This is a genomic window from Pseudoflavonifractor intestinihominis, from assembly GCF_040096055.1.
GTDB lineage: Bacteria > Bacillota > Clostridia > Oscillospirales > Oscillospiraceae > Pseudoflavonifractor > Pseudoflavonifractor intestinihominis.
The window spans coordinates 170465-281837 of sequence record NZ_JBBMFK010000001.1 but is presented as its reverse complement, the minus strand read 5'-3'; the positions used below and the strand labels follow the sequence as shown (position 1 = coordinate 281837).

Below are 111373 nucleotides of genomic sequence, written 5' to 3'. Positions count from 1 at the left end.
TCAGTTTAGCAAATCCTTCGGTTAACGCACAGACTATATTTTCATTCTCAGCTGTGATGGCATTTCATGAGGCGTTGTCTGGTCAAGGCCGACAACGGTATACTCCGGGAGACCGTCGCAGGTCTCTTTGTCATAGCTGAGACCGCTGAGCAGCGTCAGAAGTTCCCGCGCCGGATTCCCACTCAGTTGATAGGTGTCTCCGCTCAGGTCTATGCTGCATGTAACTGTGAGTGTGGGGGTGCATACGCCTTCCCCGATGCCGCCCGTCTCGGGCTCGGGCGTGCTCTGTCGGATGGCGGAGTCTTCCGCCGTCTCCAGGGGCTGGGTCTCTCCGCAAATCCATCTGTTTTCGCTTTCCTTTCCAACATCTGCACCTTCTTCAGCGCACCCGCCCACAGACAGGGCAATCGCCAGCGCAAAGCACAGGATTACGAATTTTTTCATTGAGCCTGCCTCCCATTTTTTATCATTTTAGACGTAAAAAACATGGGAATGTTCCAACCTTCAATATGCCATACAGCACAAAAGAGCCGTGCGCACCTTCCAGTGCACACGGCTCTTTTCGTCTTTTCCTTACTCGATGGCCCCGAAGTCCTCAAAGGGCAGCACCACAAAGATCGCCCGGCCGATGACATACCGCTCGTCAATGACTCCCAGCCGCACGTCCCGGCTGTCGTTGGAGTGGTTGCGGTTGTCGCCCATGACAAAGATACACCCCTCTGGCACGGTCACCGATGTGATGCTCATATTGGGGTCGCTGGGCTGGCGCATGGGCTCGCCCAGGTAGCTGTCGTCCACCTTCTCCCCGTCCACGTAGACGCAGGAGGCGGCGTAGTCGATCTCCACGGTCTGGCCCTCGGTGGCGATGACACGCTTCACAATGGGTCCTTCGGCGATCTCAGAGGGCTTGGTGAGCACCACCACGTCCCCCTGCCTGGGGGTGTAGCCCAGCTCCTGGATGACCATCATGTCCTTGTCGTACAGGGTAGGCTCCATGGAGTGGCCCGACACATAGATGAACCGGCCCACAAAGGTAAAGATGAGGATGATGCACACCAGCGCCATGACCAGGGCCTGGAGCCAGTCGTACAGCGCCTGGGGCAGGGCAGGGCCCTGCTCCTCCTCTGTCTCAGGTTGCTTTTCTTCCGCCATTGGTTATGCCTCCTAATGGATTGTTTTCAGGTGCCCCAGCGGCAGCAGCACCGCCTTGGCCTCCCCCAGCACACAGCGCAGGTCCACCGTGCCCAGATCGGGATGGCGGCTGTCCGAGGAGTGGTTCCGGTTGTCCCCCATGACAAAGATCTCCCCTTCGGGCACTGTCACGGTCTCCACCGGGTCGGAGAAGTAGGGCTGGGCCATGACCTCCACCACATAGGGCTCCTCCAGCTGCACCCCGTCCACGCTGACGCTGTTTTCCGTATAGTCGATGACAACGGTCTGCCCCTCGGTGGCGATGACCCGCTTCACAATGGGCTCGGCGAGGAAGGATTCCTGGGTCAGCACCACGATATCCCCCTGCTCCACACCGGCCGAACCGCTGCGCAGCAGCAGCATGTCCCCGTTGCGGAGGGTGGGCTCCATGGAACTGCCTGACACGGTGACCACCCGCCCCACATAGGCGAAGCACAGCACCACTGCCACGGAGATGAGCACAAAGGCCTGGAGCCAGAGGTAGAGATCCCCCTTGACGGCGTCGATCCCCTTCAGGCTCAGAATTTCGGGTTTCAGCTCACGCTTTCCCCGGGCCATGCCCTCATCTCCCATTCCATAGATATATTATTATACCGCGCCCGCCCCCGCATTGCAAGAAACAGCCTGCCGAAAAACCAATTCCGGCAGGCTGTGGTCTGTTTCTTTTCCGGCCTCTCACTGTCCGCCGGAGAGGGTGAGCACCTTCACGTCCTCCGCGCCCCTGAGGCACTCCGCCTCCCGGCCGTGGCAGGTGAAGAGCAGGATCTGCCGCTCCTCCCCCAGCTCCTGCAGCAGGTCCAGGGCCAGGGCCATACGGCTGTCGTCAAAGGCGTCCAGGGCGTCGTCCAGCACGATGGGCGCCGGGTCCTCGGCGGGCAGGGCCAGGCGGCACACCGCCAGCCGCACCGCCAGATAGACCTGCTCCGCCGTGCCCTGGGACAGCAGCAGGGTCCTCCGGGGCAGGGGGCTGTCCGCCTCCTCGGCGGAGGCCTCCAGCTCCCGGGTCAGGGTGACCTTGCTGTACTTGCCGCCGGTGAGCCGGGAGAGCAGCGCTCCCGCCCTGGCGTTGAGGGCCGGGGAGAACCGGGACCGGAGCTGGCTGTTGGCCTCCGCCAGTCCCTCCAGGGCCAGGTTCAGGGCGGCGTACTCCTCCCGGCGGCGGGACAGCTCCTCGGTCAGCTCCTCCCGCCGGGACTGGAACAGCACCGGGTCTCCCAGGGTGTTCATCTCCCCCTGGGCCATGGCCTGGAGACTGCGCAGCCGGGACAGCTCCCCCTCGGCGGAGGAGAGGGCGGCGGCGGCCTCCTGGGGGTCGAAGTGCTCGGGGAGCGCCCCGTCCGGGTCCCCCTCCACCTCAACAGCCTGGGGCTTGGGCAGGCTGGCGGCCAACTTCTGGGCCCCGGCCAGCCGCACCCGGGCGGTGGACAGCCGTTCCTCCAGGTTCAGCGCCCGGGAGATGGCGGCGGACACGCCGAAAAAGTCCCGCACCGCGGGCTCAAAGGTGTGGACCAGGTCCATCAAATCCCCGGTCAGCTGATCCCGCTGGGCCATGAGCCGGCGGCGGGCCTCCGCCACCGCCTCGGCGTTCCGTCTGGCCTCCTGGGCGGCCACCCACTTCTCCCGGAAGGCGTTGGCCCGGGCCATGATATCGTCGGGATACTCGGCGGCGTATCGGCTGAGCAGCTCCTCGGCCTGGGCGGTCAGGCTGCCCGCCCTGCCCCGGCTCACCGCCAGGGACACCGCCGCGCCGATGACCAGCACCGCCGCCCCGGCGATGGGCAGAATGTACCCGGTCTGGGGCAGCAGGAACCAGCCGGCGGCGGCCAGGGCCGCGCCCACAGCCGCGGAGGCCGCCGCACCGGCCCATCCGGCCCGGGTGACCCGGGCGGCCTGAGCGCGGCACTGGGTGACCTGGGCGCTGTGGCCCGAGGCCTGCTGCCAGGCCTGGTCGGCGGTCATGTCCGGGAAGAGCTGGTCGGCGGTGGCCTCCTGGGCCGCCCGGGCCTTCTCCTCCGCCTCCTGGACCTGGCTCTCGGCCAGCTTCAGGTTGGCGTTCACCGTCTTCAGATAGGCCAGGTCTTCCTGTGCCTTGCGGAGAGTGTCCCTGTCCGGGGGGGCGCCGTGGCGGTTCTGGTCCGCCTCCAGGGAGGCGACCTCCTTCCGGGCCTTCTCCAGCTCGGCGGCGGCCTCATCCCACATGCGCCGCCGCTCCCGGTTCTCCCGGCTCTGCCAGGTGGCCAGGGCGGCCTTCAGGCTGTCCCTCCAGCCGGTCAGCTCCTCCATGTCCCGGCGGGCCTCCTCCGCCTGGCGGGCAGCCTGCTTCTGCCGGGCCAGGGTGTCGTCCAGAAGGGCCCGCTCGCTCTCCAGCCTGGGGATCTGGCCGCTCTTGTTGTACTTTCTCCGCCGGAGCCACTCCTTCAGCGTGTCCTCCACCTGGGAGTAGGACACGTCCTCCTCCCCCGAGGACACCAGGGCGGCGATGCGCCGCTCCAGCTCCCCGTCGGCGGAGATGGCCGCGCCCCCCTGCCCCACAAAGGCGGACTTCTCAAACACGGACCGGGACACCCCCAGGATGGTCTCCCCGCAGTTGGCGGCGGTGAGGCCGGGGACGCTCTCGCCGGTGTCGCTGTACACGGCGGAAAAGGCGCCGAAGGGGGTTGTCCCCTTGGGGCCCCGCCGGATGGTGATCTGTTTTCCCTGCCACTCCAGCTCCAGGGCGCCCTCCATGGCGCTGCCAGACCAGGGCTGGTAGCGGTTCTTCTCGGCGATATAGTCCTGCCGGTCCCGCTCCCGGGTGGGAATGCCGTAGAGCATGGAGCGCAGGAAGGCGCACCAGGTGGACTTTCCGCTCTCGTTGGGGGCCTGGATCAGATTCAGGCCCGGGCCGGGCTCCAGCACGGCGTGGTTGAGGCGGCCGAAGGTGGCCGTCATCCTGATGATTCTCATGGGCAGCAGTCCTCCCCGTTTTCCAGTGCCGCCAGGCCGAAGCGGACGGCTTTTTCCACCAAGGCCCTGTCCTCGTCGGTGTCCGCCTGGGCCAGCCTGGCCTGCATCTGCCGCAGGAACAGCCCGGTGAGGGTGTCCTCCTCGGCCCGGCTCCACAGGTCCCGGCGGACCCGGGTCCGGTCCCGGAGGGTGACGCTGTAGAAGCAGGGCTGGGCCACCGCCTCCAACGCCTCCAGGTCCAGGCCCTCCACGCCGCTCTCCCCGGTGAGGATGATGCGGTAAATGTCGTTCTCCCCGTCCCTGGGCAGGGCGGCGGCCAGGGTCTCCGCCGGGTCCTCTCCGCCGGACAGGTCCACGGTGAGGACCTGATAGCGCCGGCGGCACAAGGGCACGAAGCGGGCGGAGACATTGCCCTTCTCCGCCTCCACCACCAGCACGCCCTTGTCCCCCAGCTCGTCAAAGCCCCGGCCCTCGGTACAGCCGGGGTAGGCCCACCAGGTGTTCCCCTCCTTCTGGAGGCCGGAACAGGCGTGGACGTGGCCCAGGGCCAGGTAGTCCAGGCCGCTCCCGGCGATGTCCGCCCGGTCGATGGCGCCGTACCGCCCCTTGCCGTCCACGTCGCCGTGGAGGACCATCAGATGGAGCTTCCCGTCCTCCGGAGCGCAAAGGCCCTTCAGCGGGGACTGGTCGCAGGTGGGGGCGGTAAAGGCCGCGCCGTGGACGGCGCAGTTCAGCCCGGGCAGTTCCACCGTCTCCACGGTGGAGCGGGAAAAGATGTGTACGTTCTCCGGCCAGGACCCGGCGCTCCAGATGGAGCGCTGGGCGTAAAAGTCGTGGTTGCCCGGGGCGATGAACACAGGGACCTTCATCTCCCCCAGGGCCCGGGCCAGGGCCTGGACGGTCTCATAGCGGGCCAGGCCACTGTCCAGCAGGTCGCCGGACAGCAGCACCAGATCGGCCCGCTCCGCCTCGGCCAGCTCGGCCAGACGGGTGAGGAGCTGCCGCTGCTCCTCCCGCCGCTCCGCCGCCCGCTCGGGGGGAAGAGAGGCAAAGGGCGCGTCCAGATGCATATCAGCGGCATGGATCAGTTTCAGCATGTTTGTCTCCTCCGGCTTTTTCTTCCGGTCAGTCCCGGATGTCCACCCGCTCCACGGACACGCACCGCCTGGTCTCCGTGTCGATGGAGAAGAGCACGCTCTCCAGCTTGCAGTCTCCCCCCGCCGACTCGTACCGCTGGGGCAGGCCCCCCAGGAAGCGGTTGATGGACTGCTGGGGCTTGATGCCCAGTACGGAGCGGACCGGGCCGGTCATGCCCAGGTCGGTGACAAAGCCGGTGCCCTTGGGCAGGATCTGGGCGTCGGCGGTGGGCACGTGGGTGTGGGTGCCCCACACCGCCTGGACCCGGCCGTCCAGATAGTAGCCCATGGCCCCCTTCTCGCTGGTGGCCTCGGCGTGGAAGTCCACCACCGCGATGTCGGCGCCGCCCTCCTTCAGCAGGCGGTCGGCCACGGTGAAGGGGTTGTCGAAGTTGGAGTCCATCTCGCACCGGCCGATCAGGTTCATCACCCCGATGCGAACCCCCCTGGGGCCCTCATACACCCCCCAGCCCCGGCCGGGCACCCGGCTGGTGTAGTTGGCGGGACGGAGAATGTACTGGTTCTCGTCCAGGAAGGGGGCGATCTGGATGCGGTTCCAGGTGTGGTTGCCCAGGGTGATGACGTCGGCTCCGGCATCAAAGATGTCCTGGGCCTGCCGGGGCAGGATGCCCACGCCGGAGGCGTTCTCCCCGTTGACCACGGTGAAGTGGACGTCGTGGAGGCGCTTTACCTGGCGCAGGTGCTTGGAGAGATAGTTCAGGCCGTCGTCGGAGGTGACGTCCCCCACGGCCAGCAGATTGAGTATCATGGCTGTTCCTCCTGCCGGATGACCAGCTCGTCGTAGCCGGTCTCCGGGTCAAATTCTGTGTCAAAGCGGACATCGGGCAGCTCCAGTACCACGATCTCCGCCGTTGTGTTGACGATGCACCCCGCCATCAGGTGGCCCCCCAGGGTGGTGAGGTCCTCCCGGGACAGGGAGATATGCAGATGGGTCCGCCGCTCGGACAGGGTGCCCATCAGGGAGACGATCTCCAGGGGCTCGTCCAGAGTGCGCACGGTGACGCCCGAGGCGTCCCGTATCCGGGCCCTGGTGACGCAGCCCACGCCGGACACCACCGCGGCCGCCGGGATGCGGCGCTCTCTGGCGAATTCCTCCAGCTTTTCCAGCAGGTCGTCCCCCCGCCGGAGCCGGAAACAGTAGGTCTTCATGGCGCAGACCTCCCTTCTCGCCGCCTCTCCGCCGGGGAGAGGTGGGACTTCTATTATATGCGATTTTTCCAGCCAGGGCAATGCGCTTTCTGTCAGGGCGGCGTTTTTCATTTGCCTCCCGGGGCAGGATGGGGTACAATGGTGCGGGATGTCCGGCGGCCTTGGACATCTTAAAAAGTTCTTAAACCTTTCCGTTCTTGCCGCTTAAAGTTTTCATGCTAGTATCATTTCAGACATGGGGTGAACAAGTTGTACAACATTCTCATCTGTGACGACGACAGGGACATTGTCTCCGCCCTGGATATCTACCTCACCAGCGAGGGGTACAAGACCTACAAGGCCTACGACGGCCTGGAGGCGCTGAAGATGGTGGACCAGTACGACATCCAGCTGGTGCTGCTGGACGTGATGATGCCCGGACTGGACGGCATCCGCACCACCGCCAAGCTGCGGGAGAGCAAGAACATCCCCATCATCCTGCTCACCGCCAAGAGCGAGGACTCGGACAAGATTCTGGGCCTGAACATCGGCGCCGACGACTACATCACCAAGCCCTTCAACCCCATCGAGGTCATCGCCCGGGTGAAGAGCCAGCTGCGGCGGTACACCACCCTGGGCGGCCGGGAAAAGACCGAGGACCATGTGATCCGCAACGGCGGCATCGCCCTGGACGACGGGGCCAAGTCGGTGACCGTGGACGGGGAGGCCGTGTCCCTCACCCCCATTGAGTACAACATCCTCAAGCTGCTGCTCAAGAGCCCCGGCCGGGTGTACTCCACCAGCCAGATCTACGAGCAGGTGTGGAACGACCCCTCCCTGGGCTCGGAGAACACGGTGGCGGTGCACATCCGCCACCTGCGGGAGAAAATCGAAATCGACCCGGCCAACCCCCGGTACATCAAGGTGGTGTGGGGCCTGGGCTATAAGATGGAGAAGCTGTAAACCCCGGCTTCTCCGGTAAATCAACTGACAGGAGCTGATTTCTGTGAGAAGCCTCAATTCCAGTCCGGTAAACCGGGTGGGGGTCTTCCTCCTGACCATGGTGCTGCTGGCTGCGGCTCTGCTCACCACCCTGCTCACCGCCGCCAACTGGGACGACCTGTGGACCGGCGGCGACTACTACAACAGCAACACCGCCCGGGAGGACATGTACTCCGACCTGAACCAGGTGGAGCAGCTGATAGAGCTCCTGCTGCGGGAGCAGTGGAGCGGGGACCTGTCCTACCTGGAGGAGCAGCAGCTCAGCGGCCTTCAGGAGCGGCTGTCCGCCCAAAACACCAATTTCCGCTACCAGGTCCACGACCAGTCGGGCGCCCTGCTGGCCACCAACCTGGATGGCGCGTCCCTGGAGGGCAGCACCGGGATGCAGATCACCAGCTCCGTGGTCTACACCCAGGGGGACGGGCTGGCCAACGAGGACCACTACCAGGGCAGCTCCCTGCTCATGGTCCGGATCAAGGACGGCTATGTAGCCTGCAATCCGACCTCCAACCCGGAGTCCTACAACGAGTACGGCTACTACTCCGACGGGGAGGAGTTCACCGACTACAACAGCAGCTTTGACACCCGCATCCAGCGGGAGGAGCTGGTGGTCCAGGCGGGCATCGCCAGCCCCATGGCCGTCTCCGACCGGTACTCGGAGAGCCGGGTGGCCTATGTCAACCTCCAGGGCCGCCTGCCCTATGTGGCCTTTGCCGCCCTGATCCTCTGCCTGCTGAGCCTGGCGGGCGTCCGCAGCCTGCTGATGGACTGCTGCCGCCGGCAGGAGGACGGCTCCGTCCTCCTGACCTGGCAGGAGCGGGTGCCCTACGACGTCTACCTGCTGGGCGACTTCTTCCTGGGGGCCGCCCTGCTCTCCGCAGGAGACCAGGTGTCCTTTGTGTACAACCAGGGCAACACCCGGCTCTTTGTGCTGGCGGGCCTGGCTGTGTTTTCCATGGCGGGGGCCGCCCTCGCCATGGGCCTGCTGATGACCACCGCCATCCGCCTGAAAAACCACAATCTGCTGCGCTCCATGCTCCTGTGGCGGATGCTTAGGGCCATGGTCTACGGCCTGTCCCGGATGGTCCACGGCTGGACCATGAGCCGCCGGACCGTGACCCTCTTCCTGCTCTACCTGCTGGGCACCCTGCTCACCGGCCTGACCGTGGTGCTCATCCCGGTGTACCAGGGCTTTGTGCTCTGGTGCCTGTGCCGGTGGACCCGACAGTGGAAGACCATCCGGGCGGGTACGGCGGAGATCGTGGGGGGCAACCCGGACGCCAAGATCAACACCGCCGGCATGTACCGGGACCTGCGGGAGCACGCCGAGCAGCTCAACGACCTGGGCGCCGCAGTGAGCGCGGCAGTGGATCAGCGGATGCAGTCGGAGCGGTTCAAGGCCGAGCTCATCACCAACGTGTCCCACGACCTGAAGACCCCCCTCACCTCCATCATCAACTATGTGGACCTGCTGAAAAAGGAGCCCCTGGACAACCCCAAGGCACTGGAATACCTGGAGGTGCTGGACCGGAAGAGCCAGCGGCTGAAAAAGCTGACCGAGGATCTGGTAGAGGCCAGCAAGGCCTCCACGGGCAGCCTGCCCGTCAGCCTGGAGCGGCTGGGCATCATCCAGTTCGTGGGCCAGGCGTTGGGCGAATATGAGGAGCGGTTCCAGGCCTGCCGCCTGACGGCGGTGTCCACCCTGCCCGCCGACGAGCTGTTCATCTGGGCCGACGGCCGCCACCTGTGGCGGGTCATCGACAACCTGTTCTCCAACTGCTGCAAGTACGCCCTGGAGGGCACCCGCATCTATCTGGACGTGACGTGCTGGGAGGGCATGGTCACCCTGTCGGTGAAGAACATCTCCCGCCAGCAGCTCAACATCCCCCCGGAGCAGCTGATGGAGCGGTTCGTCCGTGGGGAGGAGTCCCGCACCACCGAGGGCTCCGGCCTGGGCCTGTCCATCGCCCGCAGCCTGACCGAGCTCCAGGGCGGCACCTTCCGGCTGGACATCGACGGGGACCTATTCAAGGCCGCCGTGTCCTTCCCCCAGGCGGTGGCTCTGCCCGAGCCCGCCTCCGGCCAGCCCGCCGAACCGGAACAGGCCCCCGATTCCCTGGACCACAGCGCATAAAGCATCTCCGGCACGGGACAATATCCCGTGCCGGAAATTTTTTCGCTTTTTCGCCGGATGCCTCTTTTCAAATGCTCTGTGATATAGTATAATATTTTTAACAGGAATAATTCTCATTATGAGGTGAACTTATGTACGACGTCATCATCATCGGCGGAGGCCCTGCGGGCCTGACGGCCGCCATCTACGCCAGGCGTGCCGGATACGCCACCCTGCTGCTGGAGGGCGGCACCCCCGGCGGCCAGGCGGCCACCACGCCGGATATCGAGAACTGGCCGGGCAGCAAGCAGGTCTCTGGGCCGGATTTTGCCATGAACCTCTACGAGCAGGCCCAGTCCCTGGGCACGGACATCCGCTTTGAGCGGGTGGCCGCTCTGGCCGACCAGGGCACACACAAGATCGTCACCACCGGCGTGGGCGCCTACGAGGGCCGGACGGTCATCATCGCCAACGGCGTCCGCCGCCGGAAGCTGGAGGTGCCCGGCGAGGAGCGGCTGGCCGGCCGGGGCGTCAGCTACTGCGCCACCTGCGACGGCAATTTCTTCCGCGGCAGGGACACGGCGGTGGTGGGCGGCGGCAACACCGCCCTGGAGGACGCCCTGTTCCTGGCCAACATCTGCCCCAACGTGTACCTGGTCCACCGGCGGGATTCCTTCAAGGCGGAGCGGCATCTCATCGACGCCCTGGCCGCCGCGCCCAACATCCACGTGCTCCTGTCCCACAAGGTGCTGGAGGTCCAGGGCGAGCAGACCGTGTCCTCCCTGCTGGTGGAGGGCCCGGAGGGCAGGCGCTCCCTGCCCGTGGCGGGCGTGTTCGCCGCCGTGGGCCTGGCCCCGGACAACCAGGTCTTCTCTCCGCCTCTGGAGCTGAATGAGGCGGGCTATATCGTGGCGGGCGAGGACACCCGCACCAACGTGCCCGGCATCTTTGCCGCCGGGGATACCCGGGTCAAGGACCTGCGCCAGCTGGTCACCGCCGCCGCCGACGGGGCCGCCGCCGCCGCCCAGGCCGGGCGCTATCTCCAGTCCGCTCAATAAAATAAGCGCACCGCCGGACTTGCCTGTTCCGGCGGTGCGCTGTCTGCTCAAAATATGGACCCAACCGCCGTCAGGCTGCCGGCCAGGTCGGCCCGGTAGTCGGCGTGGCCGGGGCGGAGGCTGTTGATGACCACGCCGTCATCCCCCGCCCGGGCGGTGGCGTGGATGTACCGGCCATCCCCCAGGTACATGGCCACATGGCCGGGGAAAAAGAGCAGATCCCCCGGCGCCATCCGCTCCCTGGGGATGGGCCGGACGGGGTATCCCTCCTTGATGGCCGCGTCCCGCCAGATGATCACCCCGCAGAGCATGTAGGCCATGGAGCACAGCCCGGAGCAGTCGATGCCCATGGGGGTCTTTCCGCCCCAGCGGTAGTGGGCGCCCCGGTAGGCCAGAGCCGCGTCCACCAGGGCGGAGCGCATGCCCTCCTGGTCCTCATAGACGGGCGCGGTGTACCTCCGGCCCAGAAAACCGGCCCGGATGTGGCCCTCCCGGCCGTCGGGCAGCAGCACCCGCTGCCAGCCGTCCTTCTCCTCCCCCTCCGGGGCCACCAGGTTCCCCCGCACCAGGGAGGTCACCGGCCAGGCGGCCACGTCGGGCCAGGCCAGTACATCGCAGGCCCCACGGAGCACCACCTTCTTTTCCCGGCCCGCCCAGCGCGCCGCCGTCTCCTCGCCGAAGAGGAGGCACGCCTCCGGTGCGTAGCCGGTGTAGCCGTAGTGGGTGCGCACCAGCCGCCACCCGGTGCCCGTGTCCTCCAGGAGCTCCACGATCATGCCCCCCAGAGCCTCGTCCGCCCGCTCGCACTGGAGCGCCGGCCCGCTCATCAGCGGGCAGATGGCCGCCGTCACAACTGCGCGCATGCTCCATCCTCCTCTCGCTTCCCCGCCGTCTGTGGGCGGTCCCTCTATCAATACGAGGGTAACACAGATTCTATTCCCTGTAAAGCCGGGCGAAAAGGCCGGAAATCGTTCAAAATTTTTCCTTTTATTATCCTGTGTACCTTGGCAGTACATAGAAAATATGGTATGCTTCCGGAAAGTCCGATTTATCGTACAGATTCTGCGCTATGATGGAATGGAAAGGGGGGATGTGCCATGGCGAGAGGCGCGAAGCAAAAGCTCAAACTGCCGCTGCTGGAACGGGCTCTGCTCCGGGAGACCGACGAGGACCACCCCATGACCGTCCAGCAGCTGATCAGCACGCTGGAGGCCCATGAGGTGGGAGCGGAGCGCAAGAGCATCTATGACGACATGGACGCCCTGCGGGAGCTGGGCCTGGACGTCCAGAGCCGGAAGGGAAAATCCCCCGGCTGGTTCATCGGCGGCCGGCTGTTTGAGCTGGCCGAGCTGAAGCTGCTGGTAGACGCGGTGCAGTCCTGCAAGTTCATCACCCGGCGCAAGTCGGACGCACTGATCCACAAGCTGGAGAGCCTTACCAGCCGCCATCAGGCCCGCTCGCTCCAGCGGCAGGTCTATGTGTCCGGCCGGGTAAAGGCCATGAACGAGAGCGTGTACTACAACATCGACAAGCTCCACAGCGCCATTGCCACCGGCAAATCGGTGACATTCCGGTACTTCGAGTACAACGTGCGCAAGGAGAAGGTGTTCCGCCGGGACGGGCGGCGCTACCAGGTGAGCCCCTACGGGCTGATCTGGGACAACGAGAACTACTATCTGGCCGGTTACGACCACCTCCACCGGGAGATGCGCCACTACCGGGTGGACAAGATGGCCGAACTGGCCGTGACCTGTCTGCCCCGCCTGGGGGACGACAGCTGCCGGGACTTCGATCTGTCCACCTACGCCCAGAAGCACTTCGGCATGTTCAGCGGCCGGGAGGCCCAGGTGACCCTCCGCTGCCGGAACCACCTGGTAGGGGTGGTGCTGGACCGGTTCGGGCAGGATGTGATTCTGGTGCCCGACGGGGACGACCACTTCACCGTCACGGTGCGGGCGGTGGTGAGCCCCCAGTTCCTGGGCTGGCTCTTCGGCCTGGGGGCGGGCGCAGAGCTGCTGTCCCCCGCCTGGGCGGTGGATGAGTTCCGCGCTCAGCTCCACAGCGCGGAGGACGCCCTGACCCCGGCCCAGCCGGCGGAGGCGGGCGCCCTGTAAGCAAGACGTTTTTTCTTTCCCTGTCCTGTCCCAGGCGACTTCTCACGGAAAGGAGACATCTCCATGGCAGAACGTATTTTGATTGTGGATGATGAGGATAAACTGAGGGCCCTTGTGGCAAAGCACGCCCGCCACGCGGGCTATGAGATCGCCGAGTGCGCCGACGGCCACGCCGCGGTGGAACGCTGCCGGGAGGGCGGCATCGATCTGGTGGTCCTGGATATCATGCTCCCCGGTCTGGACGGCTACGAGGTCCTGCGCGCCATCCGTACATTTTCCGACATACCGGTGCTCATGCTCTCGGTCCGCGGGGAGGAGCACGACAAGATCCGGGGCTTCAAGCTGGGCGCCGACGACTATATGGTCAAGCCCTTCTCTCCCCGTGAACTGATCTACCGGGTGGCCGCCCTGCTGAAGCGGCGGCGGCCCGTCCCCGCCCCCGACGCCCCCACCCTGGGCACCGGCGGCCTGGTGGTGGACCCGGCGGCCCGCCGGGTGTCGGTGGACGGCAGGCCGGTGGACCTGTCCCCCAAGGAGTTCGACCTGCTCCTCCAGCTGGTCTCCCACCCGGGTACCGCCATGACCCGCCAGGTCCTGCTGGAGACTGTGTGGGGCGCCGACCGTCCCCGGGGCGAGCGCACTCTGGATACCCACATCAAGCAGGTCCGCCGTGCCATCGGCCCCTACGCCCAGTGTATCGTCACCCTCCGGGGGGTGGGGTACCGCTTTGACGATACGCCCGGCCGCTTTTCGTGAGTCCGGCGGGGGAAAACGCCGCCGTCAGCCTGCCGCACCCTGCGGCAGGCTGATTTTTATATTTTGCCTTCCGCAGGCTTCCAAATCGTCCCCATGGACCTCCGTGGGCCTGAACTGCCTATCCCCGGGTGCGTAAAAAGGCATTGTGCGCTTTTTTATAAAACGTTAAAAAAATCTTACTGGATTTCCCCTGTCTTCCCGGTTAGAATATATTCCATATTATATTCCCATTGCACCAGATTACCATTCTGCGCTCCGGCCCGGAGGCCGGAGGCAGCTGTGAGGCGTTTGAGGAATGAACAGACAGCAGCACACCGGGGGCGCCGCCGTCCAGGCCCCGCCCCCACAGAGCAGGCGGCCCATCTCCCCCGCCCATACCGACCCGGAGCAGGGGCTCACCTCCGCCCAGGCGGCGGAGCGGGCCGCGGCGGGGTATGCCAACACCCCGGTGGAGGCCCCCACCAAGACAGAGAAGCAGATCATCCGGGACAATGTGCTCACCTTCTTCAACCTGATCTTCGTGGTGCTGGCGGTGTGCCTGGCGGTGGTGGGCGATTTCCGGGACATGCTCTTTCTGGTGATCGCCATTGCCAACACCCTCATCGGCATCGTCCAGGAGATCCGGTCCAAGCACACCATCGACAAGCTGACCCTGCTCTCCGCACCCAAGGCCACGGCGGTGCGGGACGGCAGGGCGGTCACTCTGCCGGTGGCCAAGCTGGTGCGGGACGACATTGTGGTTTTCTCGGCGGGCAGCCAGATCCCGGCGGACGCGGTGATGGTCTCGGGCAATCTCCAGGTCAACGAGGCCCTCATCACCGGCGAGCCGGACGCCATCCCCAAAGCGGCGGGGGACGAGCTGCTGTCGGGCAGCTTTGTGGTGGCGGGCAGCGGCCGGGCGGTGCTCACCCGGGTGGGCGCCGAGTCCTACGCCGCCCGCCTCACCCTGGAGGCCAAAAAGGGCCACGCCCCCCGCCAGTCCGAGATGATGCGCTCCCTGGACAAGCTCATCCGGGTCATCGGCATCGCCCTCATCCCCATGGGGGTGGCCCTGTTTGTCAAGCAGTACGTTTTCCTGGAGACCGGCATCCGCCACGCCATGACCTCCACGGTGGCCGCCCTGATCGGTATGATCCCCGAGGGGCTCTACCTGCTCACCAGCGTGGCCCTGGCGGTGTCCGTGCTCCGGCTGGCCCGGAAGCGCACCCTGGTCCACGACATGAGCTCCATCGAGACTCTGGCCCGGGTGGACGTGCTCTGCGTGGACAAGACGGGCACCATCACCGAGCCTGGCATGGCGGTGGCCGGCCTGGTGCCCCTGGATGAGGAGCTCTTTCCCGTCCGGACGGTGGAGGCCACCCTCAACGCCTTCTACGCCTCCACCGACGCCGACAACGACACCGCCAAGGCCCTCAAGGCCCGGTTTTCCGGCAAATCGGTGTGGAAGGCGGACAAAGTGATCCCCTTCACCTCGGCCACCAAGTGGAGCGCCGTCACCTTTGTGGGCCACGGCACCTACGTGGTGGGCGCGCCGGAATTCGTCATGGGCCAGCGGTACGCCGACCTGCAGGAGACGGTGGAGGAGTACTCGGCCAAGGGGGAGCGGGTGCTCCTGCTGGCCAGGCATGAGGGCCCCATCACCGGCGGCAGGCTCACCGGGACGCTCTCCCCCATGACCCTCATCCGCATCGCCAACAAGATCCGCCCCGAGGCCCCCGACACCTTCCGGTACTTCGCCCAGCAGGGCGTGGCGGTCAAGGTCATCTCGGGGGACAACCCGGTCACCGTGTCCCAGGTGGCCCTCCAGGCGGGCATCCAGGGGGCGGAGCAGTATGTGGACGCCGCCACCCTCAAGTCGGACGCCGACATCGCCCGGGCGGTGGAGCAGTACACCGTGTTCGGCCGGGTGACCCCCAGCCAGAAGCGGAAGTTCGTCCAGGCCCTGAAAAAGGCGGGCCACACGGTGGCCATGACGGGGGACGGCGTCAACGACGTGCTGGCCCTGAAGGACGCGGACTGCGGCATCGCCATGGCCTCGGGGTCGGACGCCGCCTGCCAGGCCGCCCATCTGGTGCTGCTGGACTCCAACTTCGCCTCCATGCCCCAGGTGGTGCTGGAGGGCCGCCGGGTCATCAACAACATCCAGCGGGCCGCCTCCCTGTTCCTGGTGAAGAATATCTTCTCCTTCCTCCTGTCCCTCATCACCATCTTCGCCACCGCCATGCCCTACCCCTTTGTGCCCCTCCAGCTCTCCCTCATCTCCGCCCTCACCATCGGCGCCCCCTCCTTCTTCCTGGCCCTGGAGCCCAACCGGGCCATCGTCAAGGGCCGGTTCCTGCCCAACGTGCTCAAGCAGGCCTGCCCCGGCGGCCTGACCAACCTGTTTCTGGTGCTGGGGGCAGAGGCCTTTGCCTACGCCTTCTCCTTCTCCACCCAGTCCCTGTCCACCGTGTCCGCCATGCTCATGGCCTTCAACGGTCTGATCGTCCTCTTCTACGTGTGCCGCCCCTTCGACTGGAAGCGGAAGGTGCTGTGGGGGGCCATGACCATTTCCATGGTGGTGTGTGTGGGGTGGTTCGGCTCCCTCTTCTCCCTGGAGCCCCTGACCCTCCAGACCGGGCTGGTGTTCTGCGTGCTTCTGCTGCTGGCCGTGCCCTGCCAGAAGGCCGTGCTCAAGGCGATGGAGCTGTGCAGTCTGGTGCACAGGGCCTTTGTGGCCCGGCTGCGGGCCCGCAGCCGGCTCAAGGTGCTGCCCGAGGACGGGTAAATCAACTGTAAAAATTCAGCTCCGGAACGGCTTCTCGTTCCGGAGCTTTTTTCTGTCAGTACATGGCATCCCAGGCTGTGCTGTGCTGCTGGCAGCGGTATTTGGCGGGCGGAAGGCCGTATTTCTTCTGAAAATCCCGGGCGAAGCTGCTGTGGGATGGGAACGCAAACTGTACCGCCGCCTCCACCACGGTAATATCGGTGGTCAGCAGCAGATACCGGGCGGCCCGCAGCTTCTCCTCCAGGATGTACTCTTTCAGCGTCATGCCCATCTGGCGGTGAAAGAGGGTGGAGAGGTAGTTGGGGGACAGACCACAGTGCGCCGCCAGCTCGGCCACGGAAATTTTGAAGTGCAGGTGCTTGGAGATGTAGTCCCGGCACTCCCGCACCGCCGGCACATAGGACAGCCGATTCTCCCGCACCCGGGCGGCAAAGTCCAGCCCGGCCTGATGGAACATGTTGTACACCGCCTCCGGGTCATCCATCCGGTGGACCACATAGAGATAGGCGTCGGAGAGGCTGTAGGCAACCTCCTGGTCCAGCCCGCCCTCGATGGCAAAGCGGGTGTACAAGGTCACTGCCACGATAAAGGCACAGCGCCACTGGTCCAGATCGTTCTGGGCCATCAGGCCCATTGCGGAACTGCGCCCATAGTGGTGCCTGAGGAAGAGCTGGGCCAGCTTTTCCGGCTCTCCCCCCTTGACATAGAGAAACTGTAAGGTCTCGTCTTTGTAGTTTTCGTGGAACTCCAGGCTCTCCCGCCGCTGGGCCATGAGCCGGTCCATGACAGCTTCCACCTCCGGCGGTGTGGTGTATCTTTTCTCCTCTGTTTCCATTATTTCTATATTGTCCCCTCCATTTTCAACAATTTTTTCTTTCTATTTTTATTATATATGGACATTTTAGAATGTAAAGTAGATTTCGTATATTAACCGTAGAAATCATGTATCCATTTTTTATTCTCACCGGTATGATTTTTTCTGCAGCGTGCGCGAACACAGCGCAGGAAAAAGGAAGGAGAAATGAAAATGGAGCAATCGAAAGCAAAAAAGCCCCTGAGCAAAGGCGCCAAAATCGGCATCGGTGTGGCCATTGCCGTGGTGGTGCTGCTGGCGGCCGTTCTGGTCTACGCCTTTGTCATCACCAATTCCGGCTACTGGTTCCTGTCCAAGTTCAAGGCGGACACCCCTGAGCAGCAGATGTCCTACACCTCCGCCAGCGACACCTCCCGGACCATTGCCGACGAGGGCTTTGTCCTCATGCAGAACAACGAGGACCTGATGCCCCTGGCTACCTCCGCCGAGAGCAAGACCAAGGTCAACGTGTTCGGCATGCGGGCCGTGCAGCTGGTGTACAACGCCGGCGGCTCCGCCGCCTCCGTGGTTGACAAGTGCGTCCGTCTGGAGGACGCCATGGCCGAGGGCAACTATGAGCTCAACCCCGACCTGCTCAACCTCTACTACAACTACTACAAGACCGGCAAGGCCTCCATTGCTCCCACTGAGGCCCCCGGCAACAGCAGCGCCTCCGAGTTCATTACCGAGCCCAGCAACATCACTGTCCCCGACGTGCCCGGCGAGATCCTCACCGACACCTCCCTCTATGACGACGGCCGCTCCATCCTGGACCACGCCTACGACTACTCCGACGTGGCCATGATCTTCGTCGGCCGGGGCGGCAGCGAGGTCTTTGACTTCACTCCCTCCCTGCTCCAGCTCTCCGAGGACGAGGCCTCCATGGTGGACGCGGTGTGCTCCAAGTTCGACAAGGTCATCCTGGTGCTCAACACCGCCAACGCCATGGAGCTGGACTTCCTGCGGGATTATCCCCAGATCAAGAGCGTGCTGTGGATCGGCTACCCCGGTGAGGCGGGCATCCACTCCCTGGTGCGCATCCTCAGCGGCGAGGTGAACCCCTCCGGCCGCCTGGCCGACACCTGGCTCGTGGACAACCTGGCCACTCCCGCCGCCAACAACTACCTCCAGCTGGAGTCCGACGGCACCTGGAACGCCAACAGCTACCACTACACCAACGCCCCCGATGACGCCGGCTATTTCACTCAGTACAGCGAGGGCATCTACGTGGGCTACAAGTACTTTGAGACCCGCAACGACACCGACGAGAGCTATGACTACGACAGCGAGGTCATGTTCCCCTTCGGCTCCGGCCTGTCCTACACCACCTTTGACAAGGACATCATGGCCATCAACGAGGACAGCGGCGTGATCACCGTCCGGGTGGAGGTCACCAACACCGGCGACGTGGCCGGCAAGGACGTGCTGGAGATCTACTACAATCCCCCCTACACCGGCGCCATTGAGAAGTCCACGGTGAATCTGGTGGCCTTCAAGAAGACCAACCTGATCGAGCCCGGCGCCACCGAATACTACTCCATCGAGTTCAACGTGGAGGACATGGCCTCCTACGACTATACCACCAACAAGGCCTGGACCCTGGAGGCCGGCGACTACATCATCTCCCTGCGGAACAACTCCCACGACGTGGTGGACCAGGAGACCTGGAGCCTGGCCGACGACATCATCTACAACGATGCCAACGACGGCAAGCGCTCCTGTGATCTGGTGTCCGTCACCAACCTGTTTGACGACGCCATGGGTCCCGACGACTTCCTGACCCGTGAGTGGAACCAGGACAGCCGCGCCTTCACCGGCCCCAAGGAGGAGGACTTTACCGCTTCCCAGGCCGTTCTGGACGCCATCAACGGCTGCTCCATCCCCACCGACGCGGAGCTGGGCCTGACCGAGGCCGACCTGCCCGCCGTTGGCGTGACCCTGGACACCCCCATCATGCTCTCCGACATGAAGGGCGTGGCCAAGGACGACCCCAAGTGGGACGAGTTCGTCTCCCAGCTGACCCTGGACGAGATGGCCCTACTCTCCGGCAACGGCGCCTGGCACATTGAGGGCCTGGAGCGGCTGGGCGTGCCCTTCACCCGCACCCCCGACGGCTCCGTCTGCGTGGGCGCCTCTACCTACTCCGGCGCCATCATGGGCACCGACGCCGCAGGCATCACCTACCCCTGCCCGGTGGTCACCGCCTCCTCCTGGAACGAGGACATCGCCTACATGATGGGCACCAGCGCGGGCAGCGAGGCCCAGGTCAACGGCTATGCCGGCTGGTACGCCCCCGCTATGGATACCCACCGCACTGCCTTCAATGGCCGCAACTTTGAGTACTACTCCGAGGACAGCCTCCTGGCCGGCACCATCGCCTCCAACGTGGTCCGGGGCGCCACCGACAAGGGCGTCATCTCCTTTGTCAAGCACTTCGCCCTCAATGAGCGCGAGTCCAACGACCGCAACCAGCTCTTCTCCTGGTGCAACGAGCAGGCCATGCGGGAGATCTACCTGAAGCCCTTTGAGATGGCCATCAAGGAGGGCGGCTCCCTGGGCGTCATGTCCTCCTTCAACTACATCGGCACTGAGTGGGCGGGCGCCAACTCCACCCTGCTCACCGACCTGCTCCGGGATGAGTGGGGCTTTGAGGGCCTGGTCATCACCGACGCCCACGTCTACCCCTACATGGACACCATCGCCATGTCCTACGCCGGCGGCGACCTGTCTCTGGACGCCGTAGGCGCTTGGGCTCCCTTCGACTCCCACGCCGGGCAGCTTCTGGACGCCGCCAAGAACCCCGACACCCAGATCGGCATGACCCGGAACCTGTTCCGCGCCAGCAAGAACATCCTCTACGCCGTCTGCCAGACCTGGGCGGTGGAGTAATTCCGCTCCGAATCCATGCAAAAGCGCGGCCCCATATATGGGGCCGCGCTTTTTTATCTCTTATTCCGTATACCCGAACAGTCCCCGGACCGACACGTCCCCGGCGTTGACGGTCTCCCGGGCGCCGTCCTCCCGACGGACAATGAGGGAGAAGTCGTCGGCCAGGTCCTCGGCCACGCCGGTAAAGGTCTCGTTGCCCCGGAACACCCGCACCGGTTTTCCCAGGGTGAGGCAGTCCCTGCGGTAGCGCTCGTACCAGCTGTCCCGCCGGGCGGGAAAGTCCCGGTACATGCGGTCCAGAGCCCGCAGCAGGGCAACGGCCAGGTCGGCGCGGCGGGGCGCCCGGCCCAGGGCCTGGGCCAGGGAGATGGCCACCGGCGCGGCCACCGGGCCGAAGTCGGCCGCCTGCTGGCTCACGTTGATGCCGATGCCCACCGCCGCGTACTGGAGGCGGGCGCTCTCCCCCTCCATGCCCAGTTCGGTGAGGATGCCGCACAGCTTCCGCCCCTCCAGCACCAGGTCGTTGGTCCACTTGATGCCGGGCCGGAGGCCGCACACCGCCTCCACCGCGTCGCACACCGCCACTGCCGTCCAGGCCGTGAGCCACATCAGCTCGTCCAGGGTGCACTCAGGCCGCAGCAGCACGGAGCAGTACAGGCCCTTTCCCGCCGGGGACTCGAACTGCCGCCCCCGGCGGCCACGGCCGCCGGTCTGCTCCTCGGAGAGCACCGCCAGGCCCTCGGGCCTGCCCGCCAGGGCCTGCCGTTTCACCTCGCTGTTGGTGGAGTCCACGGTGGGCAGGCACAGGAGCTCCCGGCCCACCAGACAGCCGCCCAGCGCCCCGGCCAGCTCTCCGGCGGTGAGCAGGTCGGGAGACTCCTCCAGCCGGTAGCCCCGGTTGGTGGCGGAGGAGATCACATATCCCTCCTGCCGGAGGGCCTCCACCGCCTTCCACACCGCCGCCCGGGACACCCCCAGCTCCTTGCTCATGGCCTCCCCGGACAGGGGGCCCTCCCCCTGTTTCAGCAGCGCCAGCACCTGATCCCGCAGCACGTCTCTCTCCCCTTTCTCTGTTTTGTGTTCCATTGTATCCCCCGGGCACCGCTGCCGTCAACCATGATTGTAATCTGTTTTCAAATTTTAGTTGACAATTCTGCAATTGTAAACTATTCTATTTCAGAAGTTTACAACTGTCCCGGCCCTGCGCCGGGTGAGAGGAGTCTGCTATGAAGACGAGAAATCTGGTCCTCACCGGGGTCATGGCCGCCCTGCTGGCGGTCTGCGCCTGGATCTCCATCCCCACTACAGTGCCCTTCACCCTCCAGACCATGGGGGTGTTCCTGGCGGTGGGGCTGCTGGGGGGCAAGCTGGGCTCCCTGGCGGTGGGGGTGTATCTGCTGCTGGGGGCGGTGGGGCTGCCCGTGTTCTCCCACTTTACCGGCGGCATCGGCGCCCTGGCGAGCACCACTGGCGGCTATCTGCTGGGCTTCCTGCTCATCGCCCTGGTGATGTGGGCCGCCGAGGCCCTGCTGGGCAAGGGACCCCTGGTCTACCTGGGCTCCGCCGTGGTGGGGCTGGCGGTGTGCTACCTGTTCGGCTCGGTGTGGTTCCTGTACCTCTACTCCGCCGGCGGCGCGTCGGCGGACATGCTGACGGTGCTGGGCTGGTGCGTGTTCCCCTTCATTGTACCCGACCTTATCAAGCTGGCCCTGGCCTTTGCCCTCGCCCGGCGGCTGGCTCCGGCCCTGTCCAGGCAGCGGGCCTGACCGGGCATATCCCGTCCCTCCCTCCCATATAGATGGTACAGAGATTGAAAGGGAGGGACGTACCATGCCCTATGAGGAAAAATCCATCCGTACCGACGCGCCCCACCACCTGATCCTGGAGGGCCGGGAGCAGCTCTCGGTCTCCGGCGTGGAGGAGGTGGAGAGCTTTGACGAGACCCAGATCGTCATGTACACCACCAAGGGGACGCTGATCGTCCGGGGCGGAGACCTGCACATTGAGAAGCTGAGCCTGGACGGCGGGGACCTGAAGGTGGAGGGGGAGATCGACTCCCTCACCTACGAGGACAGCGGCCGGGACAAGGGCGGGCTGTTCTCCCGGCTGTTTCGCTGAGGGGGCGGGCCATGGAGATCTCGGTGGCCGGGCAGGCCTTCTCCCTTGCCGCCGCCCTGGTGCTGGGGGCCCTGGTGGGGGTGCTGTACGACCTGTTCCGGGTGCTCCGGGTCCGGGTGCGCCTGCCCCTGCTGGGGGGCGCGCTGGACCTGCTGTTCTGGCTGGCGGTGACCGTCTCCCTCTTCGTGTTCACCACTGCCGTGGGGGACGGACGGGTCCGCCTCTTCCACATCGGCGCCATCTTCCTGGGCGCGGTTGGGTACTTCCTCCTGCTCAGCCGCTGGGCCCTGAAGCTGGGCTATCTGCTGGCCGACCTGGCGGGCATGCTGTGGCGTTTTGTCCTTCTGCCGGTGACACTGCTGAGGACCCTGAGTAAAAAAATTAAAAAACTTGCGAAAAATCACTTTCATTATAAGCGGAGATGGTATAAAATAAAGCAAATACCCGAAGAGATGGCGCAAGCTGCCCGCAGGCGGGCGGCGCGCGGAGAAGGAGGAGCCGGTTATGAAGGTCAAACGCGCGGGACTGCTCACCAAGATCGTCGTACTGGCGCTCCTCATCGGCCTGTCCATCGCCCTGCTGGATCTGCGGAGCCGGCTGGAGGACGCCCAGGCCCAGAAGGCCGCGCTCACCGCCCAGGTGGACGCCCAGACCCAGGTCAACGCCGACCTGTCCGACGCCGTGGAAAACAGCGATGACCCCAAGCGGCAGCAGGATATCGCGCGGGACTCTTTGGGCCTTGTGCTCCCCGGCGAAAAGATCCTGCGGATCACCGAGTAGCGCATCCTGCCGGGTGAATTTTTAAGGAGGATATATCGGTCAGTATGGAGTTTGGTGTTGGTTCTATCCTGGAGGGTAAGGTTACAGGTCTTACGAAGTTCGGTGCGTTCGTGTCGCTGCCCGAGGGCAAATCCGGCCTCGTGCACATTTCCGAGATCGCCTATTCCTATGTGAATGACGTCAAGGACTACTTAAAAGAGGGTCAGGAGGTCAAGGTCAAGGTCATCGGCATTGACGAGAACGGCCGCATCAACCTCTCCATTAAGAAGGCGATGGATCCTCCTCCCCGCCCCGCCGGCCAGGGCCGGCCCATGGGCGGTTCCCGTCCCGCCGGCGGCGGGCGGTCCGGCGGCTTCGGCCGGGGCCCTGCGGCCCCCCGCGAGCCCGCCAGCTTTGAGGACAAGCTCAAGCAGTTTATGCAGGCCTCGGACAGCAAGCTCTCCGAGCTCCACTACACGGAGAAGCGGAGCAGCAACCGCCGCGGCGGCCGGAAATAAGCGCTCAGCATCCGCGCAGCCTGTCGAACCCGGTGGTTCGGCAGGCTGCTTTTTTCGCTCCGGCGCAAAACTTCATGCGCCAAGCGCATACCACGAAAACAGGTAAATGCCTGTGGCGCATGAAGTTTATGCGCATATGGGCCGTCCCGGCCCATGCGCTGTGATTTTATGGCCGTGCCGCTGGAAGCGGCACATGACCGGTTTTTGCTATGCTTTTGCATAGCAAAAAAAGAACGCCCGTTTCCGGGCGTCCAAGGTGCGCGGGAGAATGGAATGAGTTCCCTTGCTGGAATTGAGGTGGATTGCATATTGGATGAGCTGCAAGCATAATATAACTCTTTTTCCTATATTTGTCAAACACTACTTTTGTCGAAAGGACGGGATTTCTTTGCTGATCACCAACGGAATTCTGCACACCATGGACGGTCCCATCATTGAGAACGGCTTTGTCCACGTGGAGGGGGACAAGATCGTGGCCGTGGGGCCCATGTCCGCCCTGCCGGAGGGAATCGACGGCCCGGTGGTGGACGCGGCTGGCCGCCACGTCTACCCCGGCCTGGTGGACGCCCACTGCCATCTGGGCATGTTCGGCGACGCCCTGGGCTTTGAGTCGGACGACGGCAACGAGTCCACCGACCCCTGCACCCCCCACCTGCGGGCCATCGACGCGGTCAACGCCCTGGACCGCTGCTTTGCCGACGCCCGCGCCGGCGGCGTCACCTGCGTGCTCACCGGCCCGGGCAGCGCCAACCCCATTGCCGGCCAGTTCGCCGCCCTCAAGACCAACGGCCGCTGGGTGGACCAGATGATCGTGGCCGCCCCGGTGGCCATGAAGTTCGCCCTGGGCGAGAACCCCAAGAACGTGTACAACGAGCGGAAGGAGACCCCCGTCACCCGGATGGCCACCGCGGCCATCATCCGGGAGAACCTGTCCAAGGCCCTGGAGTACATGGACAAGCAGAACAAGGCCGATGAGGACCCGGAGGCGGACATGCCCGACTTTGACGCCAAGCTGGAGGCCCTGGTGCCCGTGCTGAAGGGCACCCTGCCCGTCCACTGCCACGCCCACCGGGCGGACGACGTGGCCACCGCCGTGCGCCTGGCCAAGGAGTTCGGCCTGCAGCTGGTGGTGGTCCACGGCACCGAGGCCTATCTCATCTCCGACCTGCTGGCCCAGGAGGGGATTCCCGTCATCACCGGCCCCTGCCTCACCGACCGGAGCAAGCCGGAGCTGGGCGGCCAGAATCAGGAGAATCCGGTCATCCTGGCCAAGGCCGGGGTGAAGGTGGCCATCTGCACCGACCACCCGGTCATCCCGGTCCAGTACCTGCCCATCTGCGCCGCCATGGCGGTGCGGGCCGGCATGGACGAGGAGGACGCCCTGGCCGCCATCACCATCAACCCGGCGGTCATCGCCGGCATCGACGGCCGGGTGGGCTCTCTCACCCCCGGCAAGGACGCCGACATCGTCCTCTCCACCGGCCACCCCCTGGACTGGAAGAGCAAGGTGGAGCAGGTGTACATCGGCGGCGTCCGGGTGAATTGAGGAGGTGGCTGCCATGCGTGAGATCCGGTTTGACGACATTGTGACTGCCGTGCGGGATGCCTGCATCAGGGCCAACACCGTGCTGCCCGACGACCTGTGCGGGGCCATCCGGGCCGCCGGGGAGACCGAGGAGTCCCCGGTGGGCCGGGCTATCCTGGGGGATCTGGAGGAGAACTTCACCTTCGCCGCCCAGCGGGGCCTGCCCATCTGCCAGGACACCGGCATGGCGGTGGTCTTTCTGGAGCTGGGCCAGGAGGCCCACATCACCGGCGGATTGTTGGAGGACGCGGTGAATGAGGGCGTCCGCCGGGGCTATCTGGAGGGCGCCCTCCGGTGCTCGGTGGTGCGGGACCCCCTCCGCCGGGAGAACACCGGGGACAACACCCCCGCCGTCCAGTACCTGCGCCTCACCGAAGGCGACCAGCTCACCATCACCGTGGCCCCCAAGGGCTTCGGCAGCGAGAACATGACCAAGCTGAAGATGTTCACCCCCGCCGCCGGGCGGCAGGAGATTCTGGACTTTATCGTGGAGTCGGTGTCCCTGGCCGGGTCCAACCCCTGCCCGCCGGTAGTGGTGGGCGTAGGCCTGGGCGGCACGTCGGACCGGGCGGCCCTGCTGGCCAAGCGGGCCCTGCTCCGCCCTGTGGACCAGCTCAGCGCCGACCCCTTCTACGCGGAGATGGAGGCGGAGGCCCTGGAGCGCATCAACGCCCTGGGCATCGGCCCCCAGGGCCTGGGGGGCCGCACCACCGCACTGTCGGTGGCCATCCTGCCCGCCCCCACCCACATCGCCGGCCTGCCCTGCTGCGTCAACCTGGGCTGCCACGTCACCCGCCACGCCAGCGTAACACTTTGAGCATTTCTCTCCGTTGTTCACAAATTGTTGTAGCTTTTTCTTCGTAGTGTGGTATAATTAAGACAAGGAAGCCGGGCCACTCCGCTTCCAACGAGTGCCCTCCCCAAAGGGCGGAAGGAGCTGACAACTATGAAGTTCGTGTTCACAGACAAGAAGGTCAACCTGCCCCGCAAGGTGCATGCCTATGCCGAGAAGAAGGTGGGCAAGCTGGACCGTTATTTTAAGGCGGACGCGGAGGCCGCCATCGTCTTCAGTGTCGAAAAGGACCGCAACAACGTAGAGCTGACCATTCGCTCCGCCGGTACCATCATCCGCGTCTCGGAGAGCACCTCCGATATGTTCGCCACCATCGACGCCGCCGTGGCCTCTGTGGAGCGCCAGCTGCGTAAGAATAAGGCCCGCCTGGAGAAGCGCCTGCGCCAGGACGCCTTCGTCCGCTCTGTGGACGAGGATGAGGTCTCCTCCTTTGTCCCCGACACCGACGAGGAGGAGGAGTTCCGCATCGTCCGCACCAAGAAGTTCCCCATCCGGCCCATGACCGTGGAGGAGGCCATTCTCCAGATGAACTTGGTGGACCACACCTTCTTCGCCTTCCGGGACGCCGACGCCGACAGTTCCTTCGCCGTGGTGTACAAGCGCAACGACGGCGGGTACGGCCTCATCGTGGACGAGCCGTAACAACAGCATACAGCGAGGCGGCCGCCCTTCCGGGCGGCCGCCTCTTTTTATTATGGTTTCTGCGGTGCGATGCTGGCGGTATCGTATTGCTTCAGAATCAGGTCATAGGCCTCCTGGGGGGTGACGCCGTCCAGGTTGTACTGCACCAGCACATTTTCGCTCTCGTAGTAGACCGAGAAGTTTCCGCGCCAGCTGTCCACGTCGCCGCTGTCGTCGTCCACGTAGCGCATCCGGGCGGCGACCACCTCGGGCGTCACGTCCTCAACGGCGAACACCGGGTTGTCGAACTCCTGCCAGTATTCCTCGGGCACCGATTCGCCGTAAGGGATAGTGTACAGGCTCACGTCGTACTTCTCCCGGTCCGCCGGGTCGATGAGGGCGAAGTCCACCCAGGTATCCGCGTCCCGAATGTCGATGGAGAGATTGGTGTAATACCCCGACCAGTTGAGGGTCAGGTAATCCCGGTTCTGGCCCCACTCCCGCCAGGCCCCATCAAAGGTGAAGCCGTCGGGCACATCCGTGGGGACATAAGCGCCGAATTTCTCGTCGGCCATGGCCTCCTCCCAGGTGAGCACCTGGCTGCCCCAGTCGGGGATCTCGCCGTCATAGACCAGCAGGCTGTCCAGGTACAGCTTTGTCCCGGCAAATGTATTGGCCGCCTGGGTACACATCAGGGCTGCGTCCTCCTCCTCCAGCTGCCGGGCCTCAAAGTTCAGCCCCGCGTCTCCCGACATCATGGTGATCTCGTAGATATAGCCCATCTCCCCGCTGTCGTCCCAGCCGTACCGGCCGCTCTTGCTGCCGTAGACTGTGACGCCGTTGAGATCGGTGGAGGTCTGATTGGGGGCAATCATATCGGTCAGGGGGTAATCCCCCGGCCGGACCGTGAGGGTGAAGCCGTTGTGCTCGTTGCTCCGGCTGACGCCGTTGAGCCAAAGCTGCCACAGGTTCCCCTCCCCGTCGTAGACGGCCTTTCCGGTGATGTCGTACCCCACCCAGTACAGGGACCAGGGGGCGTCCTCCGCCCCGGGGCCGGCGAGCAGCTCCACCATCTGCGCCCGGGTCAGCTGCTCCTCAAACCAGCCGTCCGGATAGGCGATGGAGGCGCAGATCTCAGGAGCATCTCCGTACTCCACCCCCTGGATGTTAAAGCTGCTGTGGGGCTGGCCGTCAAAGGGGTCCTCCGGCGAGAGGACATATTCGCTGTCCCGGTCCGCCGTGATGGGGGCCGTGCTCTCCGGGTCGGGGGCAGTGGCCTCCGGCCCGGCGGTGCTCTGAACGTGGGGGCCCTCCTCCAGCGTCTGGCTGGGGCCGGTGTCCCCGCCGGGCAGGCGGTAGGCCCGCCAGACACCCAGGGCCGCCAGGCACACCAGGGCGGCGCAGGCTGCCGCGGCCAGCCATCGGGCAGGTGTGTTCCACCGGACGGGCGTCCGCCTCCCCTCCAGGGCATCCATCAGGGCCCGGTGCTCCTCCGGGCTCACCTTCACCCGGTCCATATAAGAACGGTAGTGTTCCATGCTGTACTCCTTTCACTGGGCATCCGCCAGAAGGGCCTTGAGCTTCTGCCGCGCCCGGGAGAGCCGGGACCGGACGGTGCCCTCGCTCTGGCCGGTCATGGCGGCGATCTCCGGCGTGCTGTACCCCTCGTAGTAGTAGAGGTGGACCGCCGCCCTGTCCCTGGGGGGCAGGGCCAGCACCGCCTCCAGCACGGCCTTCTCCTCCGGCTCCGGGGCGGGCAGGCCCTCACTGAGGGCTGTGCGCCGCCTGTGCCAGGGAGAGCGGAGCCGGCTCTTGCAGCCGTTCACCGTCACCCGGATGAGCCACGCCTTCTCGTGCTCCGGGCTGTCAAACTCCGGTGCCTTCTCCAGATACCTGACAAATGCGTCCTGTACCGCGTCCTGGGCCTCGTGGGCGTCCCCCAGGATGGCCAGGGCCGCCCGGTACAGGGTGTTCTCGTACTTCCTTACTGTCTCTTCCAACCGGTTGGGGTCCATTCCCGTCCCCCCTTTCACCCTTTATACGCTTTGGAACGGCCAAACGCTGCGCCGCCGCCAGCTTTTTCCGCCGGAATTCTGTTCCGCCCCCGGCGGCTTTGTGCTATACTGGAGCTGTAAGTTCTGACGTACCCCGGTTTCCGGGTTTTTACACTGATATGAGGAGATTATCGTACATGGACAATCAGGATCTGCGGCTGGCCGTGCTCATCGACGCGGACAATGCCCCCCGCACCGCCCTGCGGGACATCATGGCCGAGGCGGCGGTGTACGGCACGCCCACGGTCAAGCGCATCTACGGCGACTGGACCACGCCCAACATGGCCTCCTGGAAGCCCCTGCTGCTGGAGCACGCCATCACGCCCATCCAGCAGTACAGCTACACCACCGGCAAGAACGCCACCGACTCGGCCATGATCATCGACGCCATGGACCTGCTCTACTCAGGCCGGTGCGATGGGTTCGTGTTGGTGTCCAGCGACAGCGACTTCACCCGCCTGGCCACCCGGCTGCGGGAGGCGGGCATGAAGGTGTACGGCATGGGGGAGAAAAAGACCCCCCTGCCCTTTATCGTGGCCTGCGACAAGTTCATCTACATCGAGGTCATCCGGGCCGCCGGGGAAAAGGCCAGGCAGGAGGCGCTGGCGGCCTCTGCGCCGGACCCGGAGCCCTCCCCGGAGCCGGAGAAGGAGAGCCAGGCCCCTGCGGCCAAAAAACCGGCCAAAAAGGCGGCCAAGAAGAAATCCGCTCCGGCCCAGCAGGAGCCGCCGGAGCCGGAGGAGATTGCCGGTGTGCCCCGGGCGGTGGTGGACCTCATCGCCGACTCCCTGGAGAGCATTGCCGACGAGGACGGCTACGGCTTCATGGGCAAGCTGGGCAACCTGCTGCTCAAGAAGCAGCCCGACTTTGACCCCCGGAACTACGGCTACTCCAAGCTGACCCAGCTGGTAAAGGCCCTGGGCCGGTTTGAGGTCGTCTCCCGCCAGACCAGCGCCGACGATCCCACCAAACATGTATACCTTCGGGATAAACAGCGAAAGTAATCACATCTTGTATTTTTCTGACTAGAAAAACGAGGAGCGCGGCAGCCGCCGCGCTCCTCGTTCTCTATTGAAAACCGGCCTCACGCAGAAAGGAACAGCCCTCGGCAGAGTTTCGCCGCCCCAGGCGGCGAAATAAAATTCAAACCGTTTTTTCCGGGGACATGCGCCTCGGAAAAAACACTGCACAGCCCGCAAACGTACGCGCTCCGCGCGTGCGCTGCGGCGGGCTGTATCCCCTCTCAAAAATGCCTGCATTTTTGAGAGGCTTGGCGGCAAGGCCGCCAAGCCGAAAGGAGCGCGGCAGCCGCCGCGCTCCTCGTTTGTCTTGTTCCGGTGGGATTTACTTGGCGTACTCCACGACCTTGGTCTCCCGGATCATGTTCACCTTGATCTGGCCGGGGTACTCCAGCTCTTCCTCGATCTTCTTGGCAATGTCCCGGGCCAGGAGCACCATCTGGTCCTCGCTGACCTTGTCGGGGGCCACCATGATGCGGACCTCCCGGCCAGCCTGGATGGCAAAGGACTTCTCCACGCCGGGGAAGGAGGAGGTGAGCTCCTCCAGCTTCTCCAGGCGCTTGATATAGTTCTCCAGGTTCTCGCGCCGGGCGCCGGGACGGGCGGCGGACACAGCGTCGGCCGCCTGCACCAGGCAGGCCACGATGGTGCGGGGCTCCACGTCGTTGTGGTGGGCCTCGATGGCGTGGACCACGTCCTCGTTCTCCTTGTACTTCCGGGCCAGCTCCACGCCGATCTGGACGTGGGAGCCCTCCACCTCGTGGTCGATGGACTTGCCCAGGTCGTGGAGCAGGCCTGCCCGCTTGGCCAGGGTCACGTCGGCGCCGATCTCGGCGGCCAGCAGGCCCGCCAGGTGGGAGACCTCGATGGAGTGGTTGAGCACGTTCTGGCCGTAGCTGGTGCGGTACTTCATGCGGCCCAGCAGCTTGACCAGCTCGGGGTGGAGGCCGTGGACGTTGGTCTCAAACACGGCCCGCTCGCCCTCGGCCTTGATGGTGGCGTCCACCTCCCGCTTGGCCTTCTCCACCATCTCCTCGATGCGGGAGGGGTGAATACGACCGTCCTGGATCAGCTTCTCCAGGGCGATGCGGGCGATCTCGCGGCGGACGGGGTCAAAGCAGGAGACGGTAATGGCCTCGGGGGTATCGTCGATGATCAGATCCACGCCGGTCATGGTCTCCAGCGTGCGGATGTTGCGGCCCTCGCGGCCGATAATGCGGCCCTTCATCTCGTCATTGGGCAGGGGAACAACCGACACGGTGGCCTCGGCCACGTGGTCGGCTGCGCAGCGTTGGATGGCAAGGGACAGGATCTCCTTGGCCTTGGCGTCGGCCTCCTCCTTGAACTGGGCCTCGATCTCCCGGATCTTCATGGCGGACTCGTGGGTGACCTCGGCCTCCAGCTGATTGATCAGGTAGGCCTTGGCCTCCTCGGCGGTAAAGCCGGACAGCCGCTCCAGGACCTCCATCTGGGTCTTCTTGACGGTGGCAACCTCTTCCCGGGCTGCTTCCAGCTCGGTGAGCTTGGTCTGGAGTGTCTCTTCCTTCTTCTCGATGTTCTCGGTCTTGCGGTCCAGGGTCTCTTCCTTCTGCTGGAGCCTGCGCTCCTGCTTCTGCAGGTCGGCCCGGCGCTCTTTCTGATCCCGTTCAAAGTCGTTGCGGGCCTTGAGGATCTCCTCCTTGGCCTCTACCAGCGCCTCCCGCTTCTTGCTCTCGGCGCTCTTGATGGACTCGTTAATGATCCGCTTGGCCTCTTCCTCGGCGCTGGAGATCTCCTTTTCGGCGACCTGCTTGCGCCACTTGACGCCAAGAGCGAATCCTATCAGCACGCCGACCAGCAGCGCGACGATAATCCCCACAATTAACATCCAAATGGGTTCCATAAGGGCTGAACACACCTCCTACTTTCTTGATTTTATAAAGTCAGTTGTTTCATGGCATCGGCGGAGCTGGAATTACTTGTCCATTCCGCACAAAAATTGAAAAGCGCCCCCTGCTGCTTTTCAAAACTATACCTAGTCTATTTTAGTGCCACCGCCCATTCCTGTCAAGATAATTCGTGCCCGACAAAAAGCGAAAGGGGCAGAAAAACACGGCAGGAGGCTGTTTTTGCCTCCTGCCGTGGGGTCCCATATTCTCTATAGGCCGCTGCCGAGCGATCAGGTCATGGTAAAGAGCATCTTGGCCACTTCGCCCCGGCGGAGCGGGTCGGAGGGCATGATCTTGTTCTCATAGCCGCTGATGACCCCCTGGGCCACCAGGGTCTTGACGTAGGCCAGGGACCAGTCGGGCACGCTGGCGGCGTCGTCAAAGGTGAGCTCGGCCTGGGCGTACCCCTGGGCCTGGACCCGGCCCAGAATGGTCATGGCCTCGGCCCGGCTGATGGTGGCGGCGGCGTTGGCGCTCAGGTTGCCCGCGCCGTCGCTGCTCCCCTTCAGATACCCCAGGGCGTACATGGTCTTGACCCCGGCCAGGGCCCAGTCGGGGATCTGGGCCGCGTCCACAAAGGGCAGCGTCACATCGCTGTACTGGCTCATGTCCACCCCCAGCCAGCGGGCCACCATGGCGAAGAACTCCCCTCTGGTGATGGTCCGGTCGGGCTGGAACTGGAGGGTGCCGTCGGCCTCATTGGGCACGCCGGTGGTGATGCCCCGCTGGTAGAGGTAATCGGCGTAGCTGGCGGCCCAGTGGCCCTGGGTGTCGGTGAAGGCGGAGGTGGCGGTCCCCGCGGCGCTCTGGGTGGCGCTGCCCCGGCCCAGGTTGCCCGACGCGTCGGACACAGTGACCGTCACGCGGTGGAGGCCGTTGTCGGCAGCGGGCAGGGTGGCCGTCAGGGTGGAGTTGGCGGCATTCCAGGTGAAGTCCATGGTCTTGCCGTCATAGGTCAGGGTGATCTGGCTCTTGTCGAACTGCTTGTCCACGTCGTCGGACACCACGGCGGTAATGCCGCCGGACAGGTTCACCGACACAGTGGGGCTGGTGGTGTCCTGGATGGCCTCGTTGGAGGTGGTGAGCTGGTCCAGGTACACCGTGCCGCCGGTGCTCTCCCCGCCGCCGTAGATGAAGTTGATGGACCGGATGGCGGCGGCGTTGGCGGGCAGCTGAGCCGAGACGTACTTCCAGCCGGTGAAGTTCAGGCTGGTGAGGGCCACCTCGCTGGTGGCGCCCTGGAGGTCGGCGATGGTGGCGGTGAGGCTGTTGCCCGAGCCGTCGCCGTAGATCCACAGGTTGAGCCGCTTCTCCCCCTCGGCGATGGTCAGGGTGGTGGTCAGGCTGGCGGTGCCGGCGGTCTTGGCGTCGTAGGCCACCCGAAGGCTGGCGCTGCCGCTGTGGACGTAGTCGGAGGCGGTCTCCTGACTGAGCTGGACCGCCGCCGTGCCGCCCACGGAGGCAATGCTCTTTTCAAAGGTCTCCAGGATCTTCACATGGCCCGCCACGGTGACCGGGATGGTCACGGTGGTGCCCCCCGCCGACACGGTCAGGCTGCCGCTGGCGGTCTTGTCGCCGGCGGTGATGACGCCGTTGGCGTCCACCGTGCCCACCGCCGGGTCCAGGGTCCAGGTGAAGCAGGTGTCCTGGGCGGTGAGGGCCAGGGTGCGGTAGACGGCGCTGGCCTTCAGGTCAAGGGTGCCGCCCGGCTCCAGGTTGACCGAGGTGACGGCCGCGCCGCTGGCCTCACTGGAGATGGTAATCTTGTCCGGCTTCTTCACCACGGTCATGGTGGTGTACCCGCTGGCCGTGCCGCTGGCGGCGGTGACCTGGGTGGTGCCGCTCTCACTGCCGGCGGTGAAGAGGCCGTTGGTGTCCACCGAGCCGTCCCCGTTGCGGATGGACCAGGTGACGGGCACGGAGGTGCTCATAGCATAGTAGGAGGTGTCCACAGGGGTGGCGGTGAGCTGCACCTGGGCCCCCGAGAGAACCAGCGCCTCGCTGGGGGTCACATAGAAGCTGCCCAGCTCTCCGGTGGGCTTCAGGTCGGTGGCCAGGAAGAGGGCCACGCTGTTGGCCCGCTGGCTGCCGTCGGAGGGCTTGTTGAGCACCCCCAGCTTGTCCCCGTTGGGGGCGGTGGCGCCGATGGTGGTGGAGCCGCCGCCGTCCAGGCTGATGGCGTCCACACAGCCCAGCTCCACCAGGCGCATGGCCACCTGGGTCAGGCTGGCGCCCACGCTGTACCCGGGCTGCTTGCCGTCAATGGTGTAGAAGATCACGGTGCCGTCGGACTTCACGCCCACGGCGGTGTAGGCCGTCTGGCCGGAGGGCAGGCCGCTCTCCACCTTGCCGGCGGTGACCAGCTTGTACAGTCCGCCCATGGCCTGGTCGGCCTCCTGCCAGATGTTGTCGGTGGTGGTCACGTCGATGTCGATCAGGTCGCCCGCCTTGAGGCTCTTCACGTTGGACAGCCAGTAGGAATTGGCCTGGTTGTTGATGGACAGGACCACCTTGCCCTCAGGGATGGCGATGGAGCCGGTGGACTCCAGCACCTGCTCCACCCTGTAGGTCACACGGCTGCCGATCATGAACTCGCTGCTCTGGGTCAGGGTGCCCTTGACCTCCTTGGCCGGGTCTGCCTCGTTGCCGGTGTGGGACCCGCCGGTCAGGTCCTCGGAGCCGGTGATGTCCTCACCGCTGGAGGCGGAAGTGCTGTCCTCCGCCGCCTCCTGGCTCTGCTTGGACACGTCCAGGTCCACGTTGACGCTCTCCCCCACGTCGTCCAGCACCGGGGTCAGGATCACATCCACGCCGGGCTGGGTGTTCTGGGTGGTGGCGCCGAAGTCGTCGGTAAAGAGGACCATGCCGTCGCTGAGCCGGACCTTGTTGATGCCGCCGGTCACCTGGAAGGTGGTGTTGTGGAAGGTGGCGGTCACCGTCAGGTCGGGCTTGCCGATGAAGGCGGTGCCGTCGCTGCGGAAGCCGATGGCGTAGTAGCCCTGGTTGTTGGTGCCGGGCACGGAGCGGAGCACGCCGTCGGTGATGACCGTGCCCAGGGGCTCGCCGGTGGCCATCACGTACAGGTCGCCGTTGATGCCGCCCACCAGCCGCTTGCCCTCGCCCTCCAGCCGCTGGGCCATGGTGGTGAGGGTCTCCCGGCTGGTGACCTTGTCGCCGTAGGCCACCACGGGGGTCACGTTCTTGTTGGGCGTGTAGGTGAAATACCGCTCGGTCCGCAGATCCGAGTATGTATCGCTCCAGAAGATCTGGTGCGTCAGCTCAGTGCCTGCGGACAGGTTCACCGTCCCGGTCTGTATGTCGTGTCCCAGCGCCTCGGAGGCCCACGCCGCCGGGGCAAGTCCCAGGGCGGCGGCCAGCGCCAGGGCAATGGTGCGTCTGAAAATTGGCTTCATGCTCTCCTCCTGTCATGCGTGGTTACGCGCTGCATTGGTTGGACTTATGTCCCATTATGTTAACATAATCTTTCTCTATTGTAAACAGGCTATCTCCTGGTAATACCAGAATTCTTTCGTCAGTTCTCCGGCTTTTTCCCCTCGTCCCCCGGCTTTTTCTTCCCGAAGGCCGCCCTGGCCTTGGGCAGCAGCTCGGAGAGCGCCGCCTTCTCCTGGACCTCCAGAAGCTCGCCGATGAGCTGGTTGGAGATGAGAAAGCCCTGGGGGGTGAAATGCCAGCGGGTATCCTGCCGTGCGGCCCAGCCGTGGTGCTCAAACTCGGCCAGCTTCTGCTCGATGGGCTCGAAGTTCATGTAATACTGCCTGCGGTACTCCCACTCCTCAATGCCCCGGGTGGTGCGCATGCGGAGCATCAGGTATTCGCCGCCCCGCTCCCGCTTGGGGATGAGCTCGGACTCGTCGATGACCGCGCCCCCCTCCAGCACGCCGGAGATGTAGCCGTCCAGGTCCTTGATAAAGGAGTAGCGCCGGCCGCCGAAGTCGGAGTGGGCGCCGGGGCCCAGGCCCAGGTAGGGCTTGCCCATCCAGTACTTCAGGTTGTGCCGGGACTGGTAGCCGCACTGGGCGAAGTTGGAGATCTCATACTGCCGGTATCCCGCCTGTTCCAGCCGGTCCACCATCCACAGGTACATGTCCGCCTGGGTATCGTCGTCGGGCAGCACCTCGCCCCGGGACACCCGCTGCCAGAGGGGGGTGCCCTCCTCCACCTTCAGCCCGTAGCAGGACAGGTGCTCCGGCTTCAGGGCCAGAATCTGCTCCACGCTCTCCTGCCAGGAGGCCATGTCCTGGCCGGGCAGGCCGTAGATCAGGTCCAGGGACAGGTTTTTGATCTTGGCCTCCCGGACGGCGGCCACCGCCTGGCAGGTCTGCTCAAAGGTGTGGGGCCGGTGAATGGCCCGCAGCTCCTGGTCGCAGGCGGTCTGGGCCCCCAGGGAGATCCGGTTCACCCCGGCCCGGCGGAGGCGCCGCAGCATCTTTGCGTCCACGCTGTCCGGGTTGGCCTCCATGGTCACCTCGGCCTCCCGGCTCACGTCAAACCGCTTCTTCACCGCCCGCACCAGCTCGGCGATCCGCTTCTCCCCGTAGAAGCTGGGGGTGCCGCCGCCGAAATAGATGGTGTCCACCTGATATCCCTTGGCAAAGGGCGCCGTCTCCTTGATGTGGGCCAGCAGGGCCTTCTGGTAGTCGTCCATCCGGTCCTCCTTCCCCGCCAGGGAGTAGAAGTCGCAGTAGTCGCACTTGCTGCGGCAGAAGGGGATATGGATGTAAATACCCAGCTTTTCCGTCATAGAGGGGCACCTCGTTCCTTGGTTTCTAAATTAGGTATTATACCCTCTCTGCCCCCCTCACTCAAGGCCGGAAATGTGAATTTTCCGGACAACGGAATTTTTTCCATTTCCCCTTGACTTCCATGTAAAGTATGCTATACTTTTATCGTAAAGCAAGCTTTACTTTTTCACAAGGAGGACTGTATGCCTTGAAGAACCGCATCGCCCAGCTAAGGAAGGAAGGCCGCGTCACCCAGGAGGAGCTGGCCGAGGCCGTGGGGGTCACCCGGCAGACCATCATCTCCCTGGAGAACGGGCGGTACAACGCCTCCCTGCTGCTGGCCCACAAGCTGGCCCGATATTTCCACCTGACCATTGAAGAGCTGTTTCTGTTTGAGGAGGATGAGACATGAACCGGCCCAGACATCCCCTGCCCCCTCTGTTCCGGTTTGGCGTCCTGCTGTTCTGCGCCGGAACCGCCGCCGGACGCCTGTCCCTGCTGCCCGGCGGAGCCTGTGCCTTTCTGTGCGGCGCGGGGGCAGCCCTGGGCCTTGTGGGGCTCTTCCTGTTCTCCCCCCTGGCCCGCCCGCTCCGCGTCTGGAAAGCCAACATTTTAAGGAGGTTTTGACCATGATCCTTCGTCTCTTTTCCGCCGGCCACGGCGACTATCTGGAGGTGCTCCGCCGCCGGTGCTGGCTCTTTGGGCTGTGCATCGTCCTGGGCCTGGCCGCCGCCTGCGCGGGCTTTATTCTGGCCTACATGGAAGCGCCCCTGCCCGACATGGCCATGGGCTTCTACGGCGGCTTCGGCACCGGCATCGCCGTCTGCGGCGTGGCGGGGCTTATCGGTACCCGCCGCACCATGAAGGACCCCAAGAAGCTGCGGGCCTCCGAGATCAAGGAGACCGATGAGCGGGGCCACGAGGTGACCCGCCGGGCTGTCTCCCTCACCGCGCTGGTGCTCATCATACTCATTTACGTGGCCATGATGGTGTCCATTGCAGTGAACTTCGCCGTGTTCCTCACCCTTATCGCCACCGCCGCGGTGTTTTTCGTGGTGTTCCTCTCCTCCGTGGCCTACTACAACCACAAGCTGTGAGCGGCGGTATGGATTCCCCCCGGCGGCTCAACCTCACCGTAACCCCTGAGCAGACCGGCTGGAAGGTGGACGAACTGCTCCGGGGACCCCTGGCCCTGTCGGGGACGGTCATCCGGCGGGTGAAGTGGCTGGAGGACGGCATCCTGCTGGACGGTGTCCGGGCCATGGTTGGGGACCGGGTGCGGGCAGGGCAGGTGCTGTCTGTGGTGGTGGGGGACACGGAGGTATCCGACGCCATCGTCCCCGCTCCCGGCCCCCTGGACATCGTGTACCGGGACCAGGACGTGCTGGTGCTCAACAAGGCCCCCGGCGTGGCCGTCCACCCAGGCCCAGGCCATTATTCCGATACAATTGGTAATTTTCTGATGGATTATTACAAAAAACAGGGAATTTTGGCGGACTTCCACCCGGTCCACCGGCTGGACCGGGGCACCTCCGGATTGCTGCTGGTGGCCCTCCACGGCCACGCCCAGGAGGTGCTCAAGGAGCAGCTCCACACTCCCAACTTCCGCCGGGTGTACCTGGCGGTGTGCGAGGGCACGCCGGAGCCCCTCTCCGGCGTCATCGACGCCCCCATCGGCCGGTTGGAGGGCTCCGTGCTGGCCCGAACCGTGCGGCCAGACGGCCAGCGTGCCGTCACCCATTACCAGACCCTGCGCACCGGGAATGGCCGCTCCCTGGTGCGTCTGGCGCTGGAGACGGGCCGCACCCACCAGATCCGGGTCCACATGGCCCACCTGGGCCACCCCCTCACCGGGGACTTTCTCTACGGCACCGAGGACCCTTCCCTCATCCCCCGCCCCGCCCTCCACGCGGCGGAGCTGGCCTTCACCCACCCCATCACCGGCAGGCCCATGGCCTTTACCGCACCTCTCCCCCAGGATATGGCTGCTCTGGTGCCGGAGGAATAACAAAAACGGGTTTTGAACGCGCAGATGTGCGTTCAAAACCCGTTTTTTCTTATGCAAGTCCGCAGTATTTCCGCCAGCGGCCGCTGCGCCACCGGAAGGTACACAGGATGCCCCGGAGGATCAGGTCCACGGCCATGGCGATCCACACCGCCTCCAGTCCCATGCCGAATTTAAATACCAGCAGAGGCGCCAGGGCGATACGCACGCCCCACATGCACACCAGGCTGACCACCATGGGGAAGCGGACGTCCTGTCCGCCCCGGAGTGCGCCGGTGAACACGATGGAGGCGGCAAAGAAGGGCTCAGCCACCGACACGATGCGCAGCACCATGGCGGCCTGATCCACCACGGCCTGGTCGGTGTTGAACAGCCCGGCCAGAGGCGCGGCCAGCAGGAAGAGGAGCACGCCGGTGCCCACGCACAGCCCGAAGCCCAGCAGGCCGGACAGGGTGCCGTAGGCCTCGGCGTCCTCCCGGCTGCCCTCCCCCACCGACTGGCCCACAAGGGCGGTGGCGGCGTAGGAGATGCCGTAGGCCGGCAGGTAGCACAGCCCCTCGGCGGTGGTGGCAATCTGATTGGCCGCCAGGGCCACGGTGCCCAGGTGGGCCACCAGGGCGGTCATGGCGATCTGGCCCAGGTTCACAGTGGCCCGCTCGGCGGCGGAGGGCAGGCCCAGCATGGCCGCCCGGCGGAGGATGGGCCCGTCGGGCCTCAGGCCCTCCCGCAGCCGCACCCGGTACCGGTCCCCCTGACGCAGGGCCACCCACACCATGGCCACGCCCGAGGCGGTGAGGGCGATGGCGGAGGCGATGGCCGCGCCCGCGGCCCCCAGCCCTGCGCCGGGGATGGTGACCGCCCGGCCAAAGAGTTCTGCCGGGCGGGTGGGGTAGATGAGAAAGAAGTTGAGCACGATGTTGAGCAGGTTGGCCAGGGTGTTGAGGATGAGGGGGGCCTTGCTGTTGCCCATGCACCGCAGCACCGCGGAGAACACAATGCCCGCCGAGGCAAAGGGCAGAGCGGCGGTGTAGCACCGCAGATAGGCCACGGCGGCGGGGTACACGTCGGGCTTGGCCCCCAGCCACAGGGGGATGAACCCGGCCAGCAGCTGATACACCGCCAGGGCAATCAGCCCGCAGGCAAAGGCGCCCAGCACGCTCTGCCGCAGCACCTGCCGCACCCGATTGTCATCCCCGGCGCCCACCGCGTGGGACACCTGAACGGAAAAGCCCACGCCCACGCCGGCCAGGATGCCGTTGATGAGCCAGATGGATGCCGCGTTCACCGACACCGCCGCCGTGCCCCCCGCGCCCAGGGCACCCACCATGGCGGTGTCCACATAGCTGACCATGGTGGCCAGGATCTGTTCCATGATCGCGGGCCAGGACAGCCGCCACATGGTGCCCATGCGGTGGCCCCCGGCCCGTTGTTTCCATTTCAAGCCTTGAATCGTCCTTTCGTCTCCGGCGTGGTGTCTTACACCCCGGTCAGGTCAAAATCCGGGATAAAGCCCTCGGTGGCCGAGAGCAGCTCCTGGGTGAAGCCGTCCAGGTCCAGGGCGGAGAAGTATTCCTCCGCCGCCCGGATCTCCGAGTTTCTGGCCCGGCGGTTGATCTCCGGGTACTCCGGGGCCCGGCCGCAGGGCACGTACTGGCTCATGAGGGAGAAGAGGACGGTGTGGGGCGGGAACTGCTCCGACACATAGTCCATCACCGCCTTGGCCTCCTGCACCCGGCCGGGCAGGATCAGGTGCCGGATGAGCACGCCTTTTTTCAGCAGGCCCTCCCCGTCCAGCTCATAGGGGCCGGTCTGGCGCACCATCTCTTTGATGGCGGCCGTGGCCTTCTCCGGGTAGTCGGGCGCGCCGGAGTACCGCGCTGCCGCGGCGGAATCCAGGTACTTCAGGTCGGGCATGTAGATCTGCACCTTGCCCTCCAGGGAGCGGAGGGTGTTCACCTCGTCGTACCCACCGGTGTTCCACACCACCGGCACCGGCAGGGGCTCGGCCAGGGCTTTGGCAATGGCGTGGGAGAAGTGGGTGGGGTTGACCAGGTTGATGTTGTGGGCCCCCTGGGCGATGAGCTCGAAGAAGATCTCCCGCAGCCGCTCCACGGAGATGGTCTTGCCGAAGTTGCCGTGGCTGATAGAGTCGTTCTGGCAGAACACGCACTTGAGGGAGCAGCCGGAGAAAAAGACGGTGCCCGACCCCCGGGTACCTGAGATAGGGGGTTCCTCCCACATGTGGAGGGCGGCCCGGGCCACCACCGGCAGGGACGGCATGGCGCACACGCCGTCGCCGGAGGTCTCGGTCCGCTCCGCGCCGCACTTGCGGGGGCAGATGCTGCACTTCATGGCGCTCACTTGGACTCACCGGGCAGGGTCTTGCGCCAGTCGGGCCCCAGGTTGCCCTCCTTCCAGTGCTTGCGGCACAGGCCGATGTACTGGTCGTTGGCCCCCAGCACCACCTGCTCCCCCTCCTTGAGCACATGGCCCTGGGCGTCGAACCGGGCGTTGCAGGTGGCCTTCTTGCCGCACCAGCAGATGGTCTTGATCTCCTCGATGATGTCGGCACAGGCCAGCAGCTCCTGGGAGCCGGGGAACAGGTCCCCCCGGAAGTCGGCCCGCAGGCCGTAGCAGATGACGGGCAGGTTCAGGTCGTCCACCAGGTGGGTCAGGTACTGTACCTCCTCCCGGCTGAGGAACTGGGCCTCGTCCACGATGACGCAGGCATAGGGCTTCAGGTCCTGGGGGGACATGGCGCGCAGATCGGAAAAGTAGATGCAGGGGTTGCTCAGGCCGGCCCGGGAGGCCACAAAGCGGGCGCCGTCCCGCTGGTCAATGGCGGGCTTCACCAGCAGGGCATCCTGTCCCCGCTCCTCGTAGTTGTACCGCACCATCAGGGCGTTGGCCGTCTTGCTGGAGCCCATCACCCCGTAGCGGAAATAGAGCTTTGCCATCCGTCTCTCCTCTTTCTCTCACAATTAGCCCATATCACATGAGCTTTTTCACCGCGTTCAGGTTCTTTCCGGCATAGGGGGCGTACCGCATGGGCAGGTCCAGGGTACCCCGGCGCACCACCGTGCGGTAGTGGGTAAAGGTGTCGAAGCCGGCCTTGCCGTGGCAGGCGCCCATGCCGCTGTTGCCCACGCCGCCGAAGGGCACGTTGGGATTGGTCAGATGGATCACCGTGTCGTTGACGCACACGCCGCCCGAGGGCAGGGCGGCGACGATGCGCCTCTCCAGCGCCCTGTCCCCGGTGAAGATATAGAGGGCCAGGGGCCGGGCCTTCTTCTGCTGCCGGGCGATGAGGTCGTCCAGGCTGTCGTAGGTCAGGACGGGCAGCACCGGGCCGAAGATCTCCTCCTGCATCACGCTGTCGCTCTCCGCCACATCCACCAGCACGGTGGGCTCGATGCGCCGGGCCGCCGGGTCGGTGCGGCCGCCCACGGCGGTCTTGCCGCTCTTCATCAGGCCGGAGACCCGCTGGAAGTGCTTCTCGTTGATGATCTTGGGCAGGTCGGGCCCGGCCAGGGGGTCGTCGCCGTAGAGCTGCCTGATCTGTCCGGCCAGCTCCTTCACAAAGGCGTCCCGCAGGTTTTTGGGGATATACACGTGGTCGGGGGCCACGCAGGTCTGGCCCGCGTTGAGGAACTTGCCCCAGGCGATGCGCCGGGCGGCCAGGGGGATGTTGGCGTCGGGGGCGATGATCACCGGGGACTTGCCGCCCAGCTCCAGGGTGACGGGGGTCAGGTGCTGCGCCGCGGCGGCCATCACCGTCTTGCCCACCACAGGGGAGCCGGTGAAGAAGATATAGTCAAAGTCCTGCTCCAGCAGGGCGGCGTTCTCCGCCCGGCCCCCCTGGACCACGGACACATACTCGGGCGGGAAGATATCCCCCAGCAGGTCGGCCACGGCCTGGGCCACGTTGGGCGCGTAGGCCGACGGCTTCACCACAGCGCAGTTGCCCGCCGCCAGGGCGGAGATGAGGGGCACCAGGGTGAGCTGCACGGGGTAGTTCCAGGGGGACATGACCAGAGCCACGCCGTAGGGCTCGGCCTCCACCCGGCTGCTGGCCGGGAACAGGGGCATGGACGAGGGCCGCCGCTTGGCCGCCGCCCACTTCTTCAGGTGCTTGCGGGCAAAGCGCAGCTCCCCCAGGGTCATGCCGATCTCGCTGAGCCAGGACTCGTAGGCCGCCTTGCCCAGGTCCTGCTTCAGGGCGGCGCACAGCTTCTCCTCCCTGGTCTCCAGGGCATGCTCCAGCTTCTTCAGCTGCTCTAGGCGCCAGTCCACGCTGCGGGTGACGCCGGTATTCCAGAACGCCCGCTGACGGGCTACCATTGCTTGAAAATCCATAGGTTCCTCCTGTGTTATGTCAGTGTCTCTGCGCCGGCCAGCCCCGCCTCCACCAGGGGGACAAAGGACTGGAAGGCGTTGGGCACGGCATAGGTCTGCCGCAAGGCGGGGCCGTCGGCCCACACCCATCCCGGCGGCAGGGTATCCCCCGCCGCCTGTACCATCCGGGCGGTCATGTGCCATTCAATGTGGGTGAAGATGTGTTTCCCCGTGCCGCCCCACCGCTGGGACGTCGGGATAATGCCCCACTGCTCCAGTATATCCGTTTTTTCCGCCAGCTCGTTGGGGTACTCCCACAGCCCGGCCAGCAGGCCCTTCTCCGGCCTGCGGCGGAGGGCCACACGGCCCTCATGGAAAATGAGGTACACCGTCCGCTCCTCCACCCGCCGGGCCTTCTTGGGGGCCTTGACGGGAAGCAGGTCGATTTTGTCCTGGGCCAGGGCGGCGCAAAAGCCCGCCGCCGGGCACTTGTCGCACAGAGGCGCGCCGTTGGGCAGGCACACGGTGGCCCCCAGCTCCATCATGGCCTGGTTGAAGGCGCCGGGCATGGCGGTGGGGATGATCTCCTGGAGGGCCTGTCCCATCCGCTTCTTGGTGGCGGGGAGGGTGATGTCCCCCTCGTCCCCGGCAATGCGGGCCACCACCCGGAGCACGTTGCCGTCCACCGCCGGGACCGGGATGCCGAAGGCGATGGAGGCGATGGCCCCCGCCGTGTACTCCCCCACCCCGGCCAGGGTGAGCAGTTCCTCATAGCTGGCGGGGAGGGCTCCGCCGTACCGCTCCATCACCTGCCCGGCGGCCTTTTTCAGGTTGCGGGCCCGGCTGTAATACCCCAGCCCCTGCCACAGCTTCATGAGGACGTCGTCCTCCACCGCCGCCAGGGCGGCCACGTCGGGCAAGGTCTCCATGAAGCGGCTGTAATAGCCCATCACGGCGGCCACCCTGGTCTGCTGGAGCATGATCTCGCTGACCCAGACGTGGTAGGGGGTGGGGTCGCTCCGCCAGGGCAGCACCCGGGCATTCTCGTGGTACCAGGCCAGCAGGGGGATGGGCAGTTGTTCCAGTTCTCTCAAGGGTGACCTCCGCGCATGCCAAAAAGTAGCTCAATAAAGCCATTTTTGCCGAATTATCGGACTTTTGTCCCATGGACAACCGCTGTTGCGGCCTGTCCAGCAGACATTATATAATGAAGAAAAACTTTTTTCAACCGTCCCAATCAAACCAACCCTCAAGTCCGTCTAATGGGTGAATGGAGCTCCAATTCAACTGAGAGGAGGGATCCCCTCTGGACGCCAACGAGTATGCCCACAAGGCCCACGAATACCGCGCCGCCCTGTACCGCACGGCGCTGCTCTATCTCCACAGCCCGTCCATGGCCCTGGACGCGGTGGACGAGGCGGTGTACAAGGGCCTGACCGCCTGCCGCTCTCTGCGCCAGCCCCAGTTCTTCCACACCTGGCTGACCCGGATTCTCATCAACGTCTGCAACGACGAGCTGCGCCGCCGGGCCCGAGAGACGGGCATGGACGAGCTGCCCGAGACGGCGGCGGAGGCCTTCGACAACCTGCCCCTGAAGGAGGCCATTGCCCGGCTGCCCAAGGACCTGCGGGCGGTGGTCATCCTGCGGTACTTCACCGGCCTGACCCTGGCCGAGACCGCCCAGGCTCTGGACATCCCCCAGGGCACGGTGGTCACCCGGCAGCGCCGGGCCCTGGCCCTGCTGAAACTGGAATTGACCGACACCGAGGAGGTGTGACCATGAACCGAACTGAGGAATACAACGCCCTGCTCCAGGAGCTGGAGCAGGTTCCCCCCGAGCTGGACGGCACGGTGGACCGGGCCAGGGCCAGACTCCGCCGCAGGCGGGTGCGCCGCTGGTGGGGCATCCCGGCGGCCAGTCTGGCAGGGGTGGCCGCAGCCTTTGTGCTGCTGGTCAACTACTCTATGCCCTTTGCCCAGGCCTGCTCCGCCATCCCCGTGCTGCGGGAGCTGATGGCCGCTGTGGCCTTCTCCCCCAGCCTGAAGCTGGCGGTGGAGCACAATTACGCACAGTATATCGGCCAGGAACAAATACAAAACGGCGTCACTCTGCGCCTGGAATACCTGATTCTGGACCAGGGACAGCTTCAGTTCTTCCTGAAGGCCTCCGGGCCCTGGGATTCCTACGAAGCCCATCCCACCCTGACCGATGGGGACGGCGTCCCTGTGGAGGGCAACGTCATCTCCTCCACCCTCTTCGACTGCGACGAGCTTGTGGGCGCCGCATCTGTCCATGTTTTGAGTGACAGCTTTCGCTTCCCCGACGTACTGCGGATCACCTTCCGTCTGACGGGCCAAAGCCACTCCCGCCAGGCCCCTGCCAGCACCCCAGAGGATGATGAGGAGGAGACGGCCCCCGCCTATGTGGGCGACTTTGTCTTTGAGGTCCCTCTAGATGCCTCCCACCTAAACGATGTGGTATCCATCCCCATGGGGGACTGGGTGGAGGTGGACGGCCAGCTGCTCCGCTTCGCTCTGGACAGCTATCCCACCCACGGCCGCCTGACCGTGGAGGAACACCCGGACAACACTGCCTCTCTGGCGGGCCTGGACTTCTATCTGGAGGACGAGATGGGCAACAAGTATGAAGACAACCCCTCCGGCTCGGTGGGCGGCCTGGGCAATTCCCGGATGTGCGACACCACCTTCTTCTCCAATCCCGCCCACCTGACCCTTCATATTACCCGTCTGGACTGGCTGGAGCCTGAGAAGGAGTGGGTGACGGTGGACCTGAAGCAGGGCGTGGCCCTGGACAGTCTGCCCGACGGTGTGGAGCTTGCGGTGCACCGGACGGGTGACTCCGTCCTCGAGCTGGCCCTGCTGGCCCCCTTCTCTCCGTCGGTCAATGAGGGCGCCACTGCGCAGTTCCGGATGGACAGCGCCATATTGAGCCTGGAATCCACCTCTGAACTGGTGTTTTATCAGGTGGGCAGCGGCAATTACCGCTCCCCTGACGGCGAGGAGCACGACTTCGGCGGCCACAGCGTCATGCGTGTGGAGCGGCTGTGGTACGGCACGGAGGATGAGCGGACCGTCCCCGAGGGCTACTTTGTGGAGCTCTACCAGCTGGTGGGCTATGAGGAGGACACCGTAGACATCGGCCTCCACTTCACCCAGCGCAAGGACCTGGACGCCCCCATCTCCGTGGCCCTCAAGTGAACTATAAAAAATCCCGCCGGGCGTGGAATTTTCCACACCCGGCGGGATTTTTGTGGATAAAATCAGCTTACTTCTCCAGCTCCTCCAGCAGCTCCACCGCCTCGCGGACCATGCGGTCGCAGTGGGGCTTGCGGGCCTCGCCCCGCTTGGCGGCGTCGGCCAGCAGCTGGGCGCAGTCCAGGCAGCCGTTCTTGGCCTTGAAGGCATCGGTCAGGGCCTTGGCGGCAGCGGCGTCCTTGCCGGTCATGCCCAGCACCATCAGCGCGCCGGTGACCGCGCCGCAGGTGGCGCCCCGGCGCATACCGGAGCCGAAGTTGCTGCCCAGGGCGTTGGCCGTCTCGGGGCTCAGGCCGCACTCCCGGGCAAAGGGGATGAGCACGGACTGGCAGCAGTTGTAGTGTACCGTGGTGTCCGCCCGGAGGGCGTTCACCTGTTCCTGTTTCGTCATGATTGTTTCCCTCGTTTTCTGTGTATGGAATTTATTCTTGATCCAGTACCATCTGGTCGTACTGCAAAAAGCGGAAGCCCAGCCGCTCGTAGAGCCGGGCTGCGCCCTGGTTAGCGGGAGTGACCTCCAGCCGGAACCGGCGGCACTCGGGGTGGGCCGCCATCACCTGGCGGAACACCTGGCTGCCGTAGCCCTTGCCCCGGCAGCTGTCTTTGAAGTACAGCTCGTCGAAGATGAGCACCTTTCCCCCGATCTCCGAGGCGTAGTTCCAGGTCAGGTAGCAGTACCCCACCGGCGTGTCCCCCTCCAGCAGCAGCAATCCCTCGATGAGGGGCTGCTCCGGGTCTGCCGCGTCCCAGAAGGAGCGCTCCAGAGTGGCAGGGTCCACCTGATGCTCCACGGCGGAGCTGTGGTAGAAGTCCGTCACCATGGCCATAACGGCGTCCCGGTCTCCGGGCGCCATGGGTCTGATGGTAAGCATCTTACCCTTCCTTTCTATCTGTATCTGTCAGTTGAAAATATCCGGGTTGTCGCTGAACATCCGCTTCACCCGTTCCAGCAGGGGCCGGTGCTTCCGCCGCTCCAGCCCCGGGTCGGCCTCCAGCAGCTCCTGGGCCGCCTGCTGGGCCTCCTTGAGCAGCCGCACGTCCCCCGCTAGGTCTGCAATGTGGAGCTGGGGCAGTCCGTGCTGCCGGGAGCCGAAGAAGTCGCCGGGGCCACGGAGCTTCAGGTCCTCTTCGGCGATTTTAAAGCCGTCGGTGGTAGAGGCCAGCACCTTCAGCCGCGCCCGGCTGTCCTGGCTGTGGGTGGCGGTCATAAGCACGCAGTAGGACTTGTGCTTGCCCCGGCCCACCCGGCCACGGAGCTGGTGGAGCTGGCTCAGGCCGAAGCGCTCCGCGTTCTCCACGATCATCAGCGCCGCGTTGGGCACGTCCACCCCTACCTCGATGACGGTGGTGGACACCAGCACGTCGATGTCCCCGGCGGAAAAGGCGGACATGACCGCGTCCTTGTCCTTTGGCTTCATCTTGCCGTGGACAAAGGCCACCCGCAGGTCGGGGAACACCTGGGTTTTCAGGGTCTCGGCGTAGGATGTCACCGCCTTCAGGTCGGCCAGGCCGCCGGAGGCGTCCTCCCCCTCGGGGCTCTCGTTCTCCTCTACTGCGGGACAGACGATATAGGCCTGGCGGCCCTCAGCCACCAGCTTGCGCACAAAGCCGTACATCCGCTGCCGCTTGTCCTCCCCCACCACAAAGGTCTCCACCGGTGTACGGCCGGGGGGCAGCTCGTCGATGACCGACACGTCCAGATCGCCGTACACGATGAGGGCCAGAGTGCGGGGAATGGGGGTGGCGGACATGACCAGAACATGGGGCCGCAAACCGCCGTCCGCCTTGGCCGCCAGGGCAGCTCTTTGGGCCACGCCGAAGCGGTGCTGCTCGTCGGTGATGACCAGCCCCAGCTTGTGGAATTCCACGCCCTCGCTCAGCAGGGCGTGGGTGCCCACCATCAGGTCCACCTCACCCGCCGCCAGGGCCGCCTTTGCCTTCCGCTTTTCGGCGGCCCTCATGCTGCCGGTGAGCAGCCCCACCTTCATCCCGGCGGGGGACAGCAGGGCGGACAGGGAGCGGAAGTGCTGTTCGGCCAGAATTTCGGTGGGGGCCATAAGGGCGCTCTGCCAGCCGCTGCGCCAGGCCAGCCAGGCGCAGGCGGCGGCCACCGCCGTCTTGCCCGAGCCCACGTCCCCCTGGACCAGCCGGTTCATGGGCCGTCCCGAGGCCATATCCGCCGCCGCCTCGTCCACGGTGCGGCGCTGGGCGCCGGTGAAGGAGAAGGGCAGCAGGGACAGGAAGGGGGCCAGATCCCGGTTCTCCACCGCCGGACCGGCGCCCCGGTCCCGGCCGGTGCGCAGCAGGGCCATGCCGCAGGACAGGAGAAAAAACTCCTCAAAGATCAGCCGCCGCCGGGCGATCTCCAGGGACTCCCAGCTCTCGGGGAAGTGGATGTTCCGGCAGGAGAACTCCACCTGAGCCAGGCTGTGGGCCAGGCGCACCTCCTCGGGCAGCAGCTCGGGCACCTGCCCGGCGCAAGCGTCCACGCACCGCCGGGCCAGCCCGGCCAGCAGGTTGTTGGAGATGCCCGCCGTCAGGGGGTAGACCGGCATGATGCAGCCGGTGAACCGGGCGGCCCCCTCCCGCTCGAAGACCGGGTTGGTCATCTGCCGCTGCCTGCCCTGCCGCTCCACTTTGCCGTAGAAGATGTAGCTCTCCCCCTGGCGCAGGGCATCCCGGACATAGGCCTGGTTGAAAAAGGTGACGGTCATCACCGCCGTCTCGTCGGCCACCTTCACCTTCACCAGCTCCAGCCCCTTGCGGATGTGGGACACCCGGGGCGTCTCCGCCACAAAGGCCGCCACGCACACCGGCTGTTCCTCTGGTGCGCCGTCAATGGTGGAGATTTTGGTCCGGTCCTCGTAGCTGCGGGGGTAGTACCCCAGCAGATTCTCCACAGTGGCCAGACCCAGCTTGGCCAGCCTGGCGGCCCGGGCGTCCCCGATACCCGGCAGCTCCTTCAGGCCGCTCTCCAGCGTCAGCGCCACGGTACTCCCCCCTTTCCAGTCTGTGAGGCCTAGTCTACCATAAAACAGGCGGCCAAACAAGCGTTCCCGGCCTTCTGATGTTAAGAATCGCCTTAACTTCTCATTTTCCTCTACTTTCCTCCTTTTCTCCGCCTTACCATCCGGCAGCCCGGATTAAGTCCCTCCTTCCCGCTCGCCGCACCGCCCGTTCCCTTTTACCGTCTCCCTTAGCTGTTTTTGCAGAAGAAGTATACGTTTCTTTCATTTTTTATTGTTTTTTCTCTCGACTTTTGGTATTCTGCTCTTTTTTTGCAGAGCACAATAAATTTCATTGCAAAATCAGATTGCAGTCTGTATAATGGACTTTAACACATCAGTCTGACTGAATCCGCGGAGCGCGGCGGCCTTTCCTCCGGGCCGCAGCCGCCGTGGGAAGAAAGGATGAAGCACGTGACAGAGCGTATATTCAACAAGGTACTGGTGGCCAACCGGGGCGAGATCGCCATCCGGGTGTTTCGCGCCTGCTACGACCTGGGGCTCCACACCGTGGCCATGTACTCCCACGAGGACATCAACAGTCTGTTCCGCACCCGGGCCGACGAGGCCTATCTGATCGGCCACAACAAGTCCCCCCTGGGGGCCTATCTGGACATTCCCGCCATCATCGACCTGGCCAAGCGGCGGAAGGTGGACGCCATCCACCCGGGCTACGGCTTCCTGTCCGAGAACCCGGACTTCGCCCGGGCCTGTGAGGCCGAGGGCATCAAGTTCATCGGCCCCTCCTCCGAGGTGCTCTCCCGCATGGGCGACAAGCTGGCCGCCAAAGCCACGGCCATCGCCTGCGGCGTGCCCACCATCCCCGGCTCCGATCGCCCCCTGAAGGACGCGGACGAGGCCCTGGAGAAGGCCGTTTCCTACGGCTTCCCCATCATTCTGAAGGCCGCCGCCGGCGGCGGCGGCCGCGGCATGCGCCGGTGCGACACGCCGGAGGAGGTGGCCCCCGCCTTTGAGCTGGTGCGCAACGAGGCCCGGAAGGCCTTCGGCAGCGAGGACATCTTCATCGAGAAGTACCTGGTAGAGCCCAAGCACATCGAGGTGCAGATCCTGGGCGACCAGTACGGCAACGTGATGCACCTGGGAGAGCGGGACTGCTCTCTCCAGCGCCGGTACCAGAAGGTGGTGGAGTACGCCCCCGCCTGGAGCGTGCCCCAGGAGATCCGGGACAAGCTCCACGCCGACGCGGTGAAGGTGGCCAAGTATGTGGGCTACGTCAACGCGGGCACCGTGGAGTTCCTGGTGGACAAGGACGGCAACCACTACTTCATTGAGATGAACCCCCGGATCCAGGTGGAGCACACGGTCACCGAGATGGTCACCGGCGTGGACCTGGTGCGGGCCCAGATCCTCATCGCCGAGGGCTGCCCTCTGTCCGACCCCCGCATCGGCCTGACCAAACAGGAGGACGTGCACATCAGCGGCTACGCCATCCAGTGCCGGGTGACCACCGAGGACCCGGCCAACAACTTCGCCCCCGACACAGGCAAGATTACCGCCTACCGGTCCAGCGGCGGCTTCGGCGTCCGGCTGGACGGCGGCAACGCCTACACCGGCGCGGTCATCTCCCCCTATTACGACTCCCTGCTGGTCAAGGTCACCGCCTGGGACAACACCTTTGTGGGCACCTGCCACAAGGCGGTGCGGGCCGTCAGCGAGGAGCACGTCCGAGGCGTGAAGACCAACATCCCCTTTATCACCAACATCCTCACCCACCCCGCCTTCCAGGCCGGCCAGTGCCACACCAAGTTCATCGACGAGACCCCCGAGCTCTTTGACATCAACATCGGCCGGGACCGGGCCACCAAGGTGCTCAAGTACATCGCCCAGATCCAGGTGGACAACCCCTCCGCCGAGCGCAAGCAGTACGACATCCCCCGGTTCCCGCCCGTCACCGGCAACCGGCCCGAGGGGCTCAAGCAGATGCTGGACCGTGAGGGCCCCGAGGCGGTGAAGCAGTGGGTGCTGGACCAGAAGAAGCTGCTCATCACCGACACCACCATGCGGGACGCCCACCAGTCCCTGCTGTCCACCCGGGTGCGCACCCGGGACCTGCGTCTGGCGGCCGACGGCACCAGCGAGATCCTGGCCGACTGCTTCTCCCTGGAGATGTGGGGCGGCGCCACCTTCGACGTGGCCTACCGGTTCCTCCACGAGTCCCCCTGGGAGCGGCTGGACACCCTGCGGAAGAAGATCCCCAACATCCCCTTCCAGATGCTCCTCCGGGGCGCCAACGCGGTGGGGTACACCAACTACCCCGACAACCTGATCCGGGAGTTCGTGAAGGAGGCCGCCCGCAGCGGCATCGACGTGTTCCGCATCTTCGACTCCCTCAACTGGGTGCCCGGCATGGAGGTGGCCATGGACCAGGTGCTCCAGGAGAACAAGCTCTGCGAGGCCACCATCTGCTACACCGGCGACATCCTGGACCCCAAGCGGGACAAGTACACCCTTCAGTATTATGTGAACCTGGCCAAGGAGCTGGAGCGCCGGGGCGCCCACCTGCTGGCCATCAAGGACATGTCCGGCCTGCTCAAGCCCTACGCGGCCAAGAAGCTGGTGTCCACCCTGAAGCAGGAGGTGGGCCTGCCCATCCACCTCCACACCCACGACACCACCGCCAACCAGGTGGCCGCCTACCTCATGGCCGCCGAGGCGGGTGTGGATATCGTGGACTGCGCCATCGCCTCCATGTCCAGCCTGACCAGCCAGCCCTCCATGAACGCGGTGGTGGCCGCCCTCCAGGGCACGGAGCGGGACACCGGCCTGGACCTCCAGCGGCTCCAGAAGCTGGACGACTACTGGGCCGACGTGCGCCTGCGCTATGACAACTTCGACCACGGCCTGAAGAACCCCACCACCGACATCTACCGCTACGAGATCCCCGGCGGCCAGTACACCAACCTGTATCCCCAGGTCATCTCCCTGGGCCTGGGCCACCGGTTCGAAGAGGTCAAGGAGATGTACAAGACCGTCAACGACATGCTGGGCGACATCGTGAAGGTGACCCCCTCCTCCAAGATGGTGGGCGACCTGGCCATCTTCATGGTGCAGAACAACCTGACGCCGGAGAACATCGTGGAGCGGGGCGAGGCCCTCACCTTCCCCGACAGCGTGGTGAGCTATTTCAAGGGCATGATGGGACAGCCGGCCTGGGGCTTCCCCGAGGATTTGCAGCGGGTGGTGCTCAAGGGCGAGAAGCCCATCACCTGCCGGCCCGGCGAGCTGCTGCCCGCCGTGGACTTTGACGCGGTGCGGGAGAAGATGCGCCCCTTCATGGGCGGCGACGAGATCAACATGCGGGCCATGCTGTCCTACTGCCTCTACCCCAAGGTGTACGAGGAGTACCGGCAGCACCGCAACGAATACGGCTACATCGCCCGCATGGGCAGCCATGTGTTCTTCAACGGCATGGCCCTGGGCGAGACCAACCAGATCAACATCGAGGAGGGCAAGACCCTGGTCATCAAGTACCTGGGCCTGGGCGACCTGAACGAGGACGGCACCCGCACCGTCCAGTTCGAGCTCAACGGCCAGCGCCGCGAGGTGGCGGTGCCCGACAGGACCGCCGAGGTGAAGGGCGTCCAGGTCACCCTGGCCGACCCGTCGGACAAGAGCCAGGTGGGCGCCTCCATCCCCGGTATGGTGTCCAAGGTGAGCGTCCAGCCCGGGGACCGGGTGGAGGCCAACCAGGTGCTGGGCATCATCGAGGCCATGAAGATGGAGACCAGCGTGGTGGCCCGTCTGGCGGGCACCGTGGAGGCCGTCCATGTTCAGGAGGGCGACAACGTCAAAGCCGGTCAGCTTCTCTTCACCGTCAAGCCCGATTGACCCCGTCTCCCCTGTGGTCTGTCCGTCGCCCTCCGCGCCTCCGGCGCGCCGCGCTGTGCGCGTCCAAGCGCCGCCCCTGGGGCGGCCTTGCCCCGGGGCGATTCACTCGTCCCGGGGAAATGGAGTCCGGGGTCCCCGCAAAACCTGTTTTGCGGGGCCGACAACGTCAAGGCCGGTCAGCTCCTCTTCACCGTCAAGCCCGACTGATTTTTCCATCAAAACCGGCTTTCCAAAGGAAAAAGCGCGCGCCGCAGATCTGCGGCGCGCGCTCTCTTATTGTCTTTTCCGGCTGCTCAGGCCTTCCAGTCCCGGATCTCCCGCAGGCCGGGCACCAGCACCTTAGCGCTGGCCTCCAGGATGATGCGGCCCTTCTCCGCGGTGGCACCGGAGGGGTCCCCGCCGATGCCGATGGGCTTGCCGTCGGCGGTCCTCCAGTCCTCGGACACCCAGCCGATGGTGACGCTGCCCCCGGTCTTCAGGGTCTGGTTGCCCACAAAGGCGGTGGGGATGCCGGCCTCCGCCGTCTCCAGTTTCACCAGCGAGGGGTCCACCGCCATGACCATGGAGGTCTCCATCTCACCGCCGTGGAAGTCGTAGACATTCCCCTCGGACACGGTGGCCCGCACGTCCGGGTGGCCGAAGGCGCCGGAGGAGAGGATGAAGGGGGAGATGCCCAGCTCGCTGCGCAGCTCCCGGCTGAGCACCTGGACGATGGGCGCGTTGCCCCCGTGGCACACCAGGAAGGCCAGCTTCTTGAATCCGTGGTGGGCCAGGCTGACGCTGATGTCGTAGAGCAGGTGGTAGTAGGTGTCCGGCCGCAGGGTGACCGAGCCGCAGAAGTTGCGGTGCTCGGTGCTCAGGCCCACCGGGATGACGGGGAAGGCCAGAATGGGAAAGTCCTTCTCCCCCGCCTCCTCCAGCGCCCGGCCCAGGTACTCCACCATGGCCTCGGCGATGATGTCGTCGGTGCCCAGGGGGGCCTGGTTGCCGTGCTGCTCCAGAGCGCCCACAGGGATGAGAATGATGGTGTTCTCCTTGTCCACCTGTTCCATCTCCAGGCGGGTCAGGTCTCTGTAATTCCGGATCATGCTTTTGCCTCGATTCTCTTGGCCACGCTGGTGGCCTTCAGGCGGTCGTACAGCAGGAAGCCCACCACATAGTTGAGCAGGAGCTTGATGAGATTGAAGGGCACCGTGGCCAGCACCAGGAACAGGGGCAGGTTCTGGATCAGCGGGTTCACCGCCCCCACGGCCAGGATCACATCATTCAGGGGCATGCCCATGGCCTTGGCGTACAGGGGCAGGGTGATGCAGGCGTTGAGCACGCAGGAGAAGGCGATGCGGATGGGCAGGCTCACCGCCAGGGCGGTGATGCCGGCCTTCCGGTCGCCGCCCATGCGCTTGAAGATGGCCCACAGGGGCAGGATGAAGAGCAGAGTGCCCAGCAGGTTGGCAAACTCGCCCACAAACATGGTGGTGGTGCCCACGGTGAGGAGCTTGATGAGGATCTTCACCACCTCGATGAACAGTCCGGGCGCCGGACCCAGCAGGAAGGTGGCGATGATGGCGGGCACGTCGCTGAAGTCGATCTTGTAGAAGGGCGGCATCATGGGCAGGGGGAACTCAAAGGACATGAGCACCCCGGCCACGGCGGCCAGCATGGCGGTGAGCACGAAAATCTGGGTCTTCTTCATGGATTTCATTGCAATGTCCCCTTTTCAGAGCCAAATTTACAAGCTCGGTAAACCCTCCGAAACCTGGGGACAAAAAAAGACTCCGTGCACAACCGTGGGGCACCGAGTCTCTGTTTCTCTCCATTTCTTCTCTCATCCAGACTATACTGTCGGTTTTGGAATTCCACCAAATCAGCCGCTTGCGCGGGTCGCGGACTATACCGCCGGTAGGGAATTGCACCCTGCCCCGAAGAATTTATTGACTTGTCGGGGACAGTATAGCACAACCGTCCGGCGCTGACAAGACAGATGACCAAATTTTCTCTATTCCGGAAAAGTTCCGCCGGAGGGACCCAGGGCCCTCCGGCGGAAAATCAGGGCGGAAAGGCTTGTCAGCCCTCCTTATCCTTGTCTTTTTCTCTGTCCTTCTTGTCCTTTTTCTCCTCTTCGGTCTCCTCGGGCAGCACCACCACTTTGATCTCCATGACACGGCGGTGGTCCACCTTGGTGACGGTCACGTCCAGGCCGTCGGCCTGGAACCGGTCCCCCTCCTCGGGGATGCGGCCGATCTGCTCCATGACCCAGCCGGACACCGTGTTGGCGTCGCAGCTGCCCTTGATGGAGAACAGGTCGTACAGGTCGGTCAGGTCGGCGGAACAGGAGATGAGGTAGCTGCCGTCGGGCTGCTTCTGGAACTGCTCGATGACCTCGTCGTGCTCGTCCCAGATCTCGCCCACCAGCTCCTCCACAATGTCCTCCATGGTCACCAGGCCCTCGGTGCCGCCGTACTCGTCCACCACGATGACCATGTGGGCCTTCTCCCGCTGGAGAATGCGGAGCATCTGGGAGATCTTGGTGTTGCCGGTGGTGTAGAGCACGGTGCCCATAAAGGAGGCCAGGTCGCTGATGCCGTGGTACCGGGCGGCGTGGAAGTCCTTCTCGTGGATGATGCCCACGATGTCGTCGATGTCCTCGTGGTACACGGGCAGGCGGGAGAAGCCGCTCTCGGCGAACACCTTGGCCACCTCGTCCATGGTGGCCGTGTCCTCCACCGCCACGATGTCCACCCGGGGGGTGAGGATCTCCTCCACCTCCATGTCGCCGAACTCAATGGCGGAGCGGATCAGCTCGCTCTCGTGCTGGTCCAGGCCGCCCTCATCCTCGGCCTGGTCCACCATGGTGATGAGCTCCTCCTCGGTGATGCCCTCGTCCTCCTTCTTGTGGAAGATGAGGGTGAGCAGCTTCTTCCACTGGGTGAAGAGGAAGTTCAGGGGCCGCAGCACGGTGAGGAAGAACTTCAGCAGGGGCGCGGCGAACATGGCAAAGGCCTCGGGGGACTCCTTGGCCAGGCTCTTGGGGGAGATCTCGCCAAAAATCAGGATGACCACCGTCAGCACCACGGTGGACACTGTGGGGCCGTAGGTGCCCAGCAGGTCGGTGAAGAGCACGGTGCCGATGGTGGTGGCGGTGATATTGACAATGTTGTTGCCTATCAGGAGAGTGGAGAGCAGGCGGTCAAAGTCCTCCTCCAGGTCCAGGGCCAGGGCGGCCCGGCGGTCTCCGGCGTCGGCACGGCTCTTCAGCCGCACCCGGTTGAGGGAGGAGTAGGCGGTCTCCGTGGCCGAGAAGTAGGACGACATGGCCACCAGAAAGATGAGAACGACTATCATGATAATACTGGCACTGTCCATAATGGAACTGATCACTCCTAAGTACTATGTATTTGCAGGGGGTTGCCCCGGCGTTTTCCCGTTTCTGCGCGCAAAAGGACAGCCCTATCCCAGAGGGATAACGCTGTCCTCAACACATGCAGCTATGCAGTTGGGTAAGGGAGGTTCGTCCACGAGTGCTCACCGGGTCCTTTCCTGCTTATTGGTACAGATGATATCACAGCCCCGCGCAAAATGCAAGAGGCGCATTTTGCCCCCATGGTCCGAAAAGTTTCTCTCCGGCAGCAAAATGGTTTGCCATCCCCTACAATTTAAGCTATACTAATTTTGTATGGCCTGCCGGGCGGCGCTGCCGCTCTCCAGGCCCTGATTCACACAGGGGCCCCCAACCGGGCCTACGGAGGTTTCTATGGACCAGCTGAAATTTTTTGTTCCCACCCTGTTCGGGCTGGAGGGCCTGGCCGCGGACGAGCTGCGCCGTCTGTCTCTGGCCGACGTGCGGGCGGAAAACGGCCATGTGCTGTGTACCGGCCGGCCTGGGGACATTCCCCGCCTCAACCTGAACCTGCGCACCGGTGAGCGGGTGCTGCTGGTGCTGGGTTCCTTCCCCGCCCCCGACTTTGACGCCCTATTCGAGGGCGTGCGGGCCATCCCCTGGGAGGAGTACCTCCCCCGTACCGCCGCCTTTCCCGTGAAGGGCCACAGCCTCAACTCCGCCCTCCACTCGGTGCCCGCCTGCCAGTCCATTGTGAAGAAGGCGGCCGCCGCCCGGCTGGGCAAGGCCTATGGGCTGGAGACCCTGCCGGAGAACGGCCCCCTGTTCCAGATCCAGTTCTCCATCATGAAGGACACCGCCACCATCATGCTGGACACCAGCGGCGCCGGGCTCCACAAGCGGGGCTACCGTGCGGTGGGCGTGGTGGCTCCCCTGCGGGAGACCCTGGCCGCCGCCATGGTGATGCTGTCCCAGTACCGGGGCAGGGACCCCTTCTGCGACCCCTTCTGCGGCTCGGGCACCATCGCCATCGAGGCCGCCCTCATTGCCAGGAACCGGGCTCCCGGCCTGGACCGGTCCTTCTCCGCTCAGAAGTGGCCCTGGCTGTCCTCACAGGCCTGGATGGACGCCGCCAGCGAGGCCATGGACAGGGAGTTTGACGGCCAATACGACATCTGGGGCGGCGACATCGACCCCAAGGCGGTGGAGATCGCCCGCTCCAACGCGGAGAAGGCCGGAGTGGACGACCTGGTCCGCTTCGACGTGGCCGACGCCACCCGCTTCCACCGCAGCGAGCCCTACGGCCGGGTGGTCACCAATCCCCCCTACGGCGAGCGCATCATGGAGAAGCGGGAGGCTGAGGGCCTGTATGAGGCCTTTGGCCAGGCGGTGCGGGGGCTGCCTGCCGGGTGGCGGGTGTCCGTCCTGTCCTCCCACACCGAGTTCGAGCGCACCTTCGGCCGCACCGCCGACAAAAAGCGCAAGCTGTACAACGGCATGATCAAGTGCGACCTGTTCCAGTACAACAAGCGGTAAGCCAGCCCCCCACACCGGGAGGCTGTCACAAAAAGGAGTCTGAAATGAAACGAACCGTCCGCAAGCTGTCTCTCCTCCTGTCCCTGGCGCTTGCCCTCTCCCTGGCCGCCCCCGCCGCCCTGGCGCTGGAGATCAAAGGCACCTACACCGAGGGCATGGCCACCGCCACCGACGGCTCCACGTGGGGCTACGTCAACGCCTCGGGTATCGTATCCATTCCCCTCCGGTTTGAGGAGGCCTCCGACTTCTCCCTGGGCGTGGCCCGGGTGAAGGAGGACGGCAAGTACGGCCTGCTGCGGCAGGACGGGCTGTGGCTGCTGGAGCCTCTGTACGACAGCCTGACCCCGGTGGACTGCGGGGTGTACATCGCCCGGCGGGAGGGCGTGTGGGAGCTGCTGTCCGTGGTGCCTGTACCCGGAGAGAAGGGTGCCTCCCACCAGCTGTATACCGGCGCCAGCTCCATCACCGTGGAGCAGGGGACAAAGGGCAAGGAGATCGTGATCCGCTGGGCCGACCGGGACAGCGCCCGAATCAGCCTCTCCTCCCTGCCCCAGGCGCTCTCCAACCTGGGGGTGCCCTTTGCATCCTTCTCCCTCCGCTCCGGCCGCATCGCCGCCTTCTCCGACGTGTCCGGCAAGGACTGGTTCGACCTGTGGGTGGACCTGGCCTATAACCTGGGCCTGATGGAGGGCCCGGGGGACGGCACCTTCCAGCCCTACAGCACCCTCACCGTGGGCGAGGCCCTGAAGATGGCCGCCGTGCTGGACAGCACCTACGCCGGCAGGACCTTCTCCAGCGGCGGCGACCCCTGGTACACCAACGCGGTGAACTACTGCCTGACCAACGGCATCATCACCGACACCACCTTCAGCAGCTACACCCGGCCCATCACCCGGGCCGAGCTGGCCCTGGTACTGGCCGCCACCGCCCCCGTCCGGGAGGCGGACGACGTCAACGACGCCGGCCGGGTGGCCTCCTCCATCCCCGACGTGGCCGGCGGCGACTTTGCCGCCAGCTCCATCTACGCCCTGTACGCCAAGGGCATTGTCAGCGGCAGCGACAAGCAACTGACCTTCCGGCCTGAGGCTGTCATCACCCGCAGCGAGGTGGCCGCCATGGTGGCCCGCATCGCCCGGCCGGAGCAGCGCATCCTCCTCTGGCCCGCCAACGACTCCCCCGCCTACTACCGTGCCGCCGGGGTCCAGCTTGTCTCCTCTACTTTTTCATAAGGAGCTGAGCGTGCTTTGAAGCACCTGTTCATCATCAACCCCGCTGCCGGAAAACACGGCAGCACCGACGCCCTCACCGCCCAGATCAGAGAGATTCTCGGCGGCAAGGGGCTGGACTACGAGATCGCCTTTACCAGCGGCGCAGGCACCGGGGAGACCCTGGCCCGGGCCGCCGCCCAGACGGGAGCGCCGGTGCGCATCTATGCCTGCGGCGGAGACGGCACCCTCAACGAGGTGGTCAACGGCGCCGCCGGATATGACAACGCCGCCGTCACCAACGTGCCCAAGGGCACAGGCAACGATTTTCTGAAGATCTTTGGGAAGGACTACCGGGCCCGTTTCTCCGACCTGGCCGCCCTGGCGGAGGGGCCCCAGGCCGCCCTGGATCTGATGGACTGCAACGGCAAGCTGGGTCTGGGGGTCATCTGCGCCGGCGTGGACGCCCGGGTGGCCGCCGACGTGTATAAATACAAGGCGCTGCCCCTGGTGTCCGGCGTGGGGGCCTACATCCTGTCCCTGGTGGTCAATGTGTTCAAGGGCCTGACCCGCCCCACCCAGATCCGCGTGGACGGCCAGACCCTGGACGGCCTGAGCACCATCATCTGCATCTGCAACGGCCGGTACTACGGCGGCGGCTTCATGCCCGTGGGAGACGCCCAGCCCGATGACGGCGTGCTGGACATGCTGGTGGTGCCCAAGGTGAGCCGCTTCACCTTCTTCCGCCTGGTGGGCAAGTACGCCAAGGGCCTCTACCGCCAATGTCCCCAGGTCATCCGGGACTTCCACTGTCAGGAGATCTCCTTCACCTCCCCGGAGGAGCTGGTGGCCGTGGTGGACGGCGAGGTCATGCGCTCCCGCAGCTTTACGGTCCGGCTGTCCGGGAAGAAAATCAACTTTTTTTACCCCTCCGACGTATTTTGGCGTGAAAGTTTACAGACTGCTAACAATTGCGAGCACTCATTTTCTGCAGCATCCCGTTAGAGTGAGAAAAACGGAGCTTTCAGTATTTTGAGTGAGCTATTTTTAAAAACGCTGGATTTTACCTGAAATTCGGGTGAAAATCCAGCGTTTTTTTACTTGCACATTTTGCGTTCCAAAGCTATTATTATAGATGCGTTAGCACTCCGGTAAAATGAGTGCTAAGACATGAGATAGTTTACAAATATATGCTTCATATATGCAAGGAGGAACCAGCTATGAATCTCAAACCCCTGGCTGATCGCGTGATCATCAAGATGGTGGAGGCCGAGGAGACCACCAAGAGCGGCATCATCCTCACCGGCTCCGCCAAGGAGAAGCCCGAAGTGGCCGAGGTCATCGCCGTCGGCCCCGGCGGCATGGTGGACGGCAAGGAAGTCGTCATGACCGTGAAGGTGGGCGACAAGGTCATCACCAGCAAGTACTCCGGCACCCAGGTCAAGGTTGAGGGCGAGGAGTACACCATCGTCCGTCAGGGCGACATCCTGGCCACCGTCGAGTAACAAGAAGCGCTGCGCCGCCGCGAGGCGTGTGAAGCGTCACTCCGGCGTCCCGGCTGCCAAGCCCCGTGATGGGACGCATTTCACCCTGAACTTATCTCACAAATTGGAGGTTTTTCATTATGGCTAAGATTATCTGCTACGGCGAAGAGGCCCGTCACGCTCTGGAGCGGGGCGTGAACCAGCTGGCCAACACCGTGAAGATCACCATGGGCCCCAAGGGCCGCAACGTGGTGCTGGACAAGAAGTTCGGCGCTCCCCTGATCACCAACGACGGCGTGACCATCGCCAAGGAGATCGAGCTGGAGGACCCCTTTGAGAACATGGGCGCCCAGCTGGTGAAGGAGGTCTCCACCAAGACCAACGACGTGGCCGGCGACGGCACCACCACCGCCACCCTGCTGGCTCAGGCCATCATCCGCGAGGGTCTGAAGAACCTGGCCGCCGGCGCCAACCCCATGGTCATGAAGAAGGGCATTGCCAAGGCCACCACCGCCGCCATTGACGCCATCAAGGCCAACAGCCAGAAGGTCAACGGCACCGCCGACATCGCCCGCGTGGGCGCTGTCTCCTCCGGCGACGAGACCATCGGCAAGCTGATCGCCGAGGCCATGGAGAAGGTCTCCAACGACGGCGTCATCACCGTGGAGGAGTCCAAGACCGCCGAGACCTACAGCGAAGTGGTCGAGGGCATGCAGTTCGACCGGGGCTACATCACCCCCTATATGGTCACCGACACCGAGAAGATGGAGGCTGTCCTGGACGACGCCCTCATCCTCATCACCGATAAGAAGATCTCCAACATCCAGGAGCTGCTGCCCATTCTGGAGCAGGTCGTCCAGTCCGGCAAGAAGCTGCTGGTCATCGCTGAGGACGTGGAGGGCGAGGCCCTGTCCACCCTCATCGTCAACAAGCTGCGCGGCACCCTGAACGTGGTGTGCGTCAAGGCCCCCGGCTTCGGCGATCGCCGCAAGGAGATGCTCCAGGATATCGCCACCCTGACCGGCGGCACCGTCATCTCCTCCGAGGTGGGTCTGGAGCTGAAGGAGGCCACCATGGATATGCTGGGCCGTGCCCGTCAGGTGAAGGTCTCCAAGGAGAACACCATCATCGTGGACGGCGCCGGCGACAGCGAGGCCATCAAGGCCCGCGTCGGCCAGATCCGCGCTCAGATCGAGACCACCACTTCCGACTATGACCGTGAGAAGCTCCAGGAGCGTCTGGCCAAGATGGCCGGCGGCGTGGCCATCATCCGTGTGGGCGCTGCCACCGAGGTGGAGATGAAGGAGAAGAAGCTCCGCATCGAGGACGCCCTGAACGCCACCCGCGCCGCTGTGGAAGAGGGCATCGTGGCCGGCGGCGGCACCGCCTATGTCAACGCCGTGCCCGCCGTGGAGAAGCTGCTCGCCGAGACCGAGGGTGACGAGAAGACCGGCGTGCGCATCATTGCCAAGGCCCTGACCGAGCCCATGCGCCAGATCGCCACCAACGCCGGCATCGACGGCTCCGTGGTGCTGGAGAACGTGAAGAAGGCCGACAAGGTGGGCTACGGCTTCGACGCCTACAACGAGACCTATGTGGACATGATCTCCGCCGGTATCGTGGACCCCACCAAGGTGACCCGCTCCGCTCTGGAGAACGCGTCCTCCATCGCCGCCACCCTGCTGACCACCGAGTCCCTGGTGGCCGACAAGCCCCAGCCCGCCGCTCCCGCTGCTCCCGCTGCTCCCGACATGGGCGGCATGTACTAAAAAATAGCCGCTGACCCTTGATACCGCTGGATCTTCTGTGGCTGGTGTCCCCGATTTACACCAAATCTACACCAATTCAGCGTTTGATAGGCAGAATATCAGCCCGCCGGTTCCTTTCGGAGCCGGCGGGCTGATCATGTTTATGTATCCACTTTTCAGTCGTGACCACAAGAACTCTGGTCGTAAATTCTTCAGACTGTAAGTATCTGAAAATCACTCAATGCCATTTTGGGGATAGCTGCTAACGGGTTTGGATCACTGACCCCTGTACGCGATCAGATGCCCATCGGCCGCTCTGGTTGAAGGCACTTCTTTCCCAACATATCTTATCCGCGCAGGATCTCTCTGACGATGGGAGCCAGCGCAGAGAGATCCGTGAAGTCCACCTGTTTTCCGTAAGTCTCCAGCAGCGCCTGGTCCTCAGCGGACCTCTGCCGCGCCGGCTTCCTGCGCAGGGAGAAGCACATTGCGGCCATCATGGCCCGGTGGCGTGGGGACAGAACGGCATAGTCAATACCGCCCCGGAGGTGGAAGAGAACGGCCCGCTCCGAAAGCTCCGGCGGCAGCTGCTTTTGAAGTGCCGCGCGAATATGCGCCCGGTTCTGCGGCTCCGCAGGGTCGGCCAGACCCACAGTGGCCACGATCAGCCGCTGGCCATCCCCGAGGGAAAGTCCTTTCATTGCCTGCTTGAGCCCCAGCACCCCGCCGGCATAGAGCGCCCCAAGATAGACAAGGATACTCCCCTCAGCCAGCCTGTGGAATTCCCCACAGGGGATGGCGGGCAGGCCGGTGAGCCGGGAGAGCTCCTCCGCATACCGGCGGGTCGTGCCGTATTTGCTGCCATAGACGATGAGCCCATCCATCTGTGAAAATGCCTCCCTTTGCACAGCGCATTTATCCAGCCCTGCGGTAAAATTTACGTTTACGACAGAGCGGCGATGATCTTCTCCATGGCGGCGTAGCTGGGCATGGCGGCCACCTGGGTGATCTCCGCGGCCAGGTGAGGGACGCCGAAGTGGTCTTCGTCGGCGTCCGTGCCGGATACCTCGGTGCGGAAGCCGTGATTTTCCCAGGCCAGGCGCTGGACCTCCTCGTCCAGCAGGGCGTCGATGCCCGCCTCTCCTGCCTCATCCAGGGCGATGTAGACATGGGAGGACCAGACGGTGGGGGTGGGATAGAGCAGCACGATGTCATCCTTCAGCTGCGCCCAGTCCTCCGGGTTCTCCACAGCGAACTCCAGCAGCTGGTTCTCATAGCCGGCGATCACAGGCTTGGCCCCCATGCCGGTTTTGAGGAACTGGTCGAACAGGTCAGAGGAGGACGCCTCCATATAGCCCAGCTTTTCGAAGATGGCCTTCAGGCGGGGCAGCACGGCCTCCACACTGTCCGCATCCGCCACCCCGCCGCACAGCACATTGGCCAGCAGCCCCGCGAACATATTCCCGGAGTTGGAGCGCACAGGGTCGGTGGTGCTCACCGCCACCGTACCGTAGAGCTCCGGCAGCCCCAGATCCGCCCAGGCGGTACCCGCCTCGATCTCCGCCACCAGACCGGCCATATCCATATAGTAGACCCCGTCCCGCTCCGTCACCAGTCCCCGTTTCTGGAACGCCTCCAGAATGGGACGGTGGGTGTAGAGGACGATGGGGGTGTTGAATACGATCTGGCTCTTGCCCGGCGCGCCGTAGAGCTGCTGGTAGTACTCCAGGGCGGTCTGGCTGGAGGGAAAGAGAAAATCCCGGCCCTCATGGTCCGCCGTGACCATGTCCAGGGAGCCCGCCTTGGCATAGTCCAGGGTGAGCCCGTAGTCCCGCTCCAGGACATCCTGTACCGCCTCGTCCTCCAGCAGGCCGATCTTCTCTCCCCCCACATAGCCCCGCAGAACGGTTGGCTCCGGCCGGGGGCCGCCGCCCAGCAGCAGATAGACCGCCGCCGCCCCGATGACAACCAGCAGGATGATCAGACCGATCCATTTTGATTTGCTTCCCATTGGAATCCCTCCGTGTTCAGCAGGCTCTCCATGACCTTCATGTCCGCCTCCGCGTCAAACCGCTCCGAGGCCATCAACTGGCTGAGCTGTTCCTCGAACCCAGTCTTCAGCTTGGGCAGAATGGCCCGCACCTTCCGCTGGAACTCCCGCACCTCGGAAGTCCCCAGCCCGGCATCCTGGAACTTCACATACTGCCCCAGGATCCGGCCCACCGTGTCCAGATAGTAGGTGAGGAAGCGGTTGGCCGACGGGATCTTCTCCGGATGCTCCCGAAGATAGCAGTAGAGGCGATCCCCCGTCTCCGTGAGGGCCAGGGCGTCCTCATGGGTCCGGACGTCCGTAATGCGGCCGGCGGCCGACCGGATGGCCTTCAGATCCCGCTCCGCCTCCTCCATCAGGGCCTGCATCTCGCCGCCGTCTGGCCGCTGGGCGAAATAGAGGGTGATGGGGTCCGCCCTGGGGGTCAGCAGAAACCAAAGGCCCAGATAAATTCCCACCCCCAGCGCGGCGCTGAACAGGAAATTCCAGCGCAGGCCCAGGGCCAGAACCAAAAAGACTGCAATTCCCACGCCCAGCGACAGTACCAGTTGCCGTAGCTGTCCTTTCTTCATCTCAGTTGTACCCCTTCACGCTGCGGAAGGCCCCGATCAGGTCCTCCCGCCCGTCGAAGACCCGGGCGTGGGTCAGTTCCGCCAGCTCCTCCAGCTGGGTGGGATCGGCGGAGCCGAACATGATGGAGAACACCGGCACATCCGCCCCGAAGGCCTCGTAGCCATCTCGGAAGTCGGAAAAACTCCCGTCAGACACCCCGTCCGTCAGCAGGATGATGGCAGGGGTGTACTGGCTCAGGTCGTAGTTTTTCAGCTGCCGCAGGCCCTCCATGGCGGCATAATAGATGTCGGTGCCGCCCACGGCCTCCTCCGCCTCCACCTGAGTATAGAGGGCTTCCAGCTCCTCTCCGTTCCCAACGGCGGTGTAGACGCCCCGGGGGTAGCCCTCAAAGGGGATGAGGATATTGACCTCGTGTTCCGAAGCCTGGAGCAGATTTTGCTCCGCGTTTTCCTGAATCAGGATCTGGCTCATGGCCTCCACCATCTGTTCCCGGCCAGTCCCCTCCATGCTGCCGGAGTAGTCCAGACAGTAGACCGTGAGGGAGGGCTTGCGGAACTCCGTCTGGTACAGATCCAGACACTCCATGAGCACATCGGTGGAGGGCATCCGGATGGGGGAGAGCACTCGGTCCGGCTGGATGCCCCAGTCGGCGCGGAACACGTCGGCGTTCTCCGCCGACACCCCCTCGTAACCGGTGCGGCGTCCGGTGCGCTGGATCTCGTTTTGCACCTCGTCGGACAGAAGATACTCCTGTAAATCCAGAAAGGCCTGTTCCTTCTCGGTGTCCCCGTTGTCCACATAGCCCAGGGGGGAGTCGGCGATGGACAGGCCGTCATAGGGGTAGAGGGCATACAGCGTCTCCTCCCCCCGCGCCTCCAGCTCTTGATTGGCGCTGATGATGAGGCACTCATAGTTCACCATGGCGTCGTAGCCACCGGTGAGGAACAGGTCCTTCAGCCAGTCAGAGCTTCCGGAGGATCGATCCACGCCGGAGAGCAGCTGGGTGATCTGCTCCGCCAGGCCCGGGGTCTGGAGGTTCTCCGACGTGATCACATCCGGATTGCCCAGCAGGGCGTAGAGGAAGCCGATGTAGGCACTGCACCCGGAGTTGGACTGGGTGGCGGAGGTCATGCAGAACTCCAGCTCCCCCGCCTGGATGGCGGAGAGCAGGTCGCCCACCGACACCTCCCGGCCCACAAAGCCCAGCTCCTCCGCCAGGCTCTGTCGGATGCCGAAGACCACCGGGGTGATGGAGATGGACTGGGCGTGCTTCACCCGGTACTGGGTGTCCCCGGCGGTGAGCCACAGGCTACTGGCCGGCCACACCGCGTCGTAGTCGATGGTCTCCCCCTGGAGGGCGCGCATGATGTCCAGGGAGCCCTGGTAGTCCATCTCGATGTTCACGCCCCGCTCCCGGACGAAGTCATCCAGGATACCCTCCAGCTCCTGGTTCTCCGAGCCGGAGAGAATGCGCAGCGTCACGTCACCGCCATAGTCGAAGGCGTGATCTCCGCTGGCGGAATCGCCGGTGGAGACTGCACTGTCAGACGGCGTCGGACCGCAGGCTGTCAGAATCAATGCCAATGCCAGGATACATACAGATAAAACCGCGCGTTTCATAGCAGCAGATCCTTCCTTTTCAGATGTGGTGCGCAGGCAGCGCAAGCCCATGCGCGGAATATATAAAATAATCCTAATCTACCATATCACAGCCGGCTTGCGCCCACTACCGCGGCGCAGTAAAATGCGTGTAAAATTTGTGCATCATCCTGGAAAATGAACGCATCCCCCATGTGCGGGCATGGGGGATGCGTTCATCCGTCTGGAAAATAGTCCTTTTTCATCCGGTGCAGCGACTGGAGACGCTGCGTACCTTCGTCTCCCAACCGTTCCGCCACAGCGACTGCCAGAGCATCCAGCAGGGCGGCGGGAGCTACCATAGAGTGATACTCCTTCTCTGTCCCCCGGTAGGCAAAGAGGCTGATGTCCGCCCGCTCCTCCGCGGGCAGGCAGGTGCGGCCCACAAAGGCCAAGGTCCGATAGCCGGCGGACCGGCTGTGCTCCAGGAGGATGCGGCCCTCCCGGGAGAGCTTGGAGAAGCTGAACAGCACCACCAGATCGTTCTCCGCCGCTTGCGCGAGTCCTTCCAGCAGTTCAGAACCGCCGGAGGGAAGGAGAGACACCTGTAAGCCCAGCCGCCGCAGGCGAAAATGGAGCAGCTGTGCCATGGAAGCGGAGGCGTTTTTTCCGTGAAGAAACACCCGCCGGGCAGAACAGAGAGCCTCCACCGCCCGGTCAAATTCCCCGGTGGAGAGCTGTTGTATGGTCTTCTCCAAGTATGCCCGCTGCCGCTCCAGCCAGGCTTGGGGGGAGAAATGATCCCCCTGACTGAGCGTGGCCGTCAGCTTTACCGCCGGGCCGGGAGACTGCTCCAGCACCAGAGATTTCAGCGCCTTGAAGTCCCGGCAACCCACATGGCGGGCGAAGCGGGAGACCGTGGCGTCGGAGAGCTCCAGCCGCTGGGCCAGTTGGCCGATGGAAGAAAACAGGAAAGCATCCGTGTTGGTGTTGATATAGTCCAGGATCTTCTGCTCCGCCCGGGTCAGTTCCCCGGCCGGGGTGGGAAGGTGCAGGTCCATGACAACCCCCTCATTCTTTCAAAATTGCTTGCAGCGCGCTGTGGAGCCGCCCGTTAGAGGCCAGCAGAGGCCCGCCCTCCCGGAGGGATAGGGGGCTGCCGTCGGGGGCGGTGACTTTTCCTCCAGCCTCCGCCGCGATGCGCATTCCGGCGGCGTAGTCCCAGGGCTGGAGAGACAGTTCCACATAGCCGTCCAGCCGTCCGCAGGCCACCCAGCACAGGTCCAGGCTGGCGCAGCCGGTGCGGCGCACGTCCTGACACCGGTCATACAGCGCCCGCATCTGCCGGAAAGCCGCATCCGCCAGCTCCCGGCGGCCTGGGACGGTGCCCGTGGACAGGAGGCTGTCCTCCAGCCGGGAGACATCGCTGACGTGGATCGGGACTCCGTTTCGGAGCGCTCCGCCGCCCCGGCGGGCGGTGAAGCACTCCTCCGTATAAGGATTGTATACCACACCAAAGACAGCTTGTCCACCCTCCGCCAGAGCCAAGGAGATGGCGCTGTGCCGGAAGCTGTGGATCAGGTTGGTGGTGCCGTCCACCGGATCCAGGATCCAGCAGGGGCGGCTCCAGTCCAGCCCCGTATTGTCCTGCTCCTCTCCCATAAACTGGACATCCGGAGCCAGGGCGGCCAGACGCTTCCGCAGAAACGCCTGTACCGCCACGTCCACATTGGTCACATAGTCCGTTTCGCCCTTGGAGCGGATGCTCTGAACGGCGGCGGGATCGGTCAGCAGTTCCCCCGCCTCCAATACCGTCTGGACGGCCCCCTCCACCAGGGAATCCGTCAGGGCGGTCATGCGGTGGCCTCCCGGGTCAGAATGGCCACGTAGTCGCCTCCCAGGGCATGGATCTCCTTCAAGGACCGCTTCAGCAGACAGGCGGTGCGCACCTGGAAGGTGGCGGTGTCGGAGAGATCAATGGCGTAGCGGCCGGCTGTCATCTCCCCATAGAGGGCGGGGACGGTGTCCACCTCCCGTTCAAAGACCGTGGTGACGCAGCCGTACTGCACCGCCTGATGGGTGTCGCTGCCGGACACCACAGGGATGCCCAGCTTTTTCCCCAGGTCATGGGTGAGCCGCTCCGTCCTCTCCCGGTCAAGAGCCAGGTCTTTCCCGTTCAGATCCAGAAATTTCAGGCGGCGGAGCTGCTCCTCCGGCAGTTCGGGCACATGGCCGGGGGCGCGGAAGGGGTGGCCGCAGCCCACCACCACCGGGTACTCCTCGAACAGGTCCATCAGCCGCTCGAAGGGGAGGAAGGTGCCCTTCTCCTTATGGGGTTCCAGCCGGCGGTTCAGCTCCAAAATGGCCTCCAGCGGCCCGATGGACAGGATATGACCGCCCTCCGCCACATCCGTCTCCATGCCGGGGAAGACGCGCAGGCCGTTCTCCAGCTCCAGGGTGTCCCCGATCCTTCGGCTCACCGAGGCGATGTAGCCGTACACATCGGCAAACTGGAGGGTGTTGAAGTGCTCCGTCAGGCACAGGGCGTCCAGTCCGGCCTGTCTGGCCTCGCCAAAGAGCCAGTCGGTGTAGGCGGTGGAAAATGGGAGCTTTTTGGCCAGCTTCCCGTGGGTGTGAAAATCCAGGCGCAAGAGAAATGACCTTCTTTCTTACAGCAGTGTGGAGATCAGGACGGCCACCGCCACCGCCAGGAAGGAGATGGCCAGGAACAGTCCATCGTTATAAGTGACCTTCAGGGCGGCCAGCTTGATCTTTTTCACGGACTTGTTCACCGCCGCGTACCGGTAGCCCCGCAGCTCCAGGGCCTCCACCGTGGTGCGGGAGCGCTTGGCGGTGTTGAGCATCAGGGGGTAGAAGGACTGCATGATGATCTTCACCTGATAGACCAGATACTTCACCTTGCCGCCGAAGGTCTCGTGAGCCGGGGGATTGCCCCGAAGGCGGTAGGAGAGCAGCACATTCTGGAACTCCTCCATCAGCATGGGCAGCATCCGGTAGGCGTAGGAGATGGAGAAGCTCAGCCGCTCTGGGCAGCCGTACCACATCAGGCCGTTGGACAGCTTGTCCGGGTCCAGCCCGGAGAATACCGTCACCGAGGCCAGGGAGATGGTGGCCACCTTCAGGGTGAGGATCAGCAGGGGCGCCACTGCGGAGGCGTCGCCTCCGAACAGCAGCGTCACGATAAAGAGATACCCTGTCTGAGAGAACACCCCCAGGGCAAAGAGGAACAGCACCAGCCCCGCCACTCTCGCCAGGAGGGTGGTGGCCATCACCAGCAGGAAGCACCCCAGCAGGAAGGGAATGTCGCTCACGAACCAGGGCACCAGGCCGAAGAACAGATACCAGGCCAGCAGGATTCGGGGGTCCAGGCCGGCGATCACGGTGTCATCGTTGCCATAGGCGTTCTTCAGCACCTGATTGCGCAGGAAGTCCATGGAGAGCTTATCCAGGATGCTCTCCGAGAGTTTTGCGGTCAATTTTTCCACAGCGGTCACGCCTCCTGAAAAGACGATAGGAACTCGTCGATGGTATAGCACAGGGCTCGCCTGTCTAAAGCCTGCCCCATGGTGAAGATCTCCGGCGGGCGGATGTCTACCTGCTCCACCAGGTCGGCCCGGGCAAAGATCTCGTCCCGGGGCCCGTCCGCCACCACACGCCCGCCCCGCAGCACAATGATCCGCTCCGCCCACTGACACACCAGTTGCATGTCGTGGGTGGCGATGATGGCGGTCTGGATGATGTCCTTCATATCCGAGAGCACCGCCATGATCTCCCGCCGGGTGGCGATGTCCAGATTGGCGGTGGGCTCATCCAGCAGCAGGATGCCCGGGTTCAGGGCGATGCCGATGGCCAAACTGGCCCGGCGCATCTGGCCGCCGGACATGAGGCGGCCGTCCCGGTCCGCCAGCTCTGTCAGCCGGAACCGCTCCAGCAGCTCCGCGGTGCGCTTCTCCCACTCCGGGACCTTCCGCACCTCCATGGCATAGGCGATGTCGGCCCGGATGGAGTCCTTGATGAACATCTCCTCCGGATTCTGGTAGACCAGGGAGATCTGCCGGGACAGATCCTCAGCCTTTTTGTCTCCGATGGCCTCCCCAAACAGGGACACCGTGCCGGCATTGGGCTTCAGCAGGCCCACCATCAGCTTCATCAGGGTGGACTTGCCCGCCCCGTTGGAGCCGATGAGGGCCACCTTCTCCCCCTTGCGGATGTCCAGATCCAGCCCGTCAAAGACGGTGTGGGGCTCCCCCTTCACCGAGCGGTAGGAGAGGGACACGTTCTGAACGGACACGGCGCTTTCACCGCCGGGAGCGGCGGGCGCCGGCTTTTCCCGGGGGATGTATCGCAGGCCGGAAAAAGCCTTCTCTCCGTCCGCCACCGTGGTGGGCAGAGGGACATTCGCCGGGAGAATACCGCCCTTCCGCAGGCCGTAGGCCGCCTGGGTCACCTGGGGCGGGAAGATATTGCAGGCCTCCAGCTCCTCCACCCGCTGGAGGGCCTCCTCCGTGGGCAGCATCCACCGCACCTGTCCGTCCTTCATCAGCATCACGTGCTTGCAGAAGTCGGCGATGTACTCGGTGTGGTGCTCAATGACGAGGATGGTCTTGCCGTGGTTCTCGTTCAAATCCCGGAGGACCGCATAGATCCGGTCGGCGTGCATGGGGTCCAGCTGGGCGATGGGCTCGTCCAGGATCAGGATGTCCGGCCGGAGGGATACCGCGCCGGCCAGGGCCAGCAGGTGGGTCTGACCGCCGGAGAGCTGCCAGACGTACTCCTCCTCCCGGCCCTCCAGACCGCACTGCTTCAACGCGGCTCTGCCCCGCTCCAGGTAATCGGGAAAGGCGTAGTTCAGGCAGGAGTAAGAGGCGTCGTCCAGCACGGTGGGCCGGACGATCTGGTTTTCAAAGTCCTGATACACATAGCCCACCTTTTGGGCCAGGACGCCCACGTCGTACTCCAGCGTGTTCAGGCCGCACACCCGGACGCTCCCTTCCATGCTCCCCGTGATGAAGTGGGGGATTAGGCCGTTGAGGACCTTACACAAAGTGGACTTCCCGCAGCCGTTGTTGCCAACGACCGCCAGGAAGTCCCCTTTCTCGACCTGAAGGGAGATCTCTTTTAGGGTGGGCTGAGGGGCGCCTGGGTAGGTATAGGTCAGGCCGTCGATCTCAACCGCGTTCATCTCAGTTCACCGCAGCCTTTTTCCCGCGTTCTTTTTGATGACCAGCAGGGCGATGATGGCCACCGCGGCGGCAGCGACCATGCCTACCGCCAGGGCGGTGCCGCTCTCGGCCCACTCGGCCTCCCAGTCAATAAGGGACATACCGGCAGTGGCGGCCAGTTCAGCCACGATGGCGCACACAAAGCCAATGGCGCACACGATCAACGCCTTGGGGCTGATGCCGCTGACGGCGCTGTCCGGGGTGCGGGGAGCCATGCCCAGCAGGGGCTCGATCTTGCCGTACAGCTTGGGTACCAGATACAGGGTGGGCAGCAGGCAGAACAGGATGCCGGAGAACAGCAGGTCGTTGAGGAAGGCAAAGCCCTCAGTGGCGAACACGCTCTCAGGCAGGCCGGCCACGGCCTCGAAGTCCTCCACCGCCAGCTGGACCTTCAGGATGTCCACCACGGTGCCCATCAGCAGCTGAGCGGCGGTTCCGCTGATGGCGGCCACGCCCACCATGACGCGGTTCTTCGGGTCCTTCACCAGCCGCCCGGCGATGTATACGCCGATGGTGACGGTGAGGAACTTCTCCAGCTCGCCCAGGCCGCCGAACTGACCCAGCATGATCTCGCTGAACACCAGCTCGCCGGTGGCGGCGCCCAGGGCGGCGGACAGGGGGTCGAACAGCATGGCCAGGGTCAGGGGGATGAACAGGAAGTACTCCACGGAGAACTCTACGACCCCCACCTGGAACTTGGGGATCAGCTCCGTGAACAGGGTGGCCAGCCCATACAGGGACATGGACAGGACAAAGATCATCAGCTTCTGGGACTGTGTGGCAGTCTGCTTCTGTGCGATACTCATAGCATATTTTCCTCCCTATGATGGTGTATTTCTCGCTCACACAGGCACAGTGTACCACCGGGATGTAAATTCTTCTTCCAAAGTCCTGTAAAATGTAAATAAATTTTCTTATCTGCCGTGCTATGTAAGTTCTGCCCTCATTTACATCCGTACCGCCGCGTCCAGGGCCAAAGGGGAACGCTCGCACTCGTCAGGGAGCATGGTCAGCTGGACGCACAGGGGGCTGCCCTTCATGCGGGCGCTGGCGTAGGTCAATCCGTTGCTCCGGGTATCCAGCAGGGGATGGTCGATCTGGGCCGGATCCCCCAGCAGCACCACCTTGGTGCCCTTTCCCACCCGAGTGACGATACCCTTGACCTGCCGGGGGGTGAGGTTTTGGGCCTCGTCGATGATGAGCCAGGTGTCGGTGATGGAGCGGCCCCGCATGAAGTTCATGGCCTCGGCAGCGATGACGCCGGTGTCAAAGAGGTAGTCGATGCGCCCACGCAGCTCCTCCTCGCTGCGCCGCTCCTTTTTCTTCCCCTCCAGATCCAGCAGGATCTCCAGGTTGTCCACAATGGGCCGCATGAGGGGGGAGATCTTGTCCTGCTCACTGCCAGGGAGGAAACCGATATCCGCGTCAAACTGGGCATTGGGGCGGCACACCAGGATCTTCCGATAGAGCCGTTCCTCCGCCTCCAGCACCTGCTCCAGCCCTGCAGCCAGGGCGTAAAAGGTCTTGGCGGTGCCCGCCGGCCCTTGGATGATGGCCAGGGGCGCCTCCTCCGCCGGCAGCAGCAGGGCCTCCTGCAGGAACTGCTGCCCCACGCTCCGGGGCTTGACGCCGAATGGGCGGACGCTGCCAAAGCGCAGGGCGGCCACCTTTCCCTCCCGGAAACGGCCCAGGATGGTCTTTTTCGGCTCGGTATCCGAGCGCAGAAGGACGAATTGGTTCTCGGTCAAGGAAACCGGCTTCCGCTCCCCCGCGCCGTCCACGGTATAGAGTTCTTCCGCCGGAGCTCCCTTTTTCTTGAACGTCGTGAGCAGGCTGTCCGGGATGTAGACCTCCGTCCGGCCGGTGTAGGGCTGGGCTCCATCCGGCAGCCGGTCGGTGATGAAGTCCTCCGCCGGCACCTCCATCATCTGGGCCCGGATGCGGGCGACCATGTCCCGGCTCACCAGCGTCACCGGCGCTCCCTCGTCCATGAGGCCCCGACACACCTTCAGCACCCTTCCCGCCCGGCTGCCGGGTTCTATCCCTTGGGGAAGGGCCGCGTCCACATGGTTGACCTCCAGGCGCACGGTGCCTCCACTGGGCAGGGTCACGCCTTTTACCAGGTCTCCTTGGAGCCGTAATCTCTCCAGGAAGCGGAGCACATGCCGGACGTTGTTTCCCGCTTCACCGTCAGCCCCCTTCCGATCATCCAACTCCTCCAGCACCGCCAGTGGCAGCACGATGTGGTTGTCCTCGAAGGACTCCAGAGCGTAGGGGGCCTGGAGGAGGACATTGGCGTCCAGCACATAGGTCTTCTGCATACGTTGCGCCTGCCTTTCTTCTTTGCTGTCTTATGACCATTGGGCGCGGCATCCACAAAAACAGCGCCGGTCCGCCCTGTAAGGGCGCAAACCGGCGCTGATCGTACTCTGTCGATTTTGATCGGGCTGTCTGAAACCGTACTCCATACTGCCGCTCCCAATCGATGCCTACCGCATCTGTGTTCAGTATAGCAGACGCCTTTCCCAGCGTGCGACGGTATTTCAGTAAAGAAACCGTCAAATCCATGTGAAGCGCGTTTGCTATGAACCCGGTTTCGTTCCAGACCTCCTCTGCCTACAAGAAATTTATACATTCCTTCTTTCGGATTTTACAGTCGTGGGATTATACTAAATCGAATAGGGAGAACGTACCGCTCCCTTTCCAAAACAAAATCGCAGGAGGAAACAGCATGAGAAAAGCAAGACGGCCGGCAGCCATTGCCATGGCCCTCGCCCTGGCGCTTCAGCTGGGCGCCGCAGTGCCGGCGGCAGCGGCGGACATCACCGCCACCGCCGGATATGAAAACGGTAATTCTTCCCTGAACCTGACCCAGATCGCCCGGTACACCTCCGGCTAGTTCAACGTGGACGGCGGCGTCATGGAGATCGTGGCCTACAACCGGGCCAACGGCTTTGCCTACGCCATCAACGGCCAGAGCGGCCTGCTGGCGGCCATTTCTCTGGAAAATCTCGCAGCCGGGAGCTCCGTCGCCCGGCTCAGCGGCACAGACATTGACGTGAAGGCCCTGGTGGAGGCGGCGGACAGCTCCTTCCGCTATGGGGACATGACCTCCGTGGCCATCTCTCCGGACAGCGCCACCCTGGCCGCCGCCCTTCAGGCGGAGGGGTACAACGACGCCGGCCGGGTGGCCCTGTTCACCTGTAATGCCGACGGCACCCTCACCCTGAAAGGGCTGGTGGAGACCGGCGTGCAGCCAGACATGGTGACCTTTGCCGACAACGACACCGTCCTCACCGCCGACGAGGGAGAGCCCCGGGAGGGGTACGGCGACGGGATCGCCGACCCCAGAGGCTCGGTCACCGTGGTGGACGTGTCTGCTCTCACCAGTGAGGTGGTGGGCTTTGACGCCTTTGACGGCCGGCGGGACGAGCTAGCGGCCTCCGGCGTGGTGTTGAAGAAGGGCGTGAACCCCTCCACCGACCTGGAGCCAGAGTACATCGCCGTCTCTGGCGGCAAGGCCTATATCACCCTGCAGGAGAACAACGCCATCGCGGTGCTGGATCTGACCTCCCGTACCTTTGACGGGATCTACTCCGCGGGCTTTGAGGACTACGGCGTCACCCCCGTCGACATCGACAAGAAGGACGACGCCTACGCTCCCAAGACCTACGGCGGCCTGATGGGCATCCGGATGCCCGATGCCATCGCCGCCTTCCAGGCGGAGGGCAAAACCTATCTGGTCACCGCCAACGAGGGGGACGCCCGGGAGTGGGGGGACGAGGATCTGGGCACCTTTTACCTCAATGAGGACGAGCGGGACTTCGGTGACGAGGGCGTGACCTCCCCCACTGGGGCCATCACAGCGGAGAACTCCGGCCTCACTGGCAAGGTGGTTTTTTTCAAGAGCGGGGATTTTGACGGTCTGGATACCGGTAAGGACTACCTCTTCGGCGGCCGCACCTTCACCCTCTATGAGGCCGGTGCGGACGGCCTGACCGAGGTGTTTACCAGCGGGGACGACTTCGAGGCCCTCACCGCCCAGTACCTGCCCGACTACTACAACTGCTCCAACGACAACGCCGTGGTGGACGACCGCTCCGGCAAGAAGGGACCGGAGGCGGAGAGCGTCACCGTGGGCACCGTGGACGGCCGCACCTATGCCTTTGTGGCTCTGGAGCGCACCGGCGGCGTCATGGTCTATGACGTGACCGAGCCCGCCTCCGCCCGGTACGTGAATTACATCAACACCCGGGACTTTGCCTCCGTGGTGGAGGGCTCCGAGGAATACGAGGACGGGGAGCTGGACAAGTGGGTCACCGGCGGCGACGTGGCCCCCGAGGGCCTGCTGTTCCTGGACGCCTCCGTCAGCCCCACCGGCGAGGCCCTGCTACTGGCCGCCTGCGAGGTGTCCGGCACCGTGGCCGTCTATCAGGTGGGTGGCGCGGCCCTGTCCGTCCTGCCCTTCACCGATGTGGATGCCCGGGACGTCCAGGCGGTGCGCTATGTCTGTGAGAACGGCCTGATGGCCGGCATCAGCGCGGATCGTTTTGATCCCAATGGAACGCTGACCCGGGGCGAGGCGGTCGCGACCCTGTGGGCGCTGGAGGGCCGCCCGGTGGTAAACTACCTGATGACCTTCTCCGACGTGGATCCGGCGGCCTCCTATGGTGAGGCTGTCCGCTGGGCCGCCTCTCAGGGGATCGCCGGCGGCTACGGCGGCGGCCTGTTCGGCCCGGACGATCCCATCACCCGGGAGCAGCTGGCGGTCATGCTCTATCGCTACGCCAGGCATGAGGGCTATGACACCGCCCAGGGCGGCATGGCTATTCGTGAGTTTGGAGACTTCGCCCAGATCTCCGGTTACGCCCTGGAGGCCATGACCTGGGTGGTGGAGGCCGGGGTGCTCACCGGGCTCGACGGCGCCCTGGCCCCCGGCCAGGCGGCCACTCGAGTACAGACTGCCCAGGCTCTGCTGGCCCTGTCCCAAATCGCCGAATAACCAGGCGCATGGAGGGGCGAAGGCCATGAAGAGCTTGGATAAGGAACGCCGGAAGCTGGAGAAGGCCGGATTTACCGGCCAGACGCTGGAGCGGGCCATGGAACTGCTGGAGCGGACGAATGCGTCCATTCTGGCCGAGCTCCTGGTCAAGATGGTGACCAGGCAGGAAAAAACGCCGTCCATGGCGCTGCACGAGGCGGAGATCAAAATGCGGGAACTGGAGACCAAACTGGGGCTCTCACCCAAGGAACCGTCCTAAAAAAGAACAAAATGAAGTAACGGGGAGTAGGCATATGTGCCTTCTCCCCGTTGCTTTTCTGTGCCAGCCAGTCCTGCCAGCCGGCATTCCAATCGAAGAACCGTGGGGCAATTGTAAATTCATACTTCATGCCGTCCAGCAGCGGTTCCCTCTCTTAGATTGCTTGCGGCGGCTCCACACCCAAAAGGGTAAAGACGACCAGAGCCAAAATCCAGGGCAGGAAGATGACCGGCAGAAGAAGCAGTCCCTTGTGGTTCTGATAGTGGTATTCATCACAGGAAAAGAGTTTACAGGGATCGTTGATGTAGTAGAGATACAGATACAGGGGCGGCGTGGACGGGTGCTTGAAATAGGCAGTGTACCTACGCTCCTCGCCTTGGAGCGTATAACGGTAGGTAGCGTGCCAGTTGTAGTGGCCCACATCCCCGGATGGCCATTTCTTCACGATCGACGCTTTGATGATGTGGTTTCGGCTCCTGGCGATGTCCCGTTTGCGCTCCCAGCTCATACCGTGGGAGAGTCTCCCATACAGCGGGACCGCGACAAAATACCCTCCGATCAGGACGGCAAATACCAGCGCCCATTTGAGCCAGTTGACGGGATCGTCTGTAAACATATGGATCAGTGCCTCTCGGATGCTCATATAGGACACTCCCTTACCTGTTTTCCCTTGGACGGTATAGTATTCCGGGGTCTCCGCAGGACAGATGCCTGTTTCCGGTACCTGCAGCCAAATCCGCATGTTGCAGCAGGCTGTGGGCATCAATCCCGCAGGTCAGCGTTCCAGTCGAAGATCCGCCCTGTCTGCGGATCGATTTCAAACTCATATTTCATGCCATCCAGGAACAGCTCTCCCTCGTAGCGGCCCCGGCCATCGCCGGACTCCTCCCAGATGTTTACGTCCGCCGCGCTGGCGCCGGGGATCTTGCCGGCCACGATGGAAGCGGCCTCTTCCGCCGTGACGGGGTTGCCGCCCAGGGCGTCCAGCCACTCCTCGTCCACCTCGTAGTCCGCCCCCACGATGCGTCCGTCGGCCATGGCCACCTCAAAGTCGTAGTCGCCGTAGTCGGTCTCGAACTCGATGTCGTAGAGGGGGATGCCGTTGTCGCTGTCGGTCTCGTTTTTGACGTTGTAGGCGTCCCCCTCCAGCACCCCGGCGTTCTCCAGAGCGATGGCCAGGGCCTCCTCCCGGCTGATCTCACCGGCGGGCGTTTCCGGAGCGGAGGACGCCGGGGGAGTCTGGCCGCCGGAGGGAGCTGTCCCGCCGGGTGCGGTATCGCCCGCCTGTCCGCCGCAACCGGTCAGGCAGGCCAGCAAAAGCGCCGCTGTCAAACCGAAAGAAAAGATCTGTTTCATCCTGCGCGCTCCTTTCTGTGTGTGCCTCCATCCTACCACGAAAAACCCCGGTGCGCAACTCAACAAAGGGAACGCAAGGCCACCCCACCCGTTTCTTTACCTACATTTGACAAAGATTTGACATCCAGACGGTCGCGCCTCCGTTTCGCAACCGCTAAACTTTACAATAGCGTTTTTTACCCTTTGAAATTTTCTGCTACGACCCCGAAAATCCGGCGGCGTGTCCGTATCCTTCTGCCGGAGGGGGATGGAGGGATGGCAATGGTGCGCACAGAGCACGACATCGTTTCCCAGGTACAATCGGCCAAGACGGATTCAGAGGCGGCGGACGCCCTCATCCGTCAGTACATGGGCTTTATCCGGTCGGAGACGGTGAAGTTTCTTCACACCGCCCCGGAAAACGGCCACGAGGACGAGCTGAGCATCGCCATGCTGGCCTTCTATGAGGCGGTGCTGGCCTATGAGAAGAGCCGGGGCGCCTTTCTGCCCTACGCCGCCCGGGCCATCAAAAACCGGCTCATCGACCACTACCGGACAGAGAAGCGCCACGGCAATGTGATCTCCCTCCACACCCCCCTGGGCGGGGAGGAGGACAGAGGCGAGTTGCTGGACACCATCCCCGACACCGTGGACCACGGGTCGGACTATGTGGTGCGCACCGCCAGCCGGCGGGAGATCCAGGAGTTCTCCGAGAAGCTGGCCCAGTTCGGCCTGACCTTCTCCGATGTGGCGGACAACTGCCCCCGGCAGGAGCGGACCTTCGCCGCCTGCCGCCGGGTGCTGGCCTTCGCCCGGACCCAGCCGGAGCTGCTCAAGCGGGTGGAGGACACGGGCAAGCTGCCCATGGGGGAGCTGTCCGCCGGCTCCGGCACCGACAAAAAGACCATGGAGCGGCACCGGAAGTACCTGGCGGCCATCCTGCTGGCCTTCACCAACGGCTATGAGATCATCCGGGGCCACCTGTGCCAGGTGGGCCCCAAGAGAGGGGGCGACGAGGCGTGAACTATCTGGTCATGGAGGTGCACCCGGCCTACGCGGTGGTGCTGGACGAGGAGGGCCGCTTCCTCAAGGCCGCCAACCTGCGCTATCAGGTGGGGGACACGGTGCGGGACATCGTGGAGCTGCGGCGCCCCAGGGGACAACGCCCCGCCCTGTGGAAGCCCCTGTCCGGCGTGGCCGGCCTGGCCGCCTGCCTGTGCATCGTGTTCTTTGGCTATTACCAGCCCAATTTTGTTCCCTACGGCGCCCTGCGCATCCAGATCAACCCAGACGTGGAGCTCACCCTCAGCCGCACCGACCGGGTGTTGGAGCTGGAGGGGCTCAACGCGGACGGTCGGGTCCTGATCGAGGGCTACGACTATGGGGGCAAGGACCGGGAGGACGTGACGGAGGAGCTGGTGGAGCGAGCCATCGATATGGGCTACCTCTCCGGCGGGGAGACGGTGTCCATCACAGTTACCAGCGCCGACGCCGACTGGCAGGCCCGGGAGGAACAGGCGGCCCGGGAGGATCTGGAGGAGCGGTACGGGGAGACCATCGTGATCCAGATCGGCCCCACTGACGAGAAGCCGCCGGTCACTGAGGTAGTCATCCCGGTGACGCCCCCCGAACCGGAGCCTACCCCAGAACCGCCCCCGGAGCAGACCGATCCGCCCGTTGTCCCGGATGACACGGACGACCGCCCCGGCAACGGCGGAGTGACCGGCTACCAGGATACCGATTACGGCCCTTACAGCGACGGCGTCACCGACTATGAGTCTTCCAACGACGGCCCTTATATAGACGGTGACACCGACTATGAGGATCGGGACGATGACCGGGATACCGACGATGACCGCTGGGAGGACGACGGCGATGATCGCTGGGAAGACGATGAGGACGACCGGGATGATGATGACGATGACGGAAATCGGGATGACGACGATTAAAGCAGAAAAATTTCCGCCGCGGCCCCGGTTTTGAAAACCGGCCGCCGTATCCTCCCTGTGTCAGCCGAAGAAGAGAAAAAAGTTTTTCCCAGACCCCGGTTTTTCAGCAACGGCTCCGTAATCTAAAATCAGAACACAAAACCAAACACCATTTTCTAAGGAGATGAAAGACATGAAACAGAACATCCACACCAAATTGCTTGCCCTGACCCTGACCACCGCCCTGGCCTTGACCACTCTGACCGCCTGCGGGACCAGCGCCGGCACGGCGGACCTCCCCGAGACCCCCGGCACCAGCGCCCCCCTTCTGGAAGAGAGCGGCGGCGCTGTGGGGACCGTCCTCCTGAGCGTGAACCCGGAGATCGAGATGGACTATGACGACGCGGGCAACGTGGTAGCCCTCACCGGCCGCAATCAGGAGGCCCAGACCCTGCTGGCCTCCTACACCGGCTACCAGGGCAGGCCCTGCACCCAGGTGGTGGGAGAGCTGGTGGATGAGATCAATGCCCTGGGCTACTTCGACGCCACCGTGGGCGGCCACGAGAAGAACATCATCCTGAAGCTGGAGCGGGGCTCCGCCTACCCCAGCGACCAGTTCCTCAATGAGCTGGCCGAGGCGGTCCGGCTGGTGGTGGAAGCCGACCAGATCGGCTCTCAGCCCGTGACCCTGGACCAGGACGACTACGACGACGCCTACGGGGACAAGGGATACATCAACGCCTCCGCCGCCCAGAGCATCCTCTCCACCCAGCTGGGCCGGGACGATCTGCAGTTTGTGGAGAAGGAGTACGACCTGGACGACGGGGAGTACGAGGTGGAGTTCGTCCTGGACGGCGTGGAGTACGAGTATGAGGTGAACGCCTACACCGGCAAGGTCACCGAGATGGACGCGGAGTTCCAGGACTATGACGACACCGACTATGGTCCGGGCAGCGATGGGATCACCGATTACGGTATCACCGACTACGATGACACGGACTACGGCCCCAACAATGATGGCGTTACCGATTACGACGATACCGACTACGGCCCCAACGCCGACGGGATCACCGATTACGACGACACGGATTACGGCCCCAACGCCGACGGGATCACCGACTACGACGACACGGATTACGGCCCCAACGCCGACGGCATCACCGACTACGACGATACCGACTACGGCCCCAACGCGGATGGCATCACCGACTACGACGATACCGACTACGGCCCCAATGCGGACGGGATCACCGACTACGACGACTGGGGCGATGACGACGACTGGTACGGCGACCCCACCGGCGAGGATCACTGGGACGACGATGACGACGGCTGGGACGACACGGACTACGACGACCGGGACGACGATGACGACTGGGACGACGATTGGGACGACTGAGCCCTTCCGCCTGCGCCACGAGGTCAAGCACCAGCTCTCTCCCCAGGAGGATCTGGTGCTCGCCTCCCGGTTGCGGAAGCTCTTTCCCCGGGACGGCCACGCCGGACCGGACGGCTCCTACCGGGTGACCAGCCTGTATTTCGACACCCCCTACGATACCGCCCTCCGGGAGAAGCTGGACGGGGTGAACCGGCGGGAGAAGTTCCGCCTGCGATACTACGGGGAGCGCCCGGATTTTCTCAAGCTGGAGAAAAAATTTAAGGTGAATGGCCTGTGCGGCAAGCGATCCGCCCACCTGACCTTGGAGGAGGCGGAGCGGCTACTCTCCGGGGAGGACGCCTTCCTTCTGGAGCGGGGTGAGCCCCTGCTGTCGGAGCTGTACCACAAGCTCCATGGGACGCTGTTGCGGCCCAGGACGGTGGTGTGCTATGACCGGGAGGCCTTCCTGTACGCCCCCGGAAATGTCCGAGTGACCCTGGATCGGAACCTGCGCACCTGCGGGGACAGCGCCGGCTTCCTGTCCCCCGGTTTGTTCCCTCTGAAACCTCTGGACGCTTTGACGGTACTGGAGGTCAAGTACGACGCCTTTCTCCCCGACCTGGTGCGCCTGGCCGTCCAGACGCCGGACCGCCGGGCGGGGGCCTGTTCCAAATACGCCCTGTGCCGGCGGTTTGACTGAGAACGAAAAAAAGAGGAGTGGCTGCCATGCCCACGTTCACCTTTCAGGACATCTTCAAATCCAGCTTTCTGGAGCGGCTGGATGCGGTCTCCCTGCCGGACGCCGCCATCGCCCTGGCACTGGCCTTTTGCCTGGGCCTGTTCATCTTCCTGGTCTATAAAAAATGCTACGCCGGCGTCATGTACGCCCCCAGCTTCGGGGTGACCCTCATCGCCCTCACCCTCATCACCACCCTGTTGATCCTGGCGGTGACCAGCAACATCGTCCTCTCCCTGGGCATGGTGGGCGCCCTGTCCATCGTCCGCTTCCGCACCGCCATCAAGGAGCCCATGGATATCGCCTTCCTGTTCTGGGCCATCGCGGCGGGCATCGTGCTGGCGGCGGGGCTCATCCCCCTGGCGGTGGTGGGTAGCCTATTTGTGGGGGTGGTGCTGCTGGTGTTCTCCCGGCAGAAGAACGGGGAGTCCCCCTACATCCTGGTGATCCACTGCGCCGACCAGGATGTGGAGGGACAGGTGCGGGCCCTGGTGGAGGCCCGAGTGCGGCGGCTGAATCTCAAGAGCAAGAGCGTGGCCCCGGGCCAGATCGAGCTGAACTATGAGGTGCGCCTACGGGACGCCGACACAGAGTTCGTCAATGAGCTGGGGGCCATGGAGGGTGTGGGGAACGTGGTTCTGGTCTCCTACAACGGGGACTACATGGGGTGAGGCCATGATCCGCCACCGGCATATCGACCGCATCTGCGCCGCGGCCATCCTGCTGGCCCTGATCCTCACCGGCCTGCTTTGCTTCGGGGAGGTTCTTGGCCTCCGGCCAGCCAGCGCCGCGCCCGGGTATGCCTCCCGCCTCTTTGACGACGACCGGGTTCACACGGTGGACCTGCGGGTGGAGGACTGGGCGGCCTTTCTGGAAAACGCCCCGGCGGAGGAATATATCCCCTGTACCGCGGTCATCGACGGGGAGGAATTTTACCAAGTGGGCCTGCGGGCCAAGGGGAACAACTCCCTCCGGCTGACGGAGGAGTACGGCCTGTCCCGGTACAGCCTGAAGCTGGAATTCGACCACTATGTGGACGGCGGGAATTACCACGGACTGGACAAGCTCTCCCTGGATGCCTCCTTCCAGGACAACAGCTACCTCAAGACCTACCTGGCCTACCACATGATGGCCTACATGGAGGCGCCGGCCCCTCTGTGCAGCTATGCCTGGGTGACGGTGAACGGCGCCCCCTGGGGGCTGTTCCTGGCCATCGAGGAACCGGAGGAGGCTTTTGCCCGGCGGAACTTCGGCCCGGATCACGGAGCGCTCTATAAGCCGGACTACCACTCCCTGAACGCGGAGAACGCCGACGTGGCCCTGTGGTACACAGGGGACGATCCCGCCCTCTACCCCAATATTTTCGACAACGCCAAGTTCTCCACCGACGGGGCGGACCGGGAGCGGCTGATCCAGGCCCTGCGGGTGCTGTCCACCGGGGAGGACCTGGAGACAGCAATCAACGTGGACGAGGTGCTACGGTATTTTACCGTCCAGGTGTTCGTCATGAACTGGGACAGCTACCTGGGCCACACCGGACACAACTACTTCCTCTATGAGGAGGACGGGGTGATCTCCATCCTGCCCTGGGACTACAACCTGGCCTTCGGCACCTACGCCCTGGGCATGACCGATCCCATCCGGGACCCCGACGTACTGATCAACTGGCCCATCAACACCCCCGCCCGGGGGGAGACCATGCTGAAACGCCCCCTCTATCACAATCTGATGAAAAACAACGACTATTTTGCTCGGTATCACGCCTATTTCGACCATCTGCTCACGGAGTATTTCGAGAGCGGCCGGTATGAGGCGGTCATCCGGCAGACCCAGGCCATGATCGCCCCCTATGTCCAGGCCGACCCCACCGCCTTCTGCTCCTATGAGGACCACCTGCTGGCGGTGGACACCCTGCTGGAGGTGTGCCGCCTGCGCTCGGAGAGCGTCCGGGGACAGTTGGAAGGAGACTATCCCGCCACCCTGGCCCAGTGGGCGGAACGCCCGGTGTTCGGGGTGGACGCTTCCCATGTGGACCTGCGGGCCCTGGGGGATTTCGATGACCTGGAGGCGGCAAGGGAGCGGCAGGATGAGGCCGCGGCGGTGGTGGAGTGACGCAGGGAAAGAACATGGAATGAGTTTCAGAACAGATCCACGCCAATTTGGTGCTTGATAAACGAAAAAATCAGGCCGCCGGTTCCTTTCGGAACCGGCGGCCTGATTGCAATTTCACCGTTGTCACATTTCCGCCAGATAATACCGCAGGTTCTTCGCCGTTCCTTGCTTTTCCAGCAGGCCGTCCCGGGTCATCTCCCGCAACAGCAGGATCGCCGTGGCCTGGGAGACGCCCAGCGCCGCCTCCACGTCCTTCCGGACGACCCAGCCGTTCTCTCTGCACAGCCCGATGACCTTCTGCACCCGGGCCTCTCTCTTGCCCAAACTGGTGGCTGGCCGGGCAGGCGGGGTATTTTCTGCTTCGCGGCTGAAATTCAGGTTCGGCAGGGTGATCTTGAAGGCATGGTCGGTGGCCTCGATAGCCGGCTGCACCGCCGCGCCGGCGTAGCACTCGTGGATACGGAGAATGCCGGTTCCGTAGGCCTCGATCAGCCGCAGGCGGTAGAAGATGTTGGCCAGGTCAGGGTTACGCAGCACTGATACGCCCAGGCGGATGTCCTCCAGCCCGATGCCCCTGGCCAGGCCGCCGATGGTGACGAACTCGATCCGATCCTCAAAGATACTAATAAGGGTAGGGCCGCTGAAGGCGTAGTCCCGGTGGACCAGGGCGTTGAGCAGCGCCTCCCGCACGGCCTCGGGCGGGTAGTCCCGGATATCCACCCGGTCCAGGCCGGAGAACTCCGCCCGGGTGCGGTTGAATCGGTCGATATAGCCGTAGGCATCCTCCAGTTGCTGGAGCAGAGAGCCGGTCAGCTCCTGCCGGTCCTTGAAGACCGACTTTTTGCTGCCCTCGAAGACCGCCAGCTTGACGGTGTGGTTGCACTGGTCTGAGAGCAGGAATGCCAGGTTGGTGTATGTACCGTCCGGACCGATCAGATGGAGCGTGCGCATCTGAGACGGGCCGAAGGCCACGTTCCGGCTCCGGAAAAACGCCGAGGCCTGCTCAAAGGTGAGTCGCTGCTCCAGGGAGCGGGCGGCCTCGTAGCTGTCGCCGCTGGTCTCCTTGATCATGTCCAGAATTGCCGCTTCGCTGGCGGGGACGGTGGAGGCCCCTTGACGGACAAAGACACCCTCCGGGCGGATACCCTTGCTGTGGAGGTAGTAAGGCCGGGCCGTTCCCCGCTGGACCCGGACGCAGATCACCGGCTTTCCCTCCATGGTCTCACAGCGGCACTCCAGGAACATCGTCAGGTCCGGGCGCACGGCGTCCCGGATGGCGTTGGTGACCCGGAGCATGGTGCCGTCTGCGTCGTCCACGCCGCGCACCGTGCCGTCGTCCTCAATGCCCACATAGAGGGTGCCGCCGTCGCAGTTGGCGAAGGCGATGGCGGTATTCTTGATGTCGTCCACATACTCCCGCTTCAGCTCGGTCGTTTTGTTTTCCGTGAACATGATGAACCTCCCACAAGCAATCTAATAATCTGATAATTATTATATTAGATTTCCGCGGGATTGCAAGGGGATTTTGTCTCCATGGAGCTATTTTATTGGACCATGCCGCTCAGGCTGTGAACGCAAAAGTCCTCGTACAGCGTATCTGGTTTTCTGATTTGCGTTCAGCGTAGACCTAATGTCGAGCCGCGGTTTTCCGCGCCGCCGAAGGTTTGCGCTGAACGTATTTTTGCGCCCGGCTGAAATTTTCCAAAAAAGTTTTTCTAAGGGGGCAAAAACAGGGAGCCTTTTCTCCATTTATTATGAAAGGGCAATCACGGGCGCCTCCGCCGGCAGGAGTTTTGAAAAATTTTTGCCGGGAAGGGGTGAAAATACTCCCTTCATTTCTACATGCTTAATGAAGGGGCTTTTCAGGAGGCTTCCCGCCCCGAGCCCTTATCCTGTTATGAGAGAAGGTCTTTCCCATGAAATCACACGATCCGATCCGCAGCGAACGGCGCCTGTTGGAGGCTCTCCGGGCCGCGGAGACAGCGGCGCTCGCCCTGCGGGACTACGCCGCCTCCGTTCTGCCGCCGGGACCGTCTGCAGCGGGAGGCCCATCCATCGGCGAGGAGACTCCCGCCAGAGTGGAACTGCTGGAGGACAGCTGGCTGGCCGTCACCCTGGAAGCCGTTCTGCCCCGCCGGGGCGACAGCGACCGCAGCCGCTTCCTGGCCCACTCCCTGCGCGCAGCCATCCGCCGGGCGTTCCCGGACCGGCTGCCGCCCAAGTTCCACATCTGCGTCCTGGCCTATGAACATATCTACGGCCCGGGCCGCCGCTTTTTGGACCACGACAACCTGGAGCTGAAGCACTGCCAGGATGTGCTGGAGGCGGCGTTCCTCACCAACGATACCTCCGCCCTCTGCTCCGCCTTCCAGTGCAGCCACCGGGGCGAACGGAACGCCACCCGCATCTGGGTCCTGCCCGCCGAGGCGTTCCCCAAGTGGCTGGAGAGCCATCGGGAGTCCTGGGCCGGACCACCGGAAACCTGAAACAATAGCGGAAAAATGATCCGAAAAAACATACCGATTTCTGATTTTTCGCGCCTGCAGATTTTCGGTGCCGCTTTTTGGCCGGAAAGCCAGTATCCCCAAGGGGGCCGGCCGCGGACTTCCAACGCCGTTGGGATCTTTATGGTTTTGAGGCAGTGCGGCAGCGGCAGTCTGTCGGACAGAGCCTGTGCCGGACAGATCCCGCGGGGAATGGCGGCAGTCTGGGCAAGGAGCTCAGTGTGAAAAGAGCCGCGGGCTGTAGAGATCGCAGTACTTAAGATATGAGGATGATACAAGATGAAATGGAATACAGAATATTTTGGCTTTCGCCTGCTGGTGTTCGTGGGGTTCTGCGGCGAGGTGCCGGTGGCGCTGCTGCGGAAGGCGAGCGGCTGCTATGACTATCGCCGGCGGGTGGTAACGGAGCTGGTGCGGACGGGATATCTGAAGGAGCGGAAGTTCCGGGGAGAGCGCCGCCGTGTGGTCCGCTCCCTGTCTCTGACCAGCAGGGGGCTGAACCAGATCCAACACCTCTCTCCCGGCCGGGCGGAACAGATCCGGGCACGCCTGCTGGCTCCGGCCGACGGCCAGGGGGACTGGAGACGGACCCAGCGGCTCCACCGGAACGCCGCCTGCCTGCTGCTGGCCCACCAGCTGGGGGCACGATGGGTCCCGGGCAGGCGCAGGGACGACGCCAGGCGGAAGGAGCTGGTCTATTACAGCGCCTATGAGCTGAACAAGGTCTGCGGCAAGGACAACAAGTCCGCCCGGGTGTCCGGGGTGCTGCTGACGCCTGGCGGGCGCTATTACGCCCTCTATTACCTGGGCCGCCGGAATATGCGGTGGAACCCCGAGACGGAACTGCTGTTCCGGGATCAGTTCGAGCAGTCGGAGGCCGGGGCCGGCTTTTACTACAATGGTAGCATCCTGCTGGGGGAAGCGTGGGAGCAGGCCGCCGATCTGGTGCCCCACGCGCTGAACCCGCGCAGCCGCCTGATCCGCTTTGCCCGGGAGGACTTCTTCTATTACATCGCCTTTGACGCAAACGGACGCCGACTGCTCCGGACGATCCTGGACGAGCACTGCCTCTACCGGCTCCAGCAGTACCTGCTGCGGGAGGCGCACTGCCCGGTCACCAACGAGCCTGTGTACCTGTTCCCCCTGGAGCTGCTGGCGGGATTCTATCAGCTACCGGGGGAGCGGCAATACCACGTCCGGCCGGGTCTGGGCTGGTTCTTCGATTTCCAGATGCCCGCCATAGAGCGGCTGTGCAACACCGGGGCGGAGTTGGTCTCCCTGCCCGGCAGCCTGCTGGCCGGTCTGGACCGGAAGGAGGGGGAGCGGAATGGATCGTGAGAAGATCATCACCGCCGCCGAGCTGATGGATATGCAGTTCCTGCCCCGTTCCACGGTGGTGGACGGGATGCTCCCCGCCGGGTGCTACATTCTGGCGGGAGCCCCCAAGGTGGGCAAGTCCTTCCTCATGGCCCAGCTGTGCTGGTGTGTGGCTACAGGGACCCCCTTCCTGGGACAGCCCACCCACCGCTCCCAGGTGCTGTATCTGTCTCTGGAGGACACGGGGGAGCGCGTCCAGGGCAGGCTGATCCGGATGTTCGGTGTGGAGCACCCAGTGGGACGCCTCCATCTGAAATTTGGAACCGACCTGCGTGGGAGAGACCTGCTGGCGATGCTGGAGGGCTTCTTCATGGATCACCCAAGTGTCCGCCTCGTTGTCATAGACACCTTCCAGCGGGTGCGGGAGGGCGGCGGCGCTCAGTACAGCTACCAGAGCGACTATGAGGAGATCCGCCCCTTCAAGGAATTTACCGACATCCACGACGTGGCGCTGATCCTGGTCCACCACACCCGGAAGAACACGGAGAGCGAGAACTCCTTTGACCGGATCAGCGGCACAAACGGCCTGCTGGGGGCGGCGGACGGGGCCTTCCTGCTGTACCGGGAAAAGGGCCGTGTGATTCTGGACCAGACCGGGAAGGATCTGCCGGGACAGCGGATGATCCTGGACTTTGACCCGCAGCGCTGCCTGTGGACGGTGGTGAGCCGGGAGGCGGAGATCGCGGAGCCGCCTGAGCCGCTGCTGGATCTCATCGACCAGGCGATCGGCGGGGGGTGGCAGGGGACAGCCACGGAGCTGCTGGAGCGGCTGCGCCGGCTGGACCCGGAGCTCCCTTACCGGGCCAACACGCTGACCCGGAAGCTCAACGCCCTCACCCGCCGGCTCAAGGAGGAGAAGGGCATCGAATACTGGAAGTCCCGGAGACCGGAGAGCCGGCAGCTCACCTTCCTGCGCACGGAGGATGAGGAGGAAGATGAGGAGCATGACGATGATGACGATTCCGCTCCCGCGGGGGAAATACCGTCATTACCGTCATCGGGATCAGAGAGCGGTGGTGATGGGGATGGCTGAGATGGTTCCAGTTTGGGAGAAGGCCAACCTGACCCTGGAGGAGGCCGCGGCCTACTTCGGCATCGGCATTAACAAACTCCGGGATCTGTCCAATGAGGAAAGCTGTCCCTTCGTGCTCTGGAATGGAAGCAAGCGGCTGATCAAACGAAAAGCGCTGGAGAAATATTTGGAGACTGCCTATTCCATATAGGTGGTAAATTCCAAGGCTGTATGGTAAAATCAGATACAGCCTATCGAGCGCTTTTCGAGAAAGGAGGATCAAAACTTGTCCGAAAAGCGCCGGGATCAGAGAGGCCGTATTCTGAAAACAGGCGAGAGCCACCGGAAAGACGGTCTCTATATGTTTCGCTATACCGACACCCGAAAGCAGCGCAGATACATCTATGCCAGGTCACTGGAGGAGCTGCGCCGGAAGGAGACTGAGATCCAGAGGGATCTGGCGGACGGGATCGACTATGCAGCCGGGGAGATGACAGTGCTTGAACTTGTCACCCGATATATGGATTTGAAGCGCACCCTGAAGGAAAACTCCTATCGCGCCTATGATACGGTCATCAACCGTATGCGGAAGGACCCCTTCAGCCAAAAGCAGATCCGGCAGATCAAGCCCTCCGACGCCAAGGCCTGGTTCGTCTCCCTCCATGACCAGGGATACAAACAGAGCACCATCAGCACAGTGCAGTGCGTGGTCCGCCCCGCCTTTGAGATGGCTGTGGACGACGACATGATCCGCAAGAACCCGTTCAAATTCAAGCTCTCGGACGTGATTCCAAAGGACGCTTTCGTGCGGACGGCCCTCACCCGGGAACAGCAGGACCTGTATCTCCACTTTTTCCAGGAGTACGGCGGCGGGAACTATTACGACGACATCGTGATCCTGCTGGGCACCGGGCTGCGGGTCAGCGAACTGTACGGCCTCACCAAGGCGGATCTGGATTTTACCCGTCGCTGCCTCTACGTGCGGCGCCAGCTGTGCCGGACAGCCAACCGGCCCTATTTCATCACCAGCCCCAAAACCAAGAGCGGGATCCGAACCATCCCCATGACGGACATGGTCTACATGGCCCTCAAGCGGGTGCTGAAGGATCGGACACCGCCCAAGGCGGAAATGGTGGTGGACGGGTGCAGCGGCTTCCTGTTCCTGGATAAGGACGGCAGGCCAAAGGTGGCCATGCATCTGGAGAACTATATGCGTCTTCTCCAGCGGAAACACCGGTGGGCCCTGGGGGAGGACTTCCCAGTGGTCACGCCCCATGTGCTGCGGCATACCTTCTGTACGAATTTGCAGCGGGCAGGCATCGACATCAAGAGTTTGCAGTACCTCATGGGACACTCCAGCGCCAGCGTCACCCTGGATGTCTATACCCACACGGACTACAACTCCGTCAAGCACGCCTTTGAGCAGATCGCAGCCAACCTATGACAGGATTAAAACCGGACATTTTCCATACACCGCTTCTTACACCATTTGCGTCAAGACTTATCCATATCTGTGTAGATTTGCAGGAGATCCGAACATCGGATGCTCACCCCAAAATCCCGCAAAATCCCTGCGGCAGAAGGGATACGGAGGCTTGTACACACCTGCGTGGGCAAGCCTTAAAATCCCCGGGAAGGGCGGGCGGCATGTATTAATCAAACGCCAGACTTTGGGTCCCCGGAACGCTGTTCCGGGGGCCCTTTTTTGTCGGCCGCCAGACCAGGCGCTTTGCCTGAAATAGCGGACTCCCCCGGACAGATGAAGAGGCCCCGCCGGATATACCGGCGGGGCCTCTTTGCGCTATGGCGTTGACGATACTCTTTCTCAGGCGGCCTGGTCAGCAGCCACGGTGCCGCCCAGGGTAGAGACGAAGTAGGCGGTGGTGGCGGAGATGACCTGATTGATGGCGGTGTAGTCGCCGGAGAACATGTTCAGGGTGTGGTCGCAGTTCTCAATGATCAGGTTGGCAGAGGCCTCGTTCTGGGCGGCGTCCGCAACGGTCTTGCCGCTGGCGGGGTCCACCACGGTGTCAGCCGCGCCGTTGATGGTGAGGATGGGGGCCTTGATGGTCTTGACCTTCTCCAGCACGTCGGTGTCCTTCACGTCCTTGAACCACTGGAAGCCGGTGGGCAGGGCGGTACGCCAGTCAAACTCCATGGTGAAGGAGCCGTTCTTCTCAGCCTCGGCATAGGCGGCGTCAAAGTCCTCAAACATGGTGGTCAGGTCCAGAGCTCCGGCCCAGGTGACCACGCTCTTGAAGGTGTCGGGATAGGCAGCGGCGGCCAGGAAGGCGTTGGTGCCGCCCTGGCTCCAGCCCATGACGCCCAGCTTGTCGCCGTCCACGGTCTCCAGACCGGCCAGATAGTCGGCGGCGGCCTTGGCGTCGATGTTGGCGGAGGTGTAGCTGTAGTTCACATACAGGGCCTCGGTGCCCTCGTCAATGCCCTGGAAGTTGAAGCGGATGGTGGCCAGGCCCTGCTTGGCCAGCTCAGCGGCGGCCATGTCATAGGCGCCGTTGACCTCGTGGAGGTTGGAGCCGGTGCCGTGGAGCATCACCACGCCGGGGACCTTGGCGTCCTTGGTGGCGGAGGTGGGCACGGTGACGACGGCGGTCATGGTGTGGGCGGGCACGCCGTCCTGAGCGGGAACCTCAATGGACACGGTCTGCTCGGTGTAGACCGGGTTGAGCTTGGAGATGTTCAGCAGGATCTGGGCCAGCTCGGCGCGGGTGGCGGTGCCGCCGGGGTTGAGCTGGTTGTTGGAGCCCTTCACGATGCCCAGGGACACGGCGGTCTCCATGGCGTCAGAGGCCCAGGCGGGGATCTTGTCGGCGTCGGTGTAGGTGCTCAGGTCCGCGTCCTCGGTGGGCAGGATATTCTTGGACGCGGTGTAATCGGCGAAGATCTTGGCCAGCTCCTGGCGGGTGATGGCGGCGTCGCCGTTGAAGAGGCCGGTGCCGGTGCCGGAGGTCAGGCCCTCGTCCTCGGCCCAGGCGGCGGCCTTGGCATACCACTTGCCGGTCACGTCGGAGAAGGTGGCGGCCTCGGTCACGTCGGGGGTGCCCGCCATATTGTACAGGGTCTGGAACACGGTGCCCCGGGTGACGATGCCGTCGGGATCAAAGCCGTTGCCGGAGCCGGTCATGATGCTGTTGTCCATCACGTAGCGGGCAGCCTCCACATACCAGGTGCCGGGCACCACACCCTTGTACTTGATGGTGATGCGGCCCTGGCCGTAGGGATCGGCGTACTCCTCGCCGACCACGCCGCCCAGCTCGTCCTTGATATAGTTGATGAGGACCTCGTTGTCCACCATGACCTCATCCTTGAGGATGGTGATGTTGTCCTTGCCGAACATGGCGTAGCCGTCGCCGCCGTCCTTGAGCATGTAGTTGTGGGAGGCCAGGGTGTAGGTGGCGGCGGGGTCAATGGCCTTGTACTCGCCGGTCTTGCTGTCCAGGACCTGGACGTCGGACACGCGGCGGTCGCCGGCCACCTTCACGAAGTTGCCGGCGTCATCCAGCTCCACGGAGGAGGGGATGGTGGGGTCGATGGTGAACTTGATGCCGGAGACCTGGAGGAAGCCGCCGCTCTCCGACACGCCCACCTGCATGGCGCCCAGCTCCAGGGCGTCCAGCACCTGCTGGCCGGTGACCTCAACCAGGCAGGCCAGGTTGCCGAAGGGGTGGACGGCGATGATGTCGCCGTAGGTGATGTCGCCGGCGGCAATGTTGTCGCGGACGCCGCCGCCGTTGACCCAGCCGATGTCAGCGCCCAGCAGGATGCGGTAGGCGTCGGCGCACAGGTCGCCCAGGTTGGTCTCGGCGGAGCGGACGGCGCGGCTGCCGGTGACGGGGTCGTTGATGGTCAGGTCCACGCTGCTGGTGGCCACGACCTCGTTGGCCTTCTCGCTGTACTCGGCCTGGATGCCCTCCACGAAGGTCTTGGCATCGGTGTAGGCCTTGCTGGTGGTGTCCACGTCGGCCAGGGCCACCAGCTCGGTGGTCATGGTGCCGTCGGGGGCGATGACCAGCTTGCCGATGTTCTCGGCCTTGGTGCCGGTCTGGCTGAGGAGCACGTCCTCACCGGCCGCGTTCTTCACGGTCTGGGAGGCGACGGTGCTGTGGGAGTGGCCGTCCAGCACCACGTCAATGCCGGTGGTGTTGGCGATGACCTCGGTGGACATCCAGGGGGAGCTCTGGGCGTCCACACCCAGGTGGGCCAGAGCCACCACGTAGTCCGCGCCGGCGGTACGGGCGGCGTCCACGGTCTTCTGGACCTGGTTATACAGGTCCTTGCCGTCGTTGCCCTGGCAGAAGCCGTAGATGTAGTTGCCGGCCTCGTCCTGGAAGTAGGCGGGGGCGGACTTGGTCAGGGTCTCAGGGGTGGAGATGCCCACATAGGCCACATCCACGTCGCCGTAGCTGATGATCTTGTAGGCGTCCAGCACGGGGTTGCCGTCGGCATCCACAAAGTTGCAGCTCAGATAGGGGAACTCAGCCTGGTTCTTCACGATGTCCAGGAAGGTATCCATCTTGAAGTCGAACTCATGGTTGCCGGGGATGGCCAGATCGTAGCCCACGGCATTCATGATGTCGATGATCCAGCTGCCGCTGGACATGGACCCCAGAATACCGCCCTGGATGGCGTCGCCGTCATCCACCAGGGTGACGTTGTCGGCGCCATAGGTGTCTTCCATCTGAGCCTTGTAGCCGGCGATGGCCGCATAGGACAGGCCGTCGTCCGAGGTGCAGTGGATATCGTTGGTATAGAGCACCACGATACCGTCTTCCCCCTCCGCGGCCATGGCGGGCACGAACAGGGAACACACCATTGCCAGCGCCAGGAGAAGGGACAGGAACTTACTCGTACGCTTCATCTGAGACATTCCACCTTTCATTCCTTTTCAGGAAAGGGTGCGGTCGTATGCTCTGGCCGTCTTTTCCCGGGCGCGTCTTTTATCCGGCTGGCCCCCCTGCTCCGCCGGAAGCCGCGTCTCCGGGACTGGAAACGGCATCGGGCACTCTCCCTTCCCTTTCCTCAAGACACCTTAATAGTAACAAAACGGTGGCAGAAAAACAAGCCGGTTTACAAGTTTTTTATTTTTTGCGTTACCCTGCCAACGGCGGTATTTTTCGCCCCAAAACGCACAAAATGCCCTGGAACTGGAATTCCAGGGCATTTTGTGGGAGTTTTTTCTTTTTTTACTTGCTGACCCAGGTGCCGGTGGCCTCGCACTTGAGATAGGAATTGATGAAGCCGTCCAGATCGCCGTCCATGACGCCGTTGACGTTGCTGGTCTCGTAGCCGGTGCGGTTGTCCTTCACCAGCTGATAGGGCATGAACACATAGGAGCGGATCTGGCTGCCCCACTCGATCTTCAGCTGCACACCCTTGATGTCGGAGATCTTCTCGGCGTGCTGCTGCATCTTCAGCTCCACCAGCTTGGCACGCAGCATACGCAGGCAGGTGTCCTTGTTCTGGAACTGGCTGCGCTCGGTCTGGCAGGAGACCACGATGCCGGTGGCGTGGTGGATCAGTCGGACGGCGGAGGAGGTCTTGTTGATGTGCTGGCCGCCGGCGCCGGAGGAGCGGAACACCTGCATCTCGTAGTCCTCGGGGCGGATCTCCACGTCGGCGTCCTCGGGCAGGTCGGGCATGACCTCAACAGCGGCAAAGGAGGTCTGCCGGCGGGCGTTGGCGTCAAAGGGGGAGACGCGGACCAGACGGTGGACGCCGTGCTCGCTGCGGAGGTGGCCATAGGCGTTCTCACCCTGGATCATCACGGTGGCGGACTTGATGCCCGCCTCATCGCCGTCCTGGAAGTCCACCACCTGGTACTCGAAGTCGTGGCGCTCGGCCCAGCGGGTGTACATCCGCAGCAGCATCTGGGCCCAGTCCTGGGCCTCGGTGCCGCCGGCGCCGGCGTGGATGGCCAGCACCACGTTGTTGTCGTCGTACTCGCCGGTGAACAGCGTGGACAGCCGGGCCTCCTCCATGTCGGCGGAGAGCTTGTTGAAGCCCTCTTCCAGCTCGGGGACCAGGGACTCGTCCTCTTCCTCGTTGCCCATCTCGCACAGGGTCAGCAGGTCCTCCCACTCGCCCAGCCGCTTCTTCTGGCCGTCCACCTTGTGGTGGAGCTGCTTGATGCGCTGCTGGATCTTCTGAGCCTTCTCCAGATTGTCCCAGAAGCCGTCCGAGGCACTCTCAGACTCCAGCATCTCCAGCTCCCGCTCCGCGGCCTCCAGGCCCAGGGCCTGGCCCAGGTCGTCCAGCTCGGGCTTCAGGTTATTGAGCTTTACCTTGTACTCATCAAATTGAAGCATGAGTGCCTCCTATCGTCGTTCAGCATAAAATCAGCTCCCTGACCTTAAAGGTCAGGGAGCCTTTTCTGGTTGCGGGGAGAGGATTTGAACCTCTGACCTCCGGGTTATGAGCCCGACGAGCTACCAAGCTGCTCTACCCCGCGATATTGGTGCCGGAGACCGGGGTCGAACCGGCACGGGATTCCTCCCACGGGATTTTAAGTCCCGGGCGTCTGCCAATTCCGCCACTCCGGCATTTACGATCCAGTTCTCCGTCCTTTTAGGTGCTTATTAAGAATACCATATGCAAGACACTTTGTCAATGCAAAATTTAAATTTTCTTTCTCCCCGCTTCGACTGCATTGTTCCGCCCTGACGGCGTATTTTAAATCGGTGAGCCTTCTGGGCGGCGGGCATCTTCTCCGCCCCGCCGCATACCATGATATGAGGGGCAAAATTTTCTCTGAGAGGAGGGCGCCTATGTCCGAGCACAAGCCTGTCTCCCTTCCCGCCCAGCCGCCGGTGGCGGACCCCCGGGAGGATGTGGATGACTACATCTTTTATATGGAGTCCGAATGGCAGGTCAGTGACCGCTGAGCCGCCGGGCGGAGGCTGCTTCCCTTTCTGTCAGCCTCCGCCCTTGTCATATCTCATGCCCGGCGGATGGTGAAGGTGATCCGGCCGCTGCACACGGCGTCCTCCTCCCCCACCGCAAAATAGTCCCCCACTATCACGTCGCCCTCCAGCCGGGTGTCCCAGTCCAGCCTGATTCCCTGGTCCGTCCGGCTCAGGCTGGAGAACACATCCGCATGGGCCACCGTGTCCATCAGCTCCAGCTTGCTCCAGTAGGCAAACCAATTCCCCTCCCCGGCCGCAAAGGCCAGGGCCATCATCTGCATATCCAGCCCCGGCCACTCCGCAAAGGCGGTTCCGTCCCAGTTCCAGGAGGCGGTAACCGCGGTCAGGTTCCCCTGGCTGTCGGTCTCCCAGGTCAGGGGCTGCCGCTCCATCCCCGGCAGCTGGATCACGTAGGCCCCGCCCCGGGTCTCCAGGGCCGTCCAACTCCCGTCCTGCTCCAGAATATACGTGGGGCTGCCGTAATATTCCGCCAGGAAGTTGTAATTCTCTGCGAACTCCGCCGGGGTCAGACCGTCCCGGTGGGGCGGAAAGGCGCCCGCAAAGGACACCAGCACAGACAGCGCGAGGACCTCTGCCGTGGCCGCCACAAAGGCGGCGTTTCGCAGGCTGCTTTTGGGCTTTGCCTCCACCACCAGGTCCTGGGCCTCGTCCCAGGGCAGCGCGCCCCGCTTGCAGTAGACGTCATAACATTTCACCAGCCGGAACAGGGTGTAGATGGGGATGTTCCAAGCCAGCCCCTTCCAGACCATGGACATGGTGCGGGCGTTGCCCTCTCCGTAGGTCAGGCGGCCGCCCTCCGCCTTCTCCACCCGCAGGCCGAAGAGGGCCTTGCCCGGCGTGGTCCCCCACCGGCTCAGCAGGATGGGCTCCACCATAATCATGAACACCAGGCAGATGACCGAGTCCAGCCACCACAACAGTGCGTTCCGCTCCGCCATGTTGATGTGGAACCCCAGGGAGAGCAGGGCGATCCACACCAGCTGGTACAGCTCCATGTCGAGCAGCCGGGCGAACAGCCGCCGCCAGGGGCACAGGACCGGGGCCGGCGCGTCCCGGAACACCGGGGCGTTCTCCCGGTTCAGGTACTTCTCCGGGTCCAGGCTTCCGTAGTCCACGCCCTCATCTCGGATGGCCCGGCAGGTCTCCCGGGCCGCTCCCGCGTCCGCTATCTCCTGTTCCAAAGCGGCCATCCGGTGCTCCAGGGTGACCGGCAGAGCCTGCTCCCCCTGCTGCAAGGCCCGGATCTCCTCCAGGGACACCCCCAGCTCCCGCAGCAGCTTGATCCGCAGCAGAGATGTGATCTCCCCATCGCCGTAATCCCGGTAGCCGTTGTCCTGCCGCCCGGGGCTGATGAGCCCCTCTTTCTCGTAGAACCGTATGGTGGCCCGGTCCAGACCGGTGCGCTGTTCCGCTTCCCGTATGGTCATCTTCATCCCGCCTTTCCTCTTGTTGTGCTCAGGATAAGGTATGAACCTGGTTTACAGTCAAGCCTTTTGCGGGTTTTTTCTCTGATTTTATTATATGGGGCGGCGGGCGGTCCCGTCAATAGCCGCGGCAGTATAAAAAGCGCCCCGGATGCATGGCATCCGGGGCGCGGTGCTCTTTTCGATTCCTTGCACAGCTCGATCTCGTCGGCACAAGCTCTGCATCCCTCGGGGGCCCGCAGGCGGTCCCCCTCCCTCGCGCCGCTGCGCCTCCTCTCCCCAACACAGCCAAGCAGCTGTGTTGGGGCCCCCTCCAGGTGCTTGTAACGCTCCTTGGCGGACGTGCTCTCAGCAACGAGGAGTCCGCCACAAAAAACACCCCCGGGCGCGAATGCGTCCGGGGGTGTCATACGCTTTTCGATTACTTGTACAGCTCGATCAGCTTGGTCAGATGCTCGTAACGCTCCTTGGCGGACTCCTCGTTGCGGGCAAAGAGCTCCTTGGCGCGGTCGGGGAAGGACCGGGTCAGGGAGGAGTAACGGGCCTCGTTCATCAGGAACTCCTGATAGCCGCCAGCGGGGGCCTTGGAGTCCAGGGTGAAGGGGTTCTTGCCCTCGGCCTTGGCAGCGGGGTTGAACCGGAACAGGTTCCAGTAGCCGCACTCGACAGCCTTCTTCATCTCGACCTGGCAGTTGCTCATGCCGCCCTTGATGGAGTGCATCTCGCAGGGGGCGTAGCCGATGACCAGGGAGGGACCGTGATAGGCCTCGGCCTCACGGATGGCGGCCAGGGTCTGGTTGGGGTTGGCGCCCATGGCCACCTGGGCCACGTAGACATAACCGTACTGCATCACGATCTCGGACAGGGACTTCTTGGCCATGGTCTTACCGGCAGCGGCAAACTGAGCCACCTGGCCGATGTTGGAGGACTTGGAAGCCTGTCCGCCGGTGTTGGAGTACACCTCGGTGTCGAACACGAAGACGTTCACGTCCTCGCCGGAAGCCAGGACGTGGTCCAGGCCGCCGTAGCCGATGTCGTAGGCCCAGCCGTCGCCGCCGAAGATCCAGACGGACTTCTTGGCCAGGTACTCCTTCTCGGAGAGGATCTCACGGGCCAGGGTGCAGGCCTCGCAGGAGCACTCGCCGCGGGCAGCCACAACGGACTCCATGGCGGCAACGTACTTCTTGGTGGCCTCGGCGTTGGCCTCGCCGTCCTTCATGGTGTCCAGCCACTCCTGACCGGCAGCAGCGATGCCCTCGTCCACATAGTCGATGGCGATCAGCTGGCGGGTCTTCTCAGCCAGACGGTCGCGGATGGCCTTCTGGCCCAGATAGATGCCCAGGCCGTGCTCGGCGTTATCCTCGAACAGGGAGTTGGCCCAAGCGGGACCGTGGCCGTCCTTGTTGACGGTGTAGGGAGAGGTAGCGGCAGGACCGCCCCAGATGGAGGAGCAGCCGGTGGCGTTGGAGATGTACATCCGGTCGCCGCAGACCTGGGTGACCAGACGGGCGTAAGCGGTCTCGGCGCAGCCGGCGCAGGAGCCGGAGAACTCCAGCAGAGGCTGCTTGAACTGGCTCTCCTTGACGGTCTTGATGCCCTCCATGTCGGCCTTGGGGGCAACCTTGGCCACCATGTAGTCGAACACGGGCTGCTGAGCAGCCTCCTGCTCCTGGGGCACCATGGTCAGAGCCTGGACGGGGCAGTTCTTGGCGCAGACGGAGCAGCCCATACAATCCAGGGGGGAGATGGCGATGGAGAACTTATAGACGCCCTTGCCCTTGCCGGCCTTCACGTCCACGATCTTGGCGGCCTCGGGGGCGTTCTTGGCCTCCTCCTCGGTCAGAGCGTAGGGACGGATGGTGGCGTGGGGGCAGACGTAGGAGCACTGGTTGCACTGGATGCACTTGGAGGAATCCCAGGTGGGGACCATGACGGCCACGCCGCGCTTCTCGTAGGCGGAAGCGCCCTGGCAGAAGGTGCCGTCCACGTGATCCACGAAGGCGGAAACGGGCAGGCTGTCGCCGTCCATCTTGCCCACGGGCTCCAGGATCTCCTTGACCATCTTCACCAGCTCGGGCTTGCCGGTCAGCTCGGTGGTGACGGTCTCGTCCTCGGCGGTGGCCCAGGAGGCGGGCACCTCGAACTTCTTGTAGGCGGTGGCGCCGGTGTCGATGGCCTTGTGGTTCATGTCCACAATGTCCTGGCCCTTCTTCAGGTAGGAGTGGGTGGCGGCGTCCTTCATGTACTGGATGGCCTCTTCCTGGGGCATGACCTTAGCCAGGGAGAAGAAGGCGGACTGAAGGATGGTGTTGGTACGCTTGCCCATGCCGATCTTGGCGGCCAGGTCGATGGCGTCGATGGTGTACACCTGGACGTTGTGGGCGGCGATGTAGCGCTTGGCCACAGCGGGCATGTGCTTGTCCAGCTCCTCATCAGACCACTGGCAGTTGATCAGGAAGATACCGCCGTCCTTCACGTCGCGGACCATGGGGAAGCCCTTGATGATGTAGGAGGGGTTGTGGCAGGCCACGAAGTCGGCCTTGTTGATGTAGTAGGGGCTCTTGATGGGCTTGTCGCCGAAGCGCAGGTGGCTGATGGTCACGCCGCCGGTCTTCTTGGAGTCGTACTGGAAGTAAGCCTGGACGTACTTGTCGGTGTGGTCGCCGATGATCTTGATGGAGTTCTTGTTGGCGCCCACGGTGCCGTCGCCGCCCAGACCCCAGAACTTGCACTCGATGGTGCCCTCAGCAGCGGTGTTGGGGCAGTCGTGCTCGACCAGGGAGGTGTTGGTGACATCGTCCACGATGCCGATGGTGAACTGACGCTTGGGCTCGGCCTTCTGCAGCTCCTCATAGACAGCGAACACGCTCTTGGGCGGGGTGTCCTTGGAGCCCAGACCGTAGCGGCCGCCGATGATGGTGGCCTGACGGCCGGCGTTGGCAAAGGCGGTGACAACGTCCAGGTACAGAGGATCGCCCTGAGCGCCGGGCTCCTTGGTGCGGTCCAGCACGGCGATGTGCTTGGCAGTCTCGGGGATGGCGGAGAGCAGCTTGTCGGCGCGGAAAGGACGGTACAGGCGGACCTTCACCAGGCCAACCTTCTCGCCGTGAGCGTTCAGGTAGTCGATGACTTCCTCGGTCACGTCGCAGATGGAGCCCATGGCGATGATGACGCGGTCGGCGTCGGGGGCGCCGTAGTAGTTGAACAGCTGATAGTTGGTGCCCAGCTTGGCGTTGACCTTGCCCATGTACTCCTCAACGATCTCGGGGAGGGCGTCGTAGTACTTGTTGCAGGCCTCACGGTGCTGGAAGAAGATATCGCCGTTCTCGTGGGAGCCGCGCATGACGGGGCGCTCGGGGTTGAGGGCCCGCTTGCGGAAGGCCTCCACAGCGTCCATATCCACCATTTCCTTCAGATCGTCATAATCCCAGATGGCGATCTTCTGGATCTCGTGGGAGGTACGGAAGCCGTCGAAGAAGTTCAGGAAGGGGACGCGGCCCTTGATGGCGGCCAGGTGGGCAACGGCGCCCAGATCCATGACCTCCTGGGGGTTGGTCTCGGCCAGCATGGCGAAGCCGGTCTGGCGGCAGGCCATAACGTCGGAGTGGTCGCCGAAGATGTTCAGGGACTGGGCGGCCACGGTACGGGCGGAGACGTGGAACACGCAGGGCAGCAGCTCGCCGGCGATCTTGTACATGTTGGGGATCATCAGCAGCAGGCCCTGGGAAGCGGTGTAAGTAGTGGTCAGGGCGCCGGCGGCCAGGGAGCCGTGGACGGTACCGGCAGCACCGGCCTCAGACTGCATCTCGATGACCTTGACAGTGTCGCCGAAGATGTTCTTGCGGCCGGCCGCGGCCCACTGGTCCACGTTGTCGGCCATGGGGCTGGACGGGGTGATGGGGTAGATACCCGCAACCTCAGTGAACGCATAGGATACATGCGCCGCCGCGGTATTGCCGTCCATGGTTTTGAGTTTTCTCGCCATTTTGAACAATTCCTCCTTATGTGAACTTGCATGAATGGCTTCTAAATGATTCAGCGCAGATATTTTATCACCATCTTCCCCGTTTGTAAATTGTCTCTTGTGCGAAACCGGTAATTTTCCCACTATTTTTTTCGTTGGCAGAAATAAGGAGCGAAAAAACCCGGTCAGGACCGCTTTTTTTCTGTCAAAACCGGGCTGCCTTCACCCCCACTTTTCCTGTGGGATTTCTCCCTGTTCTTCCTGTTGTTTCCTGCTTTTCAGCCTGCATTTCTGTCGGTCCGGAGGGCTTCCCTTTTTGCACTCCGGGTGGATGTCCGGACGGCGGGCTCCGTCTGTCCTGCGCTCCTCTCCCGCCATGCCTGACGGCCAAAAAAGCCGGAATACTATGCAGCCAGCAGAGTGTTTTTCGTCTTTGTTAGTGCTATACTGAAAAAAGTGAGAAAGAAGGAGGAGTTTCACATGAAAAAGCGTGCTCTTTCCCTGCTGCTGGCCCTGTGCCTGTGCCTCTCCCTCATGCCCGCCGCCTCGGCATCGGTTGTGGAATCCACCGTCCAGGTCGGCCCCTACACCTTTGAGATATGGTTCGACGGCACGGCCACCCTGACCCGCTATGACGAGTCCCTGGCCGACTCCACCTATGCGGACATTCCCGCCTCCGTCACCGATGAGAACGGGCAGGAGTACCCTGTGACCGTCATCGGGGAAAAGGCCTTTGAGGAGACGAACATCACCGGCGTGACCGTCCCGGACAGTGTAATCTCGATTGGAAGGTTAGCGTTTGCTTATTGCAACTCCCTGTCCGACGTCAAGCTGAGTGAAAGTCTTATCTACATCAACGAACTTGCCTTCGCAAGCTGCGACGCCCTGAAAGAGATTACCATCCCCGCCAGCGTGGAGAAGATGGATAATCCCTTTCGATGGAGCAACGCGCTGGATACCGTCTATATGGAGGGTATGGTAGCCCCTGAATACTATTTCAACCCCTATGCCGCCTACCGCGAGGGCAACGGTGAGGTCGTTTTTATCATCCCCAAAGGGGCTACCGGCTATGAAGACTGGTCCTCACGGAACTTCGTCCACTCCGTCATCTATGAGGGAGAATCCGTCCCCGGATACGGCATCTCTCTGAGTCCCTCCACCGTGGACTTCGGCACCACTCTCACAGGAAATGACTATCAGCCGGAACCCAGGGTTGTCACCGTCACCAACAGCGGCGACAGGTCACTCGTTCTGAAACTGCCTGACGATCGCCCCGATTGGATATTCCACTGGGAGAGCGACTACAGCTGGCTCGGTTCGAGCGTCAGAACTCTGGAAGCCGGAGAGAGCTGTACCTTTACCGTGGAACCCAGACCCGGGCGCGACTATGGAACACACAGCGAGACCGTCACCGTCACCACCCAGGAGGGAGCCAGCGCCGACCTGCATCTGTCCTATACCGTGCAGACTCCGAATTTCCGGGTGACTGTGAGCACGGAGGCCATAGACTTCGGCGCGGTGGAGGTGGGATACGCCCAGCCCGCTCCCCGCAGCATCTCCTTCACCAACGAGGACGACTATAAAATCAGCCTGAACGGGACGTCCGAATTAAGGGTTGAGTGGAGCAAGAGCGGGTTCGTCTATTCGCACGGGCACATGAGCGCACGCATCGCGCCCCACGAGACTGTCACCTATACCGTGCAGCCCCAGACCGGCCTGAAGCCCGGTATCTATATCCAACATGTACGGGGCAACTTCACCAGTTCCCATATTGGCGGGGATACGTTCCAGTCTTTCGATATCCCGGTGACCTTCATCGTGGCGGCGGAAGGGGACCTGCCCTCCTCCTGGGCCGCGGGACAGCTCAGCCAGGCCGCCGTCGCCGGCATTGTGCCCGACAGCTTCGAGAGCCGGTACACCCAGGCCGCCACCCGGGCCGAGTTCTGTGCCCTGGCGGTGAGGCTCTACGAGAAGGCGACGGGCGAGACCATCACCCAGCGGGCCACATTCTCCGACACCACCGACTTCAACGTCCAGAAAATGGCCGGTCTGGGGGTAGTCAACGGCGTGGGCGGCGGAAAATTCGACCCCGGCGGCACCCTGACCCGGGAGCAGGCGGCCACCATCCTGGCCCGCCTGGCGGAGGCCATGGGCCATCCCCTGCCCCAGGCGGCCCCCGCCTTCTCGGACAGCGCAGCCATCGCCTCCTGGGCTGCCGCCGGGGTGGGACAGGTCCAGGCCGCCGGGATTATGGAGGGGAACGGCAGCGCCTTCATCCCTCAGAGCGCCTACACCAGGGAGCAGTGCATCCTCACCGTCCTGCGGCTGTATCAGCTGACCCAGAGCTGAGTTCCCAAGAGAGGTTTTTTCTTGGCAGCCGCCCTTTCTCCGTGGTATACTGATGCCGTATGGAGAAAGGGCGGCGATTTTTATGCTCTGTGAGGTACGCTCTCTGGGTCTGACCGGCGTGGCCGGATATGAGGTGCGGGCCGAATGCGACCTGTCCGGCGGTCTGCCCGCCTTTGATATTGTGGGCTTGCCCGACGCGGCGGTGAAGGAGGCCCGGGAGCGGGTGCGCTCGGCGGTGAAGAACTGCGGCTTTACCTTCCCTGTGTCCCGCATCACCGTGAATCTGGCCCCCGCCGCCCAGCGGAAGGCGGGCACCCTGTACGACCTGCCCATTCTGGTGGGCATTCTGGCCGCCGGCGGCCAGCTCCGGTGCGACCTGTCCCGCTCGGCCTTTGTGGGGGAGCTGTCCCTGTCCGGGGAGGTGCGGCCGGTGGCGGGCATGCTGCCCATGGCCCTGGCCGCCGCCCGGGCGGGGGTGGAGGCCCTCTATGTCCCCGCCGAGAGCGCCGCCGAGGCCACCCTGGCCGGCGGCGGCATGGCGGTCTACCCGGTGGAGAGCGTCACCGCCCTCATCCGCCACCTGACGGGGGAGGAGCCCCTCTCCCCCGCACCCCCCTGGACGCCGGGGGATAACCTGGCCGCCGGGCCGGACTTTGCCGAGGTGAAGGGCCAGGAGCACGTGAAGCGGGCGCTGGAAATTGCCGCCGCCGGGGGACACAACATCTGCATGGTGGGTCCTCCCGGTTCCGGCAAGTCCATGCTGGCCCGGCGTCTGCCCTCCATCCTGCCCGACATGACGGAGCGGGAGGCCCTGGAGGCCACGGAGGTCCACTCGGTGGCCGGGCTCACCACGGCGGAGGAGCCCCTGCTGCTCCAGCGCCCCTTCCGCTCCCCCCACCACACCATCTCCCCCATGGGCATGGCGGGCGGCGGCTCCAACCCCCGGCCCGGGGAGATCTCCCTGGCCCACAACGGGGTGCTGTTTCTGGACGAGCTGCCCGAGTTCAAGCCCGAGGTGCTGGAGGTGCTGCGCCAGCCCCTGGAGGAGGGGCAGGTCACCATCTCCCGGGCGGCGGGCACCGTGTCCTACCCCGCCCGGTTCATGCTGGTGTGCGCCATGAACCCCTGCAAGTGCGGCTGGTACGGCCACCCCTCCGGTCGGTGCCGCTGCACCGAGGCGGCGGTGGAGAAGTACCAGGGCCGGGTGTCCGGGCCCCTGATGGACCGGATCGACCTCCACGCGGAGGTGCCGCCCCTGGAGTTCCACGAGCTGTCCCACGCCGCCCCCGCCGAGTCGTCGGCGGATATCCGGACCCGGGTCAACGCCGCCCGGCGCATCCAGTCGGCCCGCTTCGGCCCGGAGGGTCCCTCCTGCAACGCCCACATGGGCCAGCGGGAGCTGCGGGAATTCTGTCAGCTGGACAGCGCCTGTGAGGCGCTGATGAAGGGGGCCTTCCAGCGCATGGGCCTCACCGCCCGGGGCTATGACCGCATCCTCCGGGTGGGGCGCACCATCGCCGACCTGGACGGCAGCGACGCGATCCAGGTGCCCCATCTGGCCGAGGCGCTCCAGTACCGGCCCGGGGCCTACCTTGTAAAATAACGGATGTAACTATTAAGGAGAACGAACGACATGGACGAGATCATCCTGATGAAGCTGGGCGAGCTGGTGCTCAAGGGCCTGAACCGCCGCAGCTTTGAAGACAAGCTCATCGCCAACGCCCAGCGCCGCCTGAAGCACTGCGGCAGCTTCAAGGTGTACTCCAAGCAGTCCACCATGTACGTGGAGCCCAAGGACGACAGCTGCGACATGGACGCCGCCTGGGAGGCCATGAAGCGCCTGTTCGGCGTGGTGGGTCTGAGCCGCGCCCGGGCCTGTGCCAAGGACAAGGACGCCATGCTGGAGACCGCCAAGACCTACCTCCACGACCAGCTGTCCACCGCCCGCACCTTCAAGGTGGAGGCCAAGCGGGCGGACAAGACCTTCCCCATGACCTCCATCGAGCTGGCCCAGTACGTGGGCGGCGAGCTCCACGACGCCTTCCCCAACCTGGGGGTGGACGTGCACAACCCGGAGCTGACCGTCCATCTGGAGGTGCGGGACTACGCCGCCTTTGTCCACGCCGACCCGGAGCCCGGCGCGGGCGGCCTGCCGGTGGGCATCGGCGGCCGGGCGGTGAGCCTGCTGTCCGGCGGCATCGACTCCCCGGTGGCCTCCTGGATGATGGCCAAGCGGGGCCTGGCTCTGGACATGGTCCACTTCTTCTCCTACCCCTACACCTCCCCCGAGGCCAAGGACAAGGTCATCGAGCTGGCCCAGCTGCTCACCCCCTGGTGCGGCCGCCTGACGGTCCACGTGGTGCCCTTCACCAAGATCCAGGAGGAGCTGCGCCGCTCCTGCCCCGAGGATCTGTTCACCATCCTCATGCGCCGCTTTATGATGCGTATCGCCTGCCGGGTGGCCTACCGGGTGGGCGCGGGGGCCCTGGTCACCGGAGAGAGCCTGGGCCAGGTGGCCAGCCAGACCATGTCCGCCATGCGGATGACCGGCGCGGTGTGCGACCTGCCCATCCTCCGGCCCGTGGTGGGCATGGACAAGGAGGAGATCGTCCGCATCGCCCGGAAGATCGGCACCTTTGAGACCTCTATCCTGCCCTACGAGGACTGCTGCACCGTGTTCACCCCCCGCCACCCCCGGCTGCGGCCCCTGCCCGGCGAGATCGAGGCCGCCGAGGCCAACCTGGACATTGAGGCCCTGGTGGACGAGGCGGTAAAGAATATCGAGCGGATCCAGGTCAACCCCTGAGCCGCCCCTCCTGTTTCGTATATCTTCGCCGGGCCATTCCCGGCGCTTCGGAGGTCTTTTGTTATGACGCATACCGCAGAACTCATCGCAGTAGGCACCGAATTGCTCCTGGGCAACATCGCCAACACCGACGCCCAGATGCTCTCCAAGGGGCTGAGCGCCCTGGGCATCAACGTGTACTACCACACCGTGGTGGGGGACAATCCCCAGCGGCTGAAGGCGGCGGTGGAGGTGGCCAAGGGCCGGGCCGACATCATCATCACCACCGGCGGCCTGGGACCCACCTGCGACGACCTGACCAAGAACGTGCTGGCCGAGTGCTTTGGCAAGAAGCTGGTGTATGACGAGGCGTCCGCCCAGCGGATCCGGGACTACTTCCAGCGGCTCCATCCCGGCCGCCCCATGACGGACAACAACCTCCAGCAGGCCTACCTGCCCGAGGGCTGCACCATCTTCTCCAACGACTGGGGCACCGCCCCGGGCTGCGCCTTTGAGGCCGACGGCGTGCGGGTCATCATGCTCCCCGGCCCTCCCAACGAGTGCTCCCCCATGTTTGAGCACCGGGCCGTGCCCTACCTGCGCTCCCTGGCCGACGGGGTCATCGCCTCCCGGACGCTGAAGATCTTCGGCATGGGCGAGTCGGCGGTGGAGGCCAAGCTGCGGGACCGGATGAACGCCCTCACCAACCCCACTCTGGCCCCCTACGCCAAGACCGGCGAGGTGGAGCTGCGCATCACCGCCAAGGCCCCCACCGTGGAGGAGGCCCGGGCCCTCATCGTGCCGGTGGAGCAGGAGGTGCGGGGCATCTTCGGCCCCCTGGTGTACGGCGCCGACGTCTCCTCCATGGAGGAGGTGGTGCTGGGCCTGCTGAAGGAGAAGGGGCTCACGCTGGGCACCGCCGAGAGCTGCACCGGCGGTCTGGTGGCCAAGCGGCTCACCGACCTGTCCGGCGCCTCCGCCGTGTTCAAGGGCGGCGTGGTGAGCTACACCAATGAGGTCAAGGCCGGGGTGCTGGGCGTGCCCCAGGCCATGCTGGACGAATTCGGCGCGGTGAGCGCCCAGGTGGCCCGGGCCATGGCCCAGGGCGCCCGGAAGGTGCTGGGCTGCGACCTGGCCGTGTCCCTCACCGGCGTGGCGGGCCCCGACCCGGACGACCGGAACAACCCGGTGGGCCTGATCTACGTGGCCCTGGACACCCCCGAGGGCACCCGGGTGCGGGAACTCCACCTCATCAACGGCCGCGCCCGCATCCGTACCGTTGCCGCCACCAACGCCTTCGACATGGTCCGGCGGTATCTCACCGGCCTGCCCGACCGGGACGAATAATGCAGGACAAAATGTCCGGCGCACCTCACGGTGCACCGGACATTTTTTATGCCCTTGGATGGGGCTTCCGCACGTTGGTCAGGACCAGAATATCGTCCCGCGCCTTGTGATAAAACTCCGCCAGCCGGAGCATTGGTATCTTCAGACAGTCCATTGGAGAGTGTGGGAGAGAATGGCTTTCTGTCCTCCGGCGCAGAAATTTTTTCCCGCTCTTTTGTAACCTTTCCCACCCCCTCAACTGTATAATCAGTGAAAGGCCTTTCAATCCATGTAAGGAGCACGCCTATGAAGCCATCCCTCGAAGCGGTAGTAAAAGACTACCAAAATCGTCTCTATGCCGCAGCGTTCAGCGTCTGCAAAAGTCCCCAGGATGCCGAGGATGTGGTCCAGGACACCCTTCTCCAGTACTGGACCCAGAAAAAAGAATTTGAGACGGAGCAGCATGTGCGCGCGTGGCTTCTCCGGGTGGCGATCAACAAGGCGAAAAACAAGACCCGTACCTTTTTCCGGCGGAAAGCGCTGCCGCTGGAGGACTATATGGAAACCCTGGTCTTTGTTTCGGAAGAGTCCTCGGGGCTGTTTGAGGCGGTGATGGCTCTGCCGGAGAAGTACCGCATTGTAATCCATCTGTTTTACTATGAGGATTATACAGTAGGAGAAATCGCGGATATTCTGCACATTACGCCAGGGAACGTGAAAACCAGGCTGTCGCGCGGGAGAGCATCCCTACGCGGCATATTGAAGGAGGCATGGGAAGATGACGAATCGTGAGAAGTATAAGCAGGCTTTTTCCGCCCTTCATGCCTCTCGGGAATTTTCTTTGGAGGTTGAAACCATGAAACATACTGTAAGGCGCCATCAATTGAAAACAGCGGTGGTTCTGGCTGCCGCCTGTATTCTGCTGGTTGGCACTGCCACAGCCACCTATACCGCCGATGTAGGCGGCATCCAGCGCACGGTCCAGCTCTGGATCCACGGCGACCAGACGACAGCCACCATCCAGATTGCTGACGACGGCAGCTACCGCCTGGAGTACCCCGACGAGAACGGCGAGATCCAGGAACAGTCCGGCGGCGGCGTGGCCTTCAATCCCGACGGGAGCGAGCGTCCCCTCACGGAGGAGGAGATCCTGGAAGAGTTGTCCATGCCAGATGTGGAATACCAGGAGAACGGTTCGGTCTGGGTCTACTGGTGCGGCCAGAGCATCGACATCACGGACCGTTTTGAAAACGGCGTATGCTATGTAAAGCTGGAGAACAGCCAGGACACCCTCTATATGACCGTGGAGTATGGAAATGGCTATACCACCAGCCCCCATCGATATGTTATCCCCTGAGATACCGGAAAAAAACGCAAAACAGCGCGCCCCTGTCCCGAAACGGGACAGGGGCGCGCTATTTTTTTAATTCCTATTGGGGCCCATGACATTCTCAGCCGCCCAGATAGGCCTTCTTGACGCTCTCATCCTGGAGCAGGGCGGCGCCGGTGCCGGTGGACACCACGCGGCCGGTCTCCAGCACGTAGCCCCGGTCGGCCACGGACAGGGCCATCTGGGCGTTCTGCTCCACCAGCAGGATGGTGGTGCCCGCCTGGTGCAGCCGCTTGATGATGTCAAAGATCTGCTCCACCAGGATGGGGGCCAGGCCCATGGAGGGCTCGTCCAGCATCAGCAGCTTGGGCTTGGACATGAGGGCGCGGCCCATGGCCAGCATCTGCTGCTCGCCGCCGGACAGGGTGCCGGCCACCTGCTTGCGCCGCTCCTTCAGCCGGGGGAACTGGGCGTACACCCGCTCCAGGCTGGCTGGGATCTCGGCGGCGGGGCGGGTATAGCCGCCCATCTGCAGGTTCTCCTCCACGCTCATTTGGAGGAACACCGCCCGGCCCTCGGGCACCTGGGCCAGGCCCTTGGGGATGAGCTTGTGGGCGGGGATGCCGCCGATGTTCTCCCCCTGGAAGGTGATGGAGCCGGTGTGGCTGTGGAGCAGGCCGGACACGGTCTTCAGGATGGTGGACTTGCCGGCGCCGTTGGCGCCGATGAGGGTGATGATCTCCCCCTCCTCCACGGTGAAGGAGACCCCCTTGACGGCGTGGATGGCGCCGTAATACACATTGATGTTCTCTACGTTCAGCATGGACACGGCGTCACTCACTCCTTCCGGTGCCCAGGTAGGCCTTGATGACCTCCGGGTTGTTCTGGATCTCCTGGGGGGTGCCCTTTGCGATGACCTGGCCGAAGTTGAGCACGCAGATGCCCTCGCAGATGCCCATGACCAGGTTCATGTCGTGCTCGATGAGCAGGATGGCGATCTGGAAGGTGTCCCGGATCTTGACGATGTTGTCCATCAGCTCGGAGGTCTCGGAGGGGTTCATGCCGGCGGCGGGCTCGTCCAGCAGCAGCAGGGACGGGTTGGTGGCCAGGGCGCGGACGATCTCCAGCCGGCGCTGGGCGCCGTAGGGCAGGGAGCCGGCCTTGGCGCCGGCCAGGTCCTGCATGTCGAAGATGCTCAGCAGCTCCATGGCCCGGTCGTGGGCCAGCTTCTCGCTCTTCCAGTAGCCGGGCAGGCGGAAAATACTCTGCCACATGCCGCAGCCCACCTGGTTGTGCAGGCCGATCTTCACGTTGTCCTCCACGCTCAGGTTGGAGAACAGGCGGATGTTCTGGAAGGTACGGGCGATGCCCGCCCGGTTGACCTGGACGGTGTTCATGTTGTGGGTGTCCACGCCGTCCAGCAGCACGGTGCCCCGGGTGGGCTGGTACACCTTGGTCAGCAGGTTGAAGACCGTGGTCTTGCCCGCGCCGTTGGGGCCGATGAGGCCGGCGATCTCAGTGCGGCCGATGGCCATATTGAAGTCGTCCACGGCGGTCAGGCCGCCGAAGTCGATGCCCAGGTGCTGTGCCTCCAGAATGGGGTCCTTGTCGATGTCCCGCTCGGGGATCATGTTCTTGCTGGGCACGGGGACCAGCTTGGTCTCGGGACGAGGTGGTCTGCTCACTGTGCCGCGCCTCCCTTCTGCTCTTCCAGGTCGGCCTTGGTGATGCGGCTCTTCAGCTGGGCGAAGAAGCCCCGGATGGCCGGGTTGTTGGTGGCGATCATGACCAGGATCAGGACGATGGCATACACCAGCATCCGGTACTGATCCAGGTTGAAGCTGCGCAGCAGCTCGGGCAGCACGGTGAGGAAGGCCGCGGCGATGATGGAGCCGCGGATGTTGCCGATGCCGCCCAGCACCACGAAGACCAGGATGAGGATGGAGGTGTTGAAGTCGAATTTCTTGGGGGCCATGGAGGAGTAGTTCATGGCGTAGAGCACGCCGGCGGCGCCCGCCATCACGGCGGAGGTGACAAAGGCCATGAGCTTGTACTTGGTGGCGCCGATGCCCACGCTCTCGGCGGCGATGCGGTTGTCCCGCAGGGCCATGATGGCCCGGCCGGAGCGGCTGTTCACCAGGTTGAGGGTGATGGTCAGGGTGATGAGGATCAGGATGAAGCCGGCGGTGAAGCTGGCCAGCTTGGCGTTGCTG

94 protein-coding genes, 2 tRNA genes, 1 pseudogene and 1 riboswitch (1 of these 98 only partly in view) are annotated in these 111373 nt (G+C 64.0%); of the genes and pseudogenes, 48 read left to right on the top strand and 49 right to left on the bottom strand.

All coding sequences use genetic code 11. The features are described from left to right. Window positions 1-33: 33 nt before the first annotated feature. The 7 genes from WMO64_RS01310 to WMO64_RS01280 all read right to left on the bottom strand — a co-directional run bounded on the left by WMO64_RS01310 (window position 34) and on the right by WMO64_RS01280 (window position 6443). Window positions 34-444: a hypothetical protein gene (locus WMO64_RS01310; protein ID WP_349230749.1), complete on the bottom strand. Its 411-nt coding sequence runs from the start codon at window positions 442-444 to the stop codon at window positions 34-36. Between the two features lie 129 nt (window positions 445-573). After that, the gene (gene lepB, locus WMO64_RS01305; protein WP_349230748.1) at window positions 574-1152 is read right to left on the bottom strand and encodes a signal peptidase I; all 579 of its coding nucleotides are present in this window, start codon (window positions 1150-1152) and stop codon (window positions 574-576) included. Between the two features lie 12 nt (window positions 1153-1164). Next, on the bottom strand, window positions 1165-1749 hold the full coding sequence (gene lepB / locus WMO64_RS01300; RefSeq protein WP_294519740.1) for a signal peptidase I: 585 nt from the start codon (window positions 1747-1749) through the stop codon (window positions 1165-1167). A 117-nt stretch (window positions 1750-1866) separates the two neighbouring features. Further along, entirely contained in the window at window positions 1867-4137 is a 2271-nt protein-coding gene (locus tag WMO64_RS01295) for an ATP-binding protein (RefSeq protein ID WP_349230747.1), read from the bottom strand. Then, window positions 4134-5234 carry a metallophosphoesterase family protein gene (locus WMO64_RS01290; protein ID WP_349230746.1) on the bottom strand — a complete coding sequence of 367 codons (1101 nt, stop codon included), beginning with the start codon at window positions 5232-5234 and terminating at the stop codon, window positions 4134-4136. The genes WMO64_RS01295 and WMO64_RS01290 overlap by 4 nt, the downstream gene beginning before the upstream one ends. A 28-nt stretch (window positions 5235-5262) precedes the next feature. Further along, window positions 5263-6042 carry a TIGR00282 family metallophosphoesterase gene (locus tag WMO64_RS01285; RefSeq protein ID WP_294519731.1) on the bottom strand — a complete coding sequence of 260 codons (780 nt, stop codon included), beginning with the start codon at window positions 6040-6042 and terminating at the stop codon, window positions 5263-5265. Next, window positions 6039-6443, bottom strand: coding sequence for a PPC domain-containing DNA-binding protein (locus tag WMO64_RS01280; RefSeq protein ID WP_294519729.1), 405 nt, complete (start codon window positions 6441-6443; stop codon window positions 6039-6041). Before WMO64_RS01280 ends, WMO64_RS01285 begins: the two co-directional genes overlap by 4 nt. Before the next feature lie 249 nt (window positions 6444-6692). On the opposite strand from WMO64_RS01280, the gene WMO64_RS01275 reads away from it, so the two are divergent. From WMO64_RS01275 to trxB, 3 genes are all read left to right on the top strand, one after another. After that, window positions 6693-7385, top strand: a complete 693-nt coding sequence (locus WMO64_RS01275; RefSeq protein WP_349230745.1) for a response regulator transcription factor — start codon at window positions 6693-6695, stop codon at window positions 7383-7385. 43 nt (window positions 7386-7428) lie between these two features. After that, on the top strand, window positions 7429-9558 hold the full coding sequence (locus tag WMO64_RS01270; RefSeq protein WP_349230744.1) for a sensor histidine kinase: 2130 nt from the start codon (window positions 7429-7431) through the stop codon (window positions 9556-9558). Window positions 9559-9689: 131 nt separating this feature from the next. Further along, on the top strand, window positions 9690-10595 hold the full coding sequence (trxB, locus tag WMO64_RS01265) for a thioredoxin-disulfide reductase (RefSeq protein ID WP_349230743.1): 906 nt from the start codon (window positions 9690-9692) through the stop codon (window positions 10593-10595). A 47-nt stretch (window positions 10596-10642) separates the two neighbouring features. On the opposite strand, the gene WMO64_RS01260 is transcribed toward trxB, so the two are convergent. Further along, window positions 10643-11458: a C40 family peptidase gene (locus WMO64_RS01260; RefSeq protein ID WP_349230742.1), complete on the bottom strand. Its 816-nt coding sequence runs from the start codon at window positions 11456-11458 to the stop codon at window positions 10643-10645. 234 nt (window positions 11459-11692) lie between these two features. Between WMO64_RS01260 and WMO64_RS01255 the strand changes: the two genes are divergently transcribed. The 3 genes from WMO64_RS01255 to WMO64_RS01245 all read left to right on the top strand — a co-directional run bounded on the left by WMO64_RS01255 (window position 11693) and on the right by WMO64_RS01245 (window position 16232). Further along, window positions 11693-12709 (top strand): helix-turn-helix transcriptional regulator, encoded by a 1017-nt coding sequence (locus WMO64_RS01255; RefSeq protein ID WP_294519000.1) that lies wholly within the window; start codon window positions 11693-11695, stop codon window positions 12707-12709. A 63-nt stretch (window positions 12710-12772) separates the two neighbouring features. Then, window positions 12773-13465, top strand: coding sequence for a response regulator transcription factor (locus WMO64_RS01250; RefSeq protein ID WP_294519003.1), 693 nt, complete (start codon window positions 12773-12775; stop codon window positions 13463-13465). 295 nt (window positions 13466-13760) lie between these two features. Then, window positions 13761-16232 (top strand): cation-translocating P-type ATPase, encoded by a 2472-nt coding sequence (locus tag WMO64_RS01245; RefSeq protein ID WP_349230741.1) that lies wholly within the window; start codon window positions 13761-13763, stop codon window positions 16230-16232. Between the two features lie 55 nt (window positions 16233-16287). Here the strand turns inward: WMO64_RS01245 and WMO64_RS01240 are convergent, their stop codons facing one another. Then, window positions 16288-17016: a helix-turn-helix transcriptional regulator gene (locus WMO64_RS01240; protein ID WP_349230740.1), complete on the bottom strand. Its 729-nt coding sequence runs from the start codon at window positions 17014-17016 to the stop codon at window positions 16288-16290. A gap of 243 nt (window positions 17017-17259) precedes the next feature. Here WMO64_RS01240 and WMO64_RS01235 point away from each other — a divergent pair, with 243 nt between their 5' ends. Further along, complete coding sequence (locus WMO64_RS01235) at window positions 17260-19974, top strand: glycoside hydrolase family 3 protein (protein ID WP_349230739.1); 2715 nt, start codon at window positions 17260-17262, stop codon at window positions 19972-19974. Between the two features lie 60 nt (window positions 19975-20034). Here the strand turns inward: WMO64_RS01235 and WMO64_RS01230 are convergent, their stop codons facing one another. After that, on the bottom strand, window positions 20035-21060 hold the full coding sequence (locus WMO64_RS01230) for a biotin--[acetyl-CoA-carboxylase] ligase (RefSeq protein ID WP_294519014.1): 1026 nt from the start codon (window positions 21058-21060) through the stop codon (window positions 20035-20037). 140 nt (window positions 21061-21200) lie between these two features. On the opposite strand from WMO64_RS01230, the gene WMO64_RS01225 reads away from it, so the two are divergent. From WMO64_RS01225 to hpf, 8 genes and pseudogenes are all read left to right on the top strand, one after another. Continuing rightward, a complete protein-coding gene (locus WMO64_RS01225; RefSeq protein WP_349230738.1) occupies window positions 21201-21740 on the top strand; it encodes a biotin transporter BioY in 540 nt (179 codons plus the stop codon). A gap of 64 nt (window positions 21741-21804) precedes the next feature. Beyond that, window positions 21805-22092, top strand: a complete 288-nt coding sequence (gene yabP / locus WMO64_RS01220; protein WP_294519020.1) for a sporulation protein YabP — start codon at window positions 21805-21807, stop codon at window positions 22090-22092. An 11-nt stretch (window positions 22093-22103) separates the two neighbouring features. Beyond that, a pseudogene (yabQ, locus tag WMO64_RS17095) lies at window positions 22104-22364 on the top strand (spore cortex biosynthesis protein YabQ); the annotation flags it as partial. Between the two features lie 232 nt (window positions 22365-22596). Next, the gene (locus WMO64_RS01215; protein ID WP_006571067.1) at window positions 22597-22872 is read left to right on the top strand and encodes an FtsB family cell division protein; all 276 of its coding nucleotides are present in this window, start codon (window positions 22597-22599) and stop codon (window positions 22870-22872) included. A 44-nt stretch (window positions 22873-22916) separates the two neighbouring features. Beyond that, a complete protein-coding gene (locus tag WMO64_RS01210) occupies window positions 22917-23369 on the top strand; it encodes a S1 RNA-binding domain-containing protein (protein WP_294519027.1) in 453 nt (150 codons plus the stop codon). Window positions 23370-23757: 388 nt separating this feature from the next. Then, window positions 23758-24915 (top strand): amidohydrolase, encoded by a 1158-nt coding sequence (locus WMO64_RS01205; protein WP_294519030.1) that lies wholly within the window; start codon window positions 23758-23760, stop codon window positions 24913-24915. Window positions 24916-24928: 13 nt separating this feature from the next. Then, window positions 24929-25771, top strand: a complete 843-nt coding sequence (locus WMO64_RS01200; RefSeq protein ID WP_349230737.1) for a fumarate hydratase — start codon at window positions 24929-24931, stop codon at window positions 25769-25771. A 129-nt stretch (window positions 25772-25900) separates the two neighbouring features. Beyond that, entirely contained in the window at window positions 25901-26449 is a 549-nt protein-coding gene (gene hpf, locus WMO64_RS01195; protein ID WP_349230736.1) for a ribosome hibernation-promoting factor, HPF/YfiA family, read from the top strand. Window positions 26450-26499: 50 nt separating this feature from the next. Here the strand turns inward: hpf and WMO64_RS01190 are convergent, their stop codons facing one another. Both WMO64_RS01190 and WMO64_RS01185 read right to left on the bottom strand, forming a co-directional pair. After that, window positions 26500-27966, bottom strand: a complete 1467-nt coding sequence (locus tag WMO64_RS01190; protein WP_349230735.1) for a hypothetical protein — start codon at window positions 27964-27966, stop codon at window positions 26500-26502. 12 nt (window positions 27967-27978) lie between these two features. Next, entirely contained in the window at window positions 27979-28443 is a 465-nt protein-coding gene (locus WMO64_RS01185) for an RNA polymerase sigma factor (protein WP_349230734.1), read from the bottom strand. A 176-nt stretch (window positions 28444-28619) separates the two neighbouring features. Here WMO64_RS01185 and WMO64_RS01180 point away from each other — a divergent pair, with 176 nt between their 5' ends. Further along, window positions 28620-29486: an NYN domain-containing protein gene (locus tag WMO64_RS01180; protein ID WP_294519045.1), complete on the top strand. Its 867-nt coding sequence runs from the start codon at window positions 28620-28622 to the stop codon at window positions 29484-29486. A 340-nt stretch (window positions 29487-29826) separates the two neighbouring features. On the opposite strand, the gene rny is transcribed toward WMO64_RS01180, so the two are convergent. From rny to hemW, 3 genes are all read right to left on the bottom strand, one after another. Then, window positions 29827-31383: a ribonuclease Y gene (gene rny, locus WMO64_RS01175; protein ID WP_294519047.1), complete on the bottom strand. Its 1557-nt coding sequence runs from the start codon at window positions 31381-31383 to the stop codon at window positions 29827-29829. 276 nt (window positions 31384-31659) lie between these two features. Further along, complete coding sequence (locus WMO64_RS01170) at window positions 31660-34842, bottom strand: phosphodiester glycosidase family protein (protein WP_294519050.1); 3183 nt, start codon at window positions 34840-34842, stop codon at window positions 31660-31662. A 119-nt stretch (window positions 34843-34961) separates the two neighbouring features. Continuing rightward, window positions 34962-36191 carry a radical SAM family heme chaperone HemW gene (hemW, locus tag WMO64_RS01165; RefSeq protein ID WP_294519052.1) on the bottom strand — a complete coding sequence of 410 codons (1230 nt, stop codon included), beginning with the start codon at window positions 36189-36191 and terminating at the stop codon, window positions 34962-34964. Between the two features lie 188 nt (window positions 36192-36379). Here hemW and WMO64_RS01160 point away from each other — a divergent pair, with 188 nt between their 5' ends. The 4 genes from WMO64_RS01160 to WMO64_RS01145 are packed head-to-tail and all read left to right on the top strand — an operon-like array spanning window position 36380 to window position 38179. After that, entirely contained in the window at window positions 36380-36583 is a 204-nt protein-coding gene (locus WMO64_RS01160; RefSeq protein WP_294519054.1) for a helix-turn-helix transcriptional regulator, read from the top strand. Further along, a complete protein-coding gene (locus WMO64_RS01155; protein ID WP_294519057.1) occupies window positions 36580-36798 on the top strand; it encodes a hypothetical protein in 219 nt (72 codons plus the stop codon). The genes WMO64_RS01160 and WMO64_RS01155 overlap by 4 nt, the downstream gene beginning before the upstream one ends. 2 nt (window positions 36799-36800) lie before the next feature. Further along, window positions 36801-37268: a hypothetical protein gene (locus WMO64_RS01150; RefSeq protein WP_349230733.1), complete on the top strand. Its 468-nt coding sequence runs from the start codon at window positions 36801-36803 to the stop codon at window positions 37266-37268. An 8-nt stretch (window positions 37269-37276) separates the two neighbouring features. Further along, window positions 37277-38179, top strand: a complete 903-nt coding sequence (locus WMO64_RS01145) for an RluA family pseudouridine synthase (RefSeq protein ID WP_349230732.1) — start codon at window positions 37277-37279, stop codon at window positions 38177-38179. 49 nt (window positions 38180-38228) lie between these two features. On the opposite strand, the gene WMO64_RS01140 is transcribed toward WMO64_RS01145, so the two are convergent. The 5 genes from WMO64_RS01140 to mutY are packed head-to-tail and all read right to left on the bottom strand — an operon-like array spanning window position 38229 to window position 43605. Continuing rightward, window positions 38229-39617 carry an MATE family efflux transporter gene (locus WMO64_RS01140; RefSeq protein ID WP_349230731.1) on the bottom strand — a complete coding sequence of 463 codons (1389 nt, stop codon included), beginning with the start codon at window positions 39615-39617 and terminating at the stop codon, window positions 38229-38231. A gap of 35 nt (window positions 39618-39652) precedes the next feature. After that, window positions 39653-40528, bottom strand: coding sequence for a radical SAM protein (locus WMO64_RS01135; protein WP_294519069.1), 876 nt, complete (start codon window positions 40526-40528; stop codon window positions 39653-39655). A gap of 5 nt (window positions 40529-40533) precedes the next feature. Then, window positions 40534-41133 carry a thymidine kinase gene (locus WMO64_RS01130; protein WP_294519072.1) on the bottom strand — a complete coding sequence of 200 codons (600 nt, stop codon included), beginning with the start codon at window positions 41131-41133 and terminating at the stop codon, window positions 40534-40536. A 34-nt stretch (window positions 41134-41167) separates the two neighbouring features. Next, a complete protein-coding gene (locus tag WMO64_RS01125; protein ID WP_349230730.1) occupies window positions 41168-42532 on the bottom strand; it encodes an aldehyde dehydrogenase in 1365 nt (454 codons plus the stop codon). Window positions 42533-42546: 14 nt separating this feature from the next. After that, window positions 42547-43605 carry an A/G-specific adenine glycosylase gene (mutY, locus tag WMO64_RS01120; protein WP_349230729.1) on the bottom strand — a complete coding sequence of 353 codons (1059 nt, stop codon included), beginning with the start codon at window positions 43603-43605 and terminating at the stop codon, window positions 42547-42549. Between the two features lie 212 nt (window positions 43606-43817). Here mutY and WMO64_RS01115 point away from each other — a divergent pair, with 212 nt between their 5' ends. Together WMO64_RS01115 and WMO64_RS01110 are read left to right on the top strand one after the other, a co-directional pair. Next, window positions 43818-44288 (top strand): sigma-70 family RNA polymerase sigma factor, encoded by a 471-nt coding sequence (locus WMO64_RS01115; RefSeq protein WP_349230752.1) that lies wholly within the window; start codon window positions 43818-43820, stop codon window positions 44286-44288. Window positions 44289-44290: 2 nt separating this feature from the next. Further along, on the top strand, window positions 44291-45730 hold the full coding sequence (locus WMO64_RS01110; RefSeq protein WP_349230728.1) for a DUF4179 domain-containing protein: 1440 nt from the start codon (window positions 44291-44293) through the stop codon (window positions 45728-45730). Between the two features lie 67 nt (window positions 45731-45797). Here WMO64_RS01110 and WMO64_RS01105 read toward each other — a convergent pair whose 3' ends face one another. Genes WMO64_RS01105 through recG form a run of 3 tightly spaced genes read right to left on the bottom strand, consistent with a single transcriptional unit; the run spans window position 45798 to window position 48777 of the window. Next, window positions 45798-46178 carry a C-GCAxxG-C-C family protein gene (locus WMO64_RS01105; protein ID WP_294519084.1) on the bottom strand — a complete coding sequence of 127 codons (381 nt, stop codon included), beginning with the start codon at window positions 46176-46178 and terminating at the stop codon, window positions 45798-45800. 31 nt (window positions 46179-46209) lie between these two features. Further along, window positions 46210-46659 carry a GNAT family N-acetyltransferase gene (locus tag WMO64_RS01100; protein ID WP_294519087.1) on the bottom strand — a complete coding sequence of 150 codons (450 nt, stop codon included), beginning with the start codon at window positions 46657-46659 and terminating at the stop codon, window positions 46210-46212. A gap of 27 nt (window positions 46660-46686) precedes the next feature. Then, on the bottom strand, window positions 46687-48777 hold the full coding sequence (gene recG / locus WMO64_RS01095; RefSeq protein WP_349230727.1) for an ATP-dependent DNA helicase RecG: 2091 nt from the start codon (window positions 48775-48777) through the stop codon (window positions 46687-46689). Window positions 48778-49197: 420 nt separating this feature from the next. Here recG and WMO64_RS01090 point away from each other — a divergent pair, with 420 nt between their 5' ends. After that, window positions 49198-52641, top strand: a complete 3444-nt coding sequence (locus tag WMO64_RS01090) for a pyruvate carboxylase (RefSeq protein ID WP_294519094.1) — start codon at window positions 49198-49200, stop codon at window positions 52639-52641. Between the two features lie 293 nt (window positions 52642-52934). Here the strand turns inward: WMO64_RS01090 and WMO64_RS01085 are convergent, their stop codons facing one another. From WMO64_RS01085 to WMO64_RS01075, 3 genes are all read right to left on the bottom strand, one after another. Then, a complete protein-coding gene (locus tag WMO64_RS01085; RefSeq protein ID WP_349230726.1) occupies window positions 52935-53729 on the bottom strand; it encodes a creatininase family protein in 795 nt (264 codons plus the stop codon). Then, complete coding sequence (locus tag WMO64_RS01080; RefSeq protein ID WP_349230725.1) at window positions 53726-54343, bottom strand: ECF transporter S component; 618 nt, start codon at window positions 54341-54343, stop codon at window positions 53726-53728. The genes WMO64_RS01085 and WMO64_RS01080 overlap by 4 nt, the downstream gene beginning before the upstream one ends. A 111-nt stretch (window positions 54344-54454) precedes the next feature. Further along, window positions 54455-54572: riboswitch (FMN riboswitch) on the bottom strand. Window positions 54573-54705: 133 nt separating this feature from the next. Next, window positions 54706-56004: an HlyC/CorC family transporter gene (locus tag WMO64_RS01075; RefSeq protein WP_294519102.1), complete on the bottom strand. Its 1299-nt coding sequence runs from the start codon at window positions 56002-56004 to the stop codon at window positions 54706-54708. A gap of 388 nt (window positions 56005-56392) precedes the next feature. On the opposite strand from WMO64_RS01075, the gene WMO64_RS01070 reads away from it, so the two are divergent. The 5 genes from WMO64_RS01070 (at window position 56393) to groL (ending at window position 61972) form a co-directional block, all read left to right on the top strand. Beyond that, window positions 56393-57514: a THUMP domain-containing class I SAM-dependent RNA methyltransferase gene (locus WMO64_RS01070; protein WP_349230724.1), complete on the top strand. Its 1122-nt coding sequence runs from the start codon at window positions 56393-56395 to the stop codon at window positions 57512-57514. Between the two features lie 44 nt (window positions 57515-57558). Further along, on the top strand, window positions 57559-58743 hold the full coding sequence (locus WMO64_RS01065; protein WP_349230723.1) for an S-layer homology domain-containing protein: 1185 nt from the start codon (window positions 57559-57561) through the stop codon (window positions 58741-58743). A gap of 15 nt (window positions 58744-58758) precedes the next feature. After that, a complete protein-coding gene (locus WMO64_RS01060) occupies window positions 58759-59724 on the top strand; it encodes a diacylglycerol/lipid kinase family protein (RefSeq protein ID WP_349230722.1) in 966 nt (321 codons plus the stop codon). A 215-nt stretch (window positions 59725-59939) separates the two neighbouring features. Beyond that, window positions 59940-60224, top strand: coding sequence for a co-chaperone GroES (locus WMO64_RS01055; RefSeq protein ID WP_294519117.1), 285 nt, complete (start codon window positions 59940-59942; stop codon window positions 60222-60224). Between the two features lie 119 nt (window positions 60225-60343). Beyond that, window positions 60344-61972 carry a chaperonin GroEL gene (gene groL, locus WMO64_RS01050; protein ID WP_294519120.1) on the top strand — a complete coding sequence of 543 codons (1629 nt, stop codon included), beginning with the start codon at window positions 60344-60346 and terminating at the stop codon, window positions 61970-61972. A 326-nt stretch (window positions 61973-62298) separates the two neighbouring features. Here groL and WMO64_RS01045 read toward each other — a convergent pair whose 3' ends face one another. The 11 genes from WMO64_RS01045 to WMO64_RS00995 all read right to left on the bottom strand — a co-directional run bounded on the left by WMO64_RS01045 (window position 62299) and on the right by WMO64_RS00995 (window position 73716). After that, a complete protein-coding gene (locus tag WMO64_RS01045; protein ID WP_204900862.1) occupies window positions 62299-62835 on the bottom strand; it encodes a flavodoxin domain-containing protein in 537 nt (178 codons plus the stop codon). Between the two features lie 59 nt (window positions 62836-62894). Further along, the gene (locus WMO64_RS01040) at window positions 62895-63962 is read right to left on the bottom strand and encodes a hypothetical protein (protein WP_349230721.1); all 1068 of its coding nucleotides are present in this window, start codon (window positions 63960-63962) and stop codon (window positions 62895-62897) included. Further along, entirely contained in the window at window positions 63932-64573 is a 642-nt protein-coding gene (locus WMO64_RS01035) for a 5-bromo-4-chloroindolyl phosphate hydrolysis family protein (protein WP_349230720.1), read from the bottom strand. The genes WMO64_RS01040 and WMO64_RS01035 overlap by 31 nt, the downstream gene beginning before the upstream one ends. Window position 64574: 1 nt before the next feature. Continuing rightward, a complete protein-coding gene (locus WMO64_RS01030) occupies window positions 64575-66194 on the bottom strand; it encodes a substrate-binding domain-containing protein (protein ID WP_349230719.1) in 1620 nt (539 codons plus the stop codon). 194 nt (window positions 66195-66388) lie between these two features. Next, complete coding sequence (locus tag WMO64_RS01025) at window positions 66389-67213, bottom strand: MurR/RpiR family transcriptional regulator (protein WP_349230718.1); 825 nt, start codon at window positions 67211-67213, stop codon at window positions 66389-66391. 10 nt (window positions 67214-67223) lie between these two features. Beyond that, on the bottom strand, window positions 67224-68009 hold the full coding sequence (locus tag WMO64_RS01020) for an inositol monophosphatase family protein (protein ID WP_349230717.1): 786 nt from the start codon (window positions 68007-68009) through the stop codon (window positions 67224-67226). Continuing rightward, the gene (locus WMO64_RS01015) at window positions 68006-68803 is read right to left on the bottom strand and encodes a PHP-associated domain-containing protein (RefSeq protein WP_349230716.1); all 798 of its coding nucleotides are present in this window, start codon (window positions 68801-68803) and stop codon (window positions 68006-68008) included. The genes WMO64_RS01020 and WMO64_RS01015 overlap by 4 nt, the downstream gene beginning before the upstream one ends. A gap of 18 nt (window positions 68804-68821) precedes the next feature. Then, a complete protein-coding gene (locus WMO64_RS01010; protein WP_349230715.1) occupies window positions 68822-69658 on the bottom strand; it encodes an energy-coupling factor transporter transmembrane component T family protein in 837 nt (278 codons plus the stop codon). Between the two features lie 5 nt (window positions 69659-69663). Beyond that, complete coding sequence (locus WMO64_RS01005; RefSeq protein WP_349230714.1) at window positions 69664-71355, bottom strand: ABC transporter ATP-binding protein; 1692 nt, start codon at window positions 71353-71355, stop codon at window positions 69664-69666. 6 nt (window positions 71356-71361) lie between these two features. Beyond that, entirely contained in the window at window positions 71362-72201 is an 840-nt protein-coding gene (locus WMO64_RS01000; protein ID WP_349230713.1) for a DUF8171 family membrane protein, read from the bottom strand. Window positions 72202-72342: 141 nt separating this feature from the next. Next, window positions 72343-73716 carry a PhoH family protein gene (locus WMO64_RS00995; RefSeq protein ID WP_349230712.1) on the bottom strand — a complete coding sequence of 458 codons (1374 nt, stop codon included), beginning with the start codon at window positions 73714-73716 and terminating at the stop codon, window positions 72343-72345. Between the two features lie 410 nt (window positions 73717-74126). Between WMO64_RS00995 and WMO64_RS00990 the strand changes: the two genes are divergently transcribed. From WMO64_RS00990 to WMO64_RS00980, 3 genes are read left to right on the top strand one after another with little or no spacing between them, the layout of a single operon-like run. Beyond that, on the top strand, window positions 74127-74294 hold the full coding sequence (locus WMO64_RS00990; RefSeq protein WP_349230711.1) for a hypothetical protein: 168 nt from the start codon (window positions 74127-74129) through the stop codon (window positions 74292-74294). Between the two features lie 6 nt (window positions 74295-74300). Then, window positions 74301-76397, top strand: a complete 2097-nt coding sequence (locus WMO64_RS00985) for a choice-of-anchor I family protein (protein ID WP_349230710.1) — start codon at window positions 74301-74303, stop codon at window positions 76395-76397. Between the two features lie 25 nt (window positions 76398-76422). Beyond that, window positions 76423-76656 (top strand): hypothetical protein, encoded by a 234-nt coding sequence (locus tag WMO64_RS00980; protein WP_204804381.1) that lies wholly within the window; start codon window positions 76423-76425, stop codon window positions 76654-76656. A 154-nt stretch (window positions 76657-76810) separates the two neighbouring features. On the opposite strand, the gene WMO64_RS00975 is transcribed toward WMO64_RS00980, so the two are convergent. Next, a complete protein-coding gene (locus tag WMO64_RS00975; protein ID WP_349230709.1) occupies window positions 76811-77299 on the bottom strand; it encodes a hypothetical protein in 489 nt (162 codons plus the stop codon). Between the two features lie 119 nt (window positions 77300-77418). Next, complete coding sequence (locus WMO64_RS00970) at window positions 77419-78012, bottom strand: PepSY domain-containing protein (RefSeq protein WP_349230708.1); 594 nt, start codon at window positions 78010-78012, stop codon at window positions 77419-77421. Window positions 78013-78267: 255 nt separating this feature from the next. Between WMO64_RS00970 and WMO64_RS00965 the strand changes: the two genes are divergently transcribed. The 6 genes from WMO64_RS00965 to WMO64_RS00940 all read left to right on the top strand — a co-directional run bounded on the left by WMO64_RS00965 (window position 78268) and on the right by WMO64_RS00940 (window position 84145). Further along, complete coding sequence (locus tag WMO64_RS00965) at window positions 78268-79014, top strand: sigma factor (RefSeq protein WP_349230707.1); 747 nt, start codon at window positions 78268-78270, stop codon at window positions 79012-79014. Next, window positions 79011-79940, top strand: a complete 930-nt coding sequence (locus WMO64_RS00960) for an anti-sigma-I factor RsgI family protein (RefSeq protein ID WP_349230706.1) — start codon at window positions 79011-79013, stop codon at window positions 79938-79940. The genes WMO64_RS00965 and WMO64_RS00960 overlap by 4 nt, the downstream gene beginning before the upstream one ends. A gap of 172 nt (window positions 79941-80112) precedes the next feature. Further along, window positions 80113-81318 (top strand): PepSY domain-containing protein, encoded by a 1206-nt coding sequence (locus WMO64_RS00955; protein WP_349230705.1) that lies wholly within the window; start codon window positions 80113-80115, stop codon window positions 81316-81318. Next, entirely contained in the window at window positions 81287-81997 is a 711-nt protein-coding gene (locus WMO64_RS00950) for a polyphosphate polymerase domain-containing protein (protein ID WP_349230704.1), read from the top strand. The genes WMO64_RS00955 and WMO64_RS00950 overlap by 32 nt, the downstream gene beginning before the upstream one ends. Before the next feature lie 26 nt (window positions 81998-82023). Next, complete coding sequence (locus tag WMO64_RS00945) at window positions 82024-82704, top strand: DUF4956 domain-containing protein (RefSeq protein WP_289518650.1); 681 nt, start codon at window positions 82024-82026, stop codon at window positions 82702-82704. 4 nt (window positions 82705-82708) lie between these two features. Then, window positions 82709-84145, top strand: a complete 1437-nt coding sequence (locus WMO64_RS00940) for a CotH kinase family protein (RefSeq protein WP_349230703.1) — start codon at window positions 82709-82711, stop codon at window positions 84143-84145. 123 nt (window positions 84146-84268) lie between these two features. On the opposite strand, the gene WMO64_RS00935 is transcribed toward WMO64_RS00940, so the two are convergent. Beyond that, entirely contained in the window at window positions 84269-85597 is a 1329-nt protein-coding gene (locus tag WMO64_RS00935) for an RNA/DNA-binding domain-containing protein (RefSeq protein WP_291258363.1), read from the bottom strand. A 464-nt stretch (window positions 85598-86061) separates the two neighbouring features. On the opposite strand from WMO64_RS00935, the gene WMO64_RS00930 reads away from it, so the two are divergent. The 5 genes from WMO64_RS00930 to WMO64_RS00910 all read left to right on the top strand — a co-directional run bounded on the left by WMO64_RS00930 (window position 86062) and on the right by WMO64_RS00910 (window position 90482). Next, the gene (locus tag WMO64_RS00930) at window positions 86062-86631 is read left to right on the top strand and encodes a DUF6100 family protein (RefSeq protein WP_349230702.1); all 570 of its coding nucleotides are present in this window, start codon (window positions 86062-86064) and stop codon (window positions 86629-86631) included. Window positions 86632-86928: 297 nt separating this feature from the next. Beyond that, window positions 86929-87987, top strand: a complete 1059-nt coding sequence (locus WMO64_RS00925) for a hypothetical protein (protein WP_349230701.1) — start codon at window positions 86929-86931, stop codon at window positions 87985-87987. Beyond that, entirely contained in the window at window positions 87977-89059 is a 1083-nt protein-coding gene (locus tag WMO64_RS00920; protein WP_349230700.1) for an AAA family ATPase, read from the top strand. The genes WMO64_RS00925 and WMO64_RS00920 overlap by 11 nt, the downstream gene beginning before the upstream one ends. Next, window positions 89052-89249: an excisionase gene (locus tag WMO64_RS00915; protein ID WP_349230699.1), complete on the top strand. Its 198-nt coding sequence runs from the start codon at window positions 89052-89054 to the stop codon at window positions 89247-89249. Before WMO64_RS00920 ends, WMO64_RS00915 begins: the two co-directional genes overlap by 8 nt. A 75-nt stretch (window positions 89250-89324) precedes the next feature. Then, window positions 89325-90482, top strand: a complete 1158-nt coding sequence (locus WMO64_RS00910) for a site-specific integrase (RefSeq protein ID WP_349230698.1) — start codon at window positions 89325-89327, stop codon at window positions 90480-90482. A gap of 381 nt (window positions 90483-90863) precedes the next feature. On the opposite strand, the gene WMO64_RS00905 is transcribed toward WMO64_RS00910, so the two are convergent. The 6 genes from WMO64_RS00905 to nifJ all read right to left on the bottom strand — a co-directional run bounded on the left by WMO64_RS00905 (window position 90864) and on the right by nifJ (window position 101391). Beyond that, window positions 90864-93917: an alpha/beta fold hydrolase gene (locus tag WMO64_RS00905; RefSeq protein WP_349230697.1), complete on the bottom strand. Its 3054-nt coding sequence runs from the start codon at window positions 93915-93917 to the stop codon at window positions 90864-90866. A 325-nt stretch (window positions 93918-94242) separates the two neighbouring features. Then, the gene (gene prfB, locus WMO64_RS00900) at window positions 94243-95364 is read right to left on the bottom strand and encodes a peptide chain release factor 2 (protein WP_294518974.1); all 1122 of its coding nucleotides are present in this window, start codon (window positions 95362-95364) and stop codon (window positions 94243-94245) included. A 66-nt stretch (window positions 95365-95430) separates the two neighbouring features. Beyond that, window positions 95431-95507, bottom strand: a tRNA-Met gene (locus WMO64_RS00895). A gap of 4 nt (window positions 95508-95511) precedes the next feature. Continuing rightward, window positions 95512-95598: transfer RNA gene (locus tag WMO64_RS00890), tRNA-Leu, on the bottom strand. A 395-nt stretch (window positions 95599-95993) separates the two neighbouring features. Then, window positions 95994-97415, bottom strand: a complete 1422-nt coding sequence (locus WMO64_RS00885; RefSeq protein WP_349230696.1) for a MerR family transcriptional regulator — start codon at window positions 97413-97415, stop codon at window positions 95994-95996. Between the two features lie 412 nt (window positions 97416-97827). Further along, window positions 97828-101391 (bottom strand): pyruvate:ferredoxin (flavodoxin) oxidoreductase, encoded by a 3564-nt coding sequence (nifJ, locus tag WMO64_RS00880; RefSeq protein WP_349230695.1) that lies wholly within the window; start codon window positions 101389-101391, stop codon window positions 97828-97830. A gap of 459 nt (window positions 101392-101850) precedes the next feature. On the opposite strand from nifJ, the gene WMO64_RS00875 reads away from it, so the two are divergent. The 6 genes from WMO64_RS00875 (at window position 101851) to WMO64_RS00850 (ending at window position 109187) form a co-directional block, all read left to right on the top strand. Next, window positions 101851-103719 carry a leucine-rich repeat protein gene (locus WMO64_RS00875; RefSeq protein WP_349230694.1) on the top strand — a complete coding sequence of 623 codons (1869 nt, stop codon included), beginning with the start codon at window positions 101851-101853 and terminating at the stop codon, window positions 103717-103719. A gap of 82 nt (window positions 103720-103801) precedes the next feature. Then, the gene (locus WMO64_RS00870) at window positions 103802-105322 is read left to right on the top strand and encodes a YifB family Mg chelatase-like AAA ATPase (RefSeq protein WP_349230693.1); all 1521 of its coding nucleotides are present in this window, start codon (window positions 103802-103804) and stop codon (window positions 105320-105322) included. 30 nt (window positions 105323-105352) lie between these two features. Then, window positions 105353-106525 (top strand): tRNA uracil 4-sulfurtransferase ThiI, encoded by a 1173-nt coding sequence (gene thiI, locus WMO64_RS00865; protein ID WP_349230692.1) that lies wholly within the window; start codon window positions 105353-105355, stop codon window positions 106523-106525. 63 nt (window positions 106526-106588) lie between these two features. Next, window positions 106589-107851 carry a competence/damage-inducible protein A gene (locus WMO64_RS00860; protein WP_349230691.1) on the top strand — a complete coding sequence of 421 codons (1263 nt, stop codon included), beginning with the start codon at window positions 106589-106591 and terminating at the stop codon, window positions 107849-107851. Between the two features lie 285 nt (window positions 107852-108136). Then, the gene (locus WMO64_RS00855) at window positions 108137-108622 is read left to right on the top strand and encodes an RNA polymerase sigma factor (RefSeq protein ID WP_294518953.1); all 486 of its coding nucleotides are present in this window, start codon (window positions 108137-108139) and stop codon (window positions 108620-108622) included. A 64-nt stretch (window positions 108623-108686) separates the two neighbouring features. Next, window positions 108687-109187 carry a hypothetical protein gene (locus tag WMO64_RS00850; protein WP_349230690.1) on the top strand — a complete coding sequence of 167 codons (501 nt, stop codon included), beginning with the start codon at window positions 108687-108689 and terminating at the stop codon, window positions 109185-109187. A gap of 94 nt (window positions 109188-109281) precedes the next feature. Here the strand turns inward: WMO64_RS00850 and WMO64_RS00845 are convergent, their stop codons facing one another. The 3 genes in view from WMO64_RS00845 to WMO64_RS00835 are tightly spaced (at most 50 nt apart) and all read right to left on the bottom strand, a layout consistent with a single transcriptional unit that may run on beyond the window. Continuing rightward, complete coding sequence (locus WMO64_RS00845; RefSeq protein WP_294518982.1) at window positions 109282-109983, bottom strand: ABC transporter ATP-binding protein; 702 nt, start codon at window positions 109981-109983, stop codon at window positions 109282-109284. Between the two features lie 10 nt (window positions 109984-109993). Beyond that, window positions 109994-110791 carry an ABC transporter ATP-binding protein gene (locus tag WMO64_RS00840; RefSeq protein WP_294518979.1) on the bottom strand — a complete coding sequence of 266 codons (798 nt, stop codon included), beginning with the start codon at window positions 110789-110791 and terminating at the stop codon, window positions 109994-109996. A gap of 50 nt (window positions 110792-110841) precedes the next feature. Beyond that, on the bottom strand, window positions 110842-111373 hold the 3' end of the coding sequence (locus WMO64_RS00835; RefSeq protein WP_349230689.1) for a branched-chain amino acid ABC transporter permease. Its footprint extends 554 nt past the window's final position; only the last 532 of its 1086 coding nucleotides appear in the window; the start codon falls outside the window, past its right edge — the gene reads right to left on this strand; its stop codon occupies window positions 110842-110844.

Bases quoted from the DNA above. Each gene is read 5' to 3' on its own strand.
- WMO64_RS00995 (WP_349230712.1), bottom strand. From the start codon at position 73,716: ATGCAGAAGACCTATGTGCTGGACGCCAATGTCCTCCTCCAGGCCCCC.
- WMO64_RS01235 (WP_349230739.1), top strand. From the start codon at position 17,260: ATGGAGCAATCGAAAGCAAAAAAGCCCCTGAGCAAAGGCGCCAAAATC.
- groL (WP_294519120.1), top strand. From the start codon at position 60,344: ATGGCTAAGATTATCTGCTACGGCGAAGAGGCCCGTCACGCTCTGGAG.
- WMO64_RS01055 (WP_294519117.1), top strand. From the start codon at position 59,940: ATGAATCTCAAACCCCTGGCTGATCGCGTGATCATCAAGATGGTGGAG.
- WMO64_RS01005 (WP_349230714.1), bottom strand. From the start codon at position 71,355: ATGAACGCGGTTGAGATCGACGGCCTGACCTATACCTACCCAGGCGCC.
- WMO64_RS01130 (WP_294519072.1), bottom strand. From the start codon at position 41,133: ATGGCAAAGCTCTATTTCCGCTACGGGGTGATGGGCTCCAGCAAGACG.
- WMO64_RS01150 (WP_349230733.1), top strand. From the start codon at position 36,801: ATGATCCTTCGTCTCTTTTCCGCCGGCCACGGCGACTATCTGGAGGTG.
- WMO64_RS01225 (WP_349230738.1), top strand. From the start codon at position 21,201: ATGAAGACGAGAAATCTGGTCCTCACCGGGGTCATGGCCGCCCTGCTG.
- WMO64_RS01000 (WP_349230713.1), bottom strand. From the start codon at position 72,201: ATGAGTATCGCACAGAAGCAGACTGCCACACAGTCCCAGAAGCTGATG.
- WMO64_RS01065 (WP_349230723.1), top strand. From the start codon at position 57,559: ATGAAACGAACCGTCCGCAAGCTGTCTCTCCTCCTGTCCCTGGCGCTT.
- WMO64_RS01100 (WP_294519087.1), bottom strand. From the start codon at position 46,659: ATGCTTACCATCAGACCCATGGCGCCCGGAGACCGGGACGCCGTTATG.
- WMO64_RS00970 (WP_349230708.1), bottom strand. From the start codon at position 78,012: ATGAAACAGATCTTTTCTTTCGGTTTGACAGCGGCGCTTTTGCTGGCC.
- WMO64_RS01040 (WP_349230721.1), bottom strand. From the start codon at position 63,962: ATGGGAAGCAAATCAAAATGGATCGGTCTGATCATCCTGCTGGTTGTC.
- WMO64_RS01135 (WP_294519069.1), bottom strand. From the start codon at position 40,528: ATGAAGTGCAGCATCTGCCCCCGCAAGTGCGGCGCGGAGCGGACCGAG.
- WMO64_RS01240 (WP_349230740.1), bottom strand. From the start codon at position 17,016: ATGGACCGGCTCATGGCCCAGCGGCGGGAGAGCCTGGAGTTCCACGAA.
- WMO64_RS01035 (WP_349230720.1), bottom strand. From the start codon at position 64,573: ATGAAGAAAGGACAGCTACGGCAACTGGTACTGTCGCTGGGCGTGGGA.
- WMO64_RS01290 (WP_349230746.1), bottom strand. From the start codon at position 5,234: ATGCTGAAACTGATCCATGCCGCTGATATGCATCTGGACGCGCCCTTT.
- WMO64_RS01020 (WP_349230717.1), bottom strand. From the start codon at position 68,009: ATGACCGCCCTGACGGATTCCCTGGTGGAGGGGGCCGTCCAGACGGTA.
- WMO64_RS01230 (WP_294519014.1), bottom strand. From the start codon at position 21,060: ATGGAACACAAAACAGAGAAAGGGGAGAGAGACGTGCTGCGGGATCAG.
- WMO64_RS00965 (WP_349230707.1), top strand. From the start codon at position 78,268: ATGGCAATGGTGCGCACAGAGCACGACATCGTTTCCCAGGTACAATCG.
- WMO64_RS01105 (WP_294519084.1), bottom strand. From the start codon at position 46,178: ATGACGAAACAGGAACAGGTGAACGCCCTCCGGGCGGACACCACGGTA.
- hpf (WP_349230736.1), top strand. From the start codon at position 25,901: ATGAAGTTCGTGTTCACAGACAAGAAGGTCAACCTGCCCCGCAAGGTG.
- WMO64_RS00950 (WP_349230704.1), top strand. From the start codon at position 81,287: ATGACGACTGGGACGACGATTGGGACGACTGAGCCCTTCCGCCTGCGC.
- WMO64_RS01245 (WP_349230741.1), top strand. From the start codon at position 13,761: ATGAACAGACAGCAGCACACCGGGGGCGCCGCCGTCCAGGCCCCGCCC.
- WMO64_RS01200 (WP_349230737.1), top strand. From the start codon at position 24,929: ATGCGTGAGATCCGGTTTGACGACATTGTGACTGCCGTGCGGGATGCC.
- WMO64_RS01070 (WP_349230724.1), top strand. From the start codon at position 56,393: ATGGACCAGCTGAAATTTTTTGTTCCCACCCTGTTCGGGCTGGAGGGC.
- WMO64_RS01190 (WP_349230735.1), bottom strand. From the start codon at position 27,966: ATGGAACACTACCGTTCTTATATGGACCGGGTGAAGGTGAGCCCGGAG.
- WMO64_RS00955 (WP_349230705.1), top strand. From the start codon at position 80,113: ATGAAACAGAACATCCACACCAAATTGCTTGCCCTGACCCTGACCACC.
- WMO64_RS01045 (WP_204900862.1), bottom strand. From the start codon at position 62,835: ATGGATGGGCTCATCGTCTATGGCAGCAAATACGGCACGACCCGCCGG.
- yabP (WP_294519020.1), top strand. From the start codon at position 21,805: ATGCCCTATGAGGAAAAATCCATCCGTACCGACGCGCCCCACCACCTG.
- WMO64_RS01085 (WP_349230726.1), bottom strand. From the start codon at position 53,729: ATGATCCGGAATTACAGAGACCTGACCCGCCTGGAGATGGAACAGGTG.
- WMO64_RS00915 (WP_349230699.1), top strand. From the start codon at position 89,052: ATGGCTGAGATGGTTCCAGTTTGGGAGAAGGCCAACCTGACCCTGGAG.
- WMO64_RS01280 (WP_294519729.1), bottom strand. From the start codon at position 6,443: ATGAAGACCTACTGTTTCCGGCTCCGGCGGGGGGACGACCTGCTGGAA.
- WMO64_RS00840 (WP_294518979.1), bottom strand. From the start codon at position 110,791: ATGATCCCCGAGCGGGACATCGACAAGGACCCCATTCTGGAGGCACAG.
- WMO64_RS01285 (WP_294519731.1), bottom strand. From the start codon at position 6,042: ATGATACTCAATCTGCTGGCCGTGGGGGACGTCACCTCCGACGACGGC.
- WMO64_RS01110 (WP_349230728.1), top strand. From the start codon at position 44,291: ATGAACCGAACTGAGGAATACAACGCCCTGCTCCAGGAGCTGGAGCAG.
- WMO64_RS00940 (WP_349230703.1), top strand. From the start codon at position 82,709: ATGATCCGCCACCGGCATATCGACCGCATCTGCGCCGCGGCCATCCTG.
- WMO64_RS01180 (WP_294519045.1), top strand. From the start codon at position 28,620: ATGGACAATCAGGATCTGCGGCTGGCCGTGCTCATCGACGCGGACAAT.
- WMO64_RS00875 (WP_349230694.1), top strand. From the start codon at position 101,851: ATGAAAAAGCGTGCTCTTTCCCTGCTGCTGGCCCTGTGCCTGTGCCTC.
- WMO64_RS01295 (WP_349230747.1), bottom strand. From the start codon at position 4,137: ATGAGAATCATCAGGATGACGGCCACCTTCGGCCGCCTCAACCACGCC.
- nifJ (WP_349230695.1), bottom strand. From the start codon at position 101,391: ATGGCGAGAAAACTCAAAACCATGGACGGCAATACCGCGGCGGCGCAT.
- WMO64_RS01090 (WP_294519094.1), top strand. From the start codon at position 49,198: ATGAAGCACGTGACAGAGCGTATATTCAACAAGGTACTGGTGGCCAAC.
- WMO64_RS00975 (WP_349230709.1), bottom strand. From the start codon at position 77,299: ATGAGCATCCGAGAGGCACTGATCCATATGTTTACAGACGATCCCGTC.
- WMO64_RS01075 (WP_294519102.1), bottom strand. From the start codon at position 56,004: ATGGACAGTGCCAGTATTATCATGATAGTCGTTCTCATCTTTCTGGTG.
- WMO64_RS00945 (WP_289518650.1), top strand. From the start codon at position 82,024: ATGCCCACGTTCACCTTTCAGGACATCTTCAAATCCAGCTTTCTGGAG.
- WMO64_RS00930 (WP_349230702.1), top strand. From the start codon at position 86,062: ATGAAATCACACGATCCGATCCGCAGCGAACGGCGCCTGTTGGAGGCT.
- WMO64_RS00935 (WP_291258363.1), bottom strand. From the start codon at position 85,597: ATGTTCACGGAAAACAAAACGACCGAGCTGAAGCGGGAGTATGTGGAC.
- WMO64_RS00885 (WP_349230696.1), bottom strand. From the start codon at position 97,415: ATGAAGATGACCATACGGGAAGCGGAACAGCGCACCGGTCTGGACCGG.
- WMO64_RS00845 (WP_294518982.1), bottom strand. From the start codon at position 109,983: ATGCTGAACGTAGAGAACATCAATGTGTATTACGGCGCCATCCACGCC.
- WMO64_RS00990 (WP_349230711.1), top strand. From the start codon at position 74,127: ATGAGAAAAGCAAGACGGCCGGCAGCCATTGCCATGGCCCTCGCCCTG.
- WMO64_RS01080 (WP_349230725.1), bottom strand. From the start codon at position 54,343: ATGAAATCCATGAAGAAGACCCAGATTTTCGTGCTCACCGCCATGCTG.
- WMO64_RS01260 (WP_349230742.1), bottom strand. From the start codon at position 11,458: ATGCGCGCAGTTGTGACGGCGGCCATCTGCCCGCTGATGAGCGGGCCG.
- thiI (WP_349230692.1), top strand. From the start codon at position 105,353: ATGGACGAGATCATCCTGATGAAGCTGGGCGAGCTGGTGCTCAAGGGC.
- WMO64_RS00920 (WP_349230700.1), top strand. From the start codon at position 87,977: ATGGATCGTGAGAAGATCATCACCGCCGCCGAGCTGATGGATATGCAG.
- WMO64_RS00870 (WP_349230693.1), top strand. From the start codon at position 103,802: ATGCTCTGTGAGGTACGCTCTCTGGGTCTGACCGGCGTGGCCGGATAT.
- lepB (WP_349230748.1), bottom strand. From the start codon at position 1,152: ATGGCGGAAGAAAAGCAACCTGAGACAGAGGAGGAGCAGGGCCCTGCC.
- WMO64_RS01030 (WP_349230719.1), bottom strand. From the start codon at position 66,194: ATGAAACGCGCGGTTTTATCTGTATGTATCCTGGCATTGGCATTGATT.
- WMO64_RS01125 (WP_349230730.1), bottom strand. From the start codon at position 42,532: ATGGATTTTCAAGCAATGGTAGCCCGTCAGCGGGCGTTCTGGAATACC.
- WMO64_RS00925 (WP_349230701.1), top strand. From the start codon at position 86,929: ATGAAATGGAATACAGAATATTTTGGCTTTCGCCTGCTGGTGTTCGTG.
- lepB (WP_294519740.1), bottom strand. From the start codon at position 1,749: ATGGCCCGGGGAAAGCGTGAGCTGAAACCCGAAATTCTGAGCCTGAAG.
- WMO64_RS01255 (WP_294519000.1), top strand. From the start codon at position 11,693: ATGGCGAGAGGCGCGAAGCAAAAGCTCAAACTGCCGCTGCTGGAACGG.
- prfB (WP_294518974.1), bottom strand. From the start codon at position 95,364: ATGCTTCAATTTGATGAGTACAAGGTAAAGCTCAATAACCTGAAGCCC.
- WMO64_RS01155 (WP_294519057.1), top strand. From the start codon at position 36,580: ATGAACCGGCCCAGACATCCCCTGCCCCCTCTGTTCCGGTTTGGCGTC.
- WMO64_RS00850 (WP_349230690.1), top strand. From the start codon at position 108,687: ATGAAACATACTGTAAGGCGCCATCAATTGAAAACAGCGGTGGTTCTG.
- hemW (WP_294519052.1), bottom strand. From the start codon at position 36,191: ATGACGGAAAAGCTGGGTATTTACATCCATATCCCCTTCTGCCGCAGC.
- WMO64_RS01215 (WP_006571067.1), top strand. From the start codon at position 22,597: ATGAAGGTCAAACGCGCGGGACTGCTCACCAAGATCGTCGTACTGGCG.
- WMO64_RS00905 (WP_349230697.1), bottom strand. From the start codon at position 93,917: ATGAAGCGTACGAGTAAGTTCCTGTCCCTTCTCCTGGCGCTGGCAATG.
- WMO64_RS01210 (WP_294519027.1), top strand. From the start codon at position 22,917: ATGGAGTTTGGTGTTGGTTCTATCCTGGAGGGTAAGGTTACAGGTCTT.
- WMO64_RS01250 (WP_294519003.1), top strand. From the start codon at position 12,773: ATGGCAGAACGTATTTTGATTGTGGATGATGAGGATAAACTGAGGGCC.
- WMO64_RS00855 (WP_294518953.1), top strand. From the start codon at position 108,137: ATGAAGCCATCCCTCGAAGCGGTAGTAAAAGACTACCAAAATCGTCTC.
- WMO64_RS01310 (WP_349230749.1), bottom strand. From the start codon at position 444: ATGAAAAAATTCGTAATCCTGTGCTTTGCGCTGGCGATTGCCCTGTCT.
- WMO64_RS01145 (WP_349230732.1), top strand. From the start codon at position 37,277: ATGGATTCCCCCCGGCGGCTCAACCTCACCGTAACCCCTGAGCAGACC.
- rny (WP_294519047.1), bottom strand. From the start codon at position 31,383: ATGGAACCCATTTGGATGTTAATTGTGGGGATTATCGTCGCGCTGCTG.
- trxB (WP_349230743.1), top strand. From the start codon at position 9,690: ATGTACGACGTCATCATCATCGGCGGAGGCCCTGCGGGCCTGACGGCC.
- WMO64_RS01185 (WP_349230734.1), bottom strand. From the start codon at position 28,443: ATGGACCCCAACCGGTTGGAAGAGACAGTAAGGAAGTACGAGAACACC.
- WMO64_RS01025 (WP_349230718.1), bottom strand. From the start codon at position 67,213: ATGGACCTGCACCTTCCCACCCCGGCCGGGGAACTGACCCGGGCGGAG.
- WMO64_RS00860 (WP_349230691.1), top strand. From the start codon at position 106,589: ATGACGCATACCGCAGAACTCATCGCAGTAGGCACCGAATTGCTCCTG.
- WMO64_RS01170 (WP_294519050.1), bottom strand. From the start codon at position 34,842: ATGAAGCCAATTTTCAGACGCACCATTGCCCTGGCGCTGGCCGCCGCC.
- WMO64_RS00980 (WP_204804381.1), top strand. From the start codon at position 76,423: ATGAAGAGCTTGGATAAGGAACGCCGGAAGCTGGAGAAGGCCGGATTT.